Raw genomic sequence first — 115,343 nt, 5'->3', positions numbered from 1 at the left:
GCGAGCGTCAGGAGTATCGTGCTGGTGGCTGTTCCAATCAGCGCGTGCTTCACAGGAATCATCCGGTTGGGCACCAACTTGTAGAGCATAAAGAAAAAGCCGGCCATGCTGCCGAAATAAAGGAAATCCCCAAGCAGCTTCATGGCCAGTGAAATATCCACATAGCGGGAGACGATCCTGTTGGTGGACAGGGTGCCGATCGACACGGCGAGCATGAAGGTGCCGAGGGTCAGGAACGTCCAGAAATAAATGAAGCGCATGAGCAGGGGACGGGCCTGTTGAATCTCAAAAATGCGATTCAGGGCCATTTCAATTTCACGCAGGAGGAGGGTGAGCGCCACCATCATCCCGGCAAAGCCGGTCATTCCGATTTTTTGAAAGTCAGTGTTGGCCAGGAATGTTTCCAGATATTCCACCACCTGGTTGCCGCTGCCGGTCGCGAGATTGCGCAGGATGAAAGCCTCGACCTGCTGAATCATCTCCGAGTTTTGGCCAAACATCGGTGTAAAGAGCGAGACCAGAGCAAAGGAGGCCGCCAGCGAAGGGATGAGGGAGAACAGGGTGACGTAAGCCATGGCATAGGCGTACTTGCCAATGGCAGTGCGGTCGACATCATCCCGGATGATGAGAAGGACTTCGACGGCGCGTGACTTTTTGATCGAAGTCCAATCCATGTGTTCCCCTTATGCGAGTCAATGCAGGTGCGTTTCACTGTGTCCACGCTGGTCGATCCAGGTTTGAATCGAAGGCCAGGTCTTGTCCCACCAATCCGCGGCGATGCGTTGTTCCATAAAGCGGCGAAACACGACATCCAGTGTCTCGGTCAATATTTCTGTCATCTTAAGGCGATAAGCGAGAGAGGGCCGCTGCAGGGAGCCGTTGTCACCTGTGAGGGCGGGCGAGGGGATCACAATCGAGCGTGGCGCGAGATCCTTGGCATTGATCAAACAGAAAAAATCACCATATGGGTCAATGTGCAGGCCCAGTTTCACTTCCTTGACGCCTTTGCCGGTCTGCAGAGCGGATTCAGCTTCCGCACTGCGGCTGGGTTCGCCGCCTTTGAGCGTGTGGACATGGGCTTTGGCATCGTCCGATTCCAGAACAAGGCGATCCTCGATCCAAAGTTTCACCAAATATTCCTGCGGATCCCCAGGCAGCTGAAAACGGCTGGGATTCTGATCGGATTCAATGTAGTACCAAAGCCACAGAAGAAAGTCGGCGGCCAGAAATCCCTTCGCCTGGGTTATGTCGTTCCATTGTTTAAGCTGTTCGAGTTGCAGTTCGTCCTTGGAGGCCATAAGTTGAAAGAACTCCTGATGGGAGGTAACCGGGCTGCTTTCATGACAGATTTTCGATCATAACCAAAGGCCTCGTGACTGTCAGCATCGATTGGGAAAGAATTATGGCTCGTGGCAAAAAGCCGGGAAAAGGCCCGCAAAACAGCAAGGATGAACCCCGCCGTATCCGCTTCGAGCTGGAGGAGGATGCCGAAGAGCTTTTCCTGAGACATCTTGAGCAATTCAAGCCCGATAAGCCGGACGCCGAAGAACCGAAGGAGCCTGAGAAAAAGGCCAGCAAGACGCATAAAGCGCCGATTGTCCATGAGATTGACCTGCATGGCCTGCGTCTGGACGAAGCCCAGCAAAGGGTTCGAGCCGTTCTGGATAGCCTGCTTGAAATGGCAGGGATGCACCGGGTGAAGATCATCACCGGCAAGGGGCATCACAGCCAGCGGGGCGATAGTATCCTGGCCAAGGAAATTCACAGCTTTGTCCTGCTGACCTGGCGTCGCGTGATTATGGAAATCGAGGATTCCCCGGATCAGGTGCGCCTCGCAGGAGTCCCTTTGCGCGGTCATTTTCATGTGACGATTCGCGGCAAACGGTAGATGCATAGTGCCCGGGCGGGTTTTCGGCCAGGCACTTAAACCAGGCGAGGGTCATGGCGGACGAGCAGCCCAAGTCCCAAGGCAAAAAAATTATCAACCCTGTGGAGGCTTCCTCCTCAGTGGCGCCCGAACTTTCGCTCGATTTTTCCCGGCCGCCGACGCCGGCAGCGAGAATGATGCGGGAGGCGGATCCCATCGAGGCGGGAGAATTTTCCGCTGAGGAGCCGCTGCACGCTCTGCATCAGGTTTCCGCGATCCGCTATCGCAGCGTCGAACATTCCCAGCGGGGCCTGCGATTGGCCTTGGGCGTGGGGCTGCTCGTGCTGGTCCTGGCGGCACTTTTTGTGGCTCTTCCCTATTATCTGATGCGGACCGATCGGGCCATCAACCTGGCCACGAAAAATTCCATTCGCTTTGTGCAGAGAGGATTGGAAAGGCACGGCATCGGTGCGAAAACCCGGCCGTTGGCCAGCAGCCTGATTCGGCATTTGAAGCTGACGGATGCGCCCGGCAGTGAAGCGGCTGCAGCCCGTGCCTGGCAGGATATGGAATGCAAATTTCTGATTCAGGAGGCCCTGAGTCGGCGCTTTCGAGGATCCCTGGATTCCACGGGTCAGTATCTTCTCACCAGCTGCCAGCTGGCGCAGGATATTCCGCAGGCGGCCTTGCGTCAGGTCACGGAAATTTATGGCGATGCGGTCCAGTTTCAGCGCAGCAGTGTTTCCTGGGAAATGCTGCCCATACAGCTGCTCGCCGGGGAGGCCCAAAGACGGTTGCAGACCTTCAGTCTGGTGGCGCCCAAAAATTATCCGGGCTGTCGGCGGTGGACAGGCTCACCCTCCTGTGTTCTGAAGTTTGTGGATCAGGCCCGGCAGCCTATGCGAAACCGCCTGGATGATGGCTATGCCGTACTCAGGACAGCGATGATGAATCAAAGCCCCGTGCTGCAGGCCTGGCTTGCATGGGCAGCCGCCTCGAATCTGGCCAAACTTGGCAACGGAGTTCAGGTGGAACGCGTCCTGAAAGATGCCGCCGGACTTTTCCCGGAACTCCACGATCCCTTTCTGCAGCGTGAGATCTTTCGCATGCGCATGCTCAATGCCTGGCGCTTGCGTGATAAAAAATTGAGTCAGCTCGTTTGGAAATCCCGACCGGTTGCCATGATGGAGGCCGATGAAGCGGGCTTCTTTGATATCACGCTCCTGCGGGCCTTTCTGAGAAAATCCGGGAATATCGGCCCGGCTCTGGACGAGTTCTTCAGTCATCCGGAGAGCTATCAGCGTTATCGCTTCGATCCGGGTTTCGTTCGACTCGTTGTCGAGCAGGCCATCCGGCACCAGCGTGCGGTGGATGGGCTTGCCTATATCGATCGGATTCAGGAGCAGCAGGACGATGATAAAACCCTGGACAGCGAGTGGCTGCCTCTGCTCCGCGTTCGTCTGCTCCTGGCTCAGAGCAATGGACTGGAGGCTCTGCAGACTTTGCAGCCGCTCGAAAAACTGGTGGTGCGCTCGCAGGAGCTGGCTCATTTGAAAGGCACAGCGATGCTGCATGCCTATTCCACCAAACCCTATCGTCTGCTGGCCGCTGCGGAATTTCAGAAAGCAGCCAACCTGGAACCGCGGGCCGAACATTTCTTCGCGTTGATTGTGAGTTTTCTCGATAGCAAGGACCACTCCAGGGCCGAAAGTGCCTTCCGATTCTGGCAGCGGGTGAAATCCAAACCAGGTGTTGAAGCCTGGCGGTCGCTGGCGCAAGGGCTTTTGCATTATGGTCAGGGACGCGAGGGTGTGGCCATGCAAATTTGGAAGGAATTGGCCCAGCGCAATCCGGGTTTTATCGTAGTGAAAAGCCTCCTCACCAATCTGAGGGAGGATCCAAATTATCTGAAAGATCAGCTGGTTAAGAAAATCATTCCCATGCTGCCGGTCGATGGGCCTTTGGGCCCTCTGGCGGTTTTTTAGTAAACAACTTGAGGTCTTGCTGCACAGGCTATATAAAGAGCCACCGTTCCAAAGGAGGCCTTTCGCCATGCATCCAACCGAGACTTTTCAGTTACAAATCACGTTTTTGCCCCAGGCCCTGGTGTCGATTGATGCGGTCAAGGACGATGTCAAGAACTGGCTGCTGGGCACCGGTGAAGAGGCTTTTGTCGAAGGGGCGATCGATGATCTCTATTTGGATCTTCCCTATGAGGCGGAAGCGCCGGAGCAGTATGAACAGCTCGGTGGCGATAACCTGCCCCTCCTGGTTTACAAATATGATCGTGAGCATCTCTTGCAGATCAAAACGAAACTGGAAGAGGATTTCAAAGGCCTGATCAGCTGTGAGATGAGCGCGATGCTCACCGAAACCTGGATGGAAGGCTGGAAGGAAAGCTTCAAACCGATTCGGACACCGCGCTTTTATATTTACCCGCCCTGGCTTTCGGATAATCTTCCCCAGGATCTGATTCCGATTTGCATCGAGCCCGGCATGGCCTTCGGCACGGGACAGCACGCCACCACCATGCTGTGCGTGAAGGCGCTGGAGGAATTGGAAACACGCGGGATTCAGCCGGACACCCTTCTGGACGTCGGCACCGGGACGGGCATTCTCGCCATCGCCGCGCAGAAGCTGGGTTATAAAACGGTGACAGCGACGGACATTGATCCTGATTCCATCATTGCCGCTGGTGACAATGCACGAGTGAACGGCACGCCTCTGATTTTGGAGCAGGGCACGCTGCCCTCACGTGGAGCGCCTTTTCAGGTGGTGATGGCGAATATTATTTTCTACGTTCTGCGGCGCATCGTTGGGGATCTCGCAACTCAGACGGCTCCCGGCGGATTTCTGATCCTTTCGGGCGTTCTTGCCGATGAAGCGCGAGCCATGGAAGAGCTGGCCAATCCCTGTGGTCTGATTCTGGAACACGAGGATGTGCAGAGTGATTGGGTCTGCCAGATTTATCGGAAAGTCTGATGGCGCATCGTTTTCGATTCCTTGGTCGCCGTCTGGGTCCGGAGCAGTGGGAACTCCTGCCGGATGAGTGGCACCATCTCCTCAAGGTCCTGCGCCTTCCCGTGGACAGCGAGCTGGAAATCGCCGATGGGTCCGGACATGTTGCCCTGGCCCAGCTCACGCATGCGGGCAAGCATGAGGGTGAGTTCCGGGTGGAACGCGAGGATTTTTTTCCGGCGCCCGCTGCGGCGGCTCAGGTGACTCTGGCTATTGGCGCTCTGAAACCTCAGAGTGCGGATGAGCTTCTGCCCTATCTCATCGAGCTTGGCATGGATGGGATTGAGGTCTTTGCGTCGCAATCGGTCGATAAAAATCGCATGCAGGACAAGGTGCGGGAGCGCTGGGATCGTATCGCCACGGCGGCGATGAAGCAGTGCAAGCGTCCCTGGGCTCCGGTGCTGGATTGGTCGGAGAGTCTGGAGGTTCTGCTAGGCAAGGCCGCGGCCTTTCCCAATAAAATCTTTCTGGATCCGGACGGGGAGCACAACCTGGCCCGTTGGCAGCCGGCTCAGCCGGGCCCCACGATGGCTGTGATCGGCAGTGAGAAGGGTCTGGATGCGGATGAGGTCATGGCCCTGCGTCGGCAGGGTTTTGTCGGCTGTCGGATCGAAGGCTCCATCCTGCGCGCGACCACCGCCGCGATCGCCAGCGCCGCCCTTCTGCGGCAAATCATTCCTTACAAAAGCTGACTCACGCCGCACGAGCTATGGTAAAATGGAGCGAACTTAACCCCGAGGTTTGCGCTCATGAAACAATCCGGACGTCGTCGCGGCTTCGTGTCGTGGTTTGTGGAACCTTATCGGCAGGTAAAGCTCGGTATCATCTTCCTGCTGTTGAACTTTGTCTTCGCGGGTTTGACCCTCGGCATCTTCGGCTATTATATCTGGGATATCTCGCAGGCCCTGGCGGTCTATTTCAAGCTCAGCAACGATCAGAGCATGGAGATCCTCCAGAAGTTTCAGACTCCGGTCTATGCCGGCTGCTTTCTGATGATGGTCTTTGTGATTGTCTCCATCCTGGTCTCGGTCCGCTATACCCATCAGATCTACGGGCCGCTGGTATCAATCCATCGCTTTCTGGACGAGTACCTGAGCGGCGAGCCCGTCCAGCCCCTCATCCTGCGCGAGTCGGATCAGCTCCAGGAACTCGCCGAAAAGCTCAACCAGGTGATGTATCTGAACCCCAACGATCGAAGAGCGTCAAATATGCGCCCAATCTTCCGTTACCTGGATGAGCTGCTGGAAGGCGGCAACCCCGAACCCTTAACACTGCGCGATGGCGACCAATATCACGCCCTGGCCGAACGCATCAATCAGGTCGGCCAAAGGCTCCGCGGCGACAAGGTTGGCTAAACCAGGAAGGACTCAGAAAAAAATCGTAAGGTTGCTTGACAAGCCGGACCCGAAGACCTATAAACGTAGCTCTTACCGCGGGGTGGAGAAGCTTGGTATCTCGTCGGGCTCATAACCCGAAGGCCGCAGGTTCAAATCCTGCCCCCGCTACCAAATAAAGATAAAAGCCTGGATTTCGATCCAGGCTTTTTTGTTTTGACCTTAGGGAAGAAAACCAGGTTAGATATGTGCCCGCTGCGCGGTCACATCGGTCTCTTGTGGGCCCGCGTTCGCGGGCTGGAAAGGGGTTCTTCCCGATTGAGTGTGCGCTACGCCCCGAAGCCACTCATGCACATGGGTTCAAAAGCCTCAGTGTAAACTCGTAAGCTCTTCTCTGACAAAGCTTTAAATCCTCCCACCCGACTATTGACGGTTGCGGGGACTGCGTTCTACGGATTCTGAGTCTATCTGGTAAATAATGCAATTCGCCTTGTCGATGAGGGACAAAGTATCAAGAGTTGCTTCAACAAGAACTGCGAGCGGCTGATTGTTGGTAATCACAACTCCCGCAGGTACTGTCTCGACAGTTGGTGCAATTGCGACCGGGCTGCTTCCTGGAAAAGAATCTCTCGAAAATTAATGATATTAATTACTTAAATGAGATTGCGAAGAGGATTTTGCACGTCCAGAAAGCCAATGGATACATGACAACACTATATATCATCTCTCGCCGTTTATTGCCTTCTCGAGCCAATACTCTTGGTGCTGCATCCAATGCTCAAACTCTGCTGGATCTTCAGCAAGCTGACGCATCTCTGTGCCATTCGTAAGTGATAAGGGAATGTCCAGAAAAGAATCGGCGAATCGCATTATGCAATGCCCTTTAGGAGTTGATCTGAGTGTCTTCTCGAAAGAATCAAAAACCTCAAATATTCCGCTGTGCAAGTTAGCTATTTCGTCATCGACTAGCGAAGCAGCTTTGTCCTTATTAGGAAATCCGACTTTATTTTTCTTTCGCGTGTATGTGATCGGTCGATAACCTATGCCCGGAACAAAGAAGAGTCCTGATTCTTCCCCTCCGAAACCGTGTGCAATTTGGTGTCGTTGGTCTTTAAGGCCCCTATACATTGCGTCGTAGATCTTTTGGTGCTGGCTAACAAATTCTGGCAATGAGGTTTTAAACCGTTCTGCCCAATCCATTGAGCGAAATGTCAGATAGTTTACTTTTCTATTGTTGAGAAAGGAGAAACCTATGTCGAAGATATTTTCAGTACTTGCATAAAAGAACAAAATTGCAGCGTTACACAAAATAGATGCGCTAGAGTTTAATTCCGAATACTGGGAAGCTTTTTTGAAGCAGTGTGCAATTAAATTGTCGAAGGATTCTGCTGTATCCTTTTCTTGCTCTTCTTTTAATACATTAGCAGCAGCAACGCGTTGCTCAGAGAGTTCGCGAAGGTGCCAATAGTGTCCATATGATTTTCTGAATGTATTCCGAATCATAAAGTCATCACTTTGAAGATGATGATTCCACATTGGTTTTAAAATAGAATTCTCGTATCTTTTACATGCAGACGCTAATTTCTGAATCAGGGAATCGTAGATACTATCTGGAATAGTTGAACCGCTATCAAAGATGTCAATGCTCCACGACCAGCCTTTCCAGTCACGAAGACAAATATCAAAACCCCGAAACATTAGATGAATTTGCCAATAAGACTTATCTTCATTGTCGTGCAGTTTAAATCCCATGACTTCGGACATCATCGAAGCTACCAGCCAAGTGGGTGGCGATGAAATCTTTGTTTTCACAACTCTTGAACGTACTAAGGGGACAACAGTCAGTTCGGTTACTTCGGCCAAGATTATGCGGATTATTCGGTCGTTAAAAAGCTGCTTAATGCCCACCAAGTTGAACTCCCGTTGGCTGAGTATAGACTAGTCTGGTGCCGTAATAGTGCCGAAAAACCTGTTTGTCCATTTTCCATCAATTACCTTTGTTTTTATACTAATTGATAAAGCCATGCCCCGCGCCGCTTCTATCTTACAATGTCAAAGGTCATAACTCGAAGGCCGCAGGTTCAAATCCTTCCCGCCCGCTACCAAAGAAAATAAGCGCCTTGGTCTATGGCCAGGGCGTTTTCGTTTTTTGAGCTTTCTATGACTTCTGCAGGCGATCCAGTACATCTTTCGTTCCGAGCACTTCAACCTCGTCCAACTTAAAATTACTTGCCAATTTTGATTTTGCGAATTTTTCCTCCAGAGTAGCCTTGAGATTGTTCGCCTCAGAATCGCTGATTAATCGATGTTTGATTTCGGTAATAATCACATGTTGAGATTTTCGGGAGTGTCTTACACAATCAAACTCGACATGCTGACCCTCCCAATAGCGTGCCCCATCGGGGAATTGATTGCGATAGCACTCTTCCAAAACCTGGGCTGCATGATCATGAATGATCTTTTGCTTATGATCCTGACTGTATAGATGCCACCTTGAACGATGCGGTGAATAGCAGCCATACCAGAAGGTGAGCGCAAAATCTGCAATGGAATAGAGGGTGCGTTTGCTGCTTCGGATGCTTTCACCAAAAGGTAGCGATCTTTTTATGAGTGAGGCATGCATGAGAAGCTGCAATGGTTTGGATAAGGCGGTCTGTTCTATTCCCATTCTCGATGCTATTTCAGAGGGTTTATTAGCCCCTCTTCCAATGCATTCAAAAATGGACTTCGCCTGCATACCGTTCACGTCCTCATCGCGCAGCAGTCGATCAGGTTCTGATTCCAATAGGGCGGATTTACCGAAAAATAGCCGATCTGCTATCTGAGTGGCCTCATCTTCCCTGTTGATATAGGACCAATAGCGCGGCACTCCACCCACCAAGGAAAACTTATCGAAATTCTCAGGCAGAAGAGGATCCAAACTTAGCGCTTCGCAAAAGTAACGATATCCCATTGGTGAAACGTGCAATATCAGATCAGCCCTCTCATAGAGGGGGGCGTTGGAATTTAGAAAAAGGCTGTTCATCATTGTTTGTGAAGATCCGAGCAGTACGAGCCTCACATGGGGCGGTCTGTCATGATCCATCCACTTCTGCAATCGAGAGGGAAGCGAGGGTTGTGACTTGACGAGATAGGGGAACTCATCAATCGCAATCACGCATTCCTGCTTGATAAGTGAAAGTATGGGGAAGAGTTCCTTCCAGGATTCAGCGCGCAATCCCTGGGGGAGGATACTGGAAAGGTCATCCATAAGTTGGGAGATTTGAATGGGCTCAGCTCCCTCTATGGCTTGGCTATAACGAAAATGACAGGTCTTGCCCCAGCGTTCGATAAGGGTCGTTTTGCCTACTCGACGTCTTCCAAAGATCACGATCAGGCCTGCGCTAGTGTCGCGAAGTCTGGCTAACTCATCTATTCTATTGACGAAATGTGACATATCACCCCCTGTTGGGAGAGATTATATCTCAGAGATATAATGGTTGATAGGTATAATATCAAGAGGTTTCAGGAGCTCTCTCAATCAAGTCTTCGAGCACATAGACCCATGATATTCGGGCTCTGCGGGCGGAAGTATCATATTCGCTTGAATTTATTACGTTTTCTTCTTCCATACTTTCAGACTCAAGCAAATTTGACTTTCTGCCGATCTTACTGTACATGTTGAATATGTACGGAGGATACAGACACCTCAGGAGACATGAAATTGCTTATCAACATCAGTGATCAAGGGAGTGAGCCGCTCTATCTGCAAATCGTGCGGCAGGTCTCGGCACAGATCCTCACCGGATCTCTGCCGCAGGGGGAAATGTTGCCATCGATTCGGGAATTAGCCCGACGGGAACGCATCAGCGTGATCACGGTGCAGAAAGCTTATGAAGAACTCACGCGGCAGAACCTGATCGTCGTGCGACGCGCCAAGGGTTTCTTCGTTGCAGATCTGACGAACCGGAGCAAGGCAAGCCTGGCCCGTTCGCATTGCAAGGATGCTCTGGAAAAACCGGTACGCGATAGTTTGAGTGAAGGCCTGGATCTGGACACAATCCTCGCGATCGTCAAGGAGATCCATGATGAGGCCAACATCAGCCCTAATCAGAAGGAGTCCGAGTAAGTGGAAAATATTTTGAAATTGCAGGATCTGATCTGCAAGCGCGGTCCCTTCCAACTGGGTCCCTTGAACTGGCAATCAGCGGTCGGCATTTTCACCTGTCTGGTCGGACCGAACGGTGCAGGAAAAACCAGCTTTCTGCAGGCGGTCATGGGCCTGCTGCGGAATGAGGAAGGTTATTGGGAGATCGCCGGAGCAAAAATCGATCCCCGACGTGGTGCCTGGAAGGAACAGGTCGGCTATGCCTTCGATGGGCAAAGCCATCATGAAAAACTCACCGTGCGGGAAAACATGGAAATCCATGCCGCCCTGCGTCGCAGCTGGGACAGGGATTTCGCACAGGAGCTGATCAGCCGGTTTCATGTGGATGAAACGCAGCTCGTGCATCGCCTCTCCCGCGGGCAACGCCAGGCGCTGAGTCTGGTGAAGGCGTTAGCTTGCAGGCCACGGCTCCTCCTCCTGGATGAGGTAACGAATGGGATGGATTCGCTGGTCCGCCAGGCCTGGAATGAAATCGTCTGGCGCCTGATGGCAGAGTCCGAACTCACGGTATTGATGGCCACCCATACGATGAGTGATGTGGCGAATCTCGCCGATCGACTTGTGTTTCTGCAAGAAGGTCGCATCGTGGCCGATGTGGAGAAGGATGCGCTGCTGGAAACATGGCGCCAGCTGTCCTGCCGGCTGCCCGGATCGTTGACAACGCTGCCGCACGCCAAACACTGGGAAAAGAGCGGTGATACGCTGCGTTTCATCTCAGGCCGGGCAGCGGCGGACATGCAATTGCTAAAAGAAAAAGGCGCGACTCATATCGAATCGCAACCCTTATCCCTGGACGAAATCTGTTTTTACACTTTGGAGGAAAGCCGTCATGCTTAAGCTTTTCTGGGCCGATCTGAGGCAACTGAAAAAACCCATCATCCTGCTCGTGCTGATGATACCCCTGCTGCACTATCTGGATAACCTGCTCTTTCCCTATGCCGTGCCACTGACTGTGAACGTCACGGACGGTCAGGAGGTCATAGCCGTGCGTGGGTCTCTTGTGAACCTCTCGGGCTGGCCCTTCGCCCTGATGGCTTCGATCATCCTGCTGCTGTTCACCGAGGAAATGCACGGGAATGGTCGACTCTCAAGCCTAGCGAGCCTGCCTCTGGACCGCTGGAAGTTAGGTCTTCTGCGTCATCTGCCGGCCTTGGTTCTCATGCCAATACTGGGTCTTCTTCTGAATGCCTGGCGCTTTATCCTGTATGCTTTCTACGCTGTATCCAAATCCGACCTCTGGGTGCAATCCCATAGCATCAATGGGAAAACTTTAATGGACGCCTTGGTATGGGCCTTCCATCAGGTCACCAATCCCTATGACATCGGTTACGCCAGCATCTTCCTGCTGCTCGCCGGTTGGGCCAGCGTGAGTCTCTTGATTCTGGGTCTGCCGCTTTTGATCGATGACCTTTGGCCCGGGATCAAACGTTCCAGTTTTTCCCTTTGGCTAAGCGTCTCACTGCTCGTCGGCCTCGTTTTGCAGGTTGCTGTTTTCGGTCTGGGCAAGGGTTTGGAATTGCCCTTGTTCCCATACTCCGAGCTGCCCATGAACCTCGTTCTTCACGGACCCACCTGGCAACCCTCGCTGTGGACGATCGAACTGGTTCTGGGTCTTGGGATTTTCCTCTTGGAGCTCTGGCGTTTCCAAAAACGCTCTGTTTATGTCTAGGGTCAGGACCCATTCGGGCCCAGGACAGAACTCAATCAGCCGGACGGTGGTTTGCGGGTGTTAATCGCCGCTTGAGCATCGAAAGCCTGCTTGTAGGCAGGCCGCGCTTCGCCACGGGCGACATAGGCGAGAGGTTTGGGAATTCGTTCAAGATGCCTGATGACCTTAGCCTGAGCAGCACGGACACCATTATCAGGTTACCCACGCTGAACCCACCGTCGAGCCAGTCGGCATCATCCAGGCGATCGGAAAGTTGATGCAGCCGGCTCTTGACGCGATCCTTGACCAGAGGCAGGCGTTCCTTGCTCCAAGGCTTATCGCTCTCCAGGAGCGTGGCGGTTGCGAGTTCAAGGATCGGCTCCACCGTGTTGAGCGCGGCAAACATCCAAAACCAAGCGACGAAAAAGTGCAGCGCCCCGGATACCTGCACTTCGACCCTTATCACGTGCCCGTTAATCTTCCTGATCATCTGAAAGAGATATCAGGTACAACCCATTTCTCACAGAAACTTCCAGTACATATCAAGTCGCAACCTGGCGCGCCCCAGATTAACCTTCTGGGGTTTGTTTTTCCCATCTTTGCCAATGCCCGTCGCAGGGAATGTGCTGCTTGCTGCAAACCTTCCCTCCAAGTTAAGAAATTTCCCCCTTCACCCTTTGCGTGCAGGTCTGCGATAATTCATGGTGCCATGGCAAGCAGGAGGCAACAACCATGAAGAAAGCGACGAAAACCGTGAAGAAAGCGAAACCAATCGTTAAGAAGGCGAAGACCGCCTCGAAGGAATCAAAAGGAGGAGACTCACCCTCCCGGCTGATCGATGCGAGAATCAAGGAGCTGAGTGACTGGCGAGGAGAAATGCTTGCTCAGATCCGAAACCTCATCAAGCAGGCTGACCCTGAAGTGGTCGAGGAGTGGAAGTGGAGAGGGGTTCCGGTCTGGTCGCACGGTGGAATTATCTGCACCGGTGAGACATATAAGAATGCCGTGAAGATGACCTTTGCCAAAGGTGCCTCGTTGGAAGACCCTTCAGACCTCTTCAACTCCAGCCTCGAAGGCAATACCAGACGTGCCATCGATTTTCATGAAGGCGATAAGATCAATGAAAAGGCTTTGAAGGCGCTCATTCGGGCTGCAGTGGTACTGAATATGTCCTCAGCCGCCAGACGGTCAAAGGCTCGAGTGTAGACCAATGTCAAAGGAGACATAAAATCGGCCAAGGAAGGACCGCTTGTTGGGAGGTAAAACACCTTGCCCTCCTAAAGAAGCTGAACATAACTTACGTTCCAACCTCAGACTCAGAACGCCCCGACAAGCGTCGTCAGCCGCAGCAGGGCTAGCTCGCAATCTTTGATTCCGATGTTTTTTGCTGACGGCGACCCAACGACCATCACTTGTCTTATCTGGTTTTGTGACATAGCGGCATCTTGCCTGTTTGATGAGCACAACAGCCGGACGATTTCATTGACGCGACCTTATCCAGCCACTCCGATCTGGTAACGTTTTGGATGATGCCCATTTTCGTTTCAGCGTATACTGGGCCTGTCCTTGCGCGGCATACCATATGAGGCCTTCTTGAACCCCTTCCGCTTTTCACTTCCTACTCTCATCTGCTGGTTCATGGCCTTTTTTCCGGCTCAGAACCTGGTGGGGCAGGCCGCCGCGGTAACCGTCCTGAATCAGCTCCAACCCATGGAGCTCAGCTCCTTTACCTACTTTGAGGATCCCAGCGGGACCTTGAATGCGGATGAGGTCTCCCAAAGGCAAAGCAGGTTTGTCGAGCCCGCTCAAGGTGCCATCGCGTTTGGTTATACCGCTTCCCACTATTGGGTGGCATTTACGATCCACAATCAGACAAGCGAGGCGACCTGGTATCTTCTGCCCAGCCATCCGCTTCTGCGAGCTGAGGTCTACCGGATCGAAGACAACGGCACTGTGGTCAAGGAGCCCTCCCTTGAAGAACGCTACGCGGTCAGCCGTTTGCATGTGCCGCCGCAGGTGAACAGCCGCTTTCTGGTACGGGTGACATCCGGCGCCGCCCTGAGTCTACAATTCGAGTTGTTCACCGAGCCGGCGCTATCGCAACGCTTGCATCATGGCTCCACATTTTTGTCCGCCGTAGTCGGCTGCTTTCTCGCCATGCTGCTTTATAACTTGTTCCTCTATATCATCCTGCGGGATCAGAACTATCTCTTCTATCTCGTGTTTGCTGTATTCAATTGCCACCTTGATCTGATGACAGTCAATTTCCCGAACGGAATCTGGTCCTGGTTTGGCCTTTCCTGGTGGGACATCGTGGGCCCCTACCGGATTATGGGGCCCCTGACCACGCTGCTCTTTGCGCGATCATTTCTCCATCTCAAGGAAGCCCATCCACTCGTTGACCGCTGCGTCCTTGCCTATTTGGGTGGCCTCGTTCTGCTGATCATTGCCAATTTTTCTCCATCAGCCCAACTCATGAGCCTGACCGACATCTACTTCCTCTTCGGCATCCTGCTTCTCTTTTATATTGGGTTTCACCGCTTAAAAGATGGTTTTAAACCCGCGCGGTTTTATCTCGGCGCTGTAGGCACCTTCCTGATTGGCGTTACCGTTTGTTTGATGCAAATGCTGGGCTGGCTTCCCAGTCGCCCTTGGACCATCAATGCCATCGTCGTTGCGCATGGGCTGGAGATGATCCTGATGTCGCTGGCGCTGGGAGGAAGGTTCAAGCTGATCTACGAGGAAAAATTGCGGGCGGAAGTGACAGTAAGAGTGAAAAGCCATCTGCTGCGCACGATCTCGCATGACATCGCCAATCCTCTCACGATCGTCAAAGCTCACTCCAGACGTCTTCTGGCCACAAGCCCGGGAAACAAACCCCTGGAAAGCATCGTGAAGGCTGTCAGCATTATCGAGGACATCATGCGTTTCGTGCAGAAAACGGAATATGTCGATCAAGTCATGAGAATGCCGCTGACACCTGTGTCGGTTCAGGAAGTCTTTGCGTCTCTGGCCTTTCTTTTCGAGGAGAAAGCTCAGGAAAAAGGCATCCGTCTGGAGTTCCACCTGGAACACCCAGGTCTCGCCGTTCAGGCCGAGAAGACCAGTCTGAGCAATGAAGTCATGGGGAATCTGCTCTCGAATGCGATCAAGTTTTCGAAGTCGGGACAGGTGATTCGCGTCGCAGCGCGCACCCATAATAAGGACGTTATCATGATTTCCGTTGAGGACCGGGGTGTCGGCATGAGCCCTGAAGTCCTGAAAACCCTCTTTGATCCTCATCAAAACCGCAGCCAGAAAGGGACTCAAGGGGAACAGGGAATAGGCTATGGCATGCCTCTGGCGAAAGCTTTTCTGGATGCCTATGGAGCCAGAATCGAGGTGGAAAGCCTATCCGCCCACTCCGGCTCCGGATCGAGCGGAACCATCTTCCGTATTTTCATCCTTGCGGCTCCCATGCTGCAAGGCACTTAGGGGCGCTTCATGGCGAGCAAGCCCATCGGCAGTCAAGGTCTCATTCCAGTCTTGGACGGCTGGTATGGGGTCCTGCTAATCCTGGCTGGCCTGATCCTGTTTATGCCCATGTCCTTCGGTCAAGCGCGACCACCGCTGACTCTTCAGAATCATTCCCAGGATGCCAGTGACGCGTTTGTCGTTCTCAAGGAATCCAAAAGAACGCCCCCGTCGGCCGCAGAGCTTTTGTCCGACATCCTGAATGATGGAACCATGGAATGGAAGGCCAATCAGAAATCCTGGGGATACAGCGCCGCCACTCTCTGGTTATATGGAAGCTTTTTCAACCCGAGCGATCAAACGCAGGAACGCGTGCTCGCCTTGCCCTATGCCTCCCCAACCGTGGCTGATTTCTTCGTGTTCGATCAGGCAGGCGTCCTGCTGAAAAAGGTGCGAGCCGGAACGTTTGCTCCCCTGGAGGAACGGGAACTCAAGCTGAATCTGATCGGAATACGCTTGAATCTTCCTCCTCAGGAGCGTGTGCATGTGCTGATCCGCCAGCACTCGAACAGCCTTCTGGATACCCATTATTCCCTGCGTCTGGTGACGGATCACCAGCGGCTGGAATGGATTTACCTGGCGGCCTACGGGCTCTACTTCGGTCTCGCGCTGGCTCTGTTTTTCCATAATCTCAGTCTTTACGTTTCTGTTCGCGATAATGTTTATCTCGCTTACCTTTTCTTCGTATTATGCCTGTCCAGTGCGATGCTGTTTTCCTCCGCCTACTATTCCCTGTTCTGGTATCGGACTCCTGTGTGGCTTCACAATGCCCCTTATGCAACGCCGGCTTTTTCGAACATCGGTGCGGCCGCATTCTTCTGCCAGTTTCTGTATCTCAATCCAAGAACATCCTGGCTCGCCCGCTGTCTCTACGCACTGGCAGGAATCAGTTTGCTCAGCGCGCTGGGGACCTTTGCCCTGCCTCATGTTTTCATGCCCTGGAATCCCTTTTTGAATACGGCCACCGTTATGCTTGGCATGTGGGGCTGCATTGTGAAGATCGCGCAAAAGGAACGCTATGCGTGGTTTCTTTTTATCGCTCTCCTGTGCCCCATTTTAAGCGTGAGTGCTTACTATCTGGGCAACTATCTTTTCAGGATGACGGTTCCTTCCGATATCATGTCGCTCTCCTTCGGGCTGGAAATGATTCTGATGTCAGCGGGTCTGTCCCATCGTATCTATGTTCTGCGTCAGCGCCAGTATCAATGGGAGGTGCAGCAGGACGCCCTGATCCATCAGTCGAAGATGAGGGCTCTGAGTGAAATGGCCTCAGGCATGGCCCATGAGATCAACAATCCTCTCATGATCATCGGTGGCTATGCGGATATCATCGAACGACTCCTGGGCCGTGAGCCGTTGGATATTCAACGCATTCGTGAAAACACCAGGAAAATAAGCACCAGCGTGGATCGGATCGCTTACATCGTGAATGCACTCAGGTCCTTCGCCCAACCCGGTTCCGATCTTCCTGTGGAAAAGGTGTCCCTCTATGAAATGCTGCAGCAGGCCCTGGCGCTTTATGAAACCCAGATCAGGAACAACCGCATTCAGCTGCAGATGGAAATCGAGGGCGACTCCTTTCAAACTTATGGCGTCCCCAGCCAGCTCATCCAGGTGATTTCAAGCCTGCTGGATAATGCCATCACCGCCATGCGGGATGTCCCCCGCAAGGTTCTTCGCGTGCATTTGATGTCACGTTCCGTGGATTCGCAGCGGAAGGTCATTCTCATGATTCAGGATAGCGGGCCGGGCATACCCCGTGAATTGCAGGCGAAGATCTTTCGGCCTTTCTTCACGACCAGGCCCGTCGGGGAAGGAACAGGCCTTAGCCTGAGTCGGGCCCGGAATCTTGTCAAGGCGTTCAACGGTCAGCTCTCTTATGATGCCAATGCGGAGGAAACGCGATTCATCCTGGAGCTGCCGCTGATCGAGGGACCGTGACCTGACTTAATGCTTTTGGGGCTTGAGCTGCATCAGCAGAGGAAAATGATCCGATACACCGCGGGGAATGCCCTTCTCATCAAGAATGAAGCGCAGGGGATGGCCGGTCATCTTCTTTTGAAAATAGTTCTCGTTGACGACCCGGATGGAATCAGGATCCATCTTCCAGGCATGCCTTTCTGGAGGCTGGCCGCCTTTGAAAACCATGATGGCATCAAGAAAAGACCAGGTCTTATCCAGATCATAGAAGTACGTGCCCGGACAGGTTTTGCAGCCTTCCCGATGGGAAATGAACCAGTCCTTGGCAGCCGTATTGTCATAAAGTTCCTCCTGCTCCTTCTCATTGATGTTGAAATCACCTGCGGCCACCACGATCTGGGATTGGGTCGCAGCCTCCTGCGCCACCTGCTTGAGCCTGTCCAAAGCCTCCCTGCGGTGCACTGTGGGATGAAAGCCGGCCGGGAAATGCACGGCGAGAGCGGTCAGTCGATCGCCACTGGGAAGTTTGAAATCGGCCTGCAGGATGTCACGGGTGGTTTTCTCCACAGTATACGACGGATCCGTTACCTTGGAGAGCGGCACCTTATGCAGAGACGGAGGGCCATCCAGTGAGAAACGGGTGAGGAAAGCGCAGTCGATGCCACGCTCATCGGAACCCTCAAGCAGGATCGCCGGTTGATACTGGGCCACCTGCAAATATTCCTGGCGCAGGCGTTCCAGGATACGGACATTCTCAATCTCGCATAGGAAGAGAAGGTCTGCGCCTCTGCCATTGTTCTGGCTCAGGATGACCTTGGCCACGCGCTGCAACTTTTCCTTAAGGATGGTCTCATTCCAGTCCTTGCTGATGCATTCCTTGTAATATTTTTCCTTGATGCTGGTTTCCTTGCAGGCCTGTTTGATTTTATCGTCCTTCATGGCGAGCGGCAGGTAAGTCCAGTCATGCTTGCCTTCGTCATGCACCGTATCGAAAAGATTTTCGACGTTCCAGCTCATGACCGTCACAGGTTCGGGGACAGCATCACTATCCGACCATCCGGTGACGCAAGCCTGCAGAAGAGCCATACAACCCCAAAATACAAACGACGTCTGTCTTTGCATGTGCCTATCCTTTCCGGCTTCAGAATGTCCCTTTAGAATACCACGATTGAAGGGATCCTGCGGTAATTCCTGCTGTTTCGTGCAGGCTTCGCCCTAATGCATCAGATGCTCAACCCCTGATGAATGGATGGGATCCACCTTGCCGCTGAGCCAGGGGACTTCGGGCCACCAGCGATCCTGCATCGGCAGTTCGGGTGGGCTGAGACTTTCGCCAGGCCGCAGAACGGCCACGGAAATGTCATGCTCTTTGGCGGCAGCGAGGACGCGTTCCATGGGTTCGGTCCAGCCATGGAATCCCAGACTGAAAAGTCCCCAATGCACCGGGAGGAGAATGTTGCCTTTCACGAGCTGATGGGCGCGGACAGCCTGTTCAGGACCAAGGTGCACGTCGGTCCAGCGGCGATCATAGGCTCCGACTTCAATCATGGTGAGGTCGAAGGGACCAAGCCGCTCGCCTATGGTGGCCAGATCATCAAAGAGCGCGGTATCACCGCTGTAATAAACCCGGCGCTGCACACCGGTGAGGGCAAAGCCGCACCAGAGGGTTTGATCCTGACGAAGCCCACGACCGGAGAAATGCCGGGCCGGAGTTGCTGTGATCGTGAGGCCGGAGAGTTCGGTCGAGCCCCACCAATCGAGCTCAACGATCTGAGCAGCCGGAACGCCCCAGGCTTCCAAATGCGCTCCGACGCCAAGCGGCACGATCCAGCGAGCGCCCCTGGGTATCAGTTTGAGAACGGTGGGATAATCCAGATGATCGTAGTGATCGTGCGAGATCAGAACCGCATCAATCTCAGGAAGTTCATCAAAGGGCAGTGGGGAAGGGTACCAGCGCTCGGGACCTGCAAAGGAAACCGGCGAGGCGCGCTCGCCCCAGACGGGATCAATGAGAAGACGCTGGCCTTCGATCTCGACGATAAGTGTGGAGTGGCCGAGCCAGGTCGTGCGCAGGCCCGGGGCACTGTCAAAGTCGGAGCGCCGTCGCGTTTGAACGGGAAGCGTATCGGTGGGACGGGTTGGAGCCGCGTTGCCAAAGAGGAGATCTTTCAGAAGCGAAAACCTGGATCCATCCACGCGCTCATAGCGATTGACAAATTTACCAGACTGCCACTGGGGCGAGCGTTCCAGGCGTGCCTGGCGTTCACCCTCAGGGGAACGCCCGAGGCTGTTGCAGCCTGTCATTCCAAAGAGAATGGCTCCGCCGAGAGTCATGACTTCCAGAACCGCTGCCATAGGGAAACGAACCGCCTTCAAGGACGGGAGCTTGAATCGCATGAGGATATCCACATAAAACGGGATGAGTGACGTGAGATTATAGCATAAGCGGCGGTCATGAGGAGATGGGGAATCGGGGAGGCCGCGCGGGATTGCGCGGCTTTTCCTTAACTGACGAGGCGCAGAATGGGCTTTCTGATGGTCCGGGTTGCTTTTTTCCGTAGCGTGTTGGACTGATGCAGCCCTTCCATCACGCGCAGAAGAGCCGTTCGGGTTACAGCCTTGAGACCGTGAACGCTGGCTTTGCGGGTGAGATGCGGCAGGGCTCCCCGTCTATAGGCGATCACGGCACCAATACCGATACCAAGAACAGCCAGCCCCATGACCAGCGCGCCTTTGCCAACCTGGCCTTCACGCTTGCGCCAGTTTCCGGATGGGCCGGACACCTGGGGCATGGGATGGTGGATGTTGCCCTCTTTCGAAGCCGACGATGCCTTGGAAAAATGATCCTTCCTCACCATTTTTGCCATGCGACGTTCCGCAAGTCCTGGTGCGATACGACTCAGGAACCCGATGCGGCGTCCCGCAGCTCCCACATAGACTTCACGCCGCGGATGCAGGGCGAGCTTCACAATCTCACGGGCGACGGCTTCAACGTCGTAGATGGGATTCATGGGTTTGATGGCCTTGCCGGTGTAGTTGGCGGCATGCTGAAAAATGGGTGTATCGATGGATGCCGGCAGCACGGTACAAACATGAATGCCACGAACATCCATTAGCTCCTGACGCAGACTATCGGACAAGCCTATGATCGCGGCCTTGCTCGTGGCATAGGCACTCAGGAACGGCGCTCCGGTTTTCCCGACCATCGAGGAAACATTGATCAGAACTCCGCGTCCTCGCGCCCGGAAATGAGGCAGCACGGCCCGGGCGCCGTGAATGTAGCCAAACACATTGGTTTCAATCACCTGACGATAGTCCTCCCAGGGCGCATCCTCCAGCCGCGCAAACAGGGAAACGGCTGCATCATTCACCCAGACGTCGATGCCACCGAAGGTATCGATGGCCCGCGTGGCGAGCTCATTGACCGCCTCGAGTACGCTCACATCCGTGGGAATGGCGATGGCAGTGGCCCCCAGCGCCTGACACTCATTGGCCACTTCCTGCAGCTGGTCCTCACCGCGTGCGGCCAGCACAAGCCGCGCTCCGCTCCGGGCAAAATCCAAGGCTGTGGCCCGGCCTATTCCACTCGATGCTCCTGTAATAACAACAACAGAATCTTTCAGCGATCGCTTCATAACAACCCTCCGTTGTTTGTGAATCGAAGACCTTTGATCTTGATTGGCGGATCGCATGATGCGAATGCCAACCCGGATCTGCTATCAGATTCCGTGCCACTCTGGTTGGACCTCGGCGAAAACACCCTTCGTTTATCGGGATGGTTTTTCCCTCCGGAAAGCCACCAGCTATCTCAGCGGGCAGCTCAAGCGTTATGCGGAAGAGCTCCATGGACTGTTATGACGATCCTGATCCAGGATGCGGACGTTTCCACGCCTCATCCCGCACGTAATGTTACAGAACGCGCCATCCAAGTTACCTCCAAAAACCCTGTCCCAGCTTCATTTGAGTGATCTTAAACATTTTTCATTCACTAAATTCAATTCAAGACTTCCCTCCTGTATTTCATTTTGCCAGGTTTCCAACCGAAGGAGCGTGTACTAAATGTTGCTATACACACACCTTGCTAAGGACGACTGCGATGCATTGCTATCGAATCTCGTTGCTTAAGAAAACTGAAGATTTGAAGCTTTACAGCGATCTTTATGTCAACAACGGCGGCGACCAGGCCGTTCCTTTGGACTGGATGGAGCGCTCCAAGGTCTTTGGTATCTATCATGGTTCCCAGATGGTGGGGGGTTACGTCGAATGCTGCCCGCCCATTCGGTCGACCAAGGATGTTCCCGATGAGATCCGGCAGGCCCTGCTGGAAAAGCATTGCGGCAATCTGCAGAACGTTCAGGAAAACGCCGCTTTCTGGATCAAACGGAATGCCAAGGACAAGGTCTTCCTGCAGGCCTTTGTCTGGGCCACCATAGTCTGGCGTTCCGTTTTCTGCACTCGCTGCAGCTATACGCTCGGCGTCGCCAACCGGAAAGGCATCAGCAATCTTTATAAATTTTTCTGCGGAAAGGTGATCTACCAGGCCCCCAGCAAACTTATCCCAGGCGAGACCTACCATGTCTTTCTTTGGAGCAAGACCCAGCTCCTTTCTGTCGGGGGAAAAATCCTCTTGCGGCTTGTCCGGGCACGGCTGAGCCGCCTGAGAGGCAGCTTCAACCTGCATCATCCGTCCCCCAAGTAGGTCGACTCGAAACTTTCACGGGAAAAGAAAAGGAGCCTTGTATGAGCCATCAACTAACAATAGCCGGCATTTATCTTGTGATCGGACTGGTCTCACTGCTTATGTATGATGGAAAACGCGGCCTCGACCCGGCGGACCGGCAGCCGATGCATTCCGTTTCGTCCTTCCGCTATATCTACCGTTTCTCCCAGCTGGCCTATCTCTATGCCCTGGTGCTCTTTTTTATGGGACGCCATGAGCTGACCCATTCCCTGTTTCATAGCCTTGCGACACTCTATGCGGGCGCCTGGATATCCGTGGCGGGGATTGTTCTCTTCATCGGTGCCAAGACTGCTCTTGGTCAGCACTATAGCCACTGCAGCCAGATGTTTCTGCCCAAGGATATCGTGACCGAAGGCATCTACAGCCACATCCGGCATCCGATCTATACGGCCAACCTTATCATGATTTTCGGACTCTTCGTGGCCACGGGCGATGTCCTCGTGATCACACTGTGGTCGATCATGCTCGGCTACTATCATCGTTCGGCACGACTTGAAGAACGTGGCCTGCAGCATGAATTCCCATCCTATGGCCGCTATATGGAGCGTACCGGACGGTTTCTGCCTAGGCCGCAGCTGCTGTTGAAGTCCTTGATGTCCACAAGGGCAGGATGATCCGAATCGTCGTGCCGTGGCTGTCAGGGGAGGTTTCCACGGTTGTGCTTTCCACCAGCAGTTGCCCACCAAATTTATCAACATAGGCTTTGGCGAGAGGCATGCCAAAGCCTGTACCTTTTTCCCCGGCCGTTCCCGTTCGTGTCGTCGGTTTGCTGGGATTGAAAAGGCCTTCCAGGATATCGGGCGGAATGCCGACGCCATAATCACGAATCACAATCTCAGCCGTGGCTTCCTGCCGTTGTATGCTCACATCCACAGAGCCGCCGATGGGTGAGAACTTGATCGCGTTGCTCAGGACATTCACGAGCACCTGATGGGTCAGGGGTATACTGTCGGCCGCGCAGAGGATGTCGGTGCCCTTGGAACGCTGAATATTGAGGCTCACCTTCTTGGCCTGCGCCTTGCCTTCCACCATCAGGAGGGCACCATCAATCGCTTCATTCAAGGAGCAGGCATCGATTTTTACAGCCTTTTTGCCCGTGCGGACAGCCTCGAATTCCCGGACGTGCACGATCAAATGATCGATGGCGAGGCATGCGCTATGAATCTTGGAAAGCCGTTTCAAGGATACCTGATCCTGATGCGACTCCTGCTCGGCAAGCGAGCTTTCGTTGCCCATGATCACACACAGGGGATTGGCGATATCGTGAATCAGGATGCGCAGAAGGTTTTCCTTGTCCTTGAGGGTGGCCTCGATCTGCTCGGACTGTTTGCGAATGGCTTCCGCCTGGATCTTGATCACATAGTCCTTTTCCAGGGACTCCTGAAACACCTTGCGAAAGAAAAGGGAGATGGCAAACCCTGTGGCGTGACCCAGAAAAATGGAAATCAGCGCCGACCGCCAGTCGCTGTCAATCGCGAAAGGAACCGCGATAACCAGACCATAGGCGAGGGAATAGATACTGTGAACGGCGTAGAAACGGTAAAGAAAGATGTGGGTGCCAAGGATGGCCGTGAGACAGCCGGTCGTGACCGCGAGACGGTATTGGCTATCCATGGAAAATAGAAAATAAAGATAGAGAAGATTGATGGTAAAGATCGCGGTAAAGAGCAGAGTATTCAGAAGCATGGCCGGCTTCTGGATCTGTCGGGCCACTGTCATAAGGAGGAGCAGATCCACGAGAAAGATAATGATCACAAGGAAGCGGGCATTGACCACACGCCAGGCTTCCTCCAGAGGAAATGACAAAAAATCCGTAGGCACGGTCAGAAGCATCAGGACGATACAGATGAGATTTGCATACTTGGTGTAAAGGGGAAGATGGGCCTCCTGCCATCGGGTATGCAAGAACCTGTGATTGCGCTGGTTTTCTTTCGTGTCTGTCATACGTTATGTATCGGCAGGAAATCATCGTTCGCAAGTTCCGCACTCTGCGATTGGCGAAAATCAAATTATATCAATGAATTACGAATAGACCCGAGTCCGGGATCGACCGCCAGAAATCCGCTCGTTTGCGGACTAATCTTTCATTTTGTATGCATCAATGAAGCCCTGGTTTTTCGCCTCAGACTTCAAAAATTACCGGATCGGCAAGGATGGCAAAAGACCCGTCACGGACTGCAAAAAAAAGCCCTCGGGAAAACCCACTCACGTTCCCTGCAAGGGGGTCGAATTTATAATTAGAAAATCGTTTTTAGAGGGAAATCGCATGAAGTCCTCCACCGCGATCCTATTTTATTTGCTTGCCCTGAAATGCAATAAACTGCCACGTCTCAGTCTCGCGGACGAACCCTTGACCAGTCCCAAAAAAGTTGTGTGCCCATGGGGCAATGATGTGTCAAACTCTGGCAGTTGATCGAGGGCTCGGAATGGAGAGAAGCGGTGAAAGATCCCAACCTGATGCGCAAGGAGACCCTGGATATTGCGGATGTTCTGCCTCACATCCGATTTACGCCGAAGGAGCTGAGTGCGACCAGCTTTCCGGAAGCTCTGGTGATGATTGCCGGTGATCCTATTAATATGACCTCGCTGAAACTCCAGACCTTCAAGGAGAACGGTACGCGTTGCCGAATCTGTGGCTGCAAGGGGCAATACTTTGCCAAGGAAAAGTATGCGGGCGAGCCTTATTTTCATCTGAACCTCTATGCCCTCAAGGAGGGAAGGGAGGTGCTGATGACCAAGGATCATATCATTCCCCTGGACAAAGGCGGACGGGATCGGCTGAATAATTTTCAGACGCTCTGCATGGAATGCAATCGCAAGAAGGGCAACAGGACGGCAGACAAGGTCAAGAAGAACAAGCTGAAGAAGAAGTCAGGGGCGAAAGACCAAAAGCCCCGCCCCTAGGGATAGGCCTCAGGGCCAGAAACCCAGCACGAGGCCATACAAAACAAACTGCACCACGTGGTAGCCGGCATTGACGAGCCAGAGTTTGAAACTGTTCCCGCCAAAGAGATAGTTGATCCCAAAGGAGCCAGCCACAAAAGCCAGACCCACGATCAGGCCTTGCGTCAGCGCATGCAGGGGAGTCGGATCCGGCCCGATGAAAGCTGCGAAAAAGAAGGCGGCGATAAACGCCAGCACAAAGGCCAGGCCGAAAACCATGGCCGGGTGCCGGCCTTTGTCATTGGTTCGAGGATCCAGGCCCGATTCCTTGGCCCAGACTTCCAGAAACATCACCGGTGAATACCAAAGCCCGCCGAGCATAAAGCTCGTCAGCGCAGCAACCCCGACCGCCAGCAGATTCACATGATCCATGGTGTTCTCCCCTTCGTTTTCTCCATTATAGGCTCTGCGAGGCGACACCTGCTGCTTTTTTCGACGCGTGAAGGCCATTCCAAAAAAACGGCCATTTGTCCATTGAAATTCCTTTGTTTGCTCCGCCAACCAAAAAAGGGGAGATACATTGTTAACGAAATAAACAAAGTGAAAGGACGTGCAGAATGACAAATCCATCCTGTCGAAAGGGGCCGACAGTAGCCCTGTCTTCCTTGTCGTTCATGGTTTTGCTGAACGGGATCGGCTTCACGCATCCGGAGGCCTATGCAGCTGGTCCAAATTATGGCGAAGTGCTGCAGAAATCGCTCTATTTTTACGAAGCGCAGATGGCTGGTCCTTTGCCGGAGGGTTACCGAATTCCCTGGCGTGGCCCGGCCGCTCTGAATGATGGCGCCGCGGAAGGTGTTGACCTGACCGGCGGATTTTTCGATGCCGGGGATCATGTAAAGTTTGCTTTTCCCATGAGCTATACGACGACCGTTCTCGCCTGGAGCCTGCTCCTTTCGGAAAACAGCTATCGTTCACTCGATCAGGATGTTTATGCGAAACGGAATCTGCGCTATGTCGCGGACTGGATCATGAAAGCGCACACCGCTCCCTTTGAGTTCTGGGGGCAGGTTGGCAACGGCGGTCTCGATCACGCCTATTGGGGGCCGCCCGAAGTTATGCCGATGGCCCGCCCGGCCTATAAAATCGATCGTTCCTGTCCAGGCAGCGACCTGGCGGGTGAAGCGGCGGCCGCTCTTGCCGCCACCTCGCTTGTGTTTGCGAAGGAGGATCCTGGCTATGCGGCGAAGGCTTTGCAGGAGGCACGGGAGCTTTATGAATTCGCCGATACCTATCGCGGCGTTTACAGCGACTGTATTCGCGATGCCGCGTCCTACTATCGTTCCTGGAGCGGATATCAGGATGAACTGGTGTGGGGCGCGCTCTGGCTCTATCAGGCCACAGGTGAAGCGGGCTATCTGCAAAAGGCCGAGGCCGGCTATGAGGCGATTCAAAGCAGCGATGGCTCGGGCAAGCCTTATAAATGGACGATGTCCTGGGATGACAAGAGTTATGCAGCCTATGTCCTGCTCTCCAGGCTGACCCAAAACCCGCGCTACGAAGTGGATGCCGAACGCTGGCTCGATTACTGGACACAAGGTTACCAGGGACAGCGTATCACCTATAGTCCTGGAGGTCTGGCCTGGCTCGACAGCTGGGGTTCCCTGCGTTATGCGGCGAACACGGCCTTTCTCGCTCTGATTTATGCCGATCATCTGGAGCAGAATCCGGGCAAAGCGGGCAAGGCCCGAATTTATCATGAGTTCGGCAAGAGGCAGATCGACTATGCGTTGGGCGCCAATCCCAGCGGCCGGAGCTATGTCGTGGGCTATGGCACCAATCCTCCCAAAAATCCCCATCACCGCGCGGCGCATGGTTCCTGGACCAACAGTCTGCAGTCTCCGGTCGAGACCCGTCACACGCTTTATGGAGCGCTGGTGGGTGGTCCGGATCGCAATGATCAGTATTCCGATCAACGCGATCAGTATGTTTATACGGAAGTCGCAACGGATTATAATGCTGCCTTCACCGGGGCCCTGGCCCTCCTGATCCAGGATTATGGCGGTTCCACCGTTGCGAACTTTCCCAATCACCAGAAGACCACACAGGAATGGTCGGTGGAAACCAAGGTGAATTCGCGAGGGCAGGATTACCTTGAAATCGCGGCGCGTATTGAGAACCGGACCGCCTATCCTCCGCGTCAGCCGAAAAAATTGCGCGTTCACTATATCCTCGATCTTTCGGAAATTCCGGCTGAGCTGCGCGATCCCGGTCAGGTGAAAATCACCACGGCCTATTCCCAGGCCACGGCGGTTTCCCAGCTGAAGGTTTTTGATGCAGCCCGCGCGCTGTACCTTGTTGAATTGGACTTCAGCGGACAGAAGATCATTCCCGCGGGACAATCGGAAAGCCGGCGTGAGGTGCAGTTCCGCTTCAGCTATCCGGCGGGCTGGAAACCCTTCTGGAATGAAAAGAATGATCCTTCCTTTGCCAACATGGGAAATGGCTGGGTGAGCAATCCCCATCTGCCTGTGCACGAGTAAGTTCAGCCGGACGCCGTGGGAAACCACGGCGCTCTTTTTAGCGGAAATTGACTGGCATCGGCCATGGCCCGCGTGTAAATCTTCCTGCAGAACTTCAGGGTCCAACTGGAAGGATTACCTATGCGTTATAACCTATTGGGTCAGACCGGCCTTTATGTTTCCGAACTTTGTCTGGGCACCATGACCTTTGGCGGCGTCGGGCAATGGGAAAGGATGGGCAGGCTGCAGATCGACGACGTCACCGCGCAGGTGAAGAGAGCCTTTGACGCCGGCATCAACTTCATCGACACTGCCAACGTCTATTCCCTCGGTGCCAGTGAAACGATCACCGGCCAGGCGATCAAGGATCTGGGCCTGCCGCGGGACCAGCTGGTGATCGCCACCAAGGCCACCGGTATCATGAATGAACTTCCGAATGGTCGCGGTCAGTCGCGCTATCATTTGATGAATGAGCTCGATGCGAGCCTCAAACGTCTGCAGCTGGATCACATCGATCTCTATCAGCTGCATGGCTTTGATGCTCTGACGCCATTTGAAGACGTGCTTTCCACTTTGAATGATATGGTGCGCTCGGGCAAGGTTCGTTACATCGGACTTTCCAACATGGCATCCTGGCAAATCATGAAGGCTCTGGCGATTTCGGATAAACGCGGCTGGGCCCGATTTGAATCGGTGCAGGCCTATTACACGATAGCCGGACGGGATCTGGAACGTGAAGTGATTCCGCTGGTCCAGGATCAAAGGCTCGGCGTCATGGTCTGGAGTCCTTTGGCGGGTGGCCTTCTGAGCGGCAAATACAAGCCCGACGGTCAGGCGCCGGAAGGCGCGCGCCGCACGACCTTTGATTTTCCCATCGTCGATAAAGCCCGGGCCTTCCGCTGCGTCGAGGCCATGCGACCGATCGCGGAACGTCATCAGGCATCGGTGGCTCAGGTGGCCATCGCCTGGCTTTTGCATCAACCCGTGGTCAGCACGGTGATCATAGGGGCCCGGACCATGCAGCAGCTCGATGATAATCTCGGCTCCACCCGTCTGCAACTCACAGAACAGGATCTGCAGACCTTGCATGAAGTCAGTCAGCTGCCGCCCGAATATCCCGGATGGATGATAGCCTTTCAGGGACAGTACCGGACCAAACCACCCCTTAAGGAGTAGAGGGATCGGCTTCGTGATTCCTCAACTTGCTCTTGGCCGCGCAGCCTGCTAAATCCAGGTAAAATTTGCGAAGCATAAGGGAGTTCAAGGATGCGAGCAGCATGTGGTCTGATGGCGCGGCTTGTTATAGGAATGCTGATTGGGGCGGGGCTGGCTCAGGCAGCCGAAGCCCCACACGTTCCGCTGAGCACAGCCGGGCGTTATGTTGTGGACAGTCAAGGGGAACGCTATAAATTGCGTTCCGCCAACTGGTATGGTTTTCATCATGATCAGCAGGTCCTCAAAGGCCTGGATCGCCAGCCGCTCGATCACATTATAGGTCTTTTCGAGGACTGGGGATTCAACTCCGTTCGCCTGCCGTTTTCCAATCAGATGCTGCATGAGACGCGTCCGGCACCGGATGGGGCGGTGGCAGCGAACCCTGAACTTCGTGGCCTGACACCCTTGCAAATTTTTGATGTCGTGATTCAGAAACTGACCGCGCGTGGCATCACGGTGGTGCTGAACAACCATACGACCAGTTCGGAATGGTGCTGCAACTTCGATATCAATGGTCTTTGGCATAACGAAGGCTCGGGCCTTTACACGCAGTCGACGGAACAATGGGTGCAGGACTGGTTGATGCTGGCCCAGCGCTATAAGAACAACAGCATGGTGATCGGTGCTGATTTGAGAAATGAAGTCCGCACCGCCAAGTATCGCAATACGTTCATTCCCGTCTTTCCCAACTGGGGATCAGGCGACATCCATGACTGGCACAAGGCAGCCACCGATGCCGGCAACCGGATCCTGGCTGTGAATCCGGATCTTCTGATCATCGTCGAAGGCATCAACTGGACAGGCAGCATTCCGCTGCTGGGCTCGGGAGAAAGGCCGCATCTGCAGCCGGTGCGGGAGCGCCCGGTGAATCTCATTGTTCCCCATAAGCTGGTTTACGCCGCGCATAATTATTCCTTTACCGGTCCGCAGCACACCGGTGATGACAGGACGTCGCCGGGAAAAATCCGTTATGGACAAATGGATGAACGCACGCTGCGGGAAACTCTGGATCGGGAATTTGGTTTTGTGCTGAATCAGGACCAGTATTTTACAGCTCCTGTCTGGGTCAGTGAATTCGGTGCGGCGGCAGCGGAAACCGATCCGGCCACGCGTGCCTGGTTTTCCTATCTGGTGACTTACCTGATCGAAAAGGATCTGGATTTTGCGTACTGGCCTTTCAATCATGAAGGTTATGGACTTGTGAGCGAGGATTATTCCCGGAATTTGACCGATGACTGGCGTTATGCGGAACTCACGCGTCTGATCGGGGCTCCGTCCTTCCCCGGACCTTTTTCGCGGGATCGTCTCAGTCGCCTCGCGGTCAGCGATCGCGATGAAAACCTGGTGACCGTCGCCGGCGACTGGCTGCCCTATACCCGCAAGGCGGCCTGTCCTTCCGGGGAACGGCTGGTGGGCTTGAGCCAGGATCATCGGGCGCTCTGTCTCCATCAGGAGTCTTTCGATCCTTCCGCAGTGTCCCCTCGTTATCATGTCGAGGCCCGGGCGGAAACCGCGGCCCGTCCTCATGGAGCGGGCGACTGGGCTCCCAGTTCCACCAAATATGAATGCCCTCTGAATTATTTTGCCGTGGGTTATGCCCAGGATAAGGGGCGTGCCACCGGACTGCTCTGTGCCAGCGCCAGCCGCGATTTGAGCACAAGCTGTCGTACGGTGAATATCAGTCAGGGCGATCATCGGCTGAGCAGCCGTGGGGGAGACTGGGCGGCCTTTTCGCATAAAGGACAATGCGGGGATCAGGACTACCTCGCGGGATACGCCCATAAAGGTGGCAGGGTTCAGGCCCTGCTCTGCTGCGCACTCTAATTTGAAAATTCGACGCTCGCTTTGCGGGCACAGAGGAGCATGCCGCGGGCTTGCTCCTTTTTTTACCTTGAAAAAAAGCCTTAACTCGCCTCATATAGGATTTCCGGTTTGCCTCTGTGTCACTATATATACCTTGGGTTTATATCAATGAGCGGTTCCGATAAGTGTTTGCAAGGCCAAAGTCCGGACGAACAGGACTATCTTCGTTACTTCCGATCGTATGCTTTTATTTCCCATCAAAGATCGATGCTGGAGGATCATAAACGGACCTCGGCCTACCATCGAGCCATCCTCGATAACCGCCGGCAATTTGAAGGCAAGGTGGTTCTCGATGTCGGAACCGGATCCGGGATTCTGGCCATGTTCGCCGCCCGGGCTGGTGCGCGCAAAGTATATGCGGTCGAAGCCACATCGATGGCGGAACAGGCACGCAAGCTGGTCACAGCCAATCAACTGGACAACATTGTGACCGTGATTCAGGGCACAATGGAAACCGTCGAGCTTCCGGAAAAAGTCGATATCATTATCAGCGAGTGGATGGGTTATCTCCTTCTGCGCGAGACGATGCTTGATTCCGTCCTGGTGGCCCGCGATCGCTTTTTGAAACCCGGCGGGGCCATGTATCCCTCCCATGCAAGGCTGCTCTGGGCCCCGATTCGAGCCAGGGAAAGTGCCGAGCGGAAGGCGGATTTCGATCGCGTCATGGAACATTGGGAATGGTTCCTGATCGATATGAAAAATCACTATCAAATCGATATGGATGTGCTGACCCTGCCTTACATTGCGGAACAAAAGCAGAATTATCTGGGCGGTGGGGAGTGGGCGGATGTGCATCCGGATCAGCTGCTCAGTGAACCCTTGGCCTCGCCTCTGCTCGATTTGCATCGCATCACGATCGAGGAATTGAAAGCGGGTGTGACGGGTGAGGGCTCGGTCATGCTGAAGAGTCACGAACCGATCGATGCCATTTGCGGCTGGTTTGATGTGTCGTTTCGGGGGTCGCCGGAACAGCCTGCCGATCATCCCATCGACCTGGATACAGCGCCCGATGCCCAGGGTGCAACCCACTGGGGCCAGACCATCTTCATGCTGCAGCCGCCGCTCAGGCCTCAGCCCGGTGATCAGCTGGCTCTGAACTTTGCGGTCTTCCGCCGCGAGGATTACGAACGCCTCCTGCGGGTCCGGCTCGCCACCCGCCTGGTTCCATCTGGCACCACGGTCCAACAGGAATACAGTGTGGATTAGGTTCATGATCCTCGGCGGGGTTTGTCCCGCTTCTTCCTTGCCGCTCCCCTTACAATTCTGTAGGTCTCAGGTACACTCGAAAGATCGGGTGTCGTGTGAGGGGATTCATGGCAATCAGTACGTTTGACTTATTTAAGATCGGCATTGGTCCGTCCAGTTCACATACGGTCGGCCCCATGCGGGCGGGTCACCGCTTTCTGCTCGGCCTTGAGGAAAAAGGCGTGTTCGATCAGGTCGCCACGGTGACTGTTGAGCTCTACGGCTCGCTGGCCCTGACGGGCGTGGGCCACGGCACCGATAAGGCTATCATGCTTGGGCTTTCAGGCGAACTGCCGGATCAGGTGGATCCGGAATCCATTGATGGCAAACTGATGATTATCAAGCGTGACCTGCGCCTCATGCTCAAAGGCCAGAAAGCCATTGAGTTTGATCCCAAGAAACATATCATCTTCTTCCGCAAAAAGGTGCTGCCGCTGCATTCGAACGGCATGCGCTTTATCGCCTATGATGCCCGGTATAACGAGCTGCATAGCCGCGTGTATTATTCCATCGGCGGCGGTTTCGTCGTCAACGAGGACACGGCGAAGGAGGATCGGCTGAAGAAGGACACCACGGCGCTGCCCTATCCCTTCAAGACAGCCGCGGAACTTTTGGAAATGAGTCGCAGCAGCAACCTGTCCATCGCCGAAATCATGTTTGAAAATGAAAAGGCCTGGCGTTCCGAGACGGAAATTCGGGCCGGCCTCGATCGCATCTGGCAAACCATGAAGGAATGCATCGATCGCGGCTGTCGCAACACAGGCGTGCTCCCAGGCAGCCTCAAGGTGAAGCGTCGTGCGCCGGATTTTTATAAGGATCTGACGCAAAATCCACAGAAAGCCCTGAGGGATCCTCTCTCGATTCTCGACTGGGTGAACCTTTATGCGCTCGCGGTGAATGAAGAAAATGCCGCCGGTTCCCGCGTGGTCACCGCCCCGACCAACGGCGCGGCCGGTATTATTCCGGCTGTTCTGCGTTATTACGAGGAATTCTGTTCCGGAGCCGATCAGGAAGGTGTGTATCGCTTTCTTTTGACCGCCTCCGCGATTGGGATTCTTTACGCAGAAAATGCCTCGATATCCGGCGCGGAAGTTGGCTGTCAGGGTGAGGTCGGGGTTGCCTGCAGCATGGCGGCGGGAGGACTGGTCGCGGCCCTGGAAGGACGATCCTCGCAGATCGAGGAAGCCGCCGAAATCGGCATGGAGCATAACCTCGGTCTGACCTGTGATCCGGTGGGAGGTCTGGTGCAGATCCCCTGCATTGAACGCAATGCCATGGGGGCCATCAAAGCCATCAATGCGTCCCGCATCGCGCTCAAACGGGAGGGAACCCACCATGTGTCCCTGGATTCCGTAATCAAAACCATGCGTGCCACGGGCGCGGACATGAAAACCAAGTACAAGGAAACCTCAAGGGGTGGCCTGGCGGTGAATGTGATCGAGTGCTGATCCGCTTTTCCTTCTGTACCTTTGCGAGAGCCTCCGGTACAAAAATCGAAGCTGCTCGCAAAGTCACTTTGGAAAGGAAGGCTTCATGTCCTCTGCAAAACCTACATTTACCGACATGCTTGGCATCAAACACCCGATCATCGGCGGGGCCATGTATCCATGCAGCAACCCTGAGCTGGTCGCAGCCGTCTCCGCAGCGGGTGGCATTGGTGTGGTGCAACCCATTTCGCTGACATATGTGCACAAACATGGCTTTCGTGAGGGTTTGCGCTATATTCGCACTCTGACGCCGAATCCCATCGGTCTCAATCTGCTGATCGAAAAATCCTCACAGAAGTACCTCGAAAAAAATCAGGAATGGCTCGATATCGCTCTGGAAGAGGGCGTGCGGTTCTTTATCACAGCGCTGGGCAATCCGGCCTGGGTGGTGAAGCGGGTGCAGGGAACCGGGGCGTACATCTTTCATGATGTGACGGAAAAATCCTGGGCTCAGAAGGCCATCGATGCCGGTGTGCATGGCTTGATCTGCGTCAACAACCGCGCCGGTGGTCATGCCGGTCCGCAGCCACCCGAAAAACTTTTTCAGGATCTGAAAGGTTTCGGCGTGCCCCTGATCTGTGCCGGTGGCATCGGTGACGCCGCGCATTATCGCAAGGCGCTGAGTCTTGGCTATCAGGGCGTGCAGCTCGGCACGCGATTTATCGCCTCGAAGGAATGCACCGCGCACGAGGATTACAAACAGGCGATTCTCGCCGCCCGTGAAGAGGATATCATCCTCACCAAAAAAATAACCGGGGTGCCGGTGGCCGTGATCAACACGGGCTATATGAAAAAACGGGGCTCGCAGGTGAGCCCTGTGGAAAACTTCCTGCTCAACAACGCCCGCACCAAACACTGGGCGCGCATGTTCTATAGTTTGCGTTCGGTCTGGCAGCTCAAGCAGAGTCTGCAAAAGGGCGCGAATTACAAGGAGTTCTTTCAAGCCGGCAAGAGCGTGAGTGGCATTCACGAGATCCAGCCCGTGGCCACCATCATCAGGAATCTGGTAGCAGAAGATGCCGCTCGAGCCAGCTCCTGAGCAGGTCCACCGCCCTTTGCCGGATCCGTGGAATTTCGTTGAGCAGCTCATGACGCCCGCCATTCACCCGAATGAATTCGATGGGGGCGCGGGAGGCCGGGGCGGCCGTCATGCACCACGTCGACCAGCCCGCGGGGTTGATGACCTGCTCATGGGAGCCGCCGATGATGCGAACCGGAGTCTTGAGCGTCTGAATTTTTTCCAAATCCAAAATCGCGTCACAGGCAGAAAACGTGGCCTCGACCCAGCCAAAGGTGGGCGGCACGAAGGGGAACGGGGATTGACACACCCGATTGAACCCGGCCAGGGAACGGGTGAGGGGATTGCCGCCAAAAGCCAGTCTTTTGTGGCCACCGGCACCGGTCGACAGCTGCCCGCAACGGGTTCTGCATGCCAGACGGGCTATGGGTTTGGCCAGGAAATAAGGCAAAGGTGAGGTCGGCATGGCCAGCAGGGGTGAACTCAAGGCGAGGGCACGCGGCTCAAGAAGTCCATGCAGCGTTCCATAAAGGGCGACCAGTCCGCCCATCGAATGACTGACGATGGCATAGGGCAGGTCCTCGGCCACGGCTTCCAGCACCGCGGACACGTCCAGCGCATAATCCTCATAGCTGGTGACGTAGGACCGCGTTCCACCGGATCCCCCCTGGCCGCGATGATCCATGGTCACCCAGAGCGTATCGTCACCGAGATCCATCCAGTCCGGCAGTTCAAAATATTTTTCAATCCATTCGCTGCGGCCGTTTAAAATAAGCACCGCCTGCCTCGGCGTTTGCTGCGGTTTCAGAACCGCAAAACGAATCGGCACACCATCGACCGGTGAATCAAGGCTTGCTGTGTGCCAGCTGGCCCGAGCTGCTGAAACGGTTGGAGTCATCCATAGCCTCCTGCAGCCAGAGCTGCATCTCACGCGGATAGTTCGTGCAAAGACCATCAACACCGACAGTCATCAGATAGGACCAGAGCTGCTCGCGATTGGTTTCCCGGCGCAGGCCGATGTAGGGATAGATTTCCCAGCCTTCCAGCTTGATCTGCTGGACCATGCCTGGTGTCACGAGCGTGGCATCCGGATGAAAGATGCGAACCGCATTTTTTTTCATGAAACTTTTGGGACCGAGTTGAAAGGCCAGAGGCCACCACAAACTTTTATCCCACAGAAAGGCGTTGCGAATATCCGGATAATCCCGGGAAAAGGCTGCCACAGTCGGTTCCATGAAGGCCGACACGATCACCTTCTGCGCCAGGGATTGCTTATGAATCAAGGCAGCCAAAGCTTCGACCGTGGCATGACCGGGACTTTTGACTTCCACGTTGAATTCGATGTGGGCCAGAAGCTCGGCAAACACCTCGTCGAGAAAGGGCAGGGGTTCGCCATTGGTGAGTTTGACCGTGCGCTCCACTTCCGAGCGGGTCATGTCCGCAATCAATTTTTTGACACCAGCGGTGCGCTCGAGACTTTCATCGTGCACGATCGCCAAATGTCCATCCCGGGTCAGATGCACATCGAGTTCGATGCGAAAGGCCCCGCCCTCCACGGCTTTGCGAAAGGCATCCCAGCTGTTTTCCAGAGCTTCGGTGCAGGCGCCGCGGTGGGCTATAACTTTCATAGGGACGGTGACCCTCCTGAACTTTATCAATGTTCCAAGCCTAGCGCGATTTCAGAGCAAACTCAACGCTGTTTGCCGGGTGGCTTTTCGTTTGTCAACCGGAGCTGTACAATAGCAGTGAGTCGATCTCTCTCAAGTGCTGCAAGGAGTCTTCCCATGCGCAAACACGCTGGCTGGAAACTGTGTCTGTCCATTTTTATGGTTTCATCAGCAGCCCATGCCGCTGATAACTATAAGACGATGAACCTGAGTCTTCCCATCATCGCCTTCGGCGGGGAATCGGTGACCAAGGCCGAATGGAACCTGCGCGGCTACGGTTCTCTGGGCCTTGAGCTGAATATGATGGGCGAAAGCGAAATGTATTCCGACAAGGAAATCGAAGAGAAGAACGGCGACTCGCTGATGATGAAAGCGTCCCAGGTCGCGCTGCTTTATTCGCAATACAGCAATCCCAAGAGGCTGTCGGGCGGCTACTGGTCGATCGGCTTCGGCTACCGTCAGGTGAAGGGCTACTGGGATCAAACACCCGTCGCCGACCAGGATATTCAGGGCGCCAGCCTGAATGCAGACGGCAAGGTCCGTCATGCCCTCGAAGGCTCCGGTCCCACGGCTCAGGTGCGCACCGGCTATCGCTATGTTGCCGAGTCGATCCCCTTCTCGGTCGGCGCCTATATTGGCATCCGCCACTTCCAGAGCACGATGAAGGATGCCGAGGAAACTGGCACAGTGCTCACGAATCCCGAGGACCTGACTTCACTGCAGCGGCGCATGATGAGTCATTTGGAGCCCGGTATTGAACTCGGCCTGGCATTCTAAGAGAACGTCACTGCCAATCTGAACTAGATGAAGCCCAGTGGGACCGTGATTCGGTACGGTCCCTCTGGGCTTTTCCATTTGTTGCTGGTCTTTAGTTCGGGGGCTCGCTAGACTTTTGCCATTGGCTGAGAAAAGATGAGGCGTTCGAGCAAGCGTTGAGGAGGAAAACGTGCGGATTGCAATAGATGCCCGGATGATCAAACAGGGCAGCATGCACGGCATCGCGCGCTATGTTTTTCAGCTGTTGAATGGCTTGAAAAATGGTCCCTCACGGCATCAGTTCTTTATTTTTGTCAATCGCGGCTCCCCTCTTCTCAATGAGGAATGGCCGGCCCATATGCAGCTGGTGACCTCGCAGGCGCCGTGGATCAGCCTGAGCGAGCAGAGGGAGCTTCCTAAGCTGCTCAGTCAGTTGCGGATTGACCTGTTTCATGCCCCGTCGTTTGTGGCACCAATCTTTGTGCCCTGTTCGATGGTCATGACCATTCACGATCTGAATCACATGGTTCTGCCGCAGTTTTATACGCTTTTTCATCAGATGTATTACCAGCTTGTGGTGCGCCGCAGCATCAAACGTTCGCGTTTTATTCTGACGGTGAGCAAGTTCAGCAAAAAGGAAATCGTCCGCACCCTGAACCTGGATCCCTCGAAGATCTTTGTGACTTATAACGGCGTATCCGAGGATTATCGGCCGATCATGGATCGTGAATATCTGGAGTATGTCCGCGATATCTATGGTCTGCCGGAGCGATTTATCCTCTGTGTTTCCAACAATAAGCCGCATAAGAACGTGCATCAGCTGGTGCGCGCCTACTGCTATTCCAATGTGGATGTTCCGCTGGTACTGGCCAGCCCCACGGATGCGAATTTGATCAAAATTGCGGAAAATTACGGCAAGAAGCATCAGATTTATTTTTCAAAATTCATCGAGGAATGCCACCTTCCGGCCGTGTATTCCCTGACGGATTTGTTTGTCTATCCTTCCACCTACGAAGGCTTTGGACTGCCGCCGCTGGAGGCGCTGGCCTGTGGCACGCCTGTGGTGGTGGCCCGATCGTCCAGCCTGCCTGAGGTGGTGGGCGACAATGCCATCTTTGCCAATCCCTTCGACTACAAGGCGATCGCCTCGGCTTTGGAGCAGGGTGTCTATGATCGCGGTCTCCGCGACGTCCTGCATCAAAAGGGTCTAGTCCATTCCCGGCGTTTCTCCTGGGATCAAATGATCGAAAAAACACTGAAGGTCTATGAACTCTGTGAACGGCAGCCATTGTCTGAAAGCTCGGATCCAGCCCTAGCCGCGCTGGCATCGACTGGCCCCCTGCGGAATGAATCTGGACGCGAGCGAGGTTAAGCGTGCGCATAGGAATAAACGGGCGTTTTTTGGTGGCCAAGAGAACGGGCGTTCAGCGGGCTGCTTATAATTTGGTGAAAACCCTTTTCGAAATCGATCGGGAAAACGAATACATTCTCTTCACCGGCGAGGAGCAGGCGAAGGAATGGAATTACCCGAACGTCAAGCTGGTGACGAGCCGGCTGAAGGTTGGCGAAAACCTGCGCAACCACCTGTGGGAGCAGTTCGTGCTGCCACGCCTGGCGAAAAAGCATAAGGTGGATATTCTGCATTCACCCGCGAACATGGCCCCGCTTTTCTATCGCGGCGCTTCGATCGTGCACATTCACGATCTTTGCTTCGTGGTGAATCCACAGTGGTACAGCTATCTCTTTCACACCGCCTATAATGTTGCCATTCCGCGACTCGCCAGGCGAGCCTCGCGCGTGATCACCAACAGCAATAATTCACGCAATGACCTCCTGCAGTTCTATCAGGTCGATGCCAGCAAGGTGCGACTCATCTATTGGGCTGTGGATCAGACCTTTGGTTCGGGTCTGGTGCAGGAACGCCGTCTGGAGGAGGAGGGTGATTACATCCTCTATGTGGGTTCGCTGGAGCCCCGGAAGAATATTGCGACTCTGATCGAGGCCTTTGAACAGCTGCGGACCGACAATCCGGATCTGAAGACCAGGCTGATTTTGATCGGTGGCGAAAGTCCCCTTTTTGCGGCCGTGCGCCTGCAGATCAAGCAGTTTCACAACGACGTCGTCTTCAAGGGTTTTGTCAGCGACGAGGAGCTGAAGCAGTATTATCGCAAGGCCATGGTCGTGGCCTATCCGAGCCTTTACGAAGGTTTTGGACTGCCGCCACTGGAAGCAATGGCGAGCGGAGCTCCTGTGGTGACGTCCAATACCAGCTCGCTGCCCGAGGTGGTCGGTGATGCTGCGCTCATGGTTAGTCCATATGACTGCGCTCAACTGGCTGGAACTTTGGCGCGGGTGATCCGCGATCGCCGCCTGCGGGAGGAAATGCGCCGCCGCGGCTTCGAGCAGGTGAAGAAGTTCAACTGGTACAGAGTTGCCAGAAATGTGCTGGCAGTATATTACGAAGTTTACTGCGAAACGGGTCAAGGTCGTGGTGATGCCTGCATGCCCTTTGAAAAATGGCAGCAGATGATCAAAAGGGAAGAGCATTATATCCAGCAAACGGCCGAAATTCAGATGGAACGCCCGCGGCTGCTCAGTCAGGGACCGCATCTGAACCCGCCCGTCCTGCATTCCCGAGGCACTGCACAACTCTGACTTAATCTTTGCCACCAGATGGAAGGAATAAGATCGTGCTACGTGAACGCGTCAAACATATTCTGCAGCAAGGTCGTGAGGGACAGTCCGTCACAGTTCGCGCCTGGGTTCGTTCCAAGCGGGTTTCCAAGAATGTTGCCTTCGTTGTTGTCAACGATGGGTCCTCGCAGCGCGATCTGCAGCTTGTGGTTGATGCCAATAATCCGAGCTTCGGCAAACTCGAAGAGGTCAGCACCGGAGCCGCGATTCGCGTCGATGGCGTTCTGAAAAAGTCGGAAGGCAAAGGCCAGGACTGGGAAGTTCACGTCGACAAGCTCGATATCCTGGGTGGCTGCAGCGATGATTATCCCCTCCAGAAAAAAGGGCATACGCTCGAGTTCCTGCGGGACATCGCCCATCTGCGCGGTCGGTCGAATACCTTTGGTGCGGTCTATCGCGTGCGTAACCAGCTGGCGATGCTGATCCATGAGTTCTTCCAGGGCCACGGCTTTCAGTGGGCCCATACGCCGATCATCACCGCCTCGGACTGCGAAGGTGCGGGCGAGATGTTCCAGGTCACAACCCTGGATCTCAACCAGCTGCCGCGGGACGCCACGGGCGCGATCGACTTCAAGCAGGACTTCTTTGGAAAGAGAGCCAACCTGACTGTTTCAGGTCAGCTGAACGGGGAAGCCATGGCCCTTGGCCTGGGTGACATCTATACCTTTGGCCCGACCTTCCGGGCTGAGAATTCCAACACCACCCGCCATTTGGCGGAGTTCTGGATGGTCGAACCCGAGATGGCGTTTGCGGACCTTCAGGATGACATGGTGCTGGCTGAGGAATTTTTGCGCTTCCTCTTCCGCGAGATCGTGCGCCGCTGTCCCGAGGAACTCGGCTTTTTGGGTCAACACTATAAGAATATGACGCCGGAACAGATCGCGGATCTGGGCGAACATGCGTTCGGTCGCATCAGCTACACAGAAGCCGTCAAGGAACTGAGCGCTGCCAAGGTGCAATTTGAATATCCCGTCTCGTGGGGTATCGATCTGCAGACGGAGCATGAACGCTATCTGACCGACACCGTCTTCCAGAAGCCTGTGATCGTGACCGATTATCCCAAGGATTTCAAAGCGTTCTATATGCGCCTGAACCGCGACAATAAGACTGTGGCAGCCATGGATGTCCTGGTGCCACGTATTGGCGAAATTATCGGCGGTTCGCAGCGCGAGGATCGTATTGATGTTCTACGCCAACGTATGATGGACGTGCACATCAACCCGGATGATCTGGCTTGGTATATGGATCTCCGTCGTTACGGCGGTTGCCCTCACGCTGGATTTGGTCTTGGCTTCGAACGCCTTGTGCAGTATGTCACTGGTATGGCCAACATTCGGGATGTGATTCCCTTCCCGCGTTTCCCGCAGGGTGTTGCGTTTTGACCGCGACCGCGTGAAGAACAAGATCTTGACCTGGATTGAGGTTATCAGATATAGTCCGTGCCTCTATAAGGATCGCCTTGTGGGGCGATAGCTCATGAGCAAGTGCTGCCATAGGATACGCAGTCTCCGGTTGGCAGCTCATCGATACGAGTATTTTAGGTATTGCTGGACAAACTGGAGAGTATTATTCCATGAAGACCACGAGCATTAAACCCTCTGACATTAAGAAGCAGTGGGTTCTGATCGACGCTACCGGTCAGTCAGTCGGCCGTTTGGCTTCCCAGATCGCATACATCCTGCGCGGGAAGCACAAGCCAAGCTTCGTCCCTCATTTGGACAACGGTGACAATGTCGTGGTGGTGAATGCCTCCAAAGCCGTGTTCACGGGCCGCAAACTCGATAACAAATTCTATTACCACCACTCCAATTACATTGGCGGTATTAAGGCTGTCGTGGCCAAGGATTTGCTCGCGAATAAGCCCGAACGCGTTCTTGAGCACGCTGTGCGCGGCATGCTGCCCCACAATAAACTCGGTCGCAAGGTTTTCCATAACGTGAAAATCTACGCTGGCAATGAGCATCCTCACGAGGCCCAGAAGCCCGTTGCTGCTCCCGCTCGACTTGTGAAGTAAGGAAGGACCGACCATGGCAACGAAAGCTATTCATGCTGTTGGCAAGCGTAAGACATCGATCGCGCGCGTTTACCTGAAGCCAGGTAAAGGCAAGATCACGATCAACAAACGCGATATTGAAGATTACTACCTCCGCGCCACCTCGAAGATGGTTGTGCGTCAGCCCCTCGAACTGACGGGTAATGTCGGCAAGTACGATATTCTCGTGAACGTCATGGGTGGCGGTCTGTCGGGTCAAGCCGGCGCCATCCGTCACGCTCTCAGCCGGGCCCTGTCCGAGCTGGATCCTGAGTACCGCAAAGTGCTGAAGGCTGAAGGCCTCATCACCCGCGACTCGCGGAAGAAAGAGCGTAAGATGTACGGTCAGAAATCGGCACGCGCTCGCTTCCAGTTCTCCAAGCGCTGATTTTGGCTGTTCGAGTTTTTTGGGTTTCGTTTCGGCGCTTAAGCTCCGCTTAGCGCCGTTGCTCTTGCGCGAAGGACCGTGCTCTTATGGCTGAAACCATTGACGCTATAGATATCGAGTACACAGAAGACGATAAGGTTGTCGTCAAGCAGCTGGATAAAAATATCCTGACCCGCGGTAGCTGGACCACGATTATGTTCCTCTACCAGGAGCTGGATAAAAATACCGATGCTTACGGACCACCGAAGGTTTCGATTCGTCGTTACCAGAAACGAAATGGGGTCTATCGCCAGCAGAGTAAATTCAACATTTCGAGCGCGAAACAGGCCCATGAAATGATTGAAACCCTGCTTAAGTGGTACCCAAAAGATGGCTCGACTTTCGAAGTGCCGGAAGCTCAAGCCTGATAGAAAATCCAGCAATCCATTAAAGCCAGCGGGACTTAAGCGGTCCGAGCTGGCTTTTTTGTTTTGGCGCCATGTCCTGCTTCAAAACAAAGGATCGTCAATCCGCGGTTTGAAGAGCCGCACGAGAAACGGTCTTTTCCTGCGTTTCTTCGGTTTGCCCTGATCCAGCCTCTGCAAGCGCTCCAGACGCATTTCCACGTGTTTGAGAGAGCGCAGGGCCTCCTGCAGGGCCGGGCAGTTGCGCCAGCTGCTGCGGTCGACTTCGAGGCTGGGAAAGACGCGGAGCGGCCCGGCTCCGGGAAGCCAGGCATGCACGGGCAGGCTGGTCAGGGATTCGATCGTTCCCGTATAATGCGAAAGAGCATCGATCAGGCCGCGGCCTGGCTTGCAGGGAATAATATGGAGGTGATCGTTCCGGCTCAACGTGAAGATCAGGCTTGTCAAGGCAATCAGGGCTTCCTGCGCGTGCTCATCCGCCACGCCATCCAGGGCGAAAAAGATAAAGCCTTTGCCGAAGTGCTTGTTGGGAAACGACTGAAGTTCGGCCCAGCCCAGCGGTGGACCTTTGTCATCTTCCTTATAGATCCAGCATGCATCCAGGCTCGGACACTTGCGGCGCCTGTGGCGATAGAGTTTGGGCCTCTTGAAAATTTGGTGGGTCCGGGACGATCCCTCAAGGACGAAATAGTTAAAATCTGTAGGCTCCCAGCGACTGCTGTGCTGCCAAAGACCTTGGGACAGTTGCAAAGGAAAATCTTCGTAGCTCGGCTGGTGCAGGAAACTCGGCATTTTTTTCTCTCATCGCTCGCATTTCTTCTTTGCTATTATGAACAAGTCTCGATGGAAACTGAATAGGAGACTCCGCCGTGTTTAATCCGCAGAAAAAAGGGGGCACGAGCCCTGGGAAAAAGGATCATCCGAAGGACTATGCGGTGACGATCATCACCAGCGGCTGTCATTTTTCGGGCAAACTCTACTGCAAGGGTTCGACGCGAATCGGCGGTAAGGTGGATGGTGAAATCGTTTCCGAGGGTCTATTGATCATCGAAGAGGAAGCGAATATTTCCGCCGACGTGAAGGCGGAAGACATCGTCGTCCAAGGCCACCTGCGTGGAACCGTGGAAGCGCACGGCAAGGTTGAATTGAGTCCCACCTGTGTTTTTGAAGGCGATATCATCACACCCGTGCTGGTCGTCCAGGAGGGTGCGCAGTTCAATGGCCGCACGACCATGGATCCAAGTCGTATCATGGATCGTCAGGCGACACGCGATGACGACAAGGCCTACTCGACCCCTGTATTGGGTGGCACGATCAGTCCTGATGAGATGACCAATGTGGACCTGTCCCTGCATGGTCCGGAAATCAACGCCAATCTTTGATTATGCACGGCAACCCTATCGTTCCAGGCTCTCTTCGGGAGCCTGGATTTCGGTATTTTCTTGCCGCGACTCCTTCAGCTCGGCATTATCGTCATAAGACCATTGCAGGTCTGGACGATTTGCTTTTTGCCGTGGAAGGATGCCATGAAAAGGCTTGTAACATTCTCTTTGCTTGCTCTCAGTCTCAGCGGCTGTACTCAGGAAATCCAGAACAAAATTTCCCGCAGTGTTCAAAACTGGACCGGTACCGACGGAGTTTTGGATATCATCAGTGACGGGAAGGTGATGTATCGCTTTATAAAGATTGATAAATTAACAACAGGTTCCGCCACCGGACAAGGCGGGTCCGGCGAATCGCGCGCCTATCGCTTTGGCTATGGCGTAATGGATAAGAATTTCAATCTGGTCGCCGACGATGACGAAAAAAAGGTCTATTTTGAGATCAGCGACTTCGCGACCAATTATGTGTTTTATGAGAACCCGAATTAAGGATTCTGCATGCGACTTCAACACCTCGCGCTCCTGGGTTTCCTGCAGCTGACAGCCTGTACCAGCAATGAGCTGGTGTTTTCCGATAAGGTGACGGTCGATCCGATTACCGGCCAGGACGGGCTTCCGAAATATGTTCAGGCTCAGGGTCAGCAGCCCGTGAGCGGGAGTGGCAGGATTCAATGGTTCACCTGTACCCAGGGCCCGGCGGCGCCTACCATGGTGCTCCTCAATCCAGGGCCCAAACCCTGGAGCCAGGATGAAGTCTGCAAAACGGCTCCGGCCCTGGCCTTTCTCAATCATGGCTTGAACGTGGTGGCGATCAACCGTCCGGAGACGGAAACCCTCGGAGACGACACGTCGCTCAATCAGGTCAAGGAAACTGTGGATTTTCTGCAGAAAGAGGGGGATCGTCGCCTGGAGGGACTTTGGTCGCTCGGTGAGGGCAGTGTTTTGGCTCTGCGCCTTGCGCGCCAGTATCCTTGGAAGGTTTTGATCATCGGCAACGGGATCTATGATCTGGAAATGACCCTGAAAGATAGTGCTGACAAGGACTTCCTGGCCCGCGTCAAGGCCATGACTGGCAGCAGCAACCCAAGTTTCGTCGAGAAGCGTTCGGCATCCTGGGATTTGAGCGGCCTGCCTAAAGTGGTATATCTCTATCATGGCGGCCGGAACGCGCAGGTCAACTCCAAACAAGCCACGCAATTCCGCAATTCTCTGGCCGCCAGTGAACACAAGGTCGAACTGTATATTCTTGAAGAGGGTACAGAGGATCTACGCCCGGACTATCATCGCGGTGTTCTCAGCAAAATTCTTGAAAATTATCAAAAGCCTGAATAAAGAGTCCAGCTCATGCTTAAGTGGCAGCCCTTGCGCCTGCCACCGGACTTTTTGGGCAGGAACTGCCGATTCCCGTTGCCACACAGCACGCTATTATAGAAACCGGACGGCTCTGTCTGTTTTGGCTTTTTTGTTTGGCTTATAGTTGCTATTTCATTCGCTGGCAGGGTCTGCTTTAGCCAACTTTTGAGTATCATGGCAAACATCTGCCGCCCAATACCCAAGCATGTAGGGAGACGATATGGCATTTGAGGTCCGTTTTCCGGTCGTAGGAGAATCCGTCCAAGAAGGACAGGTCTATAAATGGCGCAAGAAGACCGGCGAATTCGTCAAGCGTGACGAGGTTTTGGTGGAAGTCGAAACCGATAAGGCCACTGTCGAAATCGTTGCCGAAGCTGAAGGGACTCTGACCGTTCAAAAAAATGAAGGCGAAACGATTGCTGTTGGCGAACTTCTCGCCTCCATCGATACCTCGGCGAAGGCTCCAGCCGCCGCAGCTCCAGCGGCACCAGCGGCTGCGCCCAAAGCAGCTGCACCGGCTGTTCCACCACCACCTGCTCCCAAAGCTGCACCGGGCGGCGATAGCCGTCCTCAAAGTCCAGCGGTGGCGCGTATGGCTGCTGAGCATCAGGTCGATACTGCAGCGATCGCAGGCAGCGGTCGCGGCGGTCGGGTCACCAAGGATGATATGGTCGCGCACCTTGAGAGTCCCAAGCCAGCGGCTCCGGCTGCAGCGGCAGCACCCAAAGCACCTGCACCTCTGCCGGCTGCTCCAAGCGGTGCCCGCACGGAGCGCCGTGAGAAGATGAGCCGTCTCCGCCAGCGTATTGCGGAACGTCTCGTGGAAGCGCAACACACGGCTGCCATGCTCACCACCTTCAACGAAGTGGATATGAGCGGAGTCATGGAGCTGCGCAAGCGTTATAAGGATCCCTTTAAGGAAGTCCATGGCGTGGGCCTGGGTTTCATGAGCTTTTTCGTCAAAGCCGCCGTGCAGGCTTTGAAACAATTTCCGGCCATCAACGGCTACGTGGATGGAACGGACATCGTCTATCATGATTACTATGATATCGGCGTTGCAGTCTCGACCGAGCGTGGACTCATGGTCCCAGTGGTCCGTGATGTGGATAAGCTGAGCTTTGCGCAGATTGAAGGCGCGATTGCGGATTACGCGAAAAAGGGCCGTGAAGGCAAAATTTCGCTCGATGATCTGACGGGTGGAACCTTCACGATTTCCAACGGTGGAACCTTCGGCAGTCTTCTATCGACGCCGATCCTGAACCCACCCCAGAGCGCGATCCTCGGCATGCACAAGATCGAAGAGCGTCCGGTGGTGGTCAACGGTCAGATCGTGATCCGGCCGATGATGTATCTCGCCATGTCCTACGATCACCGTATTGTGGATGGCAAGGAAGCGGTCGGCTTCCTCGTGAAGATCAAGGAAAACATTGAAGACCCAGCACGTCTGCTGCTTGGAGTATAAGGGCTATGGCGGAAACTCAATTTGATCTCGTGGTTATTGGTGGCGGTCCTGGTGGCTATGTGGCTGCAATCCGTGCGGCGCAACTGGGCCTGAAAACGGCTGTGGTTGAAAGCCGGGGCGCATTGGGTGGAACCTGTTTGAACGTCGGCTGTATTCCCAGCAAGGCGCTCCTGCAGTCGAGCGAGCATTTTTCCCACGCGAAGCATAAGCTGAAGGATCATGGCGTCCTCGTGGACAAGGTTGGCCTGAACCTTGATGTGATGATGAAGCGCAAGGACGCTATCGTCAAGAAGCTGACCAGCGGCGTCGAATTCCTGATGAAGAAAAACAAGATTACCTATCTGAAGGGCTTTGGCTCCTTCCTCGACCGGAACACCGTTAAGGTGGCCTTGAACGAAGGCGGCGAGCAAACGCTGCAGACCAAATCCACGATCATAGCCACCGGCTCAGAGGCGATTGAAATTCCTATCGCGCCTTTCGATGAAAAACAGGTGCTCAGCTCCACGGGGGCTCTGGCGCTGGAAGCAGTCCCGGACCATCTGGTGGTGATCGGTGGCGGCGTCATCGGTCTGGAGATGGGCAGTGTCTGGGCCCGCCTCGGAGCCAAGGTCACGGTGATTGAAGCCGCGGACAGCATTCTGCCGATGATGGACAAGGATGTGATCCGCACCATGAAAAAAGTCCTCGGTGCGGAGGGCATGGAATTCCATGAAAAAGCCCGCTTCACCGAACTCAAGAAAAGCGGCAAGAAGCTCACCGTCGTGGCTGATAAAGGCGGCGAAACGGTGAGCATCAACTGCGACAGGCTCCTCGTGGCTGTGGGTCGCCGCGCCTTCACCAAAAACCTGGGTCTGGAGAAGGTCGGCATTACGCCCGAGAAAAACGGCAAGATCAAAACCGATGGTCACTACGGAACCGGCGTGCCCGGCATCTATGCGATCGGTGATGTGATCGACGGCCCCATGCTCGCGCATAAGGCCGAGGAGGAAGGCGTGGCCTGTGCGGAAATGATCGCCGGCAAGCCTGGACATGTGAATTACGTGGCGATTCCCAACGTTGTGTATACCTGGCCTGAAGTGGCTGCCATTGGCATCAATGAACAGGAAGCGCAGGCGCAGGGCCTTGAAGTGAATATCGGCAAATTCCCGTTTGCACCGAACGGTCGCGCCATGGCCTTTGGGGAAACGGAAGGCTTTGTGAAGCTGATTGCCGATAAGAAAACCGATCGTCTGCTCGGTGCCCATATCGTCGGTCCCATGGCTTCCGAACTGATTGCAGAGCTGGCCATAGCCTTTGAATACTCTGCCAGCGCGGAAGATGTGGCCCGTTCGGTTCATGCGCACCCGACCCTGGCTGAAGTTATTAAAGAAGCAGCTCTGGCTGTGGACAAAAGATCTTTACATAGTTAACGGGTCATCCACCTAAAGAAGGATTCAAGAGATGAAAGGTGTCATCGACGGCGGGAAGTTCACCTATGCGAATGGTGCTAACGTAGCCTACCTGGAGAGCCTTTATAAGGAATACAAGAATAATCCGGATGCTGTGGACCCTTCATGGAAGCTGTTTTTTGAAGGATATGAATTCGCCAGTTCGAGCTCCAAAGGAGTGGCGGCTGGCGCAGGTGCACAGGATGATTCGGAAGCCCGGGTTGAGCACTATGTCAACCTCTTCCGGCGTCTCGGTCACCTCTCCGCTCACCTGAACCCCTTGGCGCCCAAGCCGCCTCTGGCCAGCGATCTTCTGCCAGCCAGCGCCGGTCTTGGTGATGTCAGCGACAGTCAGACCTTTCATCCGGCCACGCTGCCGGTCAAAGGTCCGGTCAGTTTTGGTGAAGTGCGTTCACTTCTTCAGGACACCTATACCCGTACCATCGGGACCGACTTCCGCGATACGCCGGACAATGAGGCCGTGGTGTGGCTGCAGCAGCAGATGGAAACATGCCGCAACCGTCCGGAGATCGACAATGAAACCAGGATCCGCATTCTAAAAAAACTCACGCAGGCCGAAGGCTTTGAGAAGTTCCTGCAGGATCGTTACCTCGGCCAGAAGCGTTTCTCGATCGAAGGCCTCGACACCATGATGGTCCTCCTCGAGGTGGTTGCGGACGAAGCGGCCAAATCCCAGGTGGAAGAGATCGAGATGGGCATGGCTCACCGCGGTCGCCTCAACGTGCTCTGCAATTTCATGGGCAAGCCCTATGAGCTCATGATCAAGGAATTCGAAGGCAGCGAAATTGAAACCTATGGTATCGACGGCGACGTCAAGTACCACAAGGGTTATGCGTCCGTGATCGAAACCATGAGCGGCGGCAAGGTTCGGGCCTACCTGTCCCCGAACCCTTCCCACCTGGAAGCGGTCAACCCTGTGGTGGAAGGCTTCGCCCGCGCGCGCCAGCGCATGCTGGGTGATACCAACTGCACGAAGGTGCTGCCGCTTCTGATCCATGGCGATGCCTCGTTCATCGGTCAGGGTCTTGTGGCGGAAACGCTCAACCTTTCCGAACTGACTTCGTATCGCACAGGCGGTACGGTGCATATCATCTCGAACAACCAGGTGGGTTTCACCACCGATCCCGAGGACGGCCGCTCGTGCCGTTATGCGTCGGATATCGCCAAGATCGTTCGGGCTCCTGTGTTCCATGTGAACGCGGATGATCCCGAGGCTGTGGTCTGGGCCGGACGTCTGGCCACCGCCTACCGTCAGAAGTTTAAAAAGGACATCGTGATCGACCTCGTCGGCTATCGTCGTCACGGTCACAATGAAACTGATGAGCCGAGCTTCACCCAGCCGGTCATGTACCAGACCATCCGCAATCATCCCACTGTGCTGACGCAGTTCGGCGAGAAGCTGGTGAAGGAAGGCGTGATGACTCAGGATGCCGTGGCCGCGGAAATGAAAAACTTCCGCGACATGCTGCAGACCGGTATGGAAAAGGTCCGCGCGGGCCAGGTGAAGATCCTCCCCACTGTGCCGCGTGAACTGGAAAACAGCACCAAGCACGTGAAAGCCACGGAAGAGGATCTCTTCCGTCCTGCGGAAACCGGTATCAAGGAAGCCATGGTCAAACAAATCGTGGCCAACGCCACCAAGGTTCCCGCTGGCTTCAAACCCAATCCCAAGATCGAGCGTCTTTTGAAATCCCGCCAGGACATGGTGGAAGGCGAAGGCAATATCGATTGGGGGCTTGCGGAATTCCTCGCTTATGGCAGCCTGGCCCTTGAAGGCAAGCATGTGCGCCTCTCAGGTCAGGATTGCAAACGCGGGACGTTCTCGCACCGCCATGCCGTGATCCGTGATTTTGAAACCGGTGCCTCGCTCGCGCTTTTGAATCAGCTGGGTGAAGGCCAGGCGGAAGTGGAAGTGATCAACAGCCCCCTCTCCGAGCAGGGCGTGATGGGCTTTGAGTTTGGTTATTCCGTGGCGGATCGTGAAGCCCTGGTTTTGTGGGAAGCCCAGTTTGGTGACTTCAGCAACGGAGCCCAAATCATCATCGATCAGTTCCTGGCCGCCTCGGAAGCCAAGTGGAAACAGGCCTGCGGTCTTGTGCTGCTCCTGCCTCATGGTTATGAAGGCATGGGTCCTGAGCACTCCAGCGCTCGTCCAGAACGCTTCCTGCAGCTTTGTGGGGACAACAACATGCAGGTCGCAAACCTGACGACTCCGGCTCAGCTCTTTCATATTCTGCGCCGGCAGCTCTATCGTCCCTTCCGCAAACCTTTGGTGATCATGACTCCGAAGAGTCTTTTGCGACACCCTGCGGTGATTTCGAAGACCCGGGAATTTGTCGATGGACGCTTTGTGGAAGTGATCGATGACCTTTCGCAAACGACCAAGAACAAGGTCCGCCGCGTGGTCTTCTGTACCGGCAAGGTTTTCTTCGAACTCGATAAGGAACGCAATGAACTTGGCGTCATGGAGCAGGTGGCTCTGGTGCGAATCGAGCAGCTTTATCCGTTCCCCGAGGAGCAATTGAAGAAGATCATGGCCAGCTATCCGGAAGCCACTGAGGTACTCTGGGTGCAGGAGGAGCCTTCCAACATGGGCGCCTGGACCTTCATTCGCCATCGTCTCGAGGCTCTGTGCAATGACAGTCAGGAACTCTTCTACTGCGGTCGTCGCGATGCCGGTACCACGGCAGAAGGCTACACCAAAGTGCATGAGAAGGAGCAGAAACGTATCCTTCAGGAAGCGCTGACGCTGCCAGAAAAGGTCGATAAAAAGGCCAAAAAGACCAAGTAACCCATGCCGTCCCCGGCTGTCATCACTGCCGGGGACTCGTCTCTCTGATCCGCTCTGCCTTTGCCGTCCAAATACGCCTTGACTTCACTTCCCAAAATCATTAGCGTCTTTCCCACTTCGCTGACGCGAGATTCGTCAGAGTTTAGGAGAGGTGGCCGAGTGGTTGAAGGCGCACGCCTGGAAAGCGTGTAGGTGGGAAACTGCCTCGGGGGTTCGAATCCCCCTCTCTCCGCCACGATAGAAGCGCAGTGTGATAGCTGGATTCCGGATGGTACTGCTCCGTGAACCCCGCCAGGACCGGAAGGTAGCAACGGTAGCGGGTGTCAGTAGGTGTCCGGGTGATCCAGCTATCACAGTGCGCTTTTTTGCATCTTGTTCTTCAGCTCCCAATCGGCGAAAAACGTTCATCCAGAATTTTTTCTGCCGAGGGAGTGCCCCGTGTCCTATGTTTCTCTGGCCCGTAAATATCGCCCCCGTCGATTTGCTGATATGGTGGGGCAGGAGTCCACAACCCTCGCGTTGACCAACGCCATCCGTCTCCGCCGTGAGCCGCATAGCGTGATCTTTACCGGCGTTCGTGGGATCGGCAAGACCACCAGTGCCCGGATTTATGCCAAAGCCCTCAACTGTGAAAAGGGTCCTACAGCGGAGCCCTGCGATGTCTGTGCAAGTTGCGTGGCGATCGTCTCTGGCAATCACGAGGATGTGCTGGAAATCGACGGTGCCTCCAACACCGGAGTCGATGATGTCCGAGCCCTGCAGGAAACGCTGAGTTATGTGCCGCAGCGTTCCACCTATAAGATCTATATCATCGACGAAGTTCATATGCTGTCGATCAGCGCCTTCAACGCGCTGCTGAAAACGCTCGAGGAGCCGCCTCAGCACGTGGTCTTCATCTTTGCGACCACCGAGCTGCACAAGGTTCCTGAAACCATCCAGAGCCGCTGCCAGACCTTTCACTTGCAGAAAATCAGTCGTCCCGTGATCGCCGATCGCGTCCGGTCGATCCTGACCGCGGAAGGCATTCCCTTCGATGAAGCGGCCCTGGCTCTTGTGGCTCGTGAAGGCCGCGGTTCCATGCGGGACGCGTTGACCATGCTCGATCAGGCGATCGCAGTGGGCGGCGGCGAAGTGAGTCTGGAAGCGCTGAAAAACATGGTGGGCAGCAGCAGCCAGGCCCTGCCGGTTCTGGAACTTCTGGATGGACTCCTGCGCAAGGATGCAACACAGATCCTGGAAGTGATCGGCCGCTGGGATCAGGAAGGCCTGGCCATGAGCACGCTGGTCGAGGAGACCGCGAAGGCGTGCCGGAATGCTTTTATTTTAAGGGATCTGAAAGGTCAGGCGATCGATCTTCAGCTTTTGGAGCTGGAGGATCGTGAGCAGCAGATGCTATTGGAACTCGGGGAAAAAGCGGCCCCGATGGATCTCAATCGCCTGTTCCGCCAGTTGGCCAAATGCCTTGATGATTTGCGCTTTGCGGATCTCGATCGCTTTATCCTGGAAAACTACTGTCTGGAATGGTGCTTTGATCCGGGTTTGCCCGATCTGCAGGCCCTCATGAATATCATTGCCAGTGGACAGCCCATGCCGCCCATTGCCGCGCGCCCGGCTCCTCAGGCGGCCCCGGCCTTGGAAGGTCCTGCCATCAACCTGCGGGAGCGCTGGAAAACATCTTCGCCATCGGCTCCTGCCACACGTCCAACGGTTGCGCCTCAAGCGTCAGCTCCGGCAAAGGCCACAGGTCCTCAGGCGACTCCACCCGGACCCGCGGCTAAACCGGTCGCACCGACTCCGGGATCTGCGTCGAGTCAGGTTTCAAGTACACAACCGATGGCGTCAGCAGGCGCGCCCTCGATGGCTCATAAACCGATGGCTTCTCAACCGATCGCTCCAAGCCCCGGACCTGCCATGGCGAGTCAGACTCAGACCGCGGCTGCCACTCAACCTGTGGCACACAATGCAGCGCCAGCTTCATCGCTTTTGAAGAAACTGGCCATGGCGCAAGCGGCTTCGGCGGCGCAGCATGCACCTCAGGCTCAACCAACGTCGAAAGCACAAACGGCGACACATTCTACGCCACAAGTGCAAGCAGCGTCGGAAGCACAAACGGTGACACATTCTGCGCCACGGGTGCAAGCGGCATTGGCAAGCCAAACGGCAGCTCAGAACGCAAATCAGGCTCAACCAACATCGGCAGCCCAAACTTCGCAGCATGCTCTTCAGGCTCAAGCGGCGTCGGCAGCCCAAAATGTGCAGCCTGCTACTCAGCCGCAAGCGGCATCGGCGGCCCAGACGACGACATTTCCCGCGTCTCAGGCTCAGCCTGCAGCACCTGCGCGGCCGATGATGGAAGCTCAGCCCGAAGCGAAAACATCAGGATCGTTGCGGCCCAATCAGCCCGCAGCGCCATCACCCAAACCGGCGCCACAGGCTTTTGCCAAACCGCAGACTCAGGCTCCAGCATCACATCAGGCGCGCCCGGGAGCCATGGCGAAAGGCCAGTCGCAGCCTCCTGAGCCGATGCCGCCTTTTGATATGACCGATGAGGACATTCCACCCTGGATTTTGCAGGAGGAAGCTTCCAGGCAGGGCGCGGTCGCAGCGCCGATGGATGAACCCATCTTGCCCGAGCCTCCAAAAAATGAAGGCTTTCTGAAGCAGATGGCACGGAAAGCCACGACAATGCCATCCGAGCCACCGGCCCCTAAAATGGAGGTGCCGGCTCCCGCGCCGTCCCCGGCCGCCGCACCGTCGGAACCGGTTTGGCCCGAGAACTGGCGGGCCTTTGTTGACGAATGGAAAAAACAAAAACCTTTGCAGGGCCGCATTCTCGAAGAGGCCTATCTCCTGGAATACAGCCCGCAACGCATTCGCCTGGCCGTGGAACCTTCGAGCATGGCCGGCGGCAAGCTTTTGCAGCAGGATGTCCGCAAGCGCCTCATGGAGCAGTTCACCCAACTGTTCGGTTTCAAGGGCATGCTGGAAGCTGTGCCCAAGGCTGATGCCCATCCCGGAAAAACCGCAGGGGAAGCGCCGCAGCTGGGCGAAACGCTGCTCGATGTCAAAAACCGCGAACGGGAGGTGGCGCGGGAACAGCTGCGCGTTCGTTTGGAGGAACACCCGATGACCCGTGAGGTGATTTCCCGTTTTGGTGGTACAATTGAACAAATCGAGCTTCAATAGACCACTGAATGGGAAGAGCGCCGATGGCCTATGCAAACTTCGAAACACGCGAAATCCATTGCAAAGTCCTGTATCTCGGCGCCTCCGGCGCGGGCAAGACCGCCAATCTTCGTTCGATCTATCGTCGCAGCTCGATCCGTCTGACCCGGGAACCCGCAGAATTCATCGCCGAAAACTTCGCGCCTTATGAATTCATTCCGCTGTCGCTGGGTCAGCTCAAGGATTTTCATGTCAAGCTTCATGTCTACACCATGCCGGAACACGGGCTTTACCCGACATTCAACATGGTGCTCCTGAAGGGCATCGATGGCCTCGTCTTTGTCGTTGACAGCTGCCTCAGCGCCTTGCAGGAAAATCTGGACTCCTGGCAGCATACCAAGGAGCTGCTCACCCAGGAGGGTATCAACTTCTCGGCCCTGCCGCGGGTGATTCAATACAATAAACGTGATCATGAAGAGGCCATAGCTCTGGATGTGCTGAAACAGGAATTGAATCCCAACGGCCTCGCTGATATTGAAGCCATTGCCACACAGCACATCGGCACTTTGGAAACCATACAAAAAATCTCGGGCCTCATCCTGGATGAGCTTGGGAAATAGGATCCGGCATGCAGCCTTTCAAGACCCCTCGTATTACCGTTCTTCTGCAAACCTTTGATGCCCAAGGCGTCATGCGCTTCCCCTCGGACCCTGAGGGATATTTCGGACTGACCCGTTTCGTGGAACCGACGCTCGCCGTTTCCAAACAGGCCCAGAATATAGCCGCCAAAGCTCTCGGCCGACCGGAGCTCGCCGATCGCATCGAGCCGATCCTGGTGGTTGAGCCGGTTCTGAAAGCGGAAGGGCGGGACCCTTCGCTGCTTTATCTGATGAAAATCGATCCAAACCTCTGCCGTGGCTCCACGGACTGGCTTCGCATTGTTGATATTCTGCGGGCCCTGCCCCAGGGTTCCGTGCGCGTGGCCTACAACAAAGCCATGCAGGTCTTCGCCGGCACGCTGCATGATGAATTTTCGATACTGGAGATGGATGAGGAGGTGCAGAAGCGCCTGACGCAGCTCATGGCCGAAAACGGTCCCGATCTGGTAAAATAGATTCCTGGACCTGAAACCGACTGTGGAGGAGCCTTCCCTCATGCGCATGCCATGGATCAGCAGTCTACTGGGCCTTTTGCTGGCCGCTCCCGCATTTGCCATGCCCTTTAAATGTGACAAGCAGCAGACGATCTGCGAAGTGCAGACCAAACGTCTGACAATCGGCGACAAGGTTGGCGTTTTTTCCGGTGAGGGGCAGCTTGCGGCCATCGGTGAAGTCGTGGAAATCCGCAACAGAAGCCGCATGATCAAGATTACGCAAAGATGGGCGCCTCTCTATCGCTCTTATGAAATGGAAGTGATCGAGGATGAAAAGGCCCGCAATCCTCAAAAGTATTTCCGCCTCATCACCCCGCTGCCGGAACTGTCCTGGGGCGTGGGCCTGGGCGCTGTGAATCTGGGCGTCGGTGACAGCTTCGTGGGCACCAGCCTGGAAGGTGGCGTTTACTACCTGCTCTGGAGAGATTTTCTGCTGACCGGACGCCTGCACTATCTCTCAGGTTCAGGCAAGGCCTCGGATAACCTGGGCGCAGGCGTAGCTGCGGCCAATGTTTCCGTGACCACCGCAGGGATGAGCGTGGGGATCAGCGAACTCCTGGCCCCTTATCAAATGATAGCCTTGCGCCTTGATGGGGATCTGGGTCTCAGCAATGCGACCGTAACCCTGCCCGCCGGCCTTGATGAAGGCAAAGTGCTCAACAACCGCATTGATGATGGCGTCGGCCTTTATCTGCGTCTCGGCGTTGCCGCCATCTGGCGTCGGGATGGACTGCAGCCGGAACTGGGCTTCACATTCCTGCGCCTTCATTCCGCGAACAGTCCGGGACTTTTTGTGGGCGTTTCCGCCCCGATCGATTAAGCGGAAGCTGCCAGCGGTTTCGGCGTCTTGAGATGCACCGTCAGGCAGCAGCCCCGGCCATCGGCATTGGGCATGATCTCCGCCGATCCCTGCCATTTCTCAGCAATCGCCCGAATCGCCGCAAGCCCGACCCCACGACCGCTGGTGGCTGTGGCTTTTTCCGCAGTGGAAAGCCCATCCAGAAACAGCATCGGGGTGAGTTCAGCAAAGGTCTGGCCGGCCCAGGCTCTTTGCTTGGCCAGCGCTTTCAGAAGGTCCAGATCAAGACCCTGGCCGTTATCCTGTATTTCAAGGCTCACGGCGCCGGAGCCTTCCTCGCGCGCATGAATGCGAAAGCGGGCTGCTGCCACCGGCAGGCCGCGAACCTTGGGAAGATTGAAACCATGGTCCACGCTGTTGGTGAGGCTGTGAACCAGAACCTCTCCGGCCGCCTGCAGAAGTTCCTCAGGCCAGTGAATCAGCTCGTCGATCACTTCAAAACTTTCGCAATCCACCTTCTGTCGCTTCAAAAGTTTTACGACCATATTCTGATGACGACCGACTTCATGGGCGAGGTTGCCATCGTCGGCATGATTGATGGCGCTGCCCTGTTCAATCTGCTGCACAAGGGCTTCATAATCCTGGACGATCGAGCGGAACTGCGCAATGTGCTGTTCCCAAAGTGAGAGATCCAAAGTCTCCTTCTCCCTCAGCACCAGCAGTTTGCCTTCCAGTTCATGACTCCCAAGGCTCATGGCCCGCATGCCGAGCGTTCGCGCCACGCCCTTGATCGTATGAAGATCGCGGAAGGCATCCTGAATCTGATCCTCGGTCAAGGACGCTTGTCCCAGGCTCTCCATCACCCGATGCGCATCGGCAAAGGCCTTGCGCAGGGCCGTACGTTCGGCCCGCACGATTTCAAGGATGCGATGCTCCCGTTCCTGACTCTTGCTTTTTTCGGCCTCCACGGCAGCCGCCAGCCGCCTCTCCACGGTGGCATCATGCAGGTTGACCAGAAAACCGTGAATCCTTTTATCCTTGTCAAAGAGGGGCGTCCAGTGCACAAGCACGATGCGGGTCACCTGCCCGTGAATCTGCAGTTCGGTGGGCAGATGCGCGGCATTCAATTCAAACGCCAGCACCTCCTCATGAATGCAGGCTCGCAGCACCTCGCGAACCATGCTGCGCTCTTCGGCATTCAGATGGCTCTGTCCCAGCAGGATGTCGAGCGCATCATGGCCCGTGGGCGGCTCATGCAGCTCGAAAATCTGCTGCAGAAAGGCCGAGGATTCCCCTTCGATATGCAGCTGGGCATTGATGGTAAAAATGCCTTCTTCAATATGATCCAGAATCCGCTGCATCTTGAGTTTGCTCGTACGAATCTGCTGTGATCCCTGATAAACCTGGATCAGAAGGACGAGAATGCCAAGGGCCAGAACCGCGACCACCACGAGGGCCACCCGGATTTTGCGGGCCGCGGAAATCTCCTGCGCCTGCAGCTCGTTTTCCTTTTGCAGGGCCTTGTTCCGCTCCGCCTCGACCTTAAGGCCGGTGTTGACCAAAAGCTCGGCGATGCTTTTCTGATTTCTGTCACTGACGGCGTTTTTGAACTCCGCGACAAAGGCCTTCAAAAGATCCAGGGCACGCCGCAGGTCCCCCATGCCTTCATACATTTTGGAGCGCGCTTCCAGAATGGTGCGAACGCTTTCCTTGTAATCGTGCTCCATATAGATTTTTTCCGCGCGATCCAGCTGCGCAGCCGCCTCCCGCCACTGCCGTGCGTCGATCGCCAGAAGGCCCAGCATGGAGGCGGCATCCGCCACGCCCATGACATCATCATTGACTTCAAAGAGTTCAGCGGCCCTGCGCGCCAGCACCCTGGATTTGCTGGTTTCGTTTCGATTCATATGAAGCTGGGCGAGGTTCAGCGACACCGTGGCCTCAAGCCAGCCATTGGCCTGCTTGCGGGTAATCTGGAGCGCATTGCGATAATGCATCTCCGCCTGTTCGAGTGAGGCGGGATCCCCCTTGCTGGCATAAAAATCGCCGAGATGGTTTTCCATGATGGAACCGAGATAGCTGTATCCTTCCCGACGGCAGATGACGGCAATGGCCTCGTGAATGGCGTGCGCCTGCTCGTGCTGACCCTGCTTGAGAAAGGAGATGGCGGACTGATTCTGCACGATCAGCCGATCGACAAGGTCAATCTCCGGATGGGCCTTGACGATATCATTCATCTCATTCAGGAGCATGAGGGCCTGTTTGGTGTCGCCGCGCTCCCGCATGTTATAGGCGAGATCCATCCGGGCCTTCACCTTCGCTGCAGGAATATTGAACTGATCCGCGAGCCTGACCAGATCCTTGAGGAAGGTCAGCTCCTCCCGTACCTTGCCTTCAGGATCGGGAACAAAGATCCAGACGTAACGCAAGAGAAGAAATTCCTCGTGGAGGCCGAGCCTCTGCGCCTCCTGCATGGCCTTCAGAAGGTCCGCATAACGAAGCCGCAGAGGTTCCAGCGAGCCGAGTTCATTGACGGCCAGCGTATAGGCGAGGAAGGCCTGCACCCAAGTGGCGGAAGTCTGTTCCTCGCCAAGGTTTTGCAATTTACCTTCGGCTGAAACCTTGAGTGCTCTGGGATCGGTTTGCAGGGCGCTCTTGATGTCGCTGAGGGTGTTGATTTCAAAGTGAAGTTCCTGGCCGAAACCTGGGAAAGGAAACAGAAGCAGCAGACTGAGCAGGATGGAAAACGCGTAGTGAAGCATCGTGACCTCCTCAGCCTCCATTATCGGGGAGGCGTGAAGGAAGGTCAAAGCTCGGCCTTATTGAACAGCCGCTTCGATCAGATCCCGATGCAAGGAACGCAGGCCCTGCTCCAGGTGTTCCTGCGGAATAAGAAGATTGGCAACCGCGTTCTTGCAGTCAAAAAGCAAAGGCGACTGGCCCAGGCTTTCCAGCATGCGGCCGAGCAGTTCCGGCTGCTGCCAGAAACCATCCCCCACCAGCGTGATGCAGGCCAGGCCATGGCCGCGTTCGTTCGCTTTCGCACCTGGACATACCTTCGTGATGAAAGCGGCCAGCTTATCCTTGAACTTCTGACTTAACACCAGATCCATGGTCAGACCATGCTCGGTGTGCTGCTGCTGAACAAACAGCGGGTGCTCACCCAGCGTGAAGAGATAGCTCAGCACCGGGCTGATCGTCCCTGCCTGGCAATCCGAAATACGAATCCAGCTCAGATCCTTGCGATGGGTGATGGCGTGAACAACAGCTCTTTCCACAGTCTTGCTCCCCCCTACGAGAGTTCCTGGGGTTTCCAGATTGAAACTCGAACGAATTTCGAGCGGAATTTGATATTTCTTGGCGAGGTGAACCCCACGGTTGTGTACCACACCCGATCCATACCAGGTGAGGTGACTGAGGCTGTCCCAGCTCATGGACGGCATAACCTGGGCTGATGGTACGAGACGTGGGTCGGCCGAGCAAACGCCATCCACATCCTTATAGATTTGACAACGATCCGCCTTCAGAGTGTGCGCAAGGGCAATGGCTGTCAGATCAGAACCTCCGCGGCCCAGCGTGGTGATCTCCTTGCCGGCTTCCGACATGCCCTGAAATCCGGCAACAATCACCAGTTTTCCGCTGTCGAGCGCCTTCCGAATGCGATCGCCCAGAATTTTCTGAATTCTGGCGTTGCCGTGCGTATCGTCGGTGAGAATGCCACTCTGGGAACCGGTAAAGGAAACGGTCGGAACTTTCATCTCATTGAGTGCAATGGCCAGGAGCGACATGCTGATCCGTTCGCCAACGGAAAGCAGCATATCGACTTCCCGCTGAGGTGGTTCCGGACTCAAGGCCAGAGCCATATCCAGAAGCTCATCCGTTTGCTGTCCCATGGCGCTGACGACCACCACGAGGCGGTGCCCTTGGCGGTAAGTGGCGGCGATGTGTTCGGCCACGGCCCGTATGCGTTCGAGCGTACCCACAGAGGTTCCGCCATACTTTTGTATGTAAAGACTCAAGCTCTTGATCCTTATCGCCAATTGCACAAACTTATGCAAAAATAGCAGCTATCTGTTACAAGATATACCCGGACTTGAAAAGCAAAGATTGCTGGGCCAGCAAGGTCTCCGCAGGAAGCGAAATGCACGAGAACATACTCCAGGCTGGAATCGCCTCGCCCGGTCGTCCGCTCTTCGAACAGATGGCCACGCGTTTGGGTGTACCCAGCCTTTATGACTATCAAATTGAAGCTGTAACCGAAGCCCTGCGCGGCCACGACTCGTTCGTGGTGGTGCCGACAGGTGGTGGCAAAAGCTTCTGCTATCTTATCCCCGCTCTGGTTTCCCCTGGCCTTGTGCTGGTGGTTTCACCTTTGATCGCCCTCATGCGCGATCAGCAGCGTCAGCTGCAGGACCTCTCCATTCCTTCTCTGTCCTTTGACAGCATGATGTCGATCGATGAAAAGCGCGACGCGCGCGAGTTGATTCTCGCGCAGCGTTTGAAAGTTCTTTATGTCTCGCCTGAACGACTGGCTTTACCGGGCTTTCGCGAGCTTTTGAAGGATCTGCCCCTGGCCCTGATTGCCATTGATGAAGCCCACTGCGTGCATCAGTGGGGCATGGGATTCCGCACGGAATATCGCCGGCTCGGAACCTACCTCGATGAACTCGGTCCCGCGCCGCGCATGGCTCTGACGGCGACGGTCACGGCCGAAGAACGCCGGGAAATTATTCAGATCCTCGGCATGCGGGAGCCCAGGCAGATTCTGCGCGCTGCGCCCCGGGATAACCTGGAACTCATCGTGCATCGGCACGACAAGGTCGATTCGCAAAAGCTGCATGTGGTGGAGGGCATCCGGGAAGCGGAAGGTCAGGGCATTGTGTATGCCGCCACCCGCAAGTCCGCGGAAGAGATGTTTCACAAGTTGCGCCAGGCAAAAATCCCGGTGGGTCTTTATCATGGCGGGCTGCGGGCGGATGAACGGATGCGTGCCCAGGAAGCATTCTGCGCCCAGAAACTGCAGGTCATGGTCGCCACCAAAGCCTTTGGCATGGGCATCAACCTGCCTTCCATTCGCTATGTTTATCATGCAAACATGCCATGCTCGGTCGAATCCTATACCCAGGAAATCGGTCGCGCGGGACGTGACGGGGGTCTGGCGCTCTGCCATCTCCATTATGGGCCGCGTGATTACTACATTCAGAAATTCATGATTGAGAAGAGCTATCCGAGTGAAATGGATCTGCTCAAGGTCCATGGAATTTTGCAGGATCTCTTCCAGCAGCGCAGCGGTTACCGTGAGCTGGAACTGCTCCAGAAACTCGTGGTGCAAACCGATCTGGGCCGCGACACGATTCGGACCGCGCTGGATTTTCTCTATCGGGAGCAGGCCTTCTGTCTGACCGATCTGCCGGCTGACGGCACCATGTTCGGGGATTGGGAATCCTTTGTGACCGCAGGGGAGGATGCCCATGGTTTGGATAGCCTTTTACAAGCTCTCCGCAAGCAGGTAGCATGGAAATTCGATAAGCTCAACGCCATGCACAAACTTGTGAAGCAGGCGAGCTGCCCGCGACGTTACATCGAAGGATACTTCCGTTAAAGAGACGCCCAGGCAGCCCAAAAGAGGGAGCGATTCTCGTGAAAGTTATCATTTTGGGCTCAGGCACCTCCACCGGTGTGCCGGTTATCGGCTGTCCCTGTGCGGTCTGCAAAAGCCCGGATATTCGCAATAAGAGAACCCGCGCGTCGATCGCCCTGCAGAAGGGATCGGACACTCTGCTCATCGACACCTCTCCGGAAATGCGGCTGCAGGTTCTGCAGGCCGGCATCGACGCAGTTCTAGCCGTTTTGTATACCCACACTCATGCCGATCACACGCAGGGTTTCGACGACCTGCGCGGCTTTTATTTTCGCAACAGAAGGTCCATCGACTGCTATCTGATGGAAGAGTATCACAGCGAGTTTCGTGAACGGTTCCGCTATGCCTTCGAGGACACGGGCTACCAGGGCGCCACGCCCCAGGTCGATCTGCTCCCGATGCCGGTGGGCCCGTTTGCGATTGGTGACTTTGCCATCGAACCCGTGCGTCTTCCACACGGACATGTCAATACCTGCGGGTTCCGCTTCGGCAATTTCGTTTATGCCACGGATTTCAAGCGTTTCCCGGCCGACACCATCGAGCGTTGGCGCGGGCAGATCCATACCATGGTGGCCAGTGGAATTCACTTTGGCACCCATAAGGCTCACAGTGTCATTCCCGAAACCATCGAACTCTTTCGCCAGCTCGGCGTGAAGCGAGGCATCATTTCGCATCTGGCTCATGATGTGGACTATGCCAAACATAACGCGGAAATGCCACCGGGCGTGGAGCTGGCTTACGATGGAATGACGATTGACCTGGGGGCTACCGTATCGTAAGAACGTGCGGTGATCGCGAGGGGCAATCACAGCGTTTTTTGAGACATTTTAAGGCAAAGGTCAGCACGTATGATCATCGGTGTTCCGAAGGAAGTTAAGAACCGCGAGAATCGAGTGGCCATCGTTCCGGGTGGCGTAAAAATGCTGGTGGACGCAGGCCACCAGGTGTTGGTCGAGAAAACTGCCGGCCTTGGTGCGGTTATTCCCGACGAAAAATATTTGGCCGCTGGCGCCACCATGATCGGATCCGCCGCTGAGATCTGGGGCAGCGCCGACATGATTATCAAAGTGAAAGAGCCGGTCGCTCAGGAATTCCCCCTGATGCGCAAAGGCCAGATTCTTTATACCTATCTGCACCTCGCTGCCGCTCACGAACTTGGGCACGAGCTCGTCAAGCGCGGTGTGTCTTCCATCGCTTATGAAACCATTCAGCTGGCCAACGGATCGCTGCCACTCCTCACGCCCATGAGTGAAGTCGCCGGCCGCATGTCGGTTCAGGTCGGAGCTCAGTGTCTGCAGAAGCATTCCGGCGGCAAAGGTCTTCTGCTCGGTGGCGTTCCTGGTGTGCGCCGCGGTCGCGTTACGATCGTTGGCGGCGGCGTTGTCGGCGTCCACGCGGCGAAGATGGCGATCGGCCTGGGCGCGCGGGTGACCATTCTGGATGTGAACGCAGCCCGCCTCGCTTACCTCGATGATATCTTCGGCAATGACATTGACACCATGATGTCGAACCCTGAAAACATCGCTGACGCCGTCGCGGAATCCGATCTCGTGGTCGGTGCGGTGCTCATCGCTGGTGCCAAGGCTCCCCGCCTTGTGACCCGCGAGATGGTACGCACCATGGAACCCGGTTCGGCCATCGTCGACGTCGCGATCGATCAGGGGGGTTGCATCGAAACCATTCGTCCGACGACCCACGATGATCCTGTCTTCGTCGACGAAAATGTTCTGCACTACGGTGTGACGAATATTCCCGGCGATGTTCCCAAGACCTCGACCTATGCCTTGACCAACGTCACGCTGAAATATGCCATGGAGCTGGCGAACAAGGGCCTCGAAAGAGCTTTGCGCGACTCTCCGGCTTTGACCCTGGGTCTCAACACCTATCAGGGCAAGGTCACCTACTCAGCCGTTGCGGAAGCCCTCGGACTGCCGTACGAACGAGTCAGCTTCTAATTTTCCCAGCCGCATAGGGGCCCGAATATGGGCCCCCCGAACAAGGTTCCCCGTCCATGGATATGACCTACACACTGATCGATTCCGGAAACTTTCAAAAGCTCGAACAGGTTGGACCCTATCGCATGGTGCGCCCTTCGCCCCAGGCGGTGTGGACGCCGCGCCTTGGTGAAGACCAATGGAATCGGGTGGACGCGCGTTATGCCCGCTTCAGCGGAGGCGATGGGAAGTGGACCTTTTTCAATAAAAAGATGAAGGAGCAGTTCGTCATTAACTATGGCGGCCTGAAACTGCAGATGGATCTGACGGATTTCGGTCACCTCGGTCTCTTCGCGGAGCAGGCGGGCAACTGGCAGCGCATTCGCAAACTTTGTTTCGATGGTTCGCGGGACGGACGTGAATTTCATGTGCTGAATCTCTTTGCCTATACAGGAGGCTCAACCCTCGCCGCGGCGCAGGGCGGGGCGAAGGTTGCCCACGTGGACGCCTCCAAAACGTCCGTGGCCTGGGCCCGGCAGAATGCTGAATTGAATGAGCTCGGTTCGCATGAAATTCGCTGGCTGGTCGAGGACGTGCAGAAATATGTCGCGCGTGAGGTGCGGCGGGAAAAGAAATATCAGGGGATTATTCTGGATCCACCGAGCTTTGGCCGCGGCACGAAGAATGAGGTCTGGAAAATCGAGGAGCATCTCATTCCCCTTCTGGATGGGTTGAAGGAACTTCTGGCTGATGATTTCAAATTCATCCTGCTGAGTTCCCATTCCAACGGATACACGCCGGTGGCCATGCGCAATCTTCTTTTGCCTCTGGTGGGTTCGGTGCCCGGTCGTTTTCTGGAAGAGGAGATGCTGGTCCGCGAAAAGGAATCCGGACGGGCTTTGCCAAGCGGGTCCAACACCTGGTTTATTCGGGATTGATATGATCACCATCACCAGCCCGCAAAATCAAAAAATCAAGGATGTGATCAAGCTACGTGAAAGCAAGGCGCGCCGGCAGACGGGGCTTTTTGTTTTGGAAGGCGCGCGGGAAATCAGTCGCGCCCTCGCCAGCGCCTATGTTTTGAAAACGCTCTACATCTGCCATGAGGTTCTCAGTCCCTATGCGCGTGAACTTCTGCTCCGGATTGAAGAACGACTGAAGCTCCATATCACAACGGAAGTCTTTGCCAAACTCGCCGTGCGTGAAGGGAGTGATGGTCTGGTGGCGGTTTTGGAGCAGAAAACGTTTGGGCTGGAGCACCTTCCGGATAAGGCGGACCCCTGGCTTCTGGTGCTCGAAAATATCGAAAAACCGGGTAATTTCGGGGCCCTGGCGCGGAGTGCCGACGGTGCCGGAGTGGATGCCATCGTCGTGCTCGATCCCAAGGCGGATCCCTATAATCCCAACGCCTTGCGGGCCAGTGTGGGGGCACTGTTCACGCGACCTTTGATCGTCACGGATCATGAGAGTTTTGCAGACTATTGTGGGCAGAAGAGGATTCGGATTCTGACGGCCTCGCCCTTGGCTCAAGCGTATCACTTCCAGGTTGATCTCAAAGGTCCTTTGGCCATAGTACTCGGGTCGGAGGCCTGGGGCCTTTCCCCGGTCTGGCAAAAGCTCGAGAACATTCCGGTGAAGATTCCGATGCAGGGCCTCGCCGACTCACTGAATGTTTCGGTGGCCGGCGCTGTCATCCTTTACGAGGCGCTGAGGCAACGCTGGACGAGCTGATTTCTCACTCGGCTTCAACTTCAGCTTCCTCGTTCTCTTCGTCTTTCTTGTCAGCTTTCTTGCCCTTGCCTGGGGGGAGTTCGCTCAATGCGGCGACGAGCGCTTCCAGATCCGCTTCGCTCAGATCCTTCAAGCCAGCCATATCAGGTTCCTTTTCGATCGCCGCCTTCAGTCGACCCATGGACGTTTTGCCCAGCGTCGACTCTTCAAAATCCTGATGGCAGCCCGCACAGAGCTTCGCATAGAGATCCTTGCCGGTCAAAGCCATGGCGGGATCCACTGGAGTGCCATCAGGATTCTGGCCGGCTTCATCCTGGGCAGCCGTCGCATCGCCTTCACTGACGGCGGGATCCGCAGGAGCCGCTTCACTGCCGCCGCCGGAGGACCGACTGTTCTTATTGCCAATTTTGTCGCAAGCGATCAGCGAAAGAGCGAGGCAGCCGATGAGGGTGATATGTTTGATGATCATGATTTGTCTCCGTTTCAATTTGTGATTAAAGGGTTGTGCTTTGGACTTCAACGGTCGCGAGCATGCCTTTCAGCTCGTCGATTTCCGCTTTCAAGGCGTCGAGGTTTTCCTTCAGCTGTGCCTGAAGTTTTTCCTTTTCTTCCGTTCTTACCGCCTTGCATGCCTCCTGCTCAGCCTTGACATCGACGTCGGCATCCTTTTTGCCCCGGGCTGCGGCGCAGGCTTCCTTGATTTTGGCACGCGCAGCTTCCTGAGCGGCACGCATTTCCTCGTGCTTGCTCTGGATGGCTTCCTTGATCTTTTGTCCCATGCCTTCCAGCCCTTCCTTCTTTTCGTCCTGGCTGACGTCACCGTCGCCATCCTTATCCAGCTCCGCTTTCAAGGCGGCTTTCATCTCGTCCTTCAGGTCCTTCCAGTCCGCGCGCAGCTCCGCTTTTTCCGCCTCACTCAGCACGCCATCCCCATCGGCATCGGCCCTGGCCATCAATTCCTTGCGCATCTCGCCCATGGATTTGACCTGAGTCCCGAGGACTTCAGCCTGAGCTTCTTTGGAGAGGTTGAACCAGCCTGTTTCCACATCAGCCGGACCTGGATCGTTACTTTCTGATGGATCTGCACCCTGGCAGGCCAGCATCAGAAGCATGGATCCATACATTAAAAGAGATAGGCCGATGTGGTGCGATTTGGTTCTCATGGGTCCCTCCAGGAATTAAAAACCGTATGCACACTATCGGTGCCGCTTGGGCAAACTTTTAAGAACCGCGCCTTCGAAAGTCATAACAAAGCCTTGCCCAGTCCCATTTCTGCTGTACACAAAATTTGTGGGCCCCTTTGCAAGTGATTTTTCTTATTCCAATAAAAATAGTAGCTTATAAAAAAACTAAGTACACAAAAAGGCCTAAAGTTTTTACCAAAAAATCCGATAAGAACCCTAGCACATCGATTCATGCGCACGGCTTATGGAGTCTGAGATTGAAAAAGTCAGGACTAAAAGAGATCGTGAAAAGAGAGGTGAAGCCGAGTTCCTATCTCGACTACCGCCTCTTCTTCCGCGCTCTTTATGAACATAGAAAAGCGGCCGGTGAATACTCCTACCAGAGATTTGCCGAAGACCTGGGTTTCAAAGCCACCACGGTCATGCATCAGATCGTCCACGGCTATCGACCTCTGACAGACAAGGCCGCGGTCAGTGTGATCGAAAACCTCGAAATGGAAGCGGCGGAAGCCCACTATTTAAGTGCCCTTGTTTCCTTTTGCAATGCCAAGACTTCCGCCAAGCGCGAGGAATATTTTCAAAAGCTTCAGACTCTGAAAAGGAAAACCCTGCCGGATGAACTTGACAAGGATATGCTCGAGTACTTCGCGGTCTGGTATAACCCTGTGATTTGGGAATTGATCGGCACGAAAAACTTCCAGCCCGATGTCAATTGGATCGCAAAACGGATCATTCCGAATTTGAAACCGGCTCAGGTCAAGACCAGCCTGGAACTGCTCGAACGGCTGAACCTGATCGCGTTTGATCCGGAACTCAACACCTGGCGTCAGACCAAGGACCGTGTCAGCACCGGGCACCGCATCAAGGGGATGGCACTGGTCAGCTATCACAGCAGCATGATTGATCATGCCAAGGCCGCTTTAACCTCCATCAGTGGTCAGCGCCGCGATGTGAGTGCCGTGACCGTCAGTGTCAATGAAGAAACCGCAAAGAAGTTGCGTGCCATGATACACACGTTCCAGCTGCAACTTTTGGATGAAGCGGATCGGGGTGGAGTGGGTGATGAAATCTATCAGATCAACATTCAACTCTTTCCTTTTACCGAGTGAGGGCACGAATGCTTAGAGACTTGAAATCAATCGTCCAGGCTGCCGTCTGCGTGCTCGTCATCGATGCCTGCGGAGGAACCCTCGGCGGCAATCCGGAAAGTACGGAACCGGAGACCGAGCAACAGCCGGAACCAGGTCCTGTGGTGCAGCCTGCTTTGACGTTCTCCATAACCGATGCCCCGGTTGAGGATGCACAGAATGTGTATATTACGGTGGAAAGCGTCCAGATTGCCCAGACTGAGGGTGAATGGATCACCATCCCCATGGAAACGGATCAGGAGATCGACCTTCTGCAGCTGCAGAACGGCGAAACATCCCTTCTTGCGTCCATTGAATCCCTGCCTGCCGGAACTTATGGTCAAACCCGTCTGATTCTGGCCGAGGAGGCCCCGGGCCGCCTTGTGGACAGCGAAGGGGCTGAGCATGCGCTGGTGATTCCCAGCGGCTCCGACAGCGGCCTCAAGATTCAAACAGCATTCACCAAGGTCGACGGTGTGCCTCTGGAGCTGACAATCGACTTCGATCTGCGCAAATCCATCAAGGTCACGGGCAAGGGGAATGGAAATGGAAACGGGAACGAAGACAAGAGCAAGTATCAGCTGAAGCCTGTGCTGCGCCTCGCGGATAACAGCAAGTCAGGCAGCGCTGCGGGTGAAGGGCAGGACGGATCCGTGGTCTGCGTTTACGCGGACGGAGCGGCCCGGGATAATGACGACACCTGCGAAAACGCCATCAGCTCCGCCAAAGTCAGGAATGGCCAGTTCAAACTCGCCTTCCTGGAACCAGGAACCTACGACCTCCGCGTCTTCCGGAATGAGGTTGCGGTGGGTGACGTCGAGGATGTGGTGGTTGCTGTAGATGCTGACAAGGGTACCAAGGTGAAACTGCCTTAAATATAGCTGTAGACGGTTCGAATTGCCTAGACACTGGAGAATACAATGAAACCGTGGCCATTGTTGGTTGTGGGGCTGGTGGCTCTATTGCCCAGCTCCTGCCAAAAAGGAAGATTTGAAGAAGAAAGAAGTGCGGGAGAAACCTACGAAATCACTGTCGTGGATCCCAAGGGGGCTGATGCCACCGGCACGCCGACCACCACGGTTGAAAACACGACCGATGGCAAGGAATCAGGATCGGACACCGACGATGATGTCACCAAGGGAAACACCGACGATGATGTCACCAAGGGAAGCGGCAAAGGCAATGGCAAAGGCAAGGATCCTGACAAGATTAAAGGAAACGATCAGGCTACGGATGCCGATGCTGGAGACTGTGCGGCGAACGCCGGAATCAATAAGGAACGCGTGAAGGTCAGTGGTTCGCAGAAGTCGATTACACTGACGCCTCAGGACGCCTTTGCCTTGAAGGTTACTGGCAATCGCAATCTCGTCAACCTGAAGATGACAGCGGATGCCCCTGGTGCGCGGCTGTCGGCCATCTGCCTCTTCGTCACCGGCAATCAGGGCCACGTGACCATGGATGTGGGCGTGACCGTGGGGAAGATCTTTATCAAGGCGCGAGGCAACCAGGCGCTGGTTGAAGCCGCTGTCAGCAAGGACGGAGTCATCGAAGACCTTCAGGTCGATGCCAATGGGAATCAGCCCGGCATTGTGTTGACCGGTGAAGGAACTTATCCCTGTAATCACACCAGCGTGAGCTGTGTGAAGCCTTAAAGCCAATCAATGTTGTGGTGCAAAAATGAACAATCGGAATCCCAGAGGGATTCCGATTTTTTATTGCATCGAGCGTGGGACGTACGTGATCAGGGATTACATTGAAACCGCGGAGCTGTCCCTTTCAGGACGGCTCCCTGGCACAGATCGGTGTCAAGGCCCAGGACGTCCAAGGACGCCTCATGGCCTTTGAGTTCGATATGGGAACGGGCAGGACTGCCTCCAAGGAATTCAATCGCACCACTCGACTGGTTCCCTGCCGCGATATAGGCGAGGCCTTCGACCGTGGATGCGGTGGAGAATCTCACTGTGGCCTGATTTCCGCTGACAAAGAAGCAGACACCGGGCAGGTCATTTCCAGCTGGCAGATGAACGGTGAGACTCGAGTGATTGCTTGTCACTTTGAACGCAATCACCGTACCGGGAGCCACGCTCAGGCTGGACAGGGCCATGCTGTCCACCACCTTGAACTTCTGGCTCAGGCCGCGGAAGTAAGGCTGGCAGGCTTTCGCCACAGCCTTGGCATCATAGGCCGTGTCAGGCGTGGAGTCGGACGAGCCTGTGTCGTTGCCGGAGTCCGGTGTATTGGATACTGGGGTTGCATCTGCCGACTGAGAGTCGTTTTCGTTGGATGCGATCCGTGTGTCTTTTGATTTCTGGCCGTTGCCGTTGCCATTTCCATGGCTTCTGCCGTCATCAGCTGCGGATTCATCGCCAGCCTCCGTTGACTCTGCAGCGGTTACCGCAACAGCATCGTCCACAGGCAGGCTTTCATCCTCGTCGCTCAACAGTTCGTCCATATCGAAAGTATCATCATCGACGGCAGCGTCATCCACAGTCAACGTGATGATACTCTCAGGCTTTTCCACAAAGGACGGAGTATCGCTGCCACAGGCATAAAGCAGAATGGGTAAACCCAGGCAAACCAAATGTTGAAAGCCAAGTTTCATGGAATGTCTCCTCCAGACCCTACGTCATCTATTATTTTTAATCGTCTCCTCCAAAGGTCTCTTCCAAGACCTACATCATACCCTTCGGTGGCGTGACCCCAAGGCCTGGCTCTCCCGCTTTTGCACTGTGGTTCTCCCGTCTTCCGGTTGCCATTTACCCGGCGGTAAGAAGTGAAACTTCACAAATTTTGTGTAGATGGCAGGACCATTGGAGTTTTTGTAAGTCACTGGAACGCCAAGTAAAATGAACAAGGGTGCTCCAGACGGTCAGCCTGGAGCACCCTCGATTCCTGTGTAGGGAGCGCCCGATTCTTACTGGGCGATCGGGCAGGGCTCCTCACGCGCGATGGTGAAGTTCTTGTCGTTTTGAGCCTGCTTGGAAACGATGGCCACCTGCGTGTCGCACGCCGCATTAATTATGAAATTATTGATGACCTTGGCTTTGACATTGAAGCAGTACCAGCCCTTCGGATTGTAAAACGCGAGCTGTCCATTGTTTCCGACATTGATATTGAAGTTGACGAGAAAGAGAGCGGGCTTCTCGGTAACCTTATCATCCGTATAAATCACAGCATTGTTGTTCACCCCTTCATTGATTTCCACCAGCTTCGGCCTGGCGATTTCTTCCGGGGTGAAGGGCGTCTTGCCCCACTGTTGAATGCAGGCGTCCAGCGCCGTCTTGTCCTCGTCTTTCACAAGGGGTGTGGCCGCGGGCGCTTCGGGAGAGTCAGGCTCGCCGAGCTCGTCGGGAATAACGCCGGGAAACTGGTCTGCCGTCGCATCAATGTTTTCCTGAGTCACGGTTTCGGGAGCTGCCGTACCGTCGGCGGACGGCGTTGAACCATTTTTGAATTGGCTGCCTGAGCAGGCCACTACGATGCTGCAGAAAGCCAGAACGGAAATGGACGAAAACGTTGTCACGTTGCTCCCCCTTGTGTGCACATTGATGGCTAAGTGTTAATGTACTGTTCGGTCTTTGCGGGAGCCGTCTTTATACACAAAAAAAAGAGTCGGTTTTCCGCCGCGATCGTGGCAGGTTAGGCGATTTCTGTGTACGAGCAATTCATCCAGAGCCCTGGAATAACAGTCGAAAGCTGTCAAACCAGGGCTGGCGGCTGTAATTTTTTGTGTATGAATCACTAGGGGGAAGGTTTAGTCTTCTTCCGTCTGGCTGTATTTTTTTCCTGCGTAAAGATTGAAGATCAAGAGACGACAGGGGATGCCACCGTTATCGATCGGAATCTTTCGCCGCGGACGCAGGCCGATAAACTTGTAGGGCGTGTCCTCGCCAACGAGCAGAGCTGCGGTCCAGCCTGCATAGTTTTGCTTTAAAGTATCACCGACCTTTTTATAAAAATGAACCAGCTCCTCTTCATCGCGCTTGCCAATCCGCTCGCCATAAGGAAAGTTGCTGATCAGAAGTCCCGATTCCGCTGGCGGTTTCAAATCAAAAAAGGAACCGCTGCGAAACTGAATAAATTTCTCCACCCGCGCCCGCAGAGCATTTTCCCGGGCGGCCTCGATATAGTTGCGACTGATATCGCTGGCAAAGAGTCCCGCTTTCGGCTCACTCAATCGTTCCGCGCGACAGGAGTCCTGGACCTTGCGCCAGAGCTGGGCATCAAATTTCGCAAAATTTTCGAAGCCAAACTGACCCTTTTTCCGGTGAATCAGCGGCGCCTTTTCCAAAGCCATGAACGCGCCTTCAATCACGATGGTGCCGCTGCCGCACATGGGATCGTAGAGATTCTGCGTTCCATCATAACCGGCCAGCCGCAGAAGGCCGGCCGCAAGATTTTCCTTGATCGGTGCCGGATGACCTTCACCGCGATAGCCGCGCTTGTGCATGGATTTCCCCGAGGAATCCACGCTGATGGTTAATTCCCCGCCTAACAAAAAGGCGACGACTTTTATTTTGGGATCCTTGAGATCAACTTTGGGCAAAGGTCGATCCATCTTGCGAAAGGCGTCCTCAATGCCGAGCCGGACGGACTTGCTGATCAGCGTTGCGGTCGGCGCATTGGGACCGCGATCACCGGCAACACCTTCAACGAGGTAGGTGCTATCAGGGCGGAAATACTCTTCCCACTTGACCTTGCGGGCCTGATTGGTAACAACTGCAAGACTTGAAGCTCCTCCACGGCGCACAACTTCCAGGATGCGACTGGGCGTTTGCAGCATGAGATGCAGACGATAAGCCAGCTCCTGATCCGCCTCGAAGTAGACGGCTTTATAGCCTTTTTCGACTTTGCTGGCGCCATGGCTTTCGAGTTCCTGCGCCGTGGCGTCGATGATATCCTGCGAGCAGATCGCGATATAGGAAGCGTTCAAGTTATTTACTCCCGCTCTGGATTCAGGTATTTCTGAACACCTCTTTGCAGAGGGCACTAGTATAAAGGAATGGCTTATGACAGATGTGAAGCAGCAAGTCAAAGATATCGAGAAGACGATAGACTTTAACAAGAACCGATACCAAGTCAACCTGACAACTAATCACGGCCCCATCCATCTGGAATTCTTTCCCGATGTGGCTCCCGGCCATGTGAAGAACCTGATTTCGCTGACCAAAGCCGGTTTCTATGATGGGCTGACCTTTCACCGTGTCATCAAAGGCTTCATGATCCAGGGCGGCTGCCCCAAGGGTTCGGGCATCGGCGGCCCGGGTTACACCATTCCGGCCGAATTCAACAATCGTCCGCATGAGCCAGGCGTTCTTTCCATGGCTCGAACCAATGATCCCAATTCTGCCGGTTCACAATTCTTTATCTGTTTGGAGCGGGTGCCGTACCTCGACGGTCAATACACCGTGTTTGGCCGCACCGCCGACAAGGAAAGTCTTGATACCGTCAAGAAGATCGGAGATGTGAAGACCGGACCTCAGGATCGTCCGATCGACCCTGTGACGATCACCAAGGCCGAAGTGGTGGAAACACCTCTGTGATCCAATCTCTTCCATGGGGGCCGATGCCGGCCTCACATTGGGAAGGCCCTCACATTCAGAAGGGTTTGACCCGCGCGAGATAGGCAGCGCACATGCCGAGCGCAATGGTCGCAACCCACAGCATGCCAGCCAGCGAGCGCTTGCGTGCGGCCAGAGCTCCGATGCCACCGAGCAGCACCCAGATCACAATCTTGCCGATCACCCATCCTGGAAAGCCGACGCCGAGTTTGGCCGATAGTCCGAAACCAGCCACCAGCACCAGCAGAAGACCAATACCGTGGAAAATGCCCATCCAGCGACGACCCGGCTGTTGCCTGGAATCATTGCCGTTGATGGCCTGGACGAACTGCCCGCCGAGCGCGGTGAAGAACATGAAAAGCCCAAGGAAGTGCATGACTTTGTAAAAATCGTAAGACATTATTTTCTCCTGACAGTTCCAAGATCGATAGAACTTCGGGAATCTACCAGAAGAAGGAGCAGTCCTCATGCGATATTTCGGTTGGTCACTCGGACTGCTGCCGATTCTTTGGCTGATTTACGTGTTTTCCGTGCACGGCAGTGGGCCGAATCCGGTCACGGATGTTCTGCATTTGACAGGACTTTGGGGCATGGGGTTTCTCATGGGCAGCCTGGCCGTCAGGCCGCTTGTGCAGCTCGGAAAATGGCGGGCGCTGCAGTCCTGGAAAAAAATCCTCGGGCTGCTGGGATTTTTTTATGGAGCGATTCATTCGCTGATTTATATGGCCCTCGATCAGGGCTGGGATTGGGGGGAACTGGCCGATGATTTCACCAAGCGGATTCATATCCGGTTTGGAATGATCGCCCTCGCTTGTCTTATTCCGCTGGCTTTGACGTCGAATCTTTGGTCGCAGAAAAAACTGGGGCGCAAATGGAAGACGCTGCATGCGCTCGTGTTCCCTGCTGTGCTTCTGGTGGGGCTGCATTATATGCTGGCGCGCAAGACAGCCTATGCGGAGGCCTCATGGGCTCTCGTCATCACCGGGTTTTTGATTCTGCTGCGCTGGAAGCCCTTGATTCTGCGCCTCCAGAAGTTTTTGCCGCCGTCGCGCCGCAAAAAAAGCTGAGAGCTGGGCGCTGCATTCCGCCTGCAAAAAACCCCCGGACACGGGATAACGATGATTGAGGCGCTGATCCTCATGAATCTGATAAAGACTGCCTAGCGCTCCGGCCTTGGGATCATAGGCGCCGAAGATCACCCGTTTCAAACGGGCCTGATGGATAACGCCAGCGCACATGATGCAGGGTTCGAGCGTGACGTAGAGTTCACAGTCGCTGAGGCGCCAGTTGCCACGGACCCGGCTCGCCTCTTCGATGGCGAGGAGCTCCGCATGCGCAGTGGCCTGCCGCGTGGTTTCCCGAAGATTGAAACCGGTGGCCACGATGCGATCGTCGGCAACGATCACCGCTCCGACCGGCACTTCACCCAGGGCCGCGGCATGTGCGGCCAGTGACTGCGCAAAGCGCATCCATTGTGTGTCGCGCTCGTGTGGGGTCATGGCTGGTTCCGGTACTGGGCCAGATGCTTGCCGATATTGCCGAGGCGGCGCAAACCGAGATGATGCATGACATCCTCGGGGCCACGGCCGATGGCGAGTTGATAACACATCGCGTGATGACGCAAGGTTTCCGTGTGCAGATGCTTCAGTCCCAATTTCTCCCCCAGCTCATGCAGCATGAATTTCAGGCCATGCCGGGTCATGCGCGGCAGAACCAGAGGCAGTTCCTTGCCTTTGAACGCGACAAACATCCAGGGATAACGTTCCCGCGCTTCGGGACTTTGATGCCGCAGCCAGGCCTGAAAGGTCGCGGCATACTCGTTCAGCGCCTGGCTGGTGGCTTCCTGCAGCTGAATGGTGCGACTCTTGAGACCGGGAACGGAAAGGGTCTGAATGCGTTTGCTCTCGATCAGATCTCGCCATTGAATATCGATGATTTCGCTGGCTTTCAAGCCTTCGTAAGCCAAAAGATACAGGATGGCGCGATCGCGCCGATTCTTGATGCCCGGCTCGGACACCTGATCGATCAGAGCCTGGAAACGGCTTTCGCTGAGACCTTCATCGAGCGAATCGTCCCGTTCGGGTATCGGCATCATGTCAAAGGGTGAGGAAAGTATCGTCCGCTCATCGGCCAGAAAGCGGAAAAACTGCCGAACACCGATCACTTTGCGGCGCACGGAATTTTCGCGCTCACCGCCCGCATCCCGCAAATGGTCGCGAAACCAGAGGAGGGTTTCCGGCTCGACTTTGTCGAGGGACAGATGACTTTTCTCCAAAAACCGCAGAAAATCCTGGGCATCGCGACAATAGGATTCCACAGTCGCTGGCTGCCGATTTTTGGCCTTCAGAGACTCGCTGAATCGTTCGACAAGATCAGGATCATGTGAGGTCATGGGGACTTTCGTATCCTGGCTATGTTAATCTACGGGTTATCGTTGCGTCTTCCTCATTTAAACAGAGCGAGGGATCGTTGACAACCATGAGACTTTGGCATCTTCTGCCCCTTCTGCTGCTTCACACCGCCGCCGTCGAGGCTGTTGTGACTCCCAAACTGGATCGCGTCAGAGTGCGCATTAATGACTCAGAAAAGGATGTCAGCCGCAAGGATCGTCTGGAATTGATTCGCGGCGATGACCTGACTCTGCTCTATGCGGTGCTCGAAGGTCAGGCCAAGGGGGCGGAAACCATCAATTTCGTCGGCTATCGGGGCGAAGGGCCGCGGCGCTGGCAGGATGATGATCGCGGCATTCTGATTCCGACGAGCGAGCTCGGAAAAGGCTGGTCGCTCGATAAATCGGGCACGCTTTACCGGATCGAAACCCGAACGGGCCAGAAGGTTCATGGTGAGGTCCTGGTATCCCTGCTGACGCCGGAGCTGCAGACCCTGACCCTGAACGTTAAAGGTGTTGAGCGCCAACTCAAGGATGGTGATGTCGTGGATATGGCGGCCGATGATCCCATCAAGGTGGTGAGTGTCAGGACCAACAGTCCGGTTGTGGACGCCAGTGTGCGCGTGGAATTCAAGGAAATAAAAAGCGACGCAAACCGTCAGGTGGAATTGCGTCTTCTGTATCGTTCCTATGCCTTTGCCTCAGTGTATCTGCATACGGTTGCGAAATAGGGAAGGGTGGCTCAAGCGTGGATCTTGGCTGGCTGAAATTGGTGGGAGCAGGATCCCGCGAGGAACGCAAACGGCTCTTTGAACTGGTGGCCATGATCCTGGTCACGACTCTCTTTGTGGCCCTTTCGCGTCTGGAAGGACGGCTCTTTGATTTGAGCCGTGACCTGTCGCGGCATCCGGAATTCCTGAATTCCCTGGTTTACTTTGGGCTGATCAACGTCAACGTCGTTCTGATTCTGATCCTGAGTTTCATGCTGTTTCGCAATATTGTGAAACTCGTTTTGGATCGACGCCGCGGGGTGATCGGTTCCAAGCTGCGTTCGAAGCTGGTGATTGCCCTCGTATTCTTTGCGGTGGCACCCACCGCGCTGCTCTTTTATATCTCGACCCGCTTTCTCACCGACAGCTTTGAAACCTGGTTTTCCACGCGGGTGGAGGCGACCATGCATCGAACCCGCGAGGCGGGCGCCATGGTTTACGATCGGGATCAGCGTCGTCTTGCGAGTCTCGCCCGCCTGGCTTTGGAGCGCGTGGAACCCGTTCGCCAGGATCTGGGCGATGCGAAGCATCCCTACTATGAGATCAATGCCAGCAAGCTGCGGGGTTTTTCCCGCGAATTTCGGGTGGGCAACGTGCGGGTCTATGATCGGGACGGACGCATGGCCTGGCATCAGGAGAATGACAATGCCCCGCTTTCGGCGCGTGAGCAGCGTTTCATCCTGCATGCCCTGCAGCGTTTTCGCGATCATCCAGGTTTGACCGCGCGGGCCATCGTGGACGCCGATGAAGGGCAGGATGTGGTGCGGGGTGTGGCGCCCATCTTCACGCCGGACGGCCGGGATCTTTTGGGAATGGTGGTGCTGGAGGAGCGCTTTGATACGCAAATCCTGCAAAGTGTGGAGACCATCATCGAGGAATTTGCCAGTCTGAAACCCAGCGCGGAGCTCAATCGCCTGAGCTACGTGATTCTGCTCGTCCTGATGGTCGTGATCATCGTCTTCTCCGCCACCTGGCTCGGTTTTTACGTCGCGCGCGGGATCATTGCCCCCATCCAGAGACTGGCCGAGGCCACGCGCGAGGTGGCGGTCGGGAACTACTCCCTGGCCCTTGAGGTGCGGTCGGATGATGAAACAGGCCAGCTGTTTCGGGCGTTCAACAGCATGATTGCCGATCTGAAGGATCATGAAAACAAGGTGGTGGACTTTACCCGGCAGCTGGAAAAAACCAACGAGGAGCTGGACCGTCGCCGCAAGTATATGGAAGTGATTCTGAGCAACATCGGAGCCGGTGTTTTTGCGGTCGATGCCGAGGATCGGGTCACCTCGATGAATCGCGCCGCCGAGCGGCTCCTGAATGTGCGCGCGGATGAAGCTCTGGGTCAACACATCGAGGATGTGCTGGGCGATGAATTGAACGAAGCGCTCTGGCGACCCATCCGCGAACGCGTGCAGTATGGATCCTTCAGCGGGGAGATTGACCTGTCCGACATCGGCCGGGATCTGACGCTGCTCGCCGACGGGACGCATATCGTCGATGAAAACGGCGAGGACCTGGGCATCGTGGTCGTGATCGATGACGCCAGTGAGCAGGTCAAGGCCCAGCGCGTGGCGGCCTGGCGGGAAGTGGCGCGGCGCATCGCGCATGAAATCAAAAATCCGATTAACCCGATCAAGATCAGTGCACAAAGGCTCCTGCGACGCTTCGGGGAACAGTTTCAGGGACGCGATCAGGAAGTCTTTGTCAGCTGTATTGAAACCATCGTCTCGGAAGTGGACGCCCTGCGGGATCTCGTGAATGAGTTCTCCAAGTTCTCGCGTCTGCCGTCCATCAAGACGAAGCCCGAGGACGTCAATGCCATCCTGCGGGATGTGGTCGGGCTCTACAGTATGAGCTATGCAACCGTCGAATTTGATACATCAGGTCTCTCGGGGCAGCTGCCCCTTGTGCCCCTGGATCGGGAGCAGATGCTGCGGGTCTTTACGAATATCATTGCCAATTCCATTGCCTCGATACCGGAGGACCGGGAAAAAGGCGTAATTTTGCTTCGCAGCCGACTGCTCGAGGACTATAACACCATAAGGGTCGAGATTGCTGACAATGGCTGCGGCATACCGGAGCATCTGAAACAACGCGTCCTGGAACCGTATTTTTCCACCAAAAAGGAAGGAACGGGACTAGGTCTGGCGATCGTCAACCAGATCGTATCGGATCACGGCGGCTATCTGCGTATAGGCGACAATCATCCGATAGGTACGGTCATCATTATTGAGTTGCCCTGTCACGAGGCCAAGCAGAAAAGGGGGCATCATGCCTGAAGTCATGAAAAGCGGGGAACCCTGTCTCGCCTTGATTGTTGATGATGAAGAGAGTATCCGCAAAACGCTGGCGGATGTGTTTGAAGATGAAGGCTGGCAGTCGGTGACCGCCGAAAACGGCAAGGTGGGCCTCCAGCTTTACAGCCGCAGGCAGCCGGATCTGGTTCTGCTGGATGTCTGGATGCCGGGAATGGATGGCATCGAAACTCTGCAAAAAATGCGGCAGGTGAATCCCACGACGCCCATCGTCATCATGAGCGGCCATGGCACCATTGAAACCGCGGTGCGGGCCACCAAGCTCGGTGCCTTTGATTATCTGGAAAAACCGCTGTCGCTGGATAAACTGATCCCTTTGCTCGATCATGCCCGGCAGATCCGCCTGCAGCTGGATGAGAAAAGCCGTCATTCCTCGGTTCCCGACATGATCGGCAACTCGCCGCTGATTTCCCAGATCAAGCGCCAGATCAATATGGTCGCGCCGCGTAATGCGTGGATCCTGATTACCGGCGAAAACGGAACCGGCAAGGAAGTGGTGGCGCGGCATATCCATGAGAAAAGCTCGCGCGCCTCCAAACCTTTTGTGGCCGTAAACTGTGCGGCGATTCCCGAGGAGCTCATTGAATCCGAACTCTTCGGCCACACCAAAGGCGCCTTTACCAACGCCATCTCCCAGAAAAAAGGCAAGTTTGAACTGGCCCATCAGGGCACGCTATTTCTGGATGAAATCGGCGATATGTCGCTGCGCACGCAGGCAAAAATATTAAGGATTCTGCAGGAACAGGCCTTTGAAAGGGTCGGCAGTACGGAAACCCTCACGGTGGATGTCCGGGTGATCGCCGCCACCAACAAGGACCTGAAAGAACAGATCAAAACCGGCCAATTCCGTGAGGATCTTTACTATCGCCTGAATGTAGTGCCTTTTCACCTGCCGCCCTTGCGGGAACGCGGGGATGATATCTTTGATCTGGCCCAGCACTTTTTGACGAAAATGGCCCACGAACTGGGGGAAAAACAGAAGATTTTGAGCCCGGAAGCGCAAAAAGCCATGCGGGAATACCCGTGGCCCGGCAACATCCGTGAGCTGAAAAACCTGCTTGAACGCGCCTGCATCATGTCGGATGCTGAAGTAATTGAAGCCGATTTTCTGCGGGATCTTCTGGGGTCGAGTGAAAAAACCGGGGATCCCTTGAGCCAGGAGTTTCTCGCAGCCAGTACGCTGAAGCAGGCAAAAACAGACTTTGAAAGAGCTTACATTCTAGGTAAGCTTGAAGAAAATCAATGGAATATCACCAAGACTGCCGACGCTATCGGCCTCGAACGCAGCAACCTGCATCGCAAGATGAAACTTTACGGGATTGAGCCCAAAGGCAAAGGGTAGAGATTATGCCGACCGATCAAAGAGTGACTGTCGAAGCAGGCTCGGGACTTCTTCAAATTCAGAGCGCGGCCTTCGCCGAAGGTCAGGCGTGGCAGGTGCGGGCCATCGGTCGTCAGCGTCTTTTGGTGGAAAGCGAAGCCGCGGCCCTGGCCATGCGTGGGGATCAGGCGGGAGCCGGCCGTCTCAGTCATGCGGTTTTTGTTTCGCTCCTCTATGGCCTCGTCGCTCAAAAGTTTGATGGACTGATGTCGGTGGATCTCGGCGACAGTGTGAAGCGGCTTTATTTTCGCAGTGGTGAGCTGGTTTTTGCCGCCTCGAATCTTATTGATGATCGTCTGGGTGAAGTCATTTATCGGGCCGGGCAGATCACCCTCGATCAACTGACCGAAGCCGCCGTGCAGGTGAATCGCACGACCAAATTCGGGCGGGTGCTTTTGGAAAGTCGCGTCTTCAGCAGTTCGCAACTCTGGGATGCCCTGAAGCTGCAGGTGACCAGCATCTTTCAATCTACGTTTCTGTATGATCATGTCTATGTTCAGCTCGAGCCGGGCCAGCATCTCTCGCCGACCGCGGTGGCGATTGACGAGCCGACGGTTACATTGATCGATGATTGCCTGGGTTATGCCGACCTTTATCGCCAGTTTCGTCTGCGGCTCGATAATAGCTGCAAGATGGCTGCCGTGGATTTTGTGCTGGAACGCATCGGCGCCAAACCCGGCACCTTTATCGGCGACACGGTGGAGCTGGTGAATGCCCACCCCTCGATCGAAGGTTTCCTGGAGCATTCGAAATTGACAGAGGCAAACAGTCTCTGCGCCCTCTTCGACCTTTTGAATCATCACATCATCCGCATCGAGGGCTATGATACCTCGACCCGGACTCTGGACACTGGCGCTGCCGTCAAACAGATCAGGAGTCTGATCGACGCCTATCACCTGATCATTGACGGTGCCAAAAAGGCTTTTACGGCGGAAGGTCTGGAATTTCCCGTTCTCGACATTGAACTCTTCCTGGATCAGCAGTATAGCTTCAGACGTTCCCCGGTCTTTGTCCTGCAGAACGGCACGATAGCCCCGGAGGCGATCGTGAGCATCTTTACCAAGGCACGAACGAGCGCGCGCCAGGCTGAAGTGATGGCCAATCAGATGCAAGGTCTTATCCTCTTCCTTCTGCAGGTGATCGGTGACCTCCTGCCCAGCGGCAAAGGCTGGGAGCTGAAGCGCTCCTTTCAAAATTTGGTCACGTGAAAAAAACATCAAAGCATCGTCCCCCAGAGCAGAAAGCGCGGGCGCCCCAGCGCCCCGAACGCGAAGGTCAAAAGGCACGCCGTTCCCATCAGACAGGACGGGAAGGGCTCTTCATCAACAATTGGTCTGCCCTTGAGGAATACCTGCGTTCCCGGCCGACTGCGCTGCAGAAGATCTTTCATGCCGCGCGGGAAACGAAACGCCTGCAGCAGTTGCTCGCGGATCATGGCGTGGCTCTGGCCTGTGAAGTGGACCAGGAGATGGAAACCGGCTTCGCGGCTCAGGTTACAGTCCAATATAAAGATGAGGAGCAGCTTCTGCGCGAAGCTGCCACCCGGTCGGAAGATCTGATCATTGCCTGCGATCACGTCACCGATACCCGAAACCTGGGAGCCATCGCGCGAACAGCGGCTTTTTTCGGGCTTTCCACACTTCTCATGCCGAAGGATCGCCAGGCGCCGATCACGTCGGCGACACTGGGCACGGCTCAGGGAGCTTTTGCGACCGTGAGTCCCACCGAAGTTACCAACCTCGGTCGCACGCTGCTGGCTCTTAAAGACTGTGGCTACTGGATCGCAGCGGCTGACATGGTGGGAACGCCCGTTGATCACATGCCGACCCGATATGAAAAGCTTGTGCTTGTGCTCGGCGCTGAGGACAAAGGCGTTTCGACCCAGATCTTGAGCAAAAGTGATTTCAAGCTTTCCATTCCTTCATACGGCGGAAAGCTGGAATCGCTGAATGTATCGGTCGCTGCTGGTATTCTTATACACGCGCTGCGCGCTTTCTCGGCCTCTGGCAAAATTCTCCCGCAGGGGTAGCTTTCTCTTGACAGAAATCGAGAGGAGAGTGTAATTCCTTCTAACGCTCGAGGCGCTAAACGAATTTTTTTGTTTATTGTTACGAGTTTCCAGGTGCTGGTGTAGCTCAATTGGTAGAGCAGCTGACTTGTAATCAGCAGGTTGCGGGTTCAAGTCCCATCACCAGCTCCACGTGAAGACTGGAAGCAGGGAACGAGCGGAGGATTGCCCGAGTGGCCAAAGGGAGCAGACTGTAAATCTGCCGGCGTAGCCTACGGTGGTTCGAATCCACCATCCTCCACCAGCCGCAAGGCACTGTGACCAGGGATTTGAATAGTCGGAATAAGCGGGAGTAGCTCAGCTGGCTAGAGCATTAGCCTTCCAAGCTAAGGGTCGCGGGTTCGAATCCCGTTTCCCGCTCCATCCGTCTCTCTCGATGAAGAGCCAGTTGACGAAGGCTTCGATAAAAGGGTACAAACTACCCGTCGATTGTAGCCAATGTCCTACCGCCAGACAGGCGGGAAGTTATGCCTATTGCAAGTCTAAGAGGCGCAGTGGGAAGTCCTGGTGTGAATCAGGATGTGTCGGCGATTTTTTATTAAATCGCTTGTTAGCCCAGGTAGCTCAGGGGTAGAGCACGTCCTTGGTAAGGACGAGGTCAGGGGTTCAAAGCCCCTTCTGGGCTCCATGCTTACCTCAAAGCGGGAGACCTAAAACAGTCTCTGCGATGAAAATCATAGACAAGAAGCTATATAACGAAGAAATCAACTTCGCTTTCTGCCTTTAGCGGGAGGAAATCATGGCAAAAGAAAAGTTCGAGCGTTCAAAACCCCACGTTAACATCGGTACCATTGGTCACGTTGACCACGGTAAAACAACCCTGACAGCGGCCATCACCAAGGTTATGTCCTTGGCGTACGGCGGGGTGGCGAAAGCTTTTTCCGAGATCGACAACGCTCCCGAAGAGAAAGCTCGTGGTATTACTATTAATACCTCGCACGTCGAATATTCTTCGGCAAGCCGTCACTATGCTCACGTTGACTGCCCTGGTCACGCTGACTATGTGAAGAACATGATCACGGGTGCTGCCCAGATGGACGGCGCCATCCTCGTGGTTTCCGCTGCTGACGGCCCTATGCCACAGACGCGTGAACACATCCTCCTCGCTCGTCAGGTCGGTGTGCCCCGTATCGTTGTTTTCATGAACAAGTGCGATATGGTTGACGACGCAGAACTCCTCGACCTCGTCGAAATGGAAGTTCGCGAACTCCTCAGCGTTTACAAGTTCCCAGGCGACGATACCCCTATCATCAAGGGTTCGGCTCTGAAAGCTCTGGAAGCTGCCAACGCTCAAGACGAATGGGCACAAAAAGTCGTTGAGCTGATCAAGGCTTGTGACGACTACATTCCTGTCCCAGAGCGTCCTATTGACCGTCCGTTCCTGATGCCGATCGAAGACGTGTTCTCGATCTCGGGTCGCGGTACGGTTGTAACCGGTCGCGTTGAGCGCGGTATCATCAAAGTCGGCGAAGATATGGAAATCGTCGGCCTGGCTGAAACCACCAAGACCACCTGTACTGGCGTTGAAATGTTCCGCAAGTTGCTGGACGAAGGTCGCGCTGGTGACAACGTGGGTATCCTGCTCCGCGGTACCAAGCGTGAAGACGTGATGCGCGGTCAAGTTCTGGCCAAGCCAGGCTCGATCAAGCCTCACAAGAAGTTCAAAGCTTCTGTGTACGTTTTGACCAAAGAAGAAGGTGGCCGTCATACTCCATTCTTCAAAGGTTACCGTCCTCAGTTCTACTTCCGTACGACGGACGTAACTGGTAGCATTAAACTGCCAGATAACGTTGAGATGGTTATGCCAGGTGATAACATCGACATCGAAGTCGAGTTGATCCAGCCGATCGCAATGGATAAAGAGCTCCGCTTCGCTATCCGCGAAGGTGGCCGTACCGTTGGCGCCGGCGTCGTTGCTGACATCATCGAGTAAGACTCAATCGTCTGGTTCGTAGGCCGACCGTATCTTGGGATGCGGTCGGCTTCGAGCGACTTAGGTTTTCTGTTCTAGGCGAGTAGCTCCAATGGTAGAGCATCGGATTCCAAATCCGACTGTTGTGGGTTCGAGTCCCTCCTCGCCTGCTCTGCCCCTCCAGACCAGTCCGGAGAACACCCATGAATAAAGATGATTCCTATTGGCTCAAATTGGCTTATGTTGCCTTTGCTGCGTTAGTCGCTCTCGCGTTCTACAAAGCCTTCGGCACACTGGGTGTCCAGCTAGGATGGTCGGATCGATTTGATTGGTATCAGCCCGCAACGACAGCTGCCAGCTTGGCGCTTGGTGTTGCCGGTGCCTATATGCTCGGATCGAAGAAAGAACGTCATGAGTACTTCCTGGCGTCCATTGGTGAGCTGAGGAAAGTGACCTGGCCCAGCATGCCTGACACCCGACGCATGACGATGATCGTTTGTGTCGTTGTCGGAATTTTCGCGATCATCCTGGCGATCTTCGACTTCATCTGGTCCAAGTTTCTTGGTCTTCTCATCGCCTAAGCACGCAAGATAGCAAGAAACCCCGGCAGGGTGTTACAATATGGCAAACGTTTGCGGCCCCGCAGCGCTTGCCTGAAGCAGTTCCTGGAAACTGTTGTTGTGCCATTGGGGCACGAGGTTCCGCTGTGGAATAATGCAGGGGAAACCATTGAAACACGAGGCAGATAGCATGGCTTACGATTTGAAATGGTATGTCATACATACTTATTCAGGCTTTGAAGAGAAGGCCAAATCCGGGCTGATTGACCGCGCCAAAAGCGAAGGTCAGGCTGAGAAATTTGGAGATATCTACATCCCTCACACAGTCAGTGAGTCGGTGAACAAGGCCGGCAAAAAGAAGGCTGTCTCCCGCACTTCGTTCCCTGGATATATTATTGTTCAGATGCACCTCGACGACGAAAGTATGCACGTGGTCAAGAGTACGCCAAAGATCACGGGCTTTGTCGGCAATGCCCGCCATCCCAAGGCTCTGCCTGATCATGAAGTGCTGCGTCTTACCAATCCCGAGCTGGTCAAGGATCAGCGCAAGGACGTCGTTCAGGAAGTCCGCTTTGCCAAAGGCGAGGCTGTTAAAGTTATGGACGGTCCATTCAGTAACTTTGACGGCGTTATCGACGAAGTGCGCCCGGATAAGGGTAAAGTCCGCGTTCTGGTGAGTATCTTCGGGCGCGAAACCCCAGTGGAACTTGAGTTCGGACAGGTCGAAAAAATTTAAGACGGTTGGCACGCACCTTTTCGACCAGGTGCGTTTTCTATTAGATGCTTGACGGGGCGTGTAAAATAGCGTAAACCCCGTCTTCCAAGTCTTGATTCAGATCGCTACTCGGTAGCGAATAAGAAGGAGCGAAGAACGTGGCAAAGAAGGTTGTCGGATTTATCAAGCTGCAGATTCCGGCAGGTAAAGCGAACCCGGCTCCTCCCATTGGCCCTGCTCTCGGCCAGAGGGGCGTCAATATTATGGCCTTTTGTAAGGAATTCAACGCTAAGACCCAAAAACAGGCTGGTTCCATTCTGCCAACTGTTATCACCGTCTTTGCCGACAAGTCCTTCACCTTCATCACCAAAAGCCCTCCGGCTTCTGACTTGCTGAAGAAAGCTGCCAAGGTCGAAAAAGCTTCCCAGACTCCTGGTAAAGCTGTGGCCGGTTCCGTGACCATGGATCAGATCCGTGAGATCGCGAAAACCAAGAAAGACGACCTGAACGCATACGATGAAGAGGCCGCCGTGAAGATTATCATGGGCTCGGCTCGCAGTATGGGTCTGGAAGTTCAATAAAGTTCGATAGCGTCTGCATTCAGCAGGCACTGACATAGTAGGAGAGCCTCACCGGCTCGATTGGACTACGGAGAATATTTATGGCTAAGCGAGGAAAGAAGTATCGCGCAGCCCTCGCCAAAGTTGATCGTGAGAAAAATTACGATCTTCTCGAGGCCTGCACACTCGTCAAGGAAACATCCTACTCCAAAATGGATGCCTCCGTGGATTTGGCTGTGAACCTGGGTGTTGACCCTCGTCACGCAGATCAAAACCTTCGGGGCGCAACTGTCCTCCCCAACGGTCTTGGCAAAAAAGTTCGCATCATCGTTTTCGCTAAAGGCGAGAAAGCTGCTGAAGCCAATGGACTTGGCGTTGATGCAGTCGGTGGTGATGACCTTGCCAAACGTATCACCGAAGGCTGGCTGGACTTTGACCAGGTGATCGCAACCCCTGACATGATGGGCGTTGTCGGTAAACTCGGTAAAGTTCTCGGTCCCCGCGGCCTGATGCCAAACCCAAAGCTGGGCACAGTGACCTTTGAAGTTGAGAAAGCTGTTTCGGAACTGCGCGCAGGTCGCGCCGAATACCGCGTGGACAAAGCCGGTATCGTGCACACCTCGATCGGTCGTTCCAACTTCACACCTGAGGCGCTGGCAGAAAACGCTCGCACCATCATCGATACTTTGCTGCGTGCAAAGCCTTCGACGGCGAAGGGCACTTACCTGAAGAAGGTATGTCTGTCTGCAACTATGGGTCCTGGTGTTCGCGTCGATACGACGCCCTTTAAGATTTAAGGGGGAAATCACTCATGGATCGTAAACAGAAACAAGCACTCCGCGAATCAGCCACCGCCCGGTTTAAAAAATCGAATGCAGTGATCGTCGCTGAATACCGTGGTCTCACGGTGGAAGAGCTGACACAACTGCGCGTGGCGCTTCGCCAGGCCAGTGCTGAATTCCGCGTGATCAAGAACCGCATCGCCAAGAAGTCCATTGGCCTGGAAGTCCAGGAAATGGAAGGTCTCTCGAAGAGTCTCGTTGGTCCCGTGGGCGTCATTTGCGCATACGGTGATTCGGCTCAGGCAACCAAAGCCGCTCTGAACTTTGAAAAGGATCATCCTAATTTCAAAGTGACTGCCGGTTACATGGAAGAAGCGGCTCTGAACAAGGCTCAGCTCCAGTCGATCGCCGACCTGCCCAGCAAGGAAGTCCTGCTGGCTCAGATCATCGGATCGCTCGTGGCGCCGCATAGAGGGCTCCTTGGCGTCTTGAACGGCGTCAATCGCAATTTGGTTCAGGTTATTAACGCAATTAAAGATAAGAAAACATCTTAATCCTAGGGCTTTCGTTTAAGTTCGAAGCTAGCTGGATGTGATTTGGGAGGAGAATTTTTATGGCCAACGTGACTAAAGAACAAGTTGTTCAATTTCTTGAGAACCTGACTCTGCTGGAAGCTGCTGAGCTGGTAAAAGAGCTGGAAGACAAATTCGGTGTGAGCGCCGCTGCTCCCGTTGCTTTCGCTGCTGCCCCTGCTGCTGCTGCCGCCCCTGCTGAAGAGAAAGACGAGTTCACCGTCATTCTGAAGGACTCGGGCGACAAGAAAATCAACGTGATCAAGGAAATCCGCGCGATCACCGGCCTTGGCTTGAAAGAAGCTAAAGACCTGGTGGAAGGTGCACCTAAGGAAGTTAAGGCTAACGTTCCTAAGGAAGAAGCTGCCAAAATCAAGGCGACCCTTGAAGCAGCTGGCGCCAAGGTTGAGCTCAAGTAATATACGAATCGGAAAGATGAGGCCTGCTAGTGAAAATTGGCGCGGCTCATCTTTCCGCTTTTTTATTGCTTTGATTCCATATATCCTAATTTCCTTGAGGATATGTGAAGTTGACGAATTTGCGAACGAAATGCCGGTAGTCGAGTTATTCGACGCGGCCTAAGTTCGTTCGAAGATTCCTCAGCCCGTTTCATCGGACACTAAATGCAAAAGGCTACCGCAACGTACGTGAAAGGTGCCTGCCTTTCACTCTTTATTCTCTGCCAAGACGGCGAGGATAGGCGGTACTTTTTGCCTTTTTGAGCCTGCAGGCTCTGTGACGGCAGTCGCAGGGCCCTTCAGCGTCTGAGGAACGAGTGACGGCGGACAGCAAACATTTCTTCGCCAAGAGACATTATTCGTAATCGCCCGGCAGCGGGGTTTCTCTCCCGAATCCGGCGTATAGCAGAGACTCTGTTTCTGTTAACGGCATCGATGGGATAGCGCGGTTGCGGTGCCACGCGAGAAGCCGGAAGTGCGGCCGGTTATTGCGTGGAAGAAAACGGGATTCCTTTCATAGGAGTGCTAAATGACCTCCCTCGCTTCCAGTTTTACACGTCCTCGCAAACGATTTGAAAAAATTACACCGGCAATCGACATACCTTACCTGATCGAGCTGCAGAAGAACAGTTATAACATGTTCTTGCAGGCGACCGAGCTTCCGCAAAATAGGAAGGCTGTAGGTCTGGAGGCCGTCTTCAATTCGGTTTTCCCGATCACTCACTTTGCTGAGACAGCGTCGGTTGAATTCGTCAGCTATTCGTTTGAAGAGCCCAAGTACACCGTGGACGAGTGCCGTCAGCGTGGTATGAGCTTCGCCGCTCCTCTTAAAGTCGTGATTCGCCTGGTGGTCTGGGACCTCGACAAGGAAACCAACGTCAAGTCCATCCGTGACGTCAAGGAGCAGGAAGTTTACTTCGGTGAAATTCCCCTCATGACCGATGATGGTACGTTTATTATCAACGGAACCGAACGCGTTGTCGTATCGCAGCTCCACCGCTCGTCTGGTGTCTTTTTTGACCACGACAAAGGACGCAATAGTGCATCCGGCAAGCTGCTTTACACCGCGCGCGTGATTCCTTATCGCGGCAGCTGGCTCGACTTCGAGTTCGATTCCAAAGACATCCTTTATCTGCGTATCGACCGTCGTCGCAAGATGCACGGCACGATCCTTTTGAAAGCTCTGGGTTATACCGACCAGCAGCTTCTGGACCGCTTCTATAAGAAAGAACTGGTTCGTATTCGTGAAGGCAAGCTCGAGAAAAAACTGAACTACGAAATCCTGCGTGGTCAGAGAGCTCTGACCGACCTCGTGGATCCAGCGACCGGCAAGGTCCTGGTGAAAAAAGGTCGGCGTATTTCCGTTGGTGCCATTCGCCAGATGGAACAGGCCGGTATCGAGTACGTGGCCATGGAGCAGGATGAACTCGTCGGTAAAATCACCGCCGAAGACATCCTCGACAAGTCGGACAAGCCGGTCGTTCCCCTGAATACCGAACTCGGTCTTGAGCATCTCGAAAAGATGATCAAAGCCGGTGTGAAGGAATTCTCGGTTCTCTTCATCGACGGTGTGAACGCGGACTCTTCCTTCCGGAATACCCTGGTTTCCGACAAGATCGAGACCAAGGAGGACGCGATCCTCGAAATTTACAAGCGTATGCGTCCTGGTGATCCTCCGACGATCGAACCAGCGACATCGCTGTTTGATAACCTCTTCTTCAACCCCGACCGCTATGACCTGAGCGCCGTGGGTCGGATGAAGCTGAATCAGAAACTCGGTCTGGATATTCCTCTGGAAACCAGAACGCTGACCAAGGAAGACATTCTGCGGACAGTTGAGTATCTGATCGGTCTGAAAAATGAAAAAGGCCAGATCGATGATATCGATAACCTGAGCAACCGCCGCGTCCGCGCTGTCGGTGAGCTTCTGGAAAACCAGTATCGTATCGGTCTGCTCCGGATTGAACGCGCGATTCGTGAACGTCTCCAGCTGGGTGACGTCGACACGCTTCTGCCCCATGATTTCGTGAACAACAAGCCGGCCTCGGCCGTTGTGAAGGAATTCTTCGGCAGTTCGCAGCTCAGCCAGTTCATGGACCAAACCAACCCCCTCTCGGAAGTTACGCATAAGCGTCGTCTTTCCGCTCTGGGGCCCGGCGGTTTGAGTCGTGAGCGCGCCGGCTTCGAAGTCCGCGACGTTCACCCCACTCACTACGGTCGTATCTGTCCGATCGAGACCCCTGAAGGTCCGAACATCGGTCTGATTTCGTCCCTGGCTTCGTACGCGAAAGTGAACGATTACGGCTTTATTGAAACGCCCTTCCGCAGTCTGACGGACGAAAGCGGCGGCAAAAATAAGGTGCGTTACTACTCCGCGGCCGAAGAACATCAGGACCATGTGATCGCCCAGGCGAGTAACATCCAGTCCGAAGAGGAATTCGTCTACGCCCGCCGCGCCGGTGAATCCGAGATCGTGCGTGCGGAAGAAGCGGACCTCATGGACGTGTCCACCAGCCAGCTCGTGTCGGTCGCAGCGAACCTGATTCCGTTCCTGCAGAATGACGATGCGAACCGCGCTTTGATGGGTTCGAACATGCAGCGGCAGGCCGTGCCCCTCCTGAAAACCCGTGCGCCGCTGGTCGGTACCGGGATGGAGCGCATCGTGGCTCGTGACTCCGGTGCCACCGTGGTTGCGAAGCGTGACGGTGTGGTCGTGGCGGTTGACGCTGAACGTATCGTGATCAAAACCGAGGACAACAGCGACAACCTCACGGAAGTCGGTGCCGAGGTTGATATTTACAAGCTTGAGAAAAACAAGCGCTCGAACGTCGATACTTGTATCAACCAAAAGCCGATCGTCGTCAAAGGCGAGAAGGTGAAGAAGGGTGATATCATCGCCGACGGTTTCGCCACCGAAATGGGTGAGCTGGCTCTGGGCCAAAACGTGGTCGTGGCCTTCATGCCCTGGAGTGGTTACAACTTTGAGGACTCCATCCTCATCTCCGAGCGCGTGGTTAAGGAAGACCTTTATACTTCGATCCACATTCAGGAATTCGAATGTATCTCCCGCGACACCAAACTGGGTCAGGAAGAGATCACCTCCGATATCCCGAACGTTGGTGAAGAAGCGCTTCGTAACCTGGACGAAGCCGGTATCATCCGCATCGGCGCTGATGTGAAGCCGAACGATCTGCTCGTCGGTAAAATCACGCCGAAAGGTGAGACCCAGCTGACGCCGGAAGAAAAACTCCTCCGTGCGATCTTCGGTGAAAAGGCCGGTGACGTACGGGATACCTCGCTGCGCGTGCCACCCGGTGTGGTCGGTACGGTGATCGGGGCGAAAGTCTATGCCCGTGAAGGCGCTGTGAAAGACACCCGCTCGCTGCAGATCGAGGAAGAGGAAATTTCCCGTTTGCGGAAGGACGAAAGCGACCGTATTTCCATCATCAAGGACTCCGCCGCCCGTAAGATCGTCAAGATCGTGGCCGGTGAGACTTTGGCTGGTGAAATCCGCGGCCGTGATGGAACCACCATCGCGACAGCCGGTACGGTTCTGACGGCCGACTTCCTCAACTCCTTGGATTACATTTACTGGGAACATCTGGCCGTGAAAGACGCCCAGAAGAACTCCCTTCTGACAAAAGTCGTGGAAAGCCTGCGCGAGAAGATCAACCTCATCCGTTTCATGACGGAAGAGCAGATCAAGAAGGTTCGCAAAGGCGACGAGCTGCCTCCCGGCGTTATCAAAATGGTCAAGGTCTATGTCGCCATCAAGCGCAAGCTGCAGGTTGGTGATAAGATGGCCGGTCGCCACGGTAACAAAGGTGTGGTGTCCCGTATTCTCCCTGAAGAGGACATGCCCTTCCTCAGTGACGGCCGTCCCGTTGATATCGTGTTGAACCCGCTTGGTGTTCCTTCGCGTATGAACGTCGGTCAGATCCTGGAAACCCACTTGGGTTGGGCAGCCAAGGGCCTGGGCGAGAAGCTCCAGACCTTTATTGAGCAAAGCATCAATCGTCCCGAAATCGAGAACTTTATCTTCGGGATTTGGGATGACGAGGAAACACGCAGCTTCGTGAAGTCCTGTACTGATGATGAACTCATGACCTTCGTGCGTAAATACCGCGAAGGTGTGCATCTCGCGAACCCCGTCTTCGACGGCGCTGGCGAAGATGACATCAAGCGTTACCTGGGACTGGCAGGCCTCGACGACGACGGCCAAAGCGACCTTTACGACGGCCGGACCGGTAACAAGTTTGATAACCGCGTGACGGTTGGCGTGATGTACGTGTTGAAACTCCACCATCTGGTTGACGAGAAGATCCACGCACGTTCCATTGGTCCTTACTCTCTGGTGACCCAGCAGCCCCTCGGCGGTAAAGCGCAGTTCGGTGGTCAGCGTCTGGGTGAGATGGAAGTGTGGGCGATGGAAGCTTACGGTGCAGCGAATACTCTGCAGGAGTTCCTGACCGTGAAGTCTGACGATGTGCTGGGCCGGACCCGTATGTACGAGTCCATCGTCAAAGGCCAGAACATGATGATGCCAGGTCTGCCCGAGAGCTTTAACGTTCTCGTGAAAGAACTCCAGTCGCTGGCATTGGATGTGAACCTGATCCGTGATGATCAGGAAATAGGCCTCGAGAGCTTCACCCAGTAATCGCCGAATTATGGCACCCCAGGTCCTTGGCCTGGGGTTTCATCCGTCCTCATGGAGGTAACTCACTTGAACGACTTGGTAAACTTTTTTGATAAGCCTACGGATCCCTTAAGCTTCAGCGCGATCAAAATCTCGCTGGCTTCCCCGGAAAAGATTCGGAGCTGGTCATTCGGTGAGGTGAAGAAACCCGAGACCATCAACTACCGTACCTTTAAACCGGAACGCGACGGCCTCTTCTGCGCGAAGATCTTTGGGCCCGTTCGTGATTTTGAGTGTATCTGCGGCAAGTATAAGCGCATGAAGCACCGCGGTATCGTCTGCGACAAGTGCGGCGTGGAAGTCATCCACTCCAAGGTTCGTCGGGAACGCCTCGGTCACATCAACTTGGCGACACCAGTGGCTCACATCTGGTTCCTCAAGTCCTTGCCTTCACGTATCGGCGCGATCCTCGACATTTCTTTGAAAGATGTTGAGCGCGTTCTTTACAGCGAATCCTATGTTGTCCTGGATCCAGGCAACGAGGAAGTGACCAAGCTGCACGTCGGCCAGGTCATCAGCGAAGACGAGTACGAACAACTGCTCCAGGAACACGGCAACGGTGCGTTCAACGTCGGTGTCGGCGCGGAAGCCATTCAGGAACTCCTGTCCGGCCTGCGCATCGAAGACCTCGGTGACGACCTGCGCAAAGCCCTGCTCGAAGCTTCTTCGGAAGCGGCGCGCAAGAAACTGCAAAAACGTCTGAAAGTCGTTGAGGCTTTCAAAAATAACGAAGCGAAACCGGAATGGATGATGCTATCCGTAATTCCGGTTCTGCCCCCCGACCTGCGCCCTCTGGTGCCTTTGGACGGCGGCCGCTTCGCAACCTCTGACTTGAACGACCTCTACCGTCGGGTGATCAACCGGAACAATCGTCTGCTCCGTCTGATCGAACTCAACGCGCCCGAGATCATTATCCGTAACGAGAAGCGCATGCTTCAGGAAGCGGTCGATGCTCTCTTCGATAACGGCCGTCGCGGTAAAGTCTTCACCGGTCCCAACAAGCGCGCGCTCCGCTCGCTGTCGGACATGCTGAAAGGCAAGCAGGGTCGTTTCCGTCAGAACCTTCTCGGTAAGCGTGTTGACTACTCCGGTCGTTCCGTGATCGTGGTCGGTCCCACCCTGAAACTCCATCAGTGTGGTCTGCCCAAGAAAATGGCGATCGAGCTCTTCAAACCGTTTATCTACAACAAACTGGAAGAACACGGCATCGTGTCGACGATCAAATCCGCCAAGAAACTGGTGGAAAAAGAGCGTCCTGAAGTTTGGGATATCCTCGAGGAAGTGACCAAGGAGCATCCGATTCTTCTGAACCGAGCTCCTACTCTTCACCGTCTTGGTATCCAGGCTTTCGAACCTGTGCTGATCGAAGGCAAGGCGATCCAGCTGCACCCCCTCGTCTGCTTCGCGTTCAACGCGGACTTCGACGGTGACCAGATGGCCGTTCACGTGCCTCTGTCGGTGGAAGCGCAGATGGAAGCCCGGGTTCTCATGATGTCGACCAACAACATCCTGTCGCCCGCATCCGGTTCGCCCGTGATCGTTCCGACCCAGGATATCGTTCTCGGCATCTACTATCTGACCAAGGAAGATATTTCGGCCAAAGGCGCCGGCAAGATGTTTGGTTCGATCGACGAAGTGCGCGTGGCCTATGACCACAATGAAGTGAGCCTCCAGGCTCCGATCATCGTGCGTTTCAACGGCAAGCGGCATGACACCACAGTGGGTCGCGTGCTCCTGTCGGAAAGTTTGCCGAGCGAACTGCCGTTTGAAACGATCAACAGGCGTATGGGCAAAAAGGAACTCGCGAAGCTGGTCGATGACGCCTTCCGTATCGCCGGACCCAAGAAAACGGTTCTGCTTGCGGACAGTCTGCGCGCCATCGGTTACCGCTACTCGACCAAGGCCGGTCTCTCGATTTCGATCGGTGACATGGTCGTTCCTGAAGGCAAGAAACGTCTGCTCGACGACGCTTACGAGGAAGTGAAGAAGATCAAGGAGCAGTACTCCGAAGGTCTTTTGACCGAAGGTGAGCGTTACAACAAGGTTATCGATATCTGGGCAAAAGTGACGGAAAATATCGCCGAAGAGATGTTCAAGAACATCGCGAAAGCGAAGAAAACCGACCACAAAGGCGTTGAAAAGGAAGTCGATAGCTCGAACTCGATCTTTATGATGGCCGACTCCGGTGCCCGTGGTTCCGCTCAGCAGATTCGTCAGCTGGCCGGTATGCGCGGTCTGATGGCCAAGCCTTCGGGCGAGATCATCGAGACGCCGATTACCGCGAACTTCCGCGAAGGTCTCTCGGTTCTTGAATACTTTACCTCGACTCACGGTGCCCGTAAGGGTCTCGCGGATACCGCGCTCAAGACCGCGAGTTCGGGTTACCTGACCCGTCGTCTCGTGGACGTGGCGCAGGATGCCACCATCGCGGAAACCGATTGCGGAACCGCCAATGGCATCACCATGACTCCACTGCGTGAAGGCTCGGACATCAAGCAATCGCTTGGTGACCGGACTCTGGGTCGGGTTTTGATTACGGAAATCAAGGATCCCAACTCCGATGAAATCATCGCCAAGGCCGGTTCCTTGATCGATGAAGCCGTCGCCAAAAGAATGGACAAGGCCGGTATCGAGATGGCGCGTATCCGCTCGGTGCTGACCTGTAACACCCGCATGGGAATCTGTGCGAAGTGTTACGGCCGCGACCTTGCCACCGGACACATCATCAACGTGGGTGAAGCGATCGGTGTGATCGCTGCTCAGTCGATCGGTGAACCCGGTACCCAGCTGACGATGCGTACCTTCCACTTTGGTGGTACCGTTTCGCACAGAATCGAGAAGAACACCCGCGACACTGGTTTCTCCGGTCTCGTGAAGTTCATCCGGATCAACGCGGTGACCAACCGCGATGGCAAGCGCATGGTTCTCTCGCGTAACGGTGAGATCCAGATCCTTGACAAGGATTCGGGAGCGATTCGTGATACCTATCCGATTTCCTATGGTTCCGTCCTGCTTTGCCAGGAAGGCCAGGAAATCGATGCCGGTGCTTCGCTGGTTGAATGGGATCCGTTTGCGAACCCCATCATGGCGGAAGTCGGCGGTCGCGTGAAATACAGCGACTTGAAAGAAGGCCAATCGGTTGAAGAGCGTACCGACGAAGTGACTTTCCTCGCGCGTAAGGTGATCATCGAAACCCGCGGCACGGACCTCAAGCCGGCTGTGGAAATCATTGATCCGAACTCGGGCAAGGCGGTTTCGGTCGACGGCAAACGCGATGCGCGCTACTCGCTCCCTGTCGGTGCCACGATCTTCGTGGACGACGGCAGTGACGTGCTCCCTGGTGACATCATCGCCAAGATTCCTCGTGAACAGGCGAAAACCAAGGATATCACCGGTGGTCTGCCTCGCGTTGCGGAACTCTTTGAAGCCAGAAAGCCCAAGGATTACGCAATCATGTCCGATCGCGATGGAACGGTGACTTTCGGGGCTGACTCGAAGGGCAAGCGCAAGATCGTGGTCGTGAGTGACGATGGTCAAAGCTCCGACTTCACTGTGCCAAAAGGACGTCATATTATCGTGACAGAAGGTGACTATATCCGGAAGGGTCAGACCCTTGTGGATGGTTCGCCGTCGCCTCACGATATCCTGCGCATCCTGGGTACACTGCAGCTGGCCAAGTACCTCGTCGATGAGATCCAGGACGTTTACCGTCTGCAGGGTGTGAAAATTAACGACAAGCACATCGAAGTCATCGTGCGTCAGATGTGCCGTCGTGTGAAAGTTCTGAGCCCGGGCGATACCCGCTTCCTCCCTGCTGAGCAGGTGGAAAAAGGAGAGCTCGATGATGCCAACGCCAAGGTGCGTGAGCAGGGCGGTCAGGAAGCCATCTTTGAACCCGTTCTTCTGGGTATCACGAAAGCTTCCTTGTCGACCGACTCCTTCATCTCGGCGGCGTCCTTCCAGGAAACCACGAAGGTCCTTACCGAAGCTGCGATCAACAGCAAGGTCGACCACCTCCGCGGCCTGAAGGAAAACGTCATCATGGGACGTCTGGTGCCAGCCGGTACCGGTTCCTGGCAGTACCGTCGTCTCGAGTCGCGCGTGCGCGGTGTCGATGAGGCGCTGCCTGTGCTGAAGAATGTGATGGAAGCCAACTCGTAACTGCAAAACCACGTCACTCCCCAGGCCGCAAGGCCATCAGGGCCCCCTTCGGGGGTGACGATGTTTGTTTGGGGCCCCCTCTGGGGGTAACGACGTCTGTTCACACCATCGGGGATGCTACCAGCATCCCCTTTTGTTTTTCCTTAAAACCAGCAATAACTCTTGCTTTCCAGCCTCCAGATTGGTACTGATACTAGCCTCGCGTGTGGTCAGAATCCGCGAATGCATCAGTGCATTCACAGGACGCCGTGAGATCCGGTGCTGACGGATGAGCAGATTTCGCGAGGTCAGAGCGTCAGAGTAGCAACGCAAAGCCCCGCAGCGATCAATCAAAATAGTTCGCAATGAGGCGAAAGCAGTAAGGATAAGAAAGCATGCCAACGATCAATCAGATCATCGCCAAAGGAAGAACGGTCCAGAAGAACCGGACCAAGGCTCCTGCGCTGAAGGGTTGCCCCCAGAAGCGTGGTGTTTGCACCCGCGTTTATACGACAACTCCCAAGAAGCCTAACTCCGCTCTCCGGAAAGTTGCTCGTGTACGCTTGACCAACGGCGTTGAAGTCACCTCTTACATCGGTGGTGAAGGCCACAACCTCCAGGAACACAGTGTGGTTCTGGTCCGCGGTGGAAAAGTGAAAGACTTGCCTGGTGTGCGTTATCACATCGTACGCGGCTCCCTCGACTGCTCGGGCGTGAACGCTCGCCGTCAGGGTCGTTCGAAGTACGGCGCGAAAAGACCAAAAAGCTAATTAACCACATCAGCTGTATAGCATTGGAGTGAAGTAGTATGGCACGTCGCCACACCGCAGAGAAACGGCAGGTCCTTCCTGATCCTGTTTTCAAAGATGAAGTTGTCACAAAATTCATCAACAGCATGATGAAGCATGGCAAGAAAGCTGCTGCTGAGAAAGCTTTCTACGGCGCCATGGAAGAAATTACAAAGCAAGGTAACGATCCAATCGAGACCTTTAAAACGGCTCTCGATAACGCCAAACCCATGCTGGAAGTGAAGTCCCGCCGCGTCGGTGGTTCGAACTACCAGGTTCCTGTCGAGATCCGTCCTGAGCGCCGTCAGGCTCTGGCGATCCGTTGGCTGATCGAATTTGCCCGTGGTCGGAGCGGTCGCAGCATGCGCGAGCGCCTCGCCGGTGAAATTCTGGATGCCGCCAACAAGCGTGGCGCAACCATCAAACGTCGTGAAGACGTTCATAAGATGGCTGAAGCGAACAAGGCGTTCGCGCATTATCGCTGGTAAGAAACTTAAAAAGTTGATTAAACTGTTCGCAAGTTTTGGCCCCGCTTCGGGGGCCGGCGAACAGTTTTTTTATTTCCTGAATCCAAGCCGAGAATACTTATGAAAGTCCAGGATCTTCCGCGGTTGCGTAACATCGGTATCATGGCGCATATCGATGCGGGCAAAACCACAACAACCGAACGCATTCTTTTTTATACAGGCAAGATTCACAAGGTCGGCGAGGTTCATGATGGGAACACCACCATGGACTGGATGGAGCAGGAGCAGGAGCGCGGGATCACCATCACTGCAGCTGCCATTACCGCCTACTGGAAGGATCATACGGTCAATATCATCGATACGCCTGGCCACGTGGATTTCACGGTGGAGGTGGAACGTTCCCTTCGGGTGCTCGATGGAGCCATCGCGGTCTTCGACGGCGTGCACGGAGTCGAGCCTCAGTCGGAAACGGTCTGGCGTCAGGCGGATAAATACAAGGTGCCGCGCCTCGCCTTTGTGAACAAACTCGATCGCGTAGGCGCCAGCTTCGACGAGTCGGTGCAGTCCATGCGCGATCGCCTCGCCGCAAACCCGGTGCCCTTCCAGCTGCCGATCGGCTCCGAGGATTCCTTTGTGGGCGTGGTCGATCTTATCACCCTCAAGGCCTACTACTGGGACGGTGATGCCCTGGGACAGGCCTTCCGCATCGAGGAGATCCCCGATGAGCTGAAGGACGAGGCCGAACTTGGTCGCATGCAGCTCATCGAAGCCGTCGCTGAATTCGATGATCACACCATGGAAAAATTCCTGGAAGGCAAGGACCTGACCGAAGAGGAAATCCGTCGGGCCGCCCGTAAAGGCTGCATTGCCATGAAAATGGTCCCGGTCTTCTGCGGCAGCGCCTTCAAAAATAAAGGCATTCAGCCGCTGCTCGATGCCGTGACCTGGTATCTCCCATCACCTCTGGATCTGCCGGATGTCGTGGGTCTTGATCCGGCCGATGAATCGAAGTCCATCACGCGCCGTCGCATTCCGGATGAGCCTTTGACGATGCTGGCTTTCAAGATTCAGAACGATCCCTTCGTCGGTCAGATCACCTATGTCCGGGTTTATTCCGGCAAACTCGCAACCAGTGAAACCGTTTACAACGCGCGCACGGGCAAGCGGGAGCGGATTTCCAAAATCCTCCGCATGGAAGCCAATCAGCGGCAGGAAGTGGATTTCATTGAAGCCGGCGACATCGCAGCCGTCGCGGGTCTCAAGGTGGTGGCCACCGGTGATACCCTTTGTGATCCGAAATATCCCATAGTTTTGGAATCGCTCGATGTGCCTGAGCCGGTGATCTCGATTGCGATCGAGCCGAAGAGCAGCGCCGACGCTCCGAAAATGACCAAGGCCCTCGAGCGTTTTGAAAACGAGGATCCCACACTGAAGGTCAGCGTCAACGCCGAAACCGGGCAGACCCTTCTGAGCGGCATGGGCGAGCTGCACCTTGAAATCATTATCGACCGCATGCAGCGTGAGTTCCGAGTTGGAGCCAACATCGGCAATCCCCAGGTCAACTATCGCGAAACCGTTTCAACAGCTTCCAAGGCCGAAAAAGTCTTCGAACGCGAAACGGAGAAACTCCATCAGTGGGCCCGGGTCGTGATTCAGGTGGAACCAGGACCGCAAACCGCGGCTCTGACATTCGAAAGCAAGGTCGGCAAGGACAAACTGAACGATGAAATGCAGCGGGCGGTCAAAGCCGGCTGTGAAGAGGCCGTCCAGGTCGGAGTGATCGCCGGTTATGCGATGACCGGTGTGAAGGCCACGCTGCTCGACGCCACGGTCGATCCCGAGCGTTCGGAGGCCAGTGCCTTCAAAATCGCGGCAGGCATGGCCATGCGGGATGCGATGCGGAATGCCAAACCCATTCTGCTCGAACCGGTCATGAGTCTTGAGGTTCTGGTGCCGGATGAATTCCTTTCGAACATTATCAAGGACCTCAACTCCCGCCGGGCGCGCGTGAACAACGTGGGCATGCGCGGTCACCTGCAGGAAGTGGATGCCATCGCTCCCTTGTCGGAGATGTTTGGTTATACGACAGATCTGCGGTCTGTATCGCAGGGCCGGGCCACCTACACGATGCGCTTTGCCGCCTACGAGCAGGTGCCTGATTCTGTTCTGCAAAAAATCACTGGGGGCGGTTTTTAAGAGATTGACAAGGCGGCCCTCAGCCGTTAGAAAAGGTGCTCCTGCACGGGATTGTAGCTCAGTTGGTTAGAGCGCTACGTTGACATCGTAGAGGTCCCCAGTTCGAGTCTGGGCAGTCCCACCACCAGGATCTCCATGAGTGAGAAACAAAAAAAGCGAAGCTGTTGAGGCTTCGCTTTTTTGTTTTTATTCTGTTCAACTCGCAACCTCGTCCCGCGTGGCGGGATAACGAGGGTGTGCTGAGCCCTCACGCAAACAGCGACTCCGCAAAATCCCGAGCCGAAAACTCCTTCAGATCCTTCGCCTTCTCACCCACACCGATGTACCGAATCGGAAGCCGGAACTTCCGTTTGATCCCAATGATCACGCCGCCCTTGGCGGTCCCGTCCAGCTTGGTCACGATAAGCCCGGTGAGGTTGACAAGTTCCCCAAAGGCCTTCACCTGCTGCACCGCGTTCTGTCCGGTGGTGGCGTCGATGACCAGCCAGGTTTCATGCGGAGCGTCCGGCATTTCCTTGGCGATCACCCGTTTGACCTTGGCCAATTCATCCATCAGTTCCGTTTTACTATGCAGACGGCCTGCCGTATCAATCAGAAGGACATCGACCCCACGCGCCTTGGCTGCTTTGACGGCATCAAAGGCCACCGAGGCGGGATCCGCCCCCTGCTGATGCTTGATCACGGGCACCCCCAGGCGATCGCCCCAGACCTGCAGCTGTTCAATCGCCGCGGCACGGAAGGTATCCCCGGCACAGAGCAGAACCGATTTGCCTTCGGCCACATAACGGGCCGCGAGCTTGCCAATGCTGGTGGTCTTGCCGACGCCGTTGACGCCGACCACCAGGACCACAAAAGGCCCTTCCGACGGCCTGTTCATGGGGGTATCCTCGGACCCCTGCAGCGATTCAGTCACCGCCTGTTTCAGTTCCGTGGAAATCACCGCCCAATCCGGGGCGGTGGGCTGTCCGCCAAAGCGTTTCCGTAAAATGTCCACCAGATGATCGGCTGTTTCCACACCCAGGTCACTGCGAAAGAGGACTTCGTGCACCTGTTCCAAAGTTTGATCATCGAGCTTTTGCCCACCGAGCAAACGCGAAAGATTGTCCTTGAGATGCGACCGGGTTTTGCTCAAACCCTGGCGCAAACGCTGAAGCCAGGAGGCCTGATCATCCGCCCGCAGTTCGGCCAGTTCGGGCGCTTCGGTGGGAACCTCCAGCGCCCGCTCCTGCGGTGCTTCCGGAACAGCAGGGACCTCCCGCGGCGGCTCTTCCGCACGTGGCGGCATGGGCTTTTCCATGAACCGGCGCAGAACAAAAAAAGCGAGCAGCATCAATACGGCAAGGACGCCTGAGGCGATGAGATCCCAGGGAAGGTCAGCGGACGCTTCAGCCGGAACCGTTTGAGCATATAAGGTTGGTATGAAATTCAGCATCACTCGAAATCCTATCCTTCCATTTTTGTTTTCCAGGACCGACGGCGAAAGGGCGTTTCATACTAACGGGAAATAGGTTAAAACTGTAGCACGAATCAAGTTCCCGGAGCTTTCATGACCAGGGTTTTGTCCACACTGCTCATCCTTGGCTGGGCGCTATGTCCCGCCAATCTCGGCGCGCAGGAAGTAACTGAGCCTTTGATACGCCCGGAACTGCCGAAGGAATGGAGCCGGGCCGTACGCGGCTTTCGGCGCGAGCATAATTTCTCCATCAGCTACGGCCATGTCATCAGTCGCTGGAAAGGCCATTTGACTGATGACGTCAACATATTTTCCTTTTCGAACGAAGGTCATCAGGTGCGCATCGCCTATGCCTTTCACCTGCCACTGATCGGGCCTTTTGGTTATTATCTGGGAACACAAACCAGTGCGCTGATGGTGCCGCCAACGAGCAAAAACAAGGTTGGCGAGATCAGCTATGGTCTGCCGGGACTCAATCTCGGTCTGATTCTGAATCTATCGGATCGCGTGCGCGTGGGCACCGGTGTGGAACTGGGCTGGCATCGCATTGAGAAACTCGGGCTGCCGGAAAGTTTTGAAAGCGAACGCATCAGCGTCACCGGCGAAACGCGGACCTGGAATGCGCAGGTCGATTATTTCTACAGACTTTCGTGGGCGGTCCAGCTTTCTTACGAATCTTCAGAACTTGATTACGCGCCGGAAGACAGTTTGTCGCTCCGTAAACTCTCCCGCACCTGGAGCCTCGGCATTCTAAAACATTTGATCTAGTTCTCCCTAAGCTCGCCAAAGTCATGTAGTATTGCGGCAGAGCGTGGGCAGCTTATTTTGGGCCAGGAGGGGCCGAAGGTATGTATACGTTCCAGTTAGTGGCAAGGGTCCAGCTAGAGAAATTTATGCTGGGAGGCCGCATGCGAGCCCTGATTGCCACAGCCCTGAGTTTCACGCTGCTTGCCTGTGGCGCCGCTCCCAATCGACATTCGATTGAAGAGCAACGCACTCAAAACGCCAACGCAGTTCCGAAGGCTGAGGGACCCTTTCATAGTCTCACCGGCTGGACGGAAAAGGTCAGCTTCTATATCGACGATACCGCTCCGGATGTTGTGGTGGAAGCAGCCATCACCGCCGGTGAATCCTGGAACGATGCCATGGGTCGCGAAGTTCTGATCTTCGCCGGTGTTGCAAAAATGCCCCGCGGTGATGAACTCTATTCCAGCCTCGATGATACCTACACCATGGTTTACTATGAAAAGAATTGGAAGGGATCAACCGGCAAGGCGGATACCACGCTGGCCACCACGGTCTGGGAAAATGCCAGCGGCTCCGATCGCATCATTAAAGGTGATGTGATCCTGAACGGTGAAACCTATCACTTCTGCGATGCGATGGACGTCTCTCGCAACCTGGGCCAGGACCTCGATATCGTCGATGCCGAGACCGTGCTGCTGCATGAGTTCGGTCATCTTCTTGGCCTCGATCATGTTGAAATTGAAGTGGATCCGGATTCCGTGATGCATGCCAAGACCTATATCGGCCCCAATATGAGCTTCCGCTCCCTGAGCGATGGCGACATTGAAAATATCCGCCAGGTTTATGAGTGAGCCTTGTCTGCCGAAAAGCAGACTAGGAGGACAATCCATGTCAAAGCTCAACAAGCCTAAAGAACGCGGATCTTCAGACGAACTTGAAATCATGCGCGAAATTATCAAGAATGATCCTCTCCTGCTCGAACGGGTCCTGACCAAGATCAGGGAAGTCCGGAACGGTGGGCGCAATCTGGCTGATGTCGTGGCCGAGAAAAAAGGCGCCAAACGCGAGGAAGAACGACGTAGAGGATCAGGGACTTGAGGTTTTTTCGCTGGATGGGTTGTCTGCTTTTCGTGGCCAGTGGCTGCCGCCATGCGGCTTCCCTCAACGAACCCCGTGTCATTGAACAGAGTCGCCGCGAACGCCCGGCCTGGGCTTCCAGCGAACACGCCAACGTCGTAAAATCCGGCGACATTATCGAATATCATAGCGTAAAGACCAAAGTGGTCGACCTGCCGCTTGGTCTCAAGCAGGCCGAGGCGTCCGCCTTGAACGATACAAGGCTGCAGATCCAAAACGAAATCGTGCTCTTTTGGAAAAGTGATAAATTATTTCAGGACCTTGATGTCGTCGATCGGGCCATGGTGACCCAGCAGCTCGAAAAGCTTTTGGCCAACCGCATCAGTCGCGATCTGATTCGGGACATCTACTATGAAAAGATCTCTGACCCAAATGCCGTAGCGGCTCTTCAGGATACCTACACCATTCACGTCCTCATTCAACTCAAACGCAGCACCTTGCAGGGTCTTTTGACTGATCTGCAGAAGTACTGCCGCAACAGTCTGCGTCAGGGTTTGATCAGGCTCGCTCAGAGTGATCAGGTCTTTTCTACTCAGCCATGAATTCTGCATAACACCTGGAGCCCGCGCCCGGAACGGCCCGGGATAAGGGCTTGCGTTTCAGGCTGGGGCTCTGCAGAATGTTTTCCACTCGCGTCCCCAACCGGCGTTGGTAGGATTATTAGGCTGGATTTCATTGCATGGCCGAACATAGCATCATGTCCACTTTCATGGCGCCTCTATGGTGGATCCAAGCCTTTGAGCTGGCCTTGCAGCTGCGCCGATTGGAAGCTGATCCGTATAGCATGAGCATGGCAGCCGGCCTGAGTCCAGCCTTGACCGATGCCGAACTGAGCGCCCTGCTGGTTCTGATGCAGCAGGCCCAGCAGCAGATCCTGCAGGGCCAAAAGTGGCTGCACCTCAGTCCGGATAATCTGCAAAAAAATCTCGCGGGGCATGGCCGCACACGGGCCTTTCTCTTTCTGCGGGTTCTCCAGATTCTGCGCAGCCTGCAGGTTTATCCAGCCGCGACGCAGGAACCCTTTGAGCCGGTGCCTCTCTTCGATCGTGAGGAAAGGCGCCGTGATGCGCAGGGCTCCTGGAAAACAGTGTTCCGTCCGGCCCCGATGGCCGCCGAGCTGCTTCTGGGTTATGGCGAGCCTTATGCGGAGCTCGCGCGTCTGCTCGATGGCAAACCTCGCGTGCATCGGCTCCTCGGCCGCAGTCAGCCTCTGCCCTTGCGCCCATCCGTATGGCTGGATCTTGTGCAGCTCGAGCAGTTTGTGTTTCTGCAGCTGCAAAAGGCCACGCTTTGGGAAAAGAGCAGCTTCCGCTGGGATGCGGTTTTTGGCCGTTCCTTTGAAAATATGTTCAACGGCCTGAGCCTGCCCGTGCCGCGGGAAACACCGGAAAACTGGAGCCCTTTCCGCCAGAAAATGCGTCTGCTCACCAAGGTCGGACGCAAACTGATGGATCACGGTGTCCTGAAAAATCCGCAGGAACTCGATTACCTCGCGGTGGAAACCGAGAGTGATCCTCTGCTGGTGGTCTGGCAGATGAATGACACCGACCTGCGCGAAGGCGAAATGAAAGCCTATGAACAGCGCTGCGCCCGCTATTTCCGCGAGCACACCATGGAGCCGGTGATCAAGAAAATTACGCCGATCCTGGCTCCTTCGAGCGGCCTGTCCATCGAAGGCTGCCTTCAGCTCTGGCGCGAACTTGATGACGCCGAACGGGCCCAGCCGATCGGCTATATGACGCTCGAAGGCAATCTTCTGTTAAGTTACACCGTGCTCTTCTACGAGTGGTCTTTGCGGCAGAAAGCAGGTGACATTCTCAAGCTTCCGGGCTGGCTCGCGGAAAGCGCGGCCGTCCATGAACTCAATGCGCCCAAAAAAAGCCTGAATGATCGTTTGCAGGCCTTTGCCCGCATCATCAATGATCACTCGACCTATGCGCGCGATATGGAAACCCTGCCCCGGGCCAGCCTTGCCGCGCCGGTGTCCTGGCGTCAGCGCGAGGTTTTGGAATTCCTCGCCTCGCACAGTGTGAAGAGTCATCTCACGCGTGATGCCGCGGAGGTCGATGAAAGTTCAAGGCGTGCCGCGGCCCCCCGTCCGCTCGCACCACCCGCCGTGGCGGCCGTGGCTGCCACTCGCAAAGCCATTCCCGACAGCGATTTGCGGCGTCAGGCCAACGAGGAACTGCAGAAAATGCGGGACAAGGATCCCAAGCGCTATCAGGTGCTGAAGCAGCTTTATCTGGATAATCTCGAATTGGAAAAAAAGCAGATTATTCTGGAGATGAAGGAGCGGATGCAGCCGCAGGCTTTTGATGACCATCTGAAATACAGTCTGGTCAAATATATGATGGAAAATCCTCGCAGCTGGCAGATGGGCGAAAACGCAGCGCTTTAATTCACGCGCTAGGCAGGTAACCATTCACAATCGCGAGCAGCTGCTCCTTTTGCACCGGCTTGACCAGAAACGCATTCACACCCAAATCCTTGGCCTGGGTCAGAGCATCCGAGCCGGTTTCCGTGGTGAGCATGCAGATGGGAATGTGCTGCCAGTTTTTAATCTTTTTGATCTCGGCGATCATTTCCAGGCCGCTCATCCAGGGCATGTTGATGTCCGTGAAGATCAGACCGATGTCGGGATGGTCGTTGAGCTTGCTCAATCCGTCCTTGCCGTCGCCGGCTTCAATCACCTGCAGATTCAATCCCGCCAGATGGCTGACAACCAGCCGGCGAGCCGTGACGGAGTCATCGACCACAAGGATTTTTTTGCTCATCGTTTTTTTGTCCATGCCTGGTTGTTGCTTAATGATACCAGTTTAGCTGCTTGGACCTCAAGCGCATCCGCCCCCACTGAGGCGGACCCTTTAGCGGGCAAAGAAAGCCTGGTTGAGCGAGGTGTAGCGGCCATCCGCAGACGGCGTAAAACCTTGCAGAGACCGATTCACGACCGCGAAATTATCCTCATGCCAGAGAGCGAGTAAGGGCAGATCCTGGTCCACAAGCTCCTGCACGTTCTGATAGATCCGAAGTCTTTGCTCCGGGCTTGCAGCCCGTTTTCCCTGCTCCAGCAGGGTATCCAGTTTAGGATTGCTGTATCGGCCGCGATTGTCACCCAGAGGGGGAAAGCTGCTTGTGGCCAAAGCCTTGCGGTAAACATCGGGATCGCTGAGATCCGTCCAGGTCAGGCCCCAGAGCTGCACGCGGCCGCTTCGGATGTCCTGCTCGAAGCTCTTCCATTCCAAGGGCTGCACGACCAGCTTGATGCCAATGCGTTTGAGCTGGGAAGCCATGGCCTTGGCGATGCTGATGTGAGAGATATCGGTGGTGGTGCGGTAGCTCAGCTCAAAGCGACTGGCGCCTTTTCGTGGAAAGCCGGCCTTGTCCAGAATCTTTTCGGCCTTGGCCAGATCCAGCGTGCGTGCCTTCAAACCCTTGTGATGAAAGGGCGAGACGGGTGGCAGAAGGGTGGTTGCCGGGGTGGCCAGTCCACCGAGGACAAGATCGATGATTTCCTGCCGGTTGATGGCGTGGGCGATCGCCTCCCGCACTGCGGGGTGGCCAGCCAGAGGATCGCGCATATGAAAGCCGAGATAGGTCGTCTTCAAGCCGGGACTCCTGAGCACGTCGAGCTGCAGGTTTTTCCGGGCTATGGTCTTCAGAGCCTCCCGGCTGATTCCGTTCTGCACGAGATCGAGTTCGCCTGACTGCAGCTGGGCAAAGCGGGTCTTTGCACTCTTCACGATTTTGATTTCAATCTCTTTGAGACGGGGCGGCGGGCCGGAATAATGCGGGTTTTCTTCCAGGAGAATATTCTCCCATTGGATGTTTTTGACGGAATAGGGCCCACAATTCGGTGTCTTGATCGGATCGATACGTAATTCCTTGGCAAATTGAGCCGGAAGAATGCCAAGGATCAGCTGGTCCGAAAAACCGGCATTCGGTTCCTTAAGATGGAATGTAACTGTTTTTCCCTTGGCCTCGACCGCGCTTAGCTCGGGGTAGGAAGCGCTCCGGGCCATGGGTTGATGGTGCAGCAGAGCCTGCCAGGTGGCGGCCACATCGTGGGCCGTGACAGCGCTGCCATCACTAAATTTCACGCCGTCCCGGACGGTCACATCCAGAATTGTGGGTGATTTCCACTGGGGAGCCGCAGCGGCGATACCAGGCACAGGGCGCCCTTCCGCATCAAAGGTCATAAGGCTGCAATGAATCAGGCTTTCCACGGATTGCGCACGCGCGTCCACACTTTGACGGGGATCGAAGCTGCGAATGGTATCATCGAGGGCAAGCTGCAGGCGGGTGCGGGAGGCCGGTTCGGGTCGAGCCATCCCTGGCGTGATCAAGCCGAGTGCGGTGACCCATATTTTAAGGGTTGAACCACAGTTTGGGCTCCTCCGCATATTTACCTCTTCGCAGTTGCGTGGTTGAACCTAATAGTACACAAATTGGCAAAATTAAGGGAGAATTTGTCTTTGTGGCTGATGCGGGCTCCCGGAAAAAAACCTTGTGAAGGGCAGCAGAGGGTCGTATAATTTACGGTAAATCTTGACGAAATTGGGCATGAATGGCCAAGGTGAATATAATCGCTCAAGTTTTCTCCCCAAATGTTCGATGATTACCCTTGACGAGAGGCGGCCTGCTAAGGCAGAGGATAGTGTACACAAGGATTGCCATTTCTCCGGAAGGGTTCCCTGAACCCGTGCAAGCCCCTTCAAAAGTAATGAGATAGCGTTCCGCCAGACAGATGCCCGGTACCCCGTCGCTGGCCGACAGTGTTCCGCCAGCCAGAAGTTTGGTTCCCAGTCGCTGACCGACAATCCCAGGGTTTCGTCCAGGATTTCGGACTCATGGCCCGGCGTGGCATGGATCCTGATTTTCGTACTGCATGACCCCAATATTTTTTCTAAAAACCTGCCCGACAAGGCGGGTCCTCGTTTATAACGTTTGGAGATAGAATCGAATGGCGGAAAAGGTGAAAGCAAAAAAGGCCAAGGCCCCAAGCAAGAAAGCCAGTCCCAAAGCTCGCAAGAGTGAAACCGCAGTGAAGCTGGAAGAGGAGACTGCTCCGGTGATCAAACGCAACAAGACCGGAAAAATTCTCGCCAAATCCGCCTCGGAATCTGTCCCCGAAGAACTCGAGACCTCGGCAACAGAAGAAGAAACAGATGAACTGCCGCCACTGGAGCAAAAATTCAATGCTCCTGAGCCAGCCATCATCCGGGAAAATCCCAAAGTCCCAGGCCCTGTCGTGGTCGCTGCTTCAGGCGACAACAGCGAGCAGCTGCGCGTGAAACTTTCCAAGTCTCTCGTGCGAAAACTGCGTGAGCAGGCTGCCGATGAAGGCATCGGTCTGGATGAATTCGTCACCGAGCTCTTGTCGGAAAGCGTTGTGCTGCGCGCTTGGGAAATCGTCGAACGCAAGAATCAAATGAAAGGTGGCCAGCCGCCGATGGGCAATGGTCGCGGCAACGGTCCCCACAATAATAATAATTCCCAGCAAAACCGCAACGGCCAAGGCCACCGTGGCAACAAAGGCCATCGTGGAATGAATCACAGTCGTTATCAAACGATCATGGAAGACAAGGGTGCTTTCATGGAGTATGTGCGCGGGCAGGAACGGAATCGGCGTTAAGAGGAGTTTGGGACCGGCTCCCAAATCAAACGCGGAAAGGAAGCCGGTTAGTAGTGGAGGAGAGGTCTACTAAGAGACACTCACCTCCGTGCTACTAGTGCAGTCGAACAACACCACAGCACCACCTCCTTTCCTAGGCATTTAGCCTATAGGACCATTTCAAACCGCGGTTCATCCGCATGGCCAGAGGGTCCTAGTCTGATTCTAACACCATTAATCTCGGGGTTGGAAGCTGACCAGATGGCATGGGTCGCTTTTTTTTGGAAAAGGCGTCCTCAGGGTTTCACAAAGAACTGTTCGCGGTAAAAGCGGAGCTCGTTGATGCTCTCCCGAATATCATCCAAAGCCCTATGTTGATTGGCCTTGGATGGGGCCGCAGGTCCGCCTGGATACCAGCGTTTGACCAGTTCCTTGATCGTGCTAACGTCGATCATGCGGTAATGCAAATACTCATTCACACGCGGCATATGGTTCATGAGAAACATCCGGTCCTGGGCGATGGAGTTGCCACAGATCGGGGATTGACGTGGTCCAACATGCAGTTTCAGGAAATTCAGCACGGCTTCTTCGGCTTCCTGCAGGGTGACCGTGGAAGCCAGCACAGCCTGCCAAAGGCCGGACTTGGTATGATGTTCCTGGTTCCAGGCGTCCATCTTTTCAAAAAGTTCCGCGGGCTGATGGACGATGAGCTGCGGTCCTTCCACGACAACTTCAAGATCCTTGTTGGTCAGTAATACGGCCACTTCAAGGACAACGTCTGTCGCCGGATTCAGGCCGGACATCTCCATGTCCACCCATACGAGCAGGTTGTCCTGTTTATCTGCCATGGCTCCTCCCCAGGTTTCAGCGGATTCATTGTCATTGCGGCTGCATGGCAGGCTTGCCGCCCTGCTCTCGTTGCGAGAGCGTCGACAATTTTTATCGATTTATCATGGTTCCGAATCTATCATAAGTCCACCCGCTAAGAAAGCAGGGAAGCCTTAACACTCTACCTGAGGAGCTTGAAAATCTCTATGGCGACGACCACCCAACCACAGACGCTTGCGAAAATGAAGCGTTGGCTCGCAGCGGCCTGTTTAATTCCACTTGGATTGATGAGCAGCCAATTGATGGCCGAGCCCGCGTTTAAGATTAATGGTAAGGCTTACTCAGTTGAAGACTTGGCCAGAGACCATCAGGGCAAGTTCTATGAGATCGAACAAAAGCGTTATGAATTGATTTCGGATCTGGCCCGCGAAAAATATCTCGATGAGTTCTGGCAAGGTCTTGCGGACAAAGGCAAGGTCAGCGTTGAGAAAGCGCGTAACGATTATCTTGATGCGCGCACCAAGGTATCGGATGGCGACATCAAGGAAGCCATGGATCAATTCAAGGACTATCCGGCGCTGAAAGACAAGAGCGATGCCGAAAAGCGCAAGATGATCACCGATTATCTGAAGAGCAAGAAAGCTCAGGATGTGTTCCAGAACATCCTCGCCGAAGGCGTGGCCAAGAAGCAGCTGGAAATTCAGTATCCTGAACCCAAGGAACCCGTCTTCAAATTGACCGTGACCGACGCCGACCCGGTGAAATACGGTCCCAATCCCAAAGACATCAAACCCATGGGCTGTGCGGGTAACGCCTGTCCTGTGACCGTGATTGAGTATTCCGAGTACCAGTGTCCTTTCTGTGAGCGCGTTCAGCCTACTGTGAAGCGCATCATGAAGGACTATCAAGGCAAAATCCGTTGGGTGGTTCGCGACTTCCCACTCGGTTTCCACAATCGCGCCAAGCCCGCTGCCATCGCCGCCCGCTGTGCCAAGGATCAGGGCAAGTTCTGGGAAATGTATGAAGAACTCTTCAAAAACCAGAAGAACCTGGGCGACTCCGACTTCAAAAAATATGCGACGACCGTTGGTCTCGACATGAAAAAGTTTGAGGAATGTACCAAAAACCCAGCGAAACAATTGGAAATTATCGACAACAACACCCGTTCGGGTGAAAAAGTCGGTGTGACCGGAACCCCGGCGTACTTTGTCAATGGCCGTCGCCTCTCGGGTGCCTTGCCTTACGAGGAATTCAAGAAGGTCATCGACAGCGAACTCGCGAAAAAGTAAGGCTTTTTCGCCTGGGTTGGGCGTAAAGGTCTCAAGAAAATTACCCTCGAGCCGATACTTCAGAAGTCACTGGACCGTCGCGCGAGAGGGTTTTTTCATGTCCGCATCCGCTCAGAACAGGGATAGTCGCAAAGTGAAGCGCGTCCGGCTCGAACGCCCGATGCGTGTGGTGATCGCTTCCATTGGCGCCCAGGTGCGCTACGAAACGACCGCCCGGGATATCTCGCACACCGGATTTTTCCTCGAATTTGACAGCCCCAATCGTTTTCCATTCAATCAATCGAGCATCCTGGAAGTCTGGGCCGAACTGGAGCCCGACTGCGCGATTTTTTTCAATGGAAAGATGGCTCGCGTGGTCGGCAAGGAAAATGCCGTGGTCAAGGATTCCGGAGCCGGCATCGCCATTAAAATTGTGCAGATCGATCGGGATAACGAAAAAATACTGCAGGATTTTATCACACGCAAAAGCAACGATAATCCGGGGTCTGCGGCGTGAAGAACCTTGGTGTCATGGCAGCGGCAGTCCTGGCTCTCCTCTTCCTTGAGATTCAAGCCGCGGCGGCCACCGTCGCTCGACCCAAAACCGCTCTGTCGCGGGTGGTCACCCATCAGATCCGTCCTCGTGATACTCTCCGTGCTGGTCAGGACATTGAACTTCGCAAGGTGCAGGCCATGCTGAGCAGACAAGGCCCCCCCCAAGGCCGGAAGCCTGAGCCACGACGCTGAGCGTCCGCCGGTACCCACCTTTCCGGGTTTTTCTGGACGCAGAAAGCCGAATTGTTTAGAGTTAATGGTAATATGCAAGTATCCCCTGGCGGATCGCAAGAGAGAGGGCAGCAATGGACTGGAAGGCCATCACAATACCGGACGGCAGCAAGCTATTTAAGATTCATCGTTTCAATTTTCTCCACCAAGGTGTCAACTATCTCTTCGAGATTAACGAATTGGGCCCCAATATGTGGATTGGTCATGGCGAACATGCCACGGACCAGAGCAGCGTCATTCCCACCGTCAATGGCGCAAGCCTTGAGGAAACACTCAACAAGTTGATCAGCCAGGTCAACAAACGCGGATGAGGACTGGCCGTGAAGCTCGGAATTGAAGTTCTGGCCGCCGCACCGCAAGCGGCTCAAGCCTGGGGCCGTTGCGCCCTTCTTTGCAATCAGGCCTCAGTTACGCAAAGCTTCAAGTCCTCCTGGGACCTCCTGCGTGATCTGTTGGGCTCAAAGCTGGTCGCCTTCTTCGGACCGCAGCATGGATTCCATGCGACGGTGCAGGACAACATGATTGAAACCGGCCACCATCAGGGTGGTCCGTTCGGTTTGCCCGTCTATAGCCTCTATTCTGAAACCCGCGAGCCCAAGCCTGAGATGCTCAATGGCGTCGACACCATCCTGGTCGATCTGCAAATTTCCGGCTGCCGCGTCTATACCTTCAAGTACACGATCGCCGGCTGTCTGCGCATGGCCAAAAAATTGGGCAAACGCGTGGTCGTGCTGGATCGCCCCAATCCATTGGCGGGCGAAGCCATGGAAGGGCGTGTTCTGGATGCCGGGGCGCGGTCCTTTGTCGGTGAGTATGCCATTCCCTTGCGTCACGGTCTGACCGTGGCGGAAGCCGCCCGCTATTTCAATGCGGACATTGGCGCTGAGCTGGACGTGATCGCCATGGAAGGCTGGAATCCCAAGGCCTATTGGGGTGAATACTACAAGCACTGGATCCTCACGTCCCCGAACCTGCCCACGATCGATCCGGTTTATGTGTATCCAGCCACCGTGATGCTGGAAGCCACCAATCTTTCCGAGGGTCGCGGCACGGGCCTGCCCTTCCAATTTGTAGGGGCGCCTTACATCAAGGATGGCGCTCAGTATGCCGCCCGCGTGCAGGACTACTACCGGAGCGCCGGCTTTCACCTGCGCCCTGCGGAGTTTCAACCGACCTCTCAGAAATGGGCGGGCGAAGTGTGCCGGGGTTTCCAGATCCACGTTCTCGATCCCAAACAGATCCATACCTTCCCTCTGGGCCTTGCCATCATGCGCGCGGCCATGGACCTGGCTCCCCAGGGTTTTGCGTGGAAGGGTCCGGGCTACGAATATGATTTCGTGAATTCGCCGATCAATTTGATCCTGGGGCATCTCAAGGCTGAGGATCACATGACCAAAAACTTCAGTCTGAAGGATCCGTTCTGGGCGGAGGGCCTTGCGGAGTATCAAAAGAAGGCTGAGAAGGTTCTTTTGTATGCGCGTGGCCTGAGGCCGATGCTTCCGGATTGAAGATGCAAGAGAGAAAGCGAAAGGCCGGCTCCTGAAGCCGGCCTTTTTTCGTTTGGGGATGGGTCAGGGGCGTCCTGCCGTCACAGGAATGGTGTTGGTCAGGCTCTGGAATTGCTCGGTGACCCGAATACTGGTGAAATCCTTGTCGAGGCGAGCGGTCTGCTGCAGCCGCGGATCCAGGCCGATGGCGGCCTTCAGGGAGCCCAGGGCCTCATTGGTTCGGCCGAGGATGGCCAGCACGCAGGCCTCATTGTAACGGGCCGTGGCATCCTGAGGGTCGATTTTGGTGGCCTCGTGGAATATCGCCAGAGCCTTATCCAGCTGATGCATCCGATAGTAGGTTAAACCCAGGCCGTTCAAAAACTCCGTGCGCTCAGGTTCCAAAAGGATGGCTGAGCTGAAGGATTCGATGGCCTGATCATGCATGGCGAGGCGCTCGGACAGCACTTCACCCTGCAGAGCATAGAGATAGCTGGAACCGGCCATCACCAGCCGCAGTTCATCGAGCAGAGCCACGAAATCCAAAAGTCGCTGGCTCTTTTCATAAGCCTTGTGCGAGAAAGCGACCCATTCCATCGGATTTTTGGCAAGGCCGATGGCCTCGGCAAAGAGCCGGCGGGCCTCGTCATATTTTTTACCATGCTCCAGTTCCAGGCTGGCCATATGCGCCAGGACCATGGCCCGGCGGCCCTTGTCCAGAGCCTCATGCTTCAAAACGTCCGTCAGGATTTTTTGAGCTTCCCGCGGCTTTTTCAGATGGCTGTAAAGAATGATGCCGTCATTGATAAAGACCTCGGTCATATCCGGATGCTTTTTCTGCAGCTGCGCATAGAGCTGATGAGCTTCCTGATACTGCTGATGATCGCTCAGGGCAATCGCCAGGCTCAAATCAAAAAGTTGATGCGGATAACGTTCCCGCCAGGAGCGCAGATCCTCGATCAGATTCTCGCCCTTGGCATGCGATTGCATGGTGGCAATCACATAAGGGATCACAATATTGCGCGAGCTCGCATCCTTTTTCAGGCTGCGTTCGAAATGCTTGAGCACCGTGGATTCCGGGACCTGTCCGGTCAAAAGCTGGCCGCGCATGAAGTCCACGCGCCAGGACTGTCTCACCGGCAGCTTGCTGTCACCGTCCAGGATGGACAGCGCATTTTCCGTATAGCCCATGAGGTCAAGGACCTGAGCGGATACGATGTAACCATATTCATCCTGCGGACTCAGCTCGATAGCCTGCTGCCCGAGTTCGGAGGCATGTTTCAGATAACGGAGCTGGGATGGGTTCTGTTTGAACTGCTTTAGATAGAGTTCAGCCAAAAGATAATGCCCAAAGGCTGAGTACGGGTCCTCCTGAACCAGACGCGCCGCAGACTTTTCCAGCTTGTCGAGCTCTTCCATTTCAGCGAGCCAGACGGATTCTTCAAGGGTTCGGGGCTGGGGGATGGTCTTGGGGGCTGGGGGGATCTTGGGGCTGGCCGTGGTCAGGCTGGGGAGGAGGAGAAGCGTGGAAGCCAGGAAAATCCTGCCGAAGCCGCCACCGCCCGATTTCGAGCTGAAATCACGGCAATCCTTAATGCCAGGTCCTGGTATCCGTTCCCAACTCATAACCACCTCAGTTCACTTTTGCCAAATTCTCCAAACATCTCTTCGGCGCTTTTGGCATTTCTTTGAGCCCAATTTGAAAAATCGGCTCGCTGGCCAAATTAGGCCAATGAAATTCAATTTTTACGTGCTGGCAGAATCCCGTAATCCACGTCCCGCTGGGCCCGAATTTGCCGGGTGCCTAAACAAAATTTCCTAGCTGTCGATAGGAGTCCCAGGAGAAGCAGCACATGCGGGACTGGAAAAAAATGTTGCAATACGCTCTATGGCCAATTTTGAGTCTGGCGTTTTATTTCGCGTTGAATGCCGAACGGAGCGTGGTAGGTCGGGACGGCCAAAAGCCCTTCAATTTCATGACCTTCCGGGCTATCGGCGATCGCGAATCACCGGCCATGACCCGCACGGGCCAGGCCCAGGATTTTGCCGATCGACTCGATGTTTCCGAGTCTCTGCTGATCGATTCGATTATCACCATCGTGCAGAACTATTATGTGGACGAGCCGCGGGTGGAGAACCGGCAGCTGATCGAATCCACCCTGCGTTC

104 protein-coding genes, 8 tRNA genes, 1 other RNA gene and 1 pseudogene (2 of these 114 cut by a window edge) are annotated in these 115,343 nt (G+C 55.0%); 86 read left to right on the top strand and 28 right to left on the bottom strand.

Annotated elements, in window-relative coordinates:
- Both OLTU_RS29860 and OLTU_RS29855 read right to left on the bottom strand, forming a co-directional pair.
- Positions 1 to 674: the 5' portion of a YihY family inner membrane protein gene (locus OLTU_RS29860; RefSeq protein ID WP_141736372.1), read on the bottom strand. It extends 607 nt beyond the left edge of the window; only the first 674 of its 1,281 coding nucleotides appear in the window; it begins with the start codon at positions 672 to 674; its stop codon lies off the left edge, out of view.
- Positions 675 to 692: 18 nt separating this feature from the next.
- The gene (locus tag OLTU_RS29855; protein WP_141736371.1) at positions 693 to 1,298 is read right to left on the bottom strand and encodes a hypothetical protein; all 606 of its coding nucleotides are present in this window, start codon (positions 1,296 to 1,298) and stop codon (positions 693 to 695) included.
- Positions 1,299 to 1,402: 104 nt separating this feature from the next.
- Here OLTU_RS29855 and OLTU_RS29850 point away from each other — a divergent pair, with 104 nt between their 5' ends.
- From OLTU_RS29850 to OLTU_RS29825, 6 genes are all read left to right on the top strand, one after another.
- Positions 1,403 to 1,888, top strand: a complete 486-nt coding sequence (locus tag OLTU_RS29850) for a Smr/MutS family protein (protein WP_141736370.1) — start codon at positions 1,403 to 1,405, stop codon at positions 1,886 to 1,888.
- Between the two features lie 53 nt (positions 1,889 to 1,941).
- Entirely contained in the window at positions 1,942 to 3,852 is a 1,911-nt protein-coding gene (locus tag OLTU_RS29845) for a hypothetical protein (RefSeq protein WP_141736369.1), read from the top strand.
- Between the two features lie 67 nt (positions 3,853 to 3,919).
- Entirely contained in the window at positions 3,920 to 4,849 is a 930-nt protein-coding gene (locus tag OLTU_RS29840) for a 50S ribosomal protein L11 methyltransferase (RefSeq protein WP_176737083.1), read from the top strand.
- On the top strand, positions 4,849 to 5,577 hold the full coding sequence (locus OLTU_RS29835) for an RsmE family RNA methyltransferase (RefSeq protein WP_141736367.1): 729 nt from the start codon (positions 4,849 to 4,851) through the stop codon (positions 5,575 to 5,577). Before OLTU_RS29840 ends, OLTU_RS29835 begins: the two co-directional genes overlap by 1 nt.
- A 57-nt stretch (positions 5,578 to 5,634) precedes the next feature.
- On the top strand, positions 5,635 to 6,240 hold the full coding sequence (locus OLTU_RS29830) for a hypothetical protein (RefSeq protein ID WP_141736366.1): 606 nt from the start codon (positions 5,635 to 5,637) through the stop codon (positions 6,238 to 6,240).
- 76 nt (positions 6,241 to 6,316) lie between these two features.
- A tRNA-Met gene (locus OLTU_RS29825) sits at positions 6,317 to 6,393 on the top strand.
- Between the two features lie 546 nt (positions 6,394 to 6,939).
- On the opposite strand, the gene OLTU_RS29820 is transcribed toward OLTU_RS29825, so the two are convergent.
- Both OLTU_RS29820 and OLTU_RS29815 read right to left on the bottom strand, forming a co-directional pair.
- Positions 6,940 to 8,130: a hypothetical protein gene (locus OLTU_RS29820; RefSeq protein WP_141736365.1), complete on the bottom strand. Its 1,191-nt coding sequence runs from the start codon at positions 8,128 to 8,130 to the stop codon at positions 6,940 to 6,942.
- 247 nt (positions 8,131 to 8,377) lie between these two features.
- Positions 8,378 to 9,655, bottom strand: a complete 1,278-nt coding sequence (locus tag OLTU_RS29815) for an AAA family ATPase (RefSeq protein ID WP_141736364.1) — start codon at positions 9,653 to 9,655, stop codon at positions 8,378 to 8,380.
- Positions 9,656 to 9,916: 261 nt separating this feature from the next.
- On the opposite strand from OLTU_RS29815, the gene OLTU_RS29810 reads away from it, so the two are divergent.
- From OLTU_RS29810 to OLTU_RS29800, 3 genes are read left to right on the top strand one after another with little or no spacing between them, the layout of a single operon-like run.
- Positions 9,917 to 10,327 (top strand): GntR family transcriptional regulator, encoded by a 411-nt coding sequence (locus OLTU_RS29810; RefSeq protein ID WP_141736363.1) that lies wholly within the window; start codon positions 9,917 to 9,919, stop codon positions 10,325 to 10,327.
- On the top strand, positions 10,328 to 11,203 hold the full coding sequence (locus tag OLTU_RS29805; protein ID WP_141736362.1) for an ATP-binding cassette domain-containing protein: 876 nt from the start codon (positions 10,328 to 10,330) through the stop codon (positions 11,201 to 11,203).
- Positions 11,196 to 12,035, top strand: coding sequence for a hypothetical protein (locus OLTU_RS29800; protein WP_141736361.1), 840 nt, complete (start codon positions 11,196 to 11,198; stop codon positions 12,033 to 12,035). The genes OLTU_RS29805 and OLTU_RS29800 overlap by 8 nt, the downstream gene beginning before the upstream one ends.
- A 35-nt stretch (positions 12,036 to 12,070) precedes the next feature.
- On the opposite strand, the pseudogene OLTU_RS29795 reads toward OLTU_RS29800, so the two are convergent.
- A pseudogene (locus OLTU_RS29795) lies at positions 12,071 to 12,423 on the bottom strand (glutathione S-transferase family protein); the annotation flags it as partial.
- Between the two features lie 323 nt (positions 12,424 to 12,746).
- Between OLTU_RS29795 and OLTU_RS29790 the strand changes: the two are divergent.
- The 3 genes from OLTU_RS29790 to OLTU_RS29780 all read left to right on the top strand — a co-directional run bounded on the left by OLTU_RS29790 (position 12,747) and on the right by OLTU_RS29780 (position 17,468).
- Positions 12,747 to 13,220 carry a DUF1801 domain-containing protein gene (locus OLTU_RS29790; RefSeq protein ID WP_141736360.1) on the top strand — a complete coding sequence of 158 codons (474 nt, stop codon included), beginning with the start codon at positions 12,747 to 12,749 and terminating at the stop codon, positions 13,218 to 13,220.
- A 432-nt stretch (positions 13,221 to 13,652) separates the two neighbouring features.
- On the top strand, positions 13,653 to 15,488 hold the full coding sequence (locus OLTU_RS29785) for a sensor histidine kinase (RefSeq protein ID WP_218110357.1): 1,836 nt from the start codon (positions 13,653 to 13,655) through the stop codon (positions 15,486 to 15,488).
- 9 nt (positions 15,489 to 15,497) lie between these two features.
- The gene (locus tag OLTU_RS29780; protein WP_141736358.1) at positions 15,498 to 17,468 is read left to right on the top strand and encodes a sensor histidine kinase; all 1,971 of its coding nucleotides are present in this window, start codon (positions 15,498 to 15,500) and stop codon (positions 17,466 to 17,468) included.
- A gap of 6 nt (positions 17,469 to 17,474) precedes the next feature.
- Here the strand turns inward: OLTU_RS29780 and OLTU_RS29775 are convergent, their stop codons facing one another.
- The 3 genes from OLTU_RS29775 to OLTU_RS29765 form a co-directional block, all read right to left on the bottom strand.
- Positions 17,475 to 18,569, bottom strand: a complete 1,095-nt coding sequence (locus OLTU_RS29775; protein WP_141736357.1) for an endonuclease/exonuclease/phosphatase family protein — start codon at positions 18,567 to 18,569, stop codon at positions 17,475 to 17,477.
- A 93-nt stretch (positions 18,570 to 18,662) separates the two neighbouring features.
- Entirely contained in the window at positions 18,663 to 19,844 is a 1,182-nt protein-coding gene (locus OLTU_RS29770; RefSeq protein WP_218110356.1) for an MBL fold metallo-hydrolase, read from the bottom strand.
- A gap of 107 nt (positions 19,845 to 19,951) precedes the next feature.
- On the bottom strand, positions 19,952 to 21,082 hold the full coding sequence (locus OLTU_RS29765) for an SDR family oxidoreductase (RefSeq protein ID WP_141736356.1): 1,131 nt from the start codon (positions 21,080 to 21,082) through the stop codon (positions 19,952 to 19,954).
- Positions 21,083 to 21,137: 55 nt separating this feature from the next.
- On the opposite strand from OLTU_RS29765, the gene OLTU_RS32165 reads away from it, so the two are divergent.
- The 3 genes from OLTU_RS32165 to OLTU_RS29755 all read left to right on the top strand — a co-directional run bounded on the left by OLTU_RS32165 (position 21,138) and on the right by OLTU_RS29755 (position 22,802).
- Positions 21,138 to 21,305 (top strand): hypothetical protein, encoded by a 168-nt coding sequence (locus tag OLTU_RS32165; protein ID WP_176737082.1) that lies wholly within the window; start codon positions 21,138 to 21,140, stop codon positions 21,303 to 21,305.
- A gap of 238 nt (positions 21,306 to 21,543) precedes the next feature.
- Positions 21,544 to 22,146: a hypothetical protein gene (locus tag OLTU_RS29760; protein ID WP_141736355.1), complete on the top strand. Its 603-nt coding sequence runs from the start codon at positions 21,544 to 21,546 to the stop codon at positions 22,144 to 22,146.
- Positions 22,147 to 22,187: 41 nt separating this feature from the next.
- Positions 22,188 to 22,802, top strand: a complete 615-nt coding sequence (locus OLTU_RS29755; RefSeq protein WP_141736354.1) for a methyltransferase family protein — start codon at positions 22,188 to 22,190, stop codon at positions 22,800 to 22,802.
- On the opposite strand, the gene OLTU_RS29750 is transcribed toward OLTU_RS29755, so the two are convergent.
- On the bottom strand, positions 22,753 to 24,093 hold the full coding sequence (locus tag OLTU_RS29750) for a sensor histidine kinase (RefSeq protein ID WP_218110355.1): 1,341 nt from the start codon (positions 24,091 to 24,093) through the stop codon (positions 22,753 to 22,755). The two genes, OLTU_RS29755 and OLTU_RS29750, sit on opposite strands and share 50 nt — an antisense overlap.
- 534 nt (positions 24,094 to 24,627) lie before the next feature.
- Here OLTU_RS29750 and OLTU_RS29745 point away from each other — a divergent pair.
- On the top strand, positions 24,628 to 25,092 hold the full coding sequence (locus OLTU_RS29745; protein ID WP_141736352.1) for an HNH endonuclease: 465 nt from the start codon (positions 24,628 to 24,630) through the stop codon (positions 25,090 to 25,092).
- Positions 25,093 to 25,101: 9 nt separating this feature from the next.
- Here OLTU_RS29745 and OLTU_RS29740 read toward each other — a convergent pair whose 3' ends face one another.
- Positions 25,102 to 25,503 carry a DUF1761 domain-containing protein gene (locus OLTU_RS29740; protein WP_176737081.1) on the bottom strand — a complete coding sequence of 134 codons (402 nt, stop codon included), beginning with the start codon at positions 25,501 to 25,503 and terminating at the stop codon, positions 25,102 to 25,104.
- A gap of 242 nt (positions 25,504 to 25,745) precedes the next feature.
- On the opposite strand from OLTU_RS29740, the gene OLTU_RS29735 reads away from it, so the two are divergent.
- The 6 genes from OLTU_RS29735 to OLTU_RS29710 all read left to right on the top strand — a co-directional run bounded on the left by OLTU_RS29735 (position 25,746) and on the right by OLTU_RS29710 (position 34,442).
- Entirely contained in the window at positions 25,746 to 27,614 is a 1,869-nt protein-coding gene (locus OLTU_RS29735) for a glycoside hydrolase family 9 protein (RefSeq protein ID WP_218110354.1), read from the top strand.
- A gap of 120 nt (positions 27,615 to 27,734) precedes the next feature.
- Positions 27,735 to 28,769: an aldo/keto reductase gene (locus tag OLTU_RS29730; protein ID WP_141736349.1), complete on the top strand. Its 1,035-nt coding sequence runs from the start codon at positions 27,735 to 27,737 to the stop codon at positions 28,767 to 28,769.
- A 90-nt stretch (positions 28,770 to 28,859) separates the two neighbouring features.
- Complete coding sequence (locus tag OLTU_RS29725; protein WP_141736348.1) at positions 28,860 to 30,632, top strand: glycoside hydrolase family 5 protein; 1,773 nt, start codon at positions 28,860 to 28,862, stop codon at positions 30,630 to 30,632.
- 246 nt (positions 30,633 to 30,878) lie between these two features.
- Entirely contained in the window at positions 30,879 to 31,877 is a 999-nt protein-coding gene (locus tag OLTU_RS29720; protein ID WP_218110353.1) for a 50S ribosomal protein L11 methyltransferase, read from the top strand.
- Positions 31,878 to 31,984: 107 nt separating this feature from the next.
- Positions 31,985 to 33,364 (top strand): L-serine ammonia-lyase, encoded by a 1,380-nt coding sequence (locus tag OLTU_RS29715; protein ID WP_141736346.1) that lies wholly within the window; start codon positions 31,985 to 31,987, stop codon positions 33,362 to 33,364.
- A gap of 85 nt (positions 33,365 to 33,449) precedes the next feature.
- On the top strand, positions 33,450 to 34,442 hold the full coding sequence (locus OLTU_RS29710) for an NAD(P)H-dependent flavin oxidoreductase (RefSeq protein ID WP_141736345.1): 993 nt from the start codon (positions 33,450 to 33,452) through the stop codon (positions 34,440 to 34,442).
- On the opposite strand, the gene OLTU_RS29705 is transcribed toward OLTU_RS29710, so the two are convergent.
- Positions 34,399 to 35,319 (bottom strand): alpha/beta hydrolase, encoded by a 921-nt coding sequence (locus OLTU_RS29705; protein ID WP_176737080.1) that lies wholly within the window; start codon positions 35,317 to 35,319, stop codon positions 34,399 to 34,401. The genes OLTU_RS29710 and OLTU_RS29705 overlap by 44 nt on opposite strands.
- Complete coding sequence (locus OLTU_RS29700; RefSeq protein WP_141736343.1) at positions 35,267 to 36,049, bottom strand: glycerophosphodiester phosphodiesterase; 783 nt, start codon at positions 36,047 to 36,049, stop codon at positions 35,267 to 35,269. The genes OLTU_RS29705 and OLTU_RS29700 overlap by 53 nt, the downstream gene beginning before the upstream one ends.
- Positions 36,050 to 36,205: 156 nt before the next feature.
- Here OLTU_RS29700 and OLTU_RS29695 point away from each other — a divergent pair, with 156 nt between their 5' ends.
- The 7 genes from OLTU_RS29695 to OLTU_RS29665 all read left to right on the top strand — a co-directional run bounded on the left by OLTU_RS29695 (position 36,206) and on the right by OLTU_RS29665 (position 42,365).
- Positions 36,206 to 36,865: a hypothetical protein gene (locus tag OLTU_RS29695; RefSeq protein WP_141736342.1), complete on the top strand. Its 660-nt coding sequence runs from the start codon at positions 36,206 to 36,208 to the stop codon at positions 36,863 to 36,865.
- Positions 36,866 to 37,034: 169 nt separating this feature from the next.
- A complete protein-coding gene (locus OLTU_RS29690) occupies positions 37,035 to 38,216 on the top strand; it encodes a glycosyltransferase family 4 protein (RefSeq protein WP_141736341.1) in 1,182 nt (393 codons plus the stop codon).
- Positions 38,217 to 38,248: 32 nt separating this feature from the next.
- The gene (locus OLTU_RS29685) at positions 38,249 to 39,499 is read left to right on the top strand and encodes a glycosyltransferase family 4 protein (protein WP_218110352.1); all 1,251 of its coding nucleotides are present in this window, start codon (positions 38,249 to 38,251) and stop codon (positions 39,497 to 39,499) included.
- Positions 39,500 to 39,534: 35 nt separating this feature from the next.
- The gene (gene asnS, locus OLTU_RS29680; RefSeq protein ID WP_141736339.1) at positions 39,535 to 40,920 is read left to right on the top strand and encodes an asparagine--tRNA ligase; all 1,386 of its coding nucleotides are present in this window, start codon (positions 39,535 to 39,537) and stop codon (positions 40,918 to 40,920) included.
- Between the two features lie 191 nt (positions 40,921 to 41,111).
- The gene (gene rplM / locus OLTU_RS29675) at positions 41,112 to 41,552 is read left to right on the top strand and encodes a 50S ribosomal protein L13 (protein ID WP_141736338.1); all 441 of its coding nucleotides are present in this window, start codon (positions 41,112 to 41,114) and stop codon (positions 41,550 to 41,552) included.
- 13 nt (positions 41,553 to 41,565) lie between these two features.
- Entirely contained in the window at positions 41,566 to 41,958 is a 393-nt protein-coding gene (rpsI, locus tag OLTU_RS29670; protein WP_141736337.1) for a 30S ribosomal protein S9, read from the top strand.
- Between the two features lie 86 nt (positions 41,959 to 42,044).
- Positions 42,045 to 42,365, top strand: coding sequence for a hypothetical protein (locus OLTU_RS29665; protein ID WP_141736336.1), 321 nt, complete (start codon positions 42,045 to 42,047; stop codon positions 42,363 to 42,365).
- Positions 42,366 to 42,446: 81 nt separating this feature from the next.
- On the opposite strand, the gene OLTU_RS29660 is transcribed toward OLTU_RS29665, so the two are convergent.
- Positions 42,447 to 43,154, bottom strand: a complete 708-nt coding sequence (locus tag OLTU_RS29660) for a hypothetical protein (protein WP_141736335.1) — start codon at positions 43,152 to 43,154, stop codon at positions 42,447 to 42,449.
- Between the two features lie 77 nt (positions 43,155 to 43,231).
- On the opposite strand from OLTU_RS29660, the gene OLTU_RS29655 reads away from it, so the two are divergent.
- From OLTU_RS29655 to OLTU_RS29600, 12 genes are all read left to right on the top strand, one after another.
- The gene (locus tag OLTU_RS29655) at positions 43,232 to 43,744 is read left to right on the top strand and encodes a bactofilin family protein (protein WP_176737079.1); all 513 of its coding nucleotides are present in this window, start codon (positions 43,232 to 43,234) and stop codon (positions 43,742 to 43,744) included.
- 144 nt (positions 43,745 to 43,888) lie between these two features.
- Positions 43,889 to 44,233, top strand: coding sequence for a putative periplasmic lipoprotein (locus tag OLTU_RS29650; RefSeq protein WP_141736333.1), 345 nt, complete (start codon positions 43,889 to 43,891; stop codon positions 44,231 to 44,233).
- 9 nt (positions 44,234 to 44,242) lie between these two features.
- The gene (locus OLTU_RS29645; protein WP_141736332.1) at positions 44,243 to 45,076 is read left to right on the top strand and encodes an alpha/beta fold hydrolase; all 834 of its coding nucleotides are present in this window, start codon (positions 44,243 to 44,245) and stop codon (positions 45,074 to 45,076) included.
- A gap of 241 nt (positions 45,077 to 45,317) precedes the next feature.
- The gene (gene odhB, locus OLTU_RS29640) at positions 45,318 to 46,559 is read left to right on the top strand and encodes a 2-oxoglutarate dehydrogenase complex dihydrolipoyllysine-residue succinyltransferase (protein ID WP_141736331.1); all 1,242 of its coding nucleotides are present in this window, start codon (positions 45,318 to 45,320) and stop codon (positions 46,557 to 46,559) included.
- A 5-nt stretch (positions 46,560 to 46,564) separates the two neighbouring features.
- Positions 46,565 to 47,968: a dihydrolipoyl dehydrogenase gene (lpdA, locus tag OLTU_RS29635; protein WP_141736330.1), complete on the top strand. Its 1,404-nt coding sequence runs from the start codon at positions 46,565 to 46,567 to the stop codon at positions 47,966 to 47,968.
- Positions 47,969 to 47,999: 31 nt separating this feature from the next.
- Positions 48,000 to 50,798, top strand: coding sequence for a 2-oxoglutarate dehydrogenase E1 component (locus OLTU_RS29630; RefSeq protein ID WP_141736329.1), 2,799 nt, complete (start codon positions 48,000 to 48,002; stop codon positions 50,796 to 50,798).
- Between the two features lie 145 nt (positions 50,799 to 50,943).
- Positions 50,944 to 51,033, top strand: a tRNA-Ser gene (locus OLTU_RS29625).
- 20 nt (positions 51,034 to 51,053) lie between these two features.
- An RNA gene (gene ffs, locus OLTU_RS29620) (signal recognition particle sRNA small type) lies at positions 51,054 to 51,150 on the top strand.
- 86 nt (positions 51,151 to 51,236) lie between these two features.
- A complete protein-coding gene (gene dnaX / locus OLTU_RS29615; protein ID WP_141736328.1) occupies positions 51,237 to 53,984 on the top strand; it encodes a DNA polymerase III subunit gamma/tau in 2,748 nt (915 codons plus the stop codon).
- Between the two features lie 23 nt (positions 53,985 to 54,007).
- A complete protein-coding gene (locus tag OLTU_RS29610; RefSeq protein WP_141736327.1) occupies positions 54,008 to 54,583 on the top strand; it encodes a GTPase domain-containing protein in 576 nt (191 codons plus the stop codon).
- Positions 54,584 to 54,591: 8 nt separating this feature from the next.
- On the top strand, positions 54,592 to 55,077 hold the full coding sequence (locus tag OLTU_RS29605) for a hypothetical protein (protein WP_141736326.1): 486 nt from the start codon (positions 54,592 to 54,594) through the stop codon (positions 55,075 to 55,077).
- A gap of 40 nt (positions 55,078 to 55,117) precedes the next feature.
- Positions 55,118 to 55,936, top strand: a complete 819-nt coding sequence (locus OLTU_RS29600) for a hypothetical protein (protein WP_141736325.1) — start codon at positions 55,118 to 55,120, stop codon at positions 55,934 to 55,936.
- Here OLTU_RS29600 and OLTU_RS29595 read toward each other — a convergent pair.
- Together OLTU_RS29595 and OLTU_RS29590 are read right to left on the bottom strand one after the other, a co-directional pair.
- Entirely contained in the window at positions 55,933 to 58,677 is a 2,745-nt protein-coding gene (locus OLTU_RS29595; protein WP_176737078.1) for an ATP-binding protein, read from the bottom strand. The genes OLTU_RS29600 and OLTU_RS29595 overlap by 4 nt on opposite strands.
- A 57-nt stretch (positions 58,678 to 58,734) precedes the next feature.
- Positions 58,735 to 59,934, bottom strand: a complete 1,200-nt coding sequence (locus OLTU_RS29590; RefSeq protein WP_176737077.1) for an aspartate kinase — start codon at positions 59,932 to 59,934, stop codon at positions 58,735 to 58,737.
- A 122-nt stretch (positions 59,935 to 60,056) separates the two neighbouring features.
- Between OLTU_RS29590 and OLTU_RS29585 the strand changes: the two genes are divergently transcribed.
- The 5 genes from OLTU_RS29585 (at position 60,057) to OLTU_RS29565 (ending at position 65,221) form a co-directional block, all read left to right on the top strand.
- The gene (locus OLTU_RS29585) at positions 60,057 to 61,517 is read left to right on the top strand and encodes a RecQ family ATP-dependent DNA helicase (protein WP_141736322.1); all 1,461 of its coding nucleotides are present in this window, start codon (positions 60,057 to 60,059) and stop codon (positions 61,515 to 61,517) included.
- A 38-nt stretch (positions 61,518 to 61,555) separates the two neighbouring features.
- Complete coding sequence (locus tag OLTU_RS29580; RefSeq protein ID WP_176737076.1) at positions 61,556 to 62,335, top strand: MBL fold metallo-hydrolase; 780 nt, start codon at positions 61,556 to 61,558, stop codon at positions 62,333 to 62,335.
- 69 nt (positions 62,336 to 62,404) lie between these two features.
- A complete protein-coding gene (ald, locus tag OLTU_RS29575) occupies positions 62,405 to 63,511 on the top strand; it encodes an alanine dehydrogenase (RefSeq protein ID WP_141736320.1) in 1,107 nt (368 codons plus the stop codon).
- 56 nt (positions 63,512 to 63,567) lie between these two features.
- Positions 63,568 to 64,428 carry a class I SAM-dependent methyltransferase gene (locus tag OLTU_RS29570; protein ID WP_141736319.1) on the top strand — a complete coding sequence of 287 codons (861 nt, stop codon included), beginning with the start codon at positions 63,568 to 63,570 and terminating at the stop codon, positions 64,426 to 64,428.
- A 1-nt stretch (position 64,429) separates the two neighbouring features.
- Positions 64,430 to 65,221, top strand: coding sequence for a TrmH family RNA methyltransferase (locus tag OLTU_RS29565; protein ID WP_141736318.1), 792 nt, complete (start codon positions 64,430 to 64,432; stop codon positions 65,219 to 65,221).
- A gap of 4 nt (positions 65,222 to 65,225) precedes the next feature.
- Here OLTU_RS29565 and OLTU_RS29560 read toward each other — a convergent pair whose 3' ends face one another.
- Both OLTU_RS29560 and OLTU_RS29555 read right to left on the bottom strand, forming a co-directional pair.
- The gene (locus OLTU_RS29560; protein WP_141736317.1) at positions 65,226 to 65,690 is read right to left on the bottom strand and encodes a c-type cytochrome; all 465 of its coding nucleotides are present in this window, start codon (positions 65,688 to 65,690) and stop codon (positions 65,226 to 65,228) included.
- Positions 65,691 to 65,715: 25 nt separating this feature from the next.
- Positions 65,716 to 66,384 carry an EF-hand domain-containing protein gene (locus OLTU_RS29555; RefSeq protein ID WP_141736316.1) on the bottom strand — a complete coding sequence of 223 codons (669 nt, stop codon included), beginning with the start codon at positions 66,382 to 66,384 and terminating at the stop codon, positions 65,716 to 65,718.
- 278 nt (positions 66,385 to 66,662) lie between these two features.
- On the opposite strand from OLTU_RS29555, the gene OLTU_RS29550 reads away from it, so the two are divergent.
- Genes OLTU_RS29550 through OLTU_RS29540 form a run of 3 tightly spaced genes read left to right on the top strand, consistent with a single transcriptional unit; the run spans position 66,663 to position 69,184 of the window.
- A complete protein-coding gene (locus tag OLTU_RS29550; RefSeq protein WP_176737075.1) occupies positions 66,663 to 67,514 on the top strand; it encodes a TIGR02147 family protein in 852 nt (283 codons plus the stop codon).
- Between the two features lie 20 nt (positions 67,515 to 67,534).
- Entirely contained in the window at positions 67,535 to 68,407 is an 873-nt protein-coding gene (locus OLTU_RS29545; RefSeq protein ID WP_218110351.1) for a DUF4382 domain-containing protein, read from the top strand.
- A 45-nt stretch (positions 68,408 to 68,452) separates the two neighbouring features.
- Positions 68,453 to 69,184, top strand: a complete 732-nt coding sequence (locus tag OLTU_RS29540; protein ID WP_141736313.1) for a hypothetical protein — start codon at positions 68,453 to 68,455, stop codon at positions 69,182 to 69,184.
- Positions 69,185 to 69,273: 89 nt separating this feature from the next.
- On the opposite strand, the gene OLTU_RS29535 is transcribed toward OLTU_RS29540, so the two are convergent.
- The 3 genes from OLTU_RS29535 to OLTU_RS29525 all read right to left on the bottom strand — a co-directional run bounded on the left by OLTU_RS29535 (position 69,274) and on the right by OLTU_RS29525 (position 72,465).
- Positions 69,274 to 70,134: a hypothetical protein gene (locus OLTU_RS29535; protein ID WP_141736312.1), complete on the bottom strand. Its 861-nt coding sequence runs from the start codon at positions 70,132 to 70,134 to the stop codon at positions 69,274 to 69,276.
- A gap of 312 nt (positions 70,135 to 70,446) precedes the next feature.
- Positions 70,447 to 71,055 (bottom strand): hypothetical protein, encoded by a 609-nt coding sequence (locus OLTU_RS29530; protein WP_141736311.1) that lies wholly within the window; start codon positions 71,053 to 71,055, stop codon positions 70,447 to 70,449.
- Positions 71,056 to 71,286: 231 nt separating this feature from the next.
- Positions 71,287 to 72,465 (bottom strand): THUMP domain-containing class I SAM-dependent RNA methyltransferase, encoded by a 1,179-nt coding sequence (locus OLTU_RS29525; protein WP_176737074.1) that lies wholly within the window; start codon positions 72,463 to 72,465, stop codon positions 71,287 to 71,289.
- A 76-nt stretch (positions 72,466 to 72,541) separates the two neighbouring features.
- Here OLTU_RS29525 and OLTU_RS29520 point away from each other — a divergent pair, with 76 nt between their 5' ends.
- The gene (locus OLTU_RS29520) at positions 72,542 to 73,075 is read left to right on the top strand and encodes a peptidylprolyl isomerase (protein ID WP_141736309.1); all 534 of its coding nucleotides are present in this window, start codon (positions 72,542 to 72,544) and stop codon (positions 73,073 to 73,075) included.
- Between the two features lie 55 nt (positions 73,076 to 73,130).
- Here the strand turns inward: OLTU_RS29520 and OLTU_RS29515 are convergent, their stop codons facing one another.
- On the bottom strand, positions 73,131 to 73,493 hold the full coding sequence (locus tag OLTU_RS29515) for a hypothetical protein (protein WP_141736308.1): 363 nt from the start codon (positions 73,491 to 73,493) through the stop codon (positions 73,131 to 73,133).
- Positions 73,494 to 73,560: 67 nt separating this feature from the next.
- Here OLTU_RS29515 and OLTU_RS29510 point away from each other — a divergent pair, with 67 nt between their 5' ends.
- Complete coding sequence (locus OLTU_RS29510; RefSeq protein ID WP_141736307.1) at positions 73,561 to 74,160, top strand: protein-methionine-sulfoxide reductase heme-binding subunit MsrQ; 600 nt, start codon at positions 73,561 to 73,563, stop codon at positions 74,158 to 74,160.
- Here OLTU_RS29510 and tadA read toward each other — a convergent pair.
- Together tadA and OLTU_RS29500 are read right to left on the bottom strand one after the other, a co-directional pair.
- Complete coding sequence (tadA, locus tag OLTU_RS29505; protein WP_141736306.1) at positions 74,056 to 74,592, bottom strand: tRNA adenosine(34) deaminase TadA; 537 nt, start codon at positions 74,590 to 74,592, stop codon at positions 74,056 to 74,058. The two genes, OLTU_RS29510 and tadA, sit on opposite strands and share 105 nt — an antisense overlap.
- Complete coding sequence (locus OLTU_RS29500; RefSeq protein WP_141736305.1) at positions 74,589 to 75,485, bottom strand: tyrosine-type recombinase/integrase; 897 nt, start codon at positions 75,483 to 75,485, stop codon at positions 74,589 to 74,591. The genes tadA and OLTU_RS29500 overlap by 4 nt, the downstream gene beginning before the upstream one ends.
- Before the next feature lie 86 nt (positions 75,486 to 75,571).
- On the opposite strand from OLTU_RS29500, the gene OLTU_RS29495 reads away from it, so the two are divergent.
- The 23 genes from OLTU_RS29495 (at position 75,572) to OLTU_RS29385 (ending at position 99,983) form a co-directional block, all read left to right on the top strand.
- Complete coding sequence (locus OLTU_RS29495; protein WP_141736304.1) at positions 75,572 to 76,213, top strand: M99 family metallo-carboxypeptidase C-terminal domain-containing protein; 642 nt, start codon at positions 75,572 to 75,574, stop codon at positions 76,211 to 76,213.
- A gap of 17 nt (positions 76,214 to 76,230) precedes the next feature.
- Entirely contained in the window at positions 76,231 to 78,528 is a 2,298-nt protein-coding gene (locus tag OLTU_RS29490) for a sensor histidine kinase (RefSeq protein ID WP_141736303.1), read from the top strand.
- The gene (locus tag OLTU_RS29485; RefSeq protein WP_218110350.1) at positions 78,521 to 79,906 is read left to right on the top strand and encodes a sigma-54-dependent transcriptional regulator; all 1,386 of its coding nucleotides are present in this window, start codon (positions 78,521 to 78,523) and stop codon (positions 79,904 to 79,906) included. Before OLTU_RS29490 ends, OLTU_RS29485 begins: the two co-directional genes overlap by 8 nt.
- Positions 79,907 to 79,911: 5 nt before the next feature.
- A complete protein-coding gene (locus OLTU_RS29480) occupies positions 79,912 to 81,153 on the top strand; it encodes a DUF4388 domain-containing protein (RefSeq protein WP_141736302.1) in 1,242 nt (413 codons plus the stop codon).
- The gene (locus tag OLTU_RS29475; protein WP_141736301.1) at positions 81,150 to 81,974 is read left to right on the top strand and encodes a 23S rRNA (guanosine(2251)-2'-O)-methyltransferase RlmB; all 825 of its coding nucleotides are present in this window, start codon (positions 81,150 to 81,152) and stop codon (positions 81,972 to 81,974) included. The genes OLTU_RS29480 and OLTU_RS29475 overlap by 4 nt, the downstream gene beginning before the upstream one ends.
- Positions 81,975 to 82,069: 95 nt before the next feature.
- A tRNA-Thr gene (locus OLTU_RS29470) sits at positions 82,070 to 82,145 on the top strand.
- 27 nt (positions 82,146 to 82,172) lie between these two features.
- Positions 82,173 to 82,257 (top strand) — tRNA-Tyr (locus OLTU_RS29465).
- Positions 82,258 to 82,299: 42 nt separating this feature from the next.
- A tRNA-Gly gene (locus OLTU_RS29460) sits at positions 82,300 to 82,376 on the top strand.
- Between the two features lie 190 nt (positions 82,377 to 82,566).
- Positions 82,567 to 82,641 (top strand) — tRNA-Thr (locus OLTU_RS29455).
- Between the two features lie 111 nt (positions 82,642 to 82,752).
- Complete coding sequence (tuf, locus tag OLTU_RS29450) at positions 82,753 to 83,946, top strand: elongation factor Tu (RefSeq protein WP_141736300.1); 1,194 nt, start codon at positions 82,753 to 82,755, stop codon at positions 83,944 to 83,946.
- Positions 83,947 to 84,022: 76 nt separating this feature from the next.
- Positions 84,023 to 84,095 (top strand) — tRNA-Trp (locus OLTU_RS29445).
- 33 nt (positions 84,096 to 84,128) lie between these two features.
- Positions 84,129 to 84,506, top strand: coding sequence for a preprotein translocase subunit SecE (secE, locus tag OLTU_RS29440; RefSeq protein WP_141736299.1), 378 nt, complete (start codon positions 84,129 to 84,131; stop codon positions 84,504 to 84,506).
- A gap of 169 nt (positions 84,507 to 84,675) precedes the next feature.
- Complete coding sequence (gene nusG / locus OLTU_RS29435) at positions 84,676 to 85,221, top strand: transcription termination/antitermination protein NusG (protein ID WP_141736899.1); 546 nt, start codon at positions 84,676 to 84,678, stop codon at positions 85,219 to 85,221.
- A gap of 137 nt (positions 85,222 to 85,358) precedes the next feature.
- Positions 85,359 to 85,781, top strand: a complete 423-nt coding sequence (rplK, locus tag OLTU_RS29430; protein ID WP_141736298.1) for a 50S ribosomal protein L11 — start codon at positions 85,359 to 85,361, stop codon at positions 85,779 to 85,781.
- 80 nt (positions 85,782 to 85,861) lie between these two features.
- Positions 85,862 to 86,557: a 50S ribosomal protein L1 gene (gene rplA / locus OLTU_RS29425; protein ID WP_141736297.1), complete on the top strand. Its 696-nt coding sequence runs from the start codon at positions 85,862 to 85,864 to the stop codon at positions 86,555 to 86,557.
- 14 nt (positions 86,558 to 86,571) lie between these two features.
- On the top strand, positions 86,572 to 87,096 hold the full coding sequence (gene rplJ, locus OLTU_RS29420; RefSeq protein ID WP_141736296.1) for a 50S ribosomal protein L10: 525 nt from the start codon (positions 86,572 to 86,574) through the stop codon (positions 87,094 to 87,096).
- A gap of 59 nt (positions 87,097 to 87,155) precedes the next feature.
- The gene (gene rplL / locus OLTU_RS29415; protein WP_141736295.1) at positions 87,156 to 87,533 is read left to right on the top strand and encodes a 50S ribosomal protein L7/L12; all 378 of its coding nucleotides are present in this window, start codon (positions 87,156 to 87,158) and stop codon (positions 87,531 to 87,533) included.
- Positions 87,534 to 88,101: 568 nt separating this feature from the next.
- The gene (gene rpoB, locus OLTU_RS29410; RefSeq protein ID WP_141736294.1) at positions 88,102 to 92,229 is read left to right on the top strand and encodes a DNA-directed RNA polymerase subunit beta; all 4,128 of its coding nucleotides are present in this window, start codon (positions 88,102 to 88,104) and stop codon (positions 92,227 to 92,229) included.
- Positions 92,230 to 92,295: 66 nt separating this feature from the next.
- The gene (rpoC, locus tag OLTU_RS29405) at positions 92,296 to 96,429 is read left to right on the top strand and encodes a DNA-directed RNA polymerase subunit beta' (RefSeq protein ID WP_141736293.1); all 4,134 of its coding nucleotides are present in this window, start codon (positions 92,296 to 92,298) and stop codon (positions 96,427 to 96,429) included.
- A gap of 374 nt (positions 96,430 to 96,803) precedes the next feature.
- Positions 96,804 to 97,178, top strand: a complete 375-nt coding sequence (rpsL, locus tag OLTU_RS29400) for a 30S ribosomal protein S12 (protein WP_141736292.1) — start codon at positions 96,804 to 96,806, stop codon at positions 97,176 to 97,178.
- 38 nt (positions 97,179 to 97,216) lie between these two features.
- Positions 97,217 to 97,684 (top strand): 30S ribosomal protein S7, encoded by a 468-nt coding sequence (gene rpsG / locus OLTU_RS29395; protein ID WP_141736291.1) that lies wholly within the window; start codon positions 97,217 to 97,219, stop codon positions 97,682 to 97,684.
- Positions 97,685 to 97,783: 99 nt separating this feature from the next.
- Complete coding sequence (gene fusA / locus OLTU_RS29390; protein ID WP_141736290.1) at positions 97,784 to 99,859, top strand: elongation factor G; 2,076 nt, start codon at positions 97,784 to 97,786, stop codon at positions 99,857 to 99,859.
- Positions 99,860 to 99,906: 47 nt separating this feature from the next.
- A tRNA-Val gene (locus OLTU_RS29385) sits at positions 99,907 to 99,983 on the top strand.
- A gap of 123 nt (positions 99,984 to 100,106) precedes the next feature.
- On the opposite strand, the gene ftsY is transcribed toward OLTU_RS29385, so the two are convergent.
- A complete protein-coding gene (ftsY, locus tag OLTU_RS29380) occupies positions 100,107 to 101,291 on the bottom strand; it encodes a signal recognition particle-docking protein FtsY (RefSeq protein WP_218110349.1) in 1,185 nt (394 codons plus the stop codon).
- Between the two features lie 114 nt (positions 101,292 to 101,405).
- Between ftsY and OLTU_RS29375 the strand changes: the two genes are divergently transcribed.
- The 5 genes from OLTU_RS29375 to OLTU_RS29355 all read left to right on the top strand — a co-directional run bounded on the left by OLTU_RS29375 (position 101,406) and on the right by OLTU_RS29355 (position 105,594).
- Positions 101,406 to 102,080, top strand: coding sequence for a hypothetical protein (locus OLTU_RS29375; RefSeq protein ID WP_141736289.1), 675 nt, complete (start codon positions 101,406 to 101,408; stop codon positions 102,078 to 102,080).
- A gap of 140 nt (positions 102,081 to 102,220) precedes the next feature.
- On the top strand, positions 102,221 to 102,910 hold the full coding sequence (locus tag OLTU_RS29370) for a matrixin family metalloprotease (protein WP_176737073.1): 690 nt from the start codon (positions 102,221 to 102,223) through the stop codon (positions 102,908 to 102,910).
- Positions 102,911 to 102,947: 37 nt separating this feature from the next.
- On the top strand, positions 102,948 to 103,157 hold the full coding sequence (locus tag OLTU_RS29365) for a hypothetical protein (protein WP_141736287.1): 210 nt from the start codon (positions 102,948 to 102,950) through the stop codon (positions 103,155 to 103,157).
- Positions 103,154 to 103,738, top strand: coding sequence for a hypothetical protein (locus tag OLTU_RS29360; RefSeq protein WP_141736286.1), 585 nt, complete (start codon positions 103,154 to 103,156; stop codon positions 103,736 to 103,738). The genes OLTU_RS29365 and OLTU_RS29360 overlap by 4 nt, the downstream gene beginning before the upstream one ends.
- Before the next feature lie 137 nt (positions 103,739 to 103,875).
- On the top strand, positions 103,876 to 105,594 hold the full coding sequence (locus tag OLTU_RS29355; protein WP_141736285.1) for a hypothetical protein: 1,719 nt from the start codon (positions 103,876 to 103,878) through the stop codon (positions 105,592 to 105,594).
- 1 nt (position 105,595) lies between these two features.
- Here the strand turns inward: OLTU_RS29355 and OLTU_RS29350 are convergent, their stop codons facing one another.
- The gene (locus tag OLTU_RS29350) at positions 105,596 to 105,970 is read right to left on the bottom strand and encodes a response regulator (RefSeq protein WP_176737072.1); all 375 of its coding nucleotides are present in this window, start codon (positions 105,968 to 105,970) and stop codon (positions 105,596 to 105,598) included.
- Positions 105,971 to 106,060: 90 nt separating this feature from the next.
- Positions 106,061 to 107,596: an ABC transporter substrate-binding protein gene (locus OLTU_RS29345; protein WP_141736283.1), complete on the bottom strand. Its 1,536-nt coding sequence runs from the start codon at positions 107,594 to 107,596 to the stop codon at positions 106,061 to 106,063.
- A gap of 572 nt (positions 107,597 to 108,168) precedes the next feature.
- Between OLTU_RS29345 and OLTU_RS29340 the strand changes: the two genes are divergently transcribed.
- Positions 108,169 to 108,828, top strand: a complete 660-nt coding sequence (locus OLTU_RS29340; protein ID WP_218110348.1) for a hypothetical protein — start codon at positions 108,169 to 108,171, stop codon at positions 108,826 to 108,828.
- 275 nt (positions 108,829 to 109,103) lie between these two features.
- On the opposite strand, the gene orn is transcribed toward OLTU_RS29340, so the two are convergent.
- Positions 109,104 to 109,655, bottom strand: a complete 552-nt coding sequence (orn, locus tag OLTU_RS29335) for an oligoribonuclease (RefSeq protein ID WP_141736281.1) — start codon at positions 109,653 to 109,655, stop codon at positions 109,104 to 109,106.
- A 186-nt stretch (positions 109,656 to 109,841) separates the two neighbouring features.
- Between orn and OLTU_RS29330 the strand changes: the two genes are divergently transcribed.
- The 5 genes from OLTU_RS29330 to OLTU_RS29310 all read left to right on the top strand — a co-directional run bounded on the left by OLTU_RS29330 (position 109,842) and on the right by OLTU_RS29310 (position 113,197).
- Positions 109,842 to 110,924 carry a DsbA family protein gene (locus OLTU_RS29330; protein WP_141736280.1) on the top strand — a complete coding sequence of 361 codons (1,083 nt, stop codon included), beginning with the start codon at positions 109,842 to 109,844 and terminating at the stop codon, positions 110,922 to 110,924.
- 97 nt (positions 110,925 to 111,021) lie between these two features.
- Positions 111,022 to 111,420: a PilZ domain-containing protein gene (locus OLTU_RS29325; protein ID WP_176737071.1), complete on the top strand. Its 399-nt coding sequence runs from the start codon at positions 111,022 to 111,024 to the stop codon at positions 111,418 to 111,420.
- Positions 111,417 to 111,650, top strand: a complete 234-nt coding sequence (locus OLTU_RS29320) for a hypothetical protein (protein WP_141736278.1) — start codon at positions 111,417 to 111,419, stop codon at positions 111,648 to 111,650. Before OLTU_RS29325 ends, OLTU_RS29320 begins: the two co-directional genes overlap by 4 nt.
- A 113-nt stretch (positions 111,651 to 111,763) precedes the next feature.
- Positions 111,764 to 112,000, top strand: a complete 237-nt coding sequence (locus OLTU_RS29315) for a hypothetical protein (protein WP_141736277.1) — start codon at positions 111,764 to 111,766, stop codon at positions 111,998 to 112,000.
- Positions 112,001 to 112,009: 9 nt separating this feature from the next.
- Entirely contained in the window at positions 112,010 to 113,197 is a 1,188-nt protein-coding gene (locus tag OLTU_RS29310; RefSeq protein WP_176737070.1) for an exo-beta-N-acetylmuramidase NamZ family protein, read from the top strand.
- A gap of 63 nt (positions 113,198 to 113,260) precedes the next feature.
- On the opposite strand, the gene OLTU_RS29305 is transcribed toward OLTU_RS29310, so the two are convergent.
- On the bottom strand, positions 113,261 to 114,802 hold the full coding sequence (locus OLTU_RS29305; protein ID WP_141736275.1) for a TPR end-of-group domain-containing protein: 1,542 nt from the start codon (positions 114,800 to 114,802) through the stop codon (positions 113,261 to 113,263).
- A gap of 227 nt (positions 114,803 to 115,029) precedes the next feature.
- On the opposite strand from OLTU_RS29305, the gene OLTU_RS29300 reads away from it, so the two are divergent.
- Positions 115,030 to 115,343, top strand: partial view of a S41 family peptidase gene (locus OLTU_RS29300; protein ID WP_141736274.1) — the 5' portion only. Its footprint extends 2,242 nt past the window's final position; 314 of the gene's 2,556 nt are visible here — the first part of the coding sequence; the start codon lies at positions 115,030 to 115,032; its stop codon lies beyond the right edge, outside the window.

The sequence above is a fragment of the Oligoflexus tunisiensis genome, from assembly GCF_001748245.1.
Classification (GTDB): Bacteria; Bdellovibrionota_B; Oligoflexia; order Oligoflexales; family Oligoflexaceae; genus Oligoflexus; species Oligoflexus tunisiensis.
This window is presented reverse-complemented; position numbering and strand designations above follow the sequence as displayed.

Coding starts and splice junctions, on each gene's coding strand:
- OLTU_RS29855 (WP_141736371.1), bottom strand. CDS start 1,298: ATGGCCTCCAAGGACGAACTGCAACTCGAACAGCTTAAACAATGGAAC.
- OLTU_RS29850 (WP_141736370.1), top strand. CDS start 1,403: ATGGCTCGTGGCAAAAAGCCGGGAAAAGGCCCGCAAAACAGCAAGGAT.
- OLTU_RS29845 (WP_141736369.1), top strand. CDS start 1,942: ATGGCGGACGAGCAGCCCAAGTCCCAAGGCAAAAAAATTATCAACCCT.
- OLTU_RS29840 (WP_176737083.1), top strand. CDS start 3,920: ATGCATCCAACCGAGACTTTTCAGTTACAAATCACGTTTTTGCCCCAG.
- OLTU_RS29835 (WP_141736367.1), top strand. CDS start 4,849: ATGGCGCATCGTTTTCGATTCCTTGGTCGCCGTCTGGGTCCGGAGCAG.
- OLTU_RS29830 (WP_141736366.1), top strand. CDS start 5,635: ATGAAACAATCCGGACGTCGTCGCGGCTTCGTGTCGTGGTTTGTGGAA.
- OLTU_RS29815 (WP_141736364.1), bottom strand. CDS start 9,655: ATGTCACATTTCGTCAATAGAATAGATGAGTTAGCCAGACTTCGCGAC.
- OLTU_RS29810 (WP_141736363.1), top strand. CDS start 9,917: ATGAAATTGCTTATCAACATCAGTGATCAAGGGAGTGAGCCGCTCTAT.
- OLTU_RS29800 (WP_141736361.1), top strand. CDS start 11,196: ATGCTTAAGCTTTTCTGGGCCGATCTGAGGCAACTGAAAAAACCCATC.
- OLTU_RS29790 (WP_141736360.1), top strand. CDS start 12,747: ATGAAGAAAGCGACGAAAACCGTGAAGAAAGCGAAACCAATCGTTAAG.
- OLTU_RS29785 (WP_218110357.1), top strand. CDS start 13,653: ATGGCCTTTTTTCCGGCTCAGAACCTGGTGGGGCAGGCCGCCGCGGTA.
- OLTU_RS29780 (WP_141736358.1), top strand. CDS start 15,498: ATGGCGAGCAAGCCCATCGGCAGTCAAGGTCTCATTCCAGTCTTGGAC.
- OLTU_RS29775 (WP_141736357.1), bottom strand. CDS start 18,569: ATGCAAAGACAGACGTCGTTTGTATTTTGGGGTTGTATGGCTCTTCTG.
- OLTU_RS29770 (WP_218110356.1), bottom strand. CDS start 19,844: ATGCGATTCAAGCTCCCGTCCTTGAAGGCGGTTCGTTTCCCTATGGCA.
- OLTU_RS29765 (WP_141736356.1), bottom strand. CDS start 21,082: ATGAAGCGATCGCTGAAAGATTCTGTTGTTGTTATTACAGGAGCATCG.
- OLTU_RS32165 (WP_176737082.1), top strand. CDS start 21,138: ATGATGCGAATGCCAACCCGGATCTGCTATCAGATTCCGTGCCACTCT.
- OLTU_RS29760 (WP_141736355.1), top strand. CDS start 21,544: ATGCATTGCTATCGAATCTCGTTGCTTAAGAAAACTGAAGATTTGAAG.
- OLTU_RS29755 (WP_141736354.1), top strand. CDS start 22,188: ATGAGCCATCAACTAACAATAGCCGGCATTTATCTTGTGATCGGACTG.
- OLTU_RS29740 (WP_176737081.1), bottom strand. CDS start 25,503: ATGGATCATGTGAATCTGCTGGCGGTCGGGGTTGCTGCGCTGACGAGC.
- OLTU_RS29735 (WP_218110354.1), top strand. CDS start 25,746: ATGGTTTTGCTGAACGGGATCGGCTTCACGCATCCGGAGGCCTATGCA.
- OLTU_RS29730 (WP_141736349.1), top strand. CDS start 27,735: ATGCGTTATAACCTATTGGGTCAGACCGGCCTTTATGTTTCCGAACTT.
- OLTU_RS29725 (WP_141736348.1), top strand. CDS start 28,860: ATGCGAGCAGCATGTGGTCTGATGGCGCGGCTTGTTATAGGAATGCTG.
- OLTU_RS29720 (WP_218110353.1), top strand. CDS start 30,879: ATGCTGGAGGATCATAAACGGACCTCGGCCTACCATCGAGCCATCCTC.
- OLTU_RS29715 (WP_141736346.1), top strand. CDS start 31,985: ATGGCAATCAGTACGTTTGACTTATTTAAGATCGGCATTGGTCCGTCC.
- OLTU_RS29710 (WP_141736345.1), top strand. CDS start 33,450: ATGTCCTCTGCAAAACCTACATTTACCGACATGCTTGGCATCAAACAC.
- OLTU_RS29705 (WP_176737080.1), bottom strand. CDS start 35,319: ATGACTCCAACCGTTTCAGCAGCTCGGGCCAGCTGGCACACAGCAAGC.
- OLTU_RS29700 (WP_141736343.1), bottom strand. CDS start 36,049: ATGAAAGTTATAGCCCACCGCGGCGCCTGCACCGAAGCTCTGGAAAAC.
- OLTU_RS29695 (WP_141736342.1), top strand. CDS start 36,206: ATGCGCAAACACGCTGGCTGGAAACTGTGTCTGTCCATTTTTATGGTT.
- rplM (WP_141736338.1), top strand. CDS start 41,112: ATGAAGACCACGAGCATTAAACCCTCTGACATTAAGAAGCAGTGGGTT.
- rpsI (WP_141736337.1), top strand. CDS start 41,566: ATGGCAACGAAAGCTATTCATGCTGTTGGCAAGCGTAAGACATCGATC.
- OLTU_RS29665 (WP_141736336.1), top strand. CDS start 42,045: ATGGCTGAAACCATTGACGCTATAGATATCGAGTACACAGAAGACGAT.
- OLTU_RS29660 (WP_141736335.1), bottom strand. CDS start 43,154: ATGCCGAGTTTCCTGCACCAGCCGAGCTACGAAGATTTTCCTTTGCAA.
- OLTU_RS29650 (WP_141736333.1), top strand. CDS start 43,889: ATGAAAAGGCTTGTAACATTCTCTTTGCTTGCTCTCAGTCTCAGCGGC.
- OLTU_RS29645 (WP_141736332.1), top strand. CDS start 44,243: ATGCGACTTCAACACCTCGCGCTCCTGGGTTTCCTGCAGCTGACAGCC.
- odhB (WP_141736331.1), top strand. CDS start 45,318: ATGGCATTTGAGGTCCGTTTTCCGGTCGTAGGAGAATCCGTCCAAGAA.
- lpdA (WP_141736330.1), top strand. CDS start 46,565: ATGGCGGAAACTCAATTTGATCTCGTGGTTATTGGTGGCGGTCCTGGT.
- OLTU_RS29630 (WP_141736329.1), top strand. CDS start 48,000: ATGAAAGGTGTCATCGACGGCGGGAAGTTCACCTATGCGAATGGTGCT.
- OLTU_RS29610 (WP_141736327.1), top strand. CDS start 54,008: ATGGCCTATGCAAACTTCGAAACACGCGAAATCCATTGCAAAGTCCTG.
- OLTU_RS29605 (WP_141736326.1), top strand. CDS start 54,592: ATGCAGCCTTTCAAGACCCCTCGTATTACCGTTCTTCTGCAAACCTTT.
- OLTU_RS29600 (WP_141736325.1), top strand. CDS start 55,118: ATGCGCATGCCATGGATCAGCAGTCTACTGGGCCTTTTGCTGGCCGCT.
- OLTU_RS29595 (WP_176737078.1), bottom strand. CDS start 58,677: ATGCTTCACTACGCGTTTTCCATCCTGCTCAGTCTGCTGCTTCTGTTT.
- OLTU_RS29585 (WP_141736322.1), top strand. CDS start 60,057: ATGCACGAGAACATACTCCAGGCTGGAATCGCCTCGCCCGGTCGTCCG.
- ald (WP_141736320.1), top strand. CDS start 62,405: ATGATCATCGGTGTTCCGAAGGAAGTTAAGAACCGCGAGAATCGAGTG.
- OLTU_RS29570 (WP_141736319.1), top strand. CDS start 63,568: ATGGATATGACCTACACACTGATCGATTCCGGAAACTTTCAAAAGCTC.
- OLTU_RS29565 (WP_141736318.1), top strand. CDS start 64,430: ATGATCACCATCACCAGCCCGCAAAATCAAAAAATCAAGGATGTGATC.
- OLTU_RS29560 (WP_141736317.1), bottom strand. CDS start 65,690: ATGATCATCAAACATATCACCCTCATCGGCTGCCTCGCTCTTTCGCTG.
- OLTU_RS29555 (WP_141736316.1), bottom strand. CDS start 66,384: ATGAGAACCAAATCGCACCACATCGGCCTATCTCTTTTAATGTATGGA.
- OLTU_RS29540 (WP_141736313.1), top strand. CDS start 68,453: ATGAAACCGTGGCCATTGTTGGTTGTGGGGCTGGTGGCTCTATTGCCC.
- OLTU_RS29535 (WP_141736312.1), bottom strand. CDS start 70,134: ATGAAACTTGGCTTTCAACATTTGGTTTGCCTGGGTTTACCCATTCTG.
- OLTU_RS29520 (WP_141736309.1), top strand. CDS start 72,542: ATGACAGATGTGAAGCAGCAAGTCAAAGATATCGAGAAGACGATAGAC.
- OLTU_RS29515 (WP_141736308.1), bottom strand. CDS start 73,493: ATGTCTTACGATTTTTACAAAGTCATGCACTTCCTTGGGCTTTTCATG.
- OLTU_RS29510 (WP_141736307.1), top strand. CDS start 73,561: ATGCGATATTTCGGTTGGTCACTCGGACTGCTGCCGATTCTTTGGCTG.
- tadA (WP_141736306.1), bottom strand. CDS start 74,592: ATGACCCCACACGAGCGCGACACACAATGGATGCGCTTTGCGCAGTCA.
- OLTU_RS29500 (WP_141736305.1), bottom strand. CDS start 75,485: ATGACCTCACATGATCCTGATCTTGTCGAACGATTCAGCGAGTCTCTG.
- OLTU_RS29495 (WP_141736304.1), top strand. CDS start 75,572: ATGAGACTTTGGCATCTTCTGCCCCTTCTGCTGCTTCACACCGCCGCC.
- OLTU_RS29485 (WP_218110350.1), top strand. CDS start 78,521: ATGCCTGAAGTCATGAAAAGCGGGGAACCCTGTCTCGCCTTGATTGTT.
- OLTU_RS29480 (WP_141736302.1), top strand. CDS start 79,912: ATGCCGACCGATCAAAGAGTGACTGTCGAAGCAGGCTCGGGACTTCTT.
- tuf (WP_141736300.1), top strand. CDS start 82,753: ATGGCAAAAGAAAAGTTCGAGCGTTCAAAACCCCACGTTAACATCGGT.
- secE (WP_141736299.1), top strand. CDS start 84,129: ATGAATAAAGATGATTCCTATTGGCTCAAATTGGCTTATGTTGCCTTT.
- nusG (WP_141736899.1), top strand. CDS start 84,676: ATGGCTTACGATTTGAAATGGTATGTCATACATACTTATTCAGGCTTT.
- rplA (WP_141736297.1), top strand. CDS start 85,862: ATGGCTAAGCGAGGAAAGAAGTATCGCGCAGCCCTCGCCAAAGTTGAT.
- rplJ (WP_141736296.1), top strand. CDS start 86,572: ATGGATCGTAAACAGAAACAAGCACTCCGCGAATCAGCCACCGCCCGG.
- rplL (WP_141736295.1), top strand. CDS start 87,156: ATGGCCAACGTGACTAAAGAACAAGTTGTTCAATTTCTTGAGAACCTG.
- rpoB (WP_141736294.1), top strand. CDS start 88,102: ATGACCTCCCTCGCTTCCAGTTTTACACGTCCTCGCAAACGATTTGAA.
- rpsL (WP_141736292.1), top strand. CDS start 96,804: ATGCCAACGATCAATCAGATCATCGCCAAAGGAAGAACGGTCCAGAAG.
- rpsG (WP_141736291.1), top strand. CDS start 97,217: ATGGCACGTCGCCACACCGCAGAGAAACGGCAGGTCCTTCCTGATCCT.
- fusA (WP_141736290.1), top strand. CDS start 97,784: ATGAAAGTCCAGGATCTTCCGCGGTTGCGTAACATCGGTATCATGGCG.
- ftsY (WP_218110349.1), bottom strand. CDS start 101,291: ATGCTGAATTTCATACCAACCTTATATGCTCAAACGGTTCCGGCTGAA.
- OLTU_RS29375 (WP_141736289.1), top strand. CDS start 101,406: ATGACCAGGGTTTTGTCCACACTGCTCATCCTTGGCTGGGCGCTATGT.
- OLTU_RS29370 (WP_176737073.1), top strand. CDS start 102,221: ATGCGAGCCCTGATTGCCACAGCCCTGAGTTTCACGCTGCTTGCCTGT.
- OLTU_RS29365 (WP_141736287.1), top strand. CDS start 102,948: ATGTCAAAGCTCAACAAGCCTAAAGAACGCGGATCTTCAGACGAACTT.
- OLTU_RS29355 (WP_141736285.1), top strand. CDS start 103,876: ATGGCCGAACATAGCATCATGTCCACTTTCATGGCGCCTCTATGGTGG.
- OLTU_RS29350 (WP_176737072.1), bottom strand. CDS start 105,970: ATGAGCAAAAAAATCCTTGTGGTCGATGACTCCGTCACGGCTCGCCGG.
- OLTU_RS29345 (WP_141736283.1), bottom strand. CDS start 107,596: ATGCGGAGGAGCCCAAACTGTGGTTCAACCCTTAAAATATGGGTCACC.
- orn (WP_141736281.1), bottom strand. CDS start 109,655: ATGGCAGATAAACAGGACAACCTGCTCGTATGGGTGGACATGGAGATG.
- OLTU_RS29330 (WP_141736280.1), top strand. CDS start 109,842: ATGGCGACGACCACCCAACCACAGACGCTTGCGAAAATGAAGCGTTGG.
- OLTU_RS29325 (WP_176737071.1), top strand. CDS start 111,022: ATGTCCGCATCCGCTCAGAACAGGGATAGTCGCAAAGTGAAGCGCGTC.
- OLTU_RS29315 (WP_141736277.1), top strand. CDS start 111,764: ATGGACTGGAAGGCCATCACAATACCGGACGGCAGCAAGCTATTTAAG.
- OLTU_RS29305 (WP_141736275.1), bottom strand. CDS start 114,802: ATGAGTTGGGAACGGATACCAGGACCTGGCATTAAGGATTGCCGTGAT.